Annotated in this window: 95 protein-coding genes and 2 pseudogenes (1 of these 97 cut by a window edge); 37 read left to right on the top strand and 60 right to left on the bottom strand. The window is 73.4% G+C overall.

The window, feature by feature from the left end:
* Positions 1–309: 309 nt before the first annotated feature.
* Positions 310–669 (bottom strand): DUF6479 family protein, encoded by a 360-nt coding sequence (locus DDW44_RS28785; RefSeq protein WP_108908312.1) that lies wholly within the window; start codon positions 667–669, stop codon positions 310–312.
* Positions 670–1,448: 779 nt separating this feature from the next.
* Here DDW44_RS28785 and DDW44_RS28780 point away from each other — a divergent pair.
* Positions 1,449–1,760 (top strand): DUF4235 domain-containing protein, encoded by a 312-nt coding sequence (locus DDW44_RS28780; RefSeq protein ID WP_018890449.1) that lies wholly within the window; start codon positions 1,449–1,451, stop codon positions 1,758–1,760.
* Between the two features lie 350 nt (positions 1,761–2,110).
* Here the strand turns inward: DDW44_RS28780 and DDW44_RS28775 are convergent, their stop codons facing one another.
* Positions 2,111–4,675: a SpoIIE family protein phosphatase gene (locus DDW44_RS28775; protein WP_108908311.1), complete on the bottom strand. Its 2,565-nt coding sequence runs from the start codon at positions 4,673–4,675 to the stop codon at positions 2,111–2,113.
* Positions 4,676–4,909: 234 nt separating this feature from the next.
* Positions 4,910–9,205 (bottom strand): HAMP domain-containing protein, encoded by a 4,296-nt coding sequence (locus tag DDW44_RS28770; RefSeq protein WP_108908310.1) that lies wholly within the window; start codon positions 9,203–9,205, stop codon positions 4,910–4,912.
* 337 nt (positions 9,206–9,542) lie between these two features.
* On the opposite strand from DDW44_RS28770, the gene DDW44_RS28765 reads away from it, so the two are divergent.
* Positions 9,543–10,739: a PP2C family protein-serine/threonine phosphatase gene (locus DDW44_RS28765; RefSeq protein WP_108908309.1), complete on the top strand. Its 1,197-nt coding sequence runs from the start codon at positions 9,543–9,545 to the stop codon at positions 10,737–10,739.
* 251 nt (positions 10,740–10,990) lie between these two features.
* Here the strand turns inward: DDW44_RS28765 and DDW44_RS28760 are convergent, their stop codons facing one another.
* The 5 genes from DDW44_RS28760 to DDW44_RS28740 all read right to left on the bottom strand — a co-directional run bounded on the left by DDW44_RS28760 (position 10,991) and on the right by DDW44_RS28740 (position 15,569).
* On the bottom strand, positions 10,991–11,788 hold the full coding sequence (locus DDW44_RS28760; RefSeq protein ID WP_108908308.1) for an ATP-binding protein: 798 nt from the start codon (positions 11,786–11,788) through the stop codon (positions 10,991–10,993).
* Complete coding sequence (locus DDW44_RS28755) at positions 11,785–12,162, bottom strand: STAS domain-containing protein (RefSeq protein ID WP_027734700.1); 378 nt, start codon at positions 12,160–12,162, stop codon at positions 11,785–11,787. Before DDW44_RS28755 ends, DDW44_RS28760 begins: the two co-directional genes overlap by 4 nt.
* A gap of 112 nt (positions 12,163–12,274) precedes the next feature.
* Complete coding sequence (locus DDW44_RS28750; protein WP_108908307.1) at positions 12,275–12,652, bottom strand: STAS domain-containing protein; 378 nt, start codon at positions 12,650–12,652, stop codon at positions 12,275–12,277.
* Positions 12,649–13,908 carry a cobalamin B12-binding domain-containing protein gene (locus tag DDW44_RS28745; protein ID WP_244224142.1) on the bottom strand — a complete coding sequence of 420 codons (1,260 nt, stop codon included), beginning with the start codon at positions 13,906–13,908 and terminating at the stop codon, positions 12,649–12,651. Before DDW44_RS28745 ends, DDW44_RS28750 begins: the two co-directional genes overlap by 4 nt.
* Positions 13,905–15,569 carry a PP2C family protein-serine/threonine phosphatase gene (locus DDW44_RS28740; RefSeq protein ID WP_108908306.1) on the bottom strand — a complete coding sequence of 555 codons (1,665 nt, stop codon included), beginning with the start codon at positions 15,567–15,569 and terminating at the stop codon, positions 13,905–13,907. Before DDW44_RS28740 ends, DDW44_RS28745 begins: the two co-directional genes overlap by 4 nt.
* A 452-nt stretch (positions 15,570–16,021) precedes the next feature.
* On the opposite strand from DDW44_RS28740, the gene DDW44_RS28735 reads away from it, so the two are divergent.
* The 3 genes from DDW44_RS28735 (at position 16,022) to DDW44_RS28725 (ending at position 18,471) form a co-directional block, all read left to right on the top strand.
* Positions 16,022–16,648, top strand: a complete 627-nt coding sequence (locus DDW44_RS28735; RefSeq protein WP_108908305.1) for a hypothetical protein — start codon at positions 16,022–16,024, stop codon at positions 16,646–16,648.
* Between the two features lie 159 nt (positions 16,649–16,807).
* Entirely contained in the window at positions 16,808–17,413 is a 606-nt protein-coding gene (locus DDW44_RS28730) for a hypothetical protein (RefSeq protein WP_108908304.1), read from the top strand.
* A 458-nt stretch (positions 17,414–17,871) separates the two neighbouring features.
* Entirely contained in the window at positions 17,872–18,471 is a 600-nt protein-coding gene (locus tag DDW44_RS28725; protein ID WP_146207065.1) for a hypothetical protein, read from the top strand.
* A gap of 126 nt (positions 18,472–18,597) precedes the next feature.
* Here DDW44_RS28725 and DDW44_RS28720 read toward each other — a convergent pair whose 3' ends face one another.
* The gene (locus tag DDW44_RS28720) at positions 18,598–19,152 is read right to left on the bottom strand and encodes a DUF6328 family protein (protein WP_108908302.1); all 555 of its coding nucleotides are present in this window, start codon (positions 19,150–19,152) and stop codon (positions 18,598–18,600) included.
* A gap of 511 nt (positions 19,153–19,663) precedes the next feature.
* Between DDW44_RS28720 and DDW44_RS28715 the strand changes: the two genes are divergently transcribed.
* Both DDW44_RS28715 and DDW44_RS28710 read left to right on the top strand, forming a co-directional pair.
* Positions 19,664–20,050 (top strand): hypothetical protein, encoded by a 387-nt coding sequence (locus DDW44_RS28715; protein ID WP_018890437.1) that lies wholly within the window; start codon positions 19,664–19,666, stop codon positions 20,048–20,050.
* Between the two features lie 302 nt (positions 20,051–20,352).
* Positions 20,353–21,108, top strand: a complete 756-nt coding sequence (locus DDW44_RS28710) for a DUF4142 domain-containing protein (protein WP_244224141.1) — start codon at positions 20,353–20,355, stop codon at positions 21,106–21,108.
* A gap of 88 nt (positions 21,109–21,196) precedes the next feature.
* Here the strand turns inward: DDW44_RS28710 and DDW44_RS28705 are convergent, their stop codons facing one another.
* Together DDW44_RS28705 and DDW44_RS28700 are read right to left on the bottom strand one after the other, a co-directional pair.
* Positions 21,197–21,934: a flavodoxin family protein gene (locus DDW44_RS28705; RefSeq protein WP_108908300.1), complete on the bottom strand. Its 738-nt coding sequence runs from the start codon at positions 21,932–21,934 to the stop codon at positions 21,197–21,199.
* A gap of 333 nt (positions 21,935–22,267) precedes the next feature.
* Entirely contained in the window at positions 22,268–22,714 is a 447-nt protein-coding gene (locus DDW44_RS28700) for an SRPBCC family protein (protein WP_108908299.1), read from the bottom strand.
* A gap of 437 nt (positions 22,715–23,151) precedes the next feature.
* On the opposite strand from DDW44_RS28700, the gene DDW44_RS28695 reads away from it, so the two are divergent.
* Positions 23,152–24,138: a LuxR C-terminal-related transcriptional regulator gene (locus tag DDW44_RS28695; RefSeq protein ID WP_017948547.1), complete on the top strand. Its 987-nt coding sequence runs from the start codon at positions 23,152–23,154 to the stop codon at positions 24,136–24,138.
* A gap of 100 nt (positions 24,139–24,238) precedes the next feature.
* On the opposite strand, the gene DDW44_RS28690 is transcribed toward DDW44_RS28695, so the two are convergent.
* Both DDW44_RS28690 and DDW44_RS28685 read right to left on the bottom strand, forming a co-directional pair.
* Positions 24,239–24,499, bottom strand: a complete 261-nt coding sequence (locus DDW44_RS28690; protein WP_018890433.1) for a hypothetical protein — start codon at positions 24,497–24,499, stop codon at positions 24,239–24,241.
* A complete protein-coding gene (locus DDW44_RS28685) occupies positions 24,496–25,725 on the bottom strand; it encodes an amidohydrolase (RefSeq protein WP_108908298.1) in 1,230 nt (409 codons plus the stop codon). The genes DDW44_RS28690 and DDW44_RS28685 overlap by 4 nt, the downstream gene beginning before the upstream one ends.
* A 221-nt stretch (positions 25,726–25,946) precedes the next feature.
* On the opposite strand from DDW44_RS28685, the gene DDW44_RS28680 reads away from it, so the two are divergent.
* Positions 25,947–26,123, top strand: a complete 177-nt coding sequence (locus tag DDW44_RS28680) for a thiazolylpeptide-type bacteriocin (protein WP_017948544.1) — start codon at positions 25,947–25,949, stop codon at positions 26,121–26,123.
* 206 nt (positions 26,124–26,329) lie between these two features.
* Here the strand turns inward: DDW44_RS28680 and DDW44_RS28675 are convergent, their stop codons facing one another.
* The 6 genes from DDW44_RS28675 to DDW44_RS28650 form a co-directional block, all read right to left on the bottom strand.
* Positions 26,330–28,285, bottom strand: a complete 1,956-nt coding sequence (locus DDW44_RS28675; protein WP_108908297.1) for a TOMM precursor leader peptide-binding protein — start codon at positions 28,283–28,285, stop codon at positions 26,330–26,332.
* Positions 28,282–29,034 carry an ABC transporter permease gene (locus DDW44_RS28670; protein WP_108908296.1) on the bottom strand — a complete coding sequence of 251 codons (753 nt, stop codon included), beginning with the start codon at positions 29,032–29,034 and terminating at the stop codon, positions 28,282–28,284. Before DDW44_RS28670 ends, DDW44_RS28675 begins: the two co-directional genes overlap by 4 nt.
* A 210-nt stretch (positions 29,035–29,244) precedes the next feature.
* Complete coding sequence (locus DDW44_RS28665; RefSeq protein WP_108908295.1) at positions 29,245–30,177, bottom strand: ABC transporter ATP-binding protein; 933 nt, start codon at positions 30,175–30,177, stop codon at positions 29,245–29,247.
* Between the two features lie 42 nt (positions 30,178–30,219).
* Entirely contained in the window at positions 30,220–31,464 is a 1,245-nt protein-coding gene (locus DDW44_RS28660) for a zinc metalloprotease (RefSeq protein WP_108908294.1), read from the bottom strand.
* The gene (locus DDW44_RS28655; protein WP_108908293.1) at positions 31,461–32,519 is read right to left on the bottom strand and encodes a lantibiotic dehydratase C-terminal domain-containing protein; all 1,059 of its coding nucleotides are present in this window, start codon (positions 32,517–32,519) and stop codon (positions 31,461–31,463) included. The genes DDW44_RS28660 and DDW44_RS28655 overlap by 4 nt, the downstream gene beginning before the upstream one ends.
* A gap of 200 nt (positions 32,520–32,719) precedes the next feature.
* Positions 32,720–35,560: a lantibiotic dehydratase gene (locus DDW44_RS28650; RefSeq protein WP_425275673.1), complete on the bottom strand. Its 2,841-nt coding sequence runs from the start codon at positions 35,558–35,560 to the stop codon at positions 32,720–32,722.
* Between the two features lie 243 nt (positions 35,561–35,803).
* Here DDW44_RS28650 and DDW44_RS28645 point away from each other — a divergent pair.
* Positions 35,804–37,043, top strand: a pseudogene (locus DDW44_RS28645) (IS110 family RNA-guided transposase).
* A 36-nt stretch (positions 37,044–37,079) separates the two neighbouring features.
* Here the strand turns inward: DDW44_RS28645 and DDW44_RS28640 are convergent.
* From DDW44_RS28640 to DDW44_RS28620, 5 genes are read right to left on the bottom strand one after another with little or no spacing between them, the layout of a single operon-like run.
* Complete coding sequence (locus DDW44_RS28640; protein WP_108908291.1) at positions 37,080–38,813, bottom strand: SagB family peptide dehydrogenase; 1,734 nt, start codon at positions 38,811–38,813, stop codon at positions 37,080–37,082.
* Positions 38,814–38,871: 58 nt separating this feature from the next.
* Positions 38,872–41,073, bottom strand: a complete 2,202-nt coding sequence (locus tag DDW44_RS28635) for a TOMM precursor leader peptide-binding protein (RefSeq protein ID WP_108908290.1) — start codon at positions 41,071–41,073, stop codon at positions 38,872–38,874.
* Entirely contained in the window at positions 41,063–43,618 is a 2,556-nt protein-coding gene (locus tag DDW44_RS28630) for a TOMM precursor leader peptide-binding protein (RefSeq protein ID WP_425275672.1), read from the bottom strand. Before DDW44_RS28630 ends, DDW44_RS28635 begins: the two co-directional genes overlap by 11 nt.
* A 5-nt stretch (positions 43,619–43,623) precedes the next feature.
* Entirely contained in the window at positions 43,624–46,020 is a 2,397-nt protein-coding gene (locus DDW44_RS28625) for an AfsR/SARP family transcriptional regulator (RefSeq protein WP_108908288.1), read from the bottom strand.
* Between the two features lie 14 nt (positions 46,021–46,034).
* A complete protein-coding gene (locus DDW44_RS28620; protein WP_018890421.1) occupies positions 46,035–46,331 on the bottom strand; it encodes a hypothetical protein in 297 nt (98 codons plus the stop codon).
* Between the two features lie 525 nt (positions 46,332–46,856).
* Here DDW44_RS28620 and DDW44_RS28615 point away from each other — a divergent pair.
* Entirely contained in the window at positions 46,857–47,552 is a 696-nt protein-coding gene (locus tag DDW44_RS28615) for a YoaK family protein (protein ID WP_108908287.1), read from the top strand.
* A gap of 56 nt (positions 47,553–47,608) precedes the next feature.
* Here DDW44_RS28615 and DDW44_RS33290 read toward each other — a convergent pair whose 3' ends face one another.
* On the bottom strand, positions 47,609–47,740 hold the full coding sequence (locus tag DDW44_RS33290; RefSeq protein WP_267808822.1) for a hypothetical protein: 132 nt from the start codon (positions 47,738–47,740) through the stop codon (positions 47,609–47,611).
* 74 nt (positions 47,741–47,814) lie between these two features.
* The gene (locus tag DDW44_RS28610) at positions 47,815–48,090 is read right to left on the bottom strand and encodes a WhiB family transcriptional regulator (RefSeq protein ID WP_108908286.1); all 276 of its coding nucleotides are present in this window, start codon (positions 48,088–48,090) and stop codon (positions 47,815–47,817) included.
* 400 nt (positions 48,091–48,490) lie between these two features.
* Between DDW44_RS28610 and DDW44_RS28605 the strand changes: the two genes are divergently transcribed.
* Together DDW44_RS28605 and DDW44_RS28600 are read left to right on the top strand one after the other, a co-directional pair.
* The gene (locus tag DDW44_RS28605) at positions 48,491–48,787 is read left to right on the top strand and encodes a hypothetical protein (protein ID WP_240800666.1); all 297 of its coding nucleotides are present in this window, start codon (positions 48,491–48,493) and stop codon (positions 48,785–48,787) included.
* A 106-nt stretch (positions 48,788–48,893) separates the two neighbouring features.
* Positions 48,894–49,346: a hypothetical protein gene (locus DDW44_RS28600; protein ID WP_244224246.1), complete on the top strand. Its 453-nt coding sequence runs from the start codon at positions 48,894–48,896 to the stop codon at positions 49,344–49,346.
* Positions 49,347–49,557: 211 nt separating this feature from the next.
* Here the strand turns inward: DDW44_RS28600 and DDW44_RS28595 are convergent, their stop codons facing one another.
* From DDW44_RS28595 to ctaD, 3 genes are all read right to left on the bottom strand, one after another.
* Complete coding sequence (locus DDW44_RS28595) at positions 49,558–49,893, bottom strand: STAS domain-containing protein (protein ID WP_244224139.1); 336 nt, start codon at positions 49,891–49,893, stop codon at positions 49,558–49,560.
* A gap of 168 nt (positions 49,894–50,061) precedes the next feature.
* Positions 50,062–50,430: a hypothetical protein gene (locus tag DDW44_RS28590; protein WP_108908282.1), complete on the bottom strand. Its 369-nt coding sequence runs from the start codon at positions 50,428–50,430 to the stop codon at positions 50,062–50,064.
* Positions 50,427–52,175 (bottom strand): aa3-type cytochrome oxidase subunit I, encoded by a 1,749-nt coding sequence (gene ctaD, locus DDW44_RS28585; protein ID WP_108908281.1) that lies wholly within the window; start codon positions 52,173–52,175, stop codon positions 50,427–50,429. Before ctaD ends, DDW44_RS28590 begins: the two co-directional genes overlap by 4 nt.
* A 477-nt stretch (positions 52,176–52,652) precedes the next feature.
* On the opposite strand from ctaD, the gene DDW44_RS28580 reads away from it, so the two are divergent.
* From DDW44_RS28580 to DDW44_RS28570, 3 genes are read left to right on the top strand one after another with little or no spacing between them, the layout of a single operon-like run.
* A complete protein-coding gene (locus tag DDW44_RS28580) occupies positions 52,653–53,510 on the top strand; it encodes an ABC transporter ATP-binding protein (protein ID WP_108908280.1) in 858 nt (285 codons plus the stop codon).
* Complete coding sequence (locus DDW44_RS28575; RefSeq protein ID WP_108908279.1) at positions 53,507–54,487, top strand: iron-siderophore ABC transporter substrate-binding protein; 981 nt, start codon at positions 53,507–53,509, stop codon at positions 54,485–54,487. The genes DDW44_RS28580 and DDW44_RS28575 overlap by 4 nt, the downstream gene beginning before the upstream one ends.
* 5 nt (positions 54,488–54,492) lie before the next feature.
* Positions 54,493–56,559 carry an iron ABC transporter permease gene (locus tag DDW44_RS28570; protein ID WP_108908278.1) on the top strand — a complete coding sequence of 689 codons (2,067 nt, stop codon included), beginning with the start codon at positions 54,493–54,495 and terminating at the stop codon, positions 56,557–56,559.
* A 223-nt stretch (positions 56,560–56,782) separates the two neighbouring features.
* Here the strand turns inward: DDW44_RS28570 and DDW44_RS28565 are convergent, their stop codons facing one another.
* On the bottom strand, positions 56,783–59,173 hold the full coding sequence (locus DDW44_RS28565) for an ATP-binding cassette domain-containing protein (RefSeq protein WP_108908277.1): 2,391 nt from the start codon (positions 59,171–59,173) through the stop codon (positions 56,783–56,785).
* Positions 59,174–59,469: 296 nt separating this feature from the next.
* On the opposite strand from DDW44_RS28565, the gene DDW44_RS28560 reads away from it, so the two are divergent.
* Positions 59,470–61,209, top strand: a complete 1,740-nt coding sequence (locus DDW44_RS28560) for a sensor histidine kinase (RefSeq protein WP_244224138.1) — start codon at positions 59,470–59,472, stop codon at positions 61,207–61,209.
* 171 nt (positions 61,210–61,380) lie between these two features.
* The gene (locus DDW44_RS28555) at positions 61,381–61,803 is read left to right on the top strand and encodes a pyridoxamine 5'-phosphate oxidase family protein (protein ID WP_017947236.1); all 423 of its coding nucleotides are present in this window, start codon (positions 61,381–61,383) and stop codon (positions 61,801–61,803) included.
* A gap of 140 nt (positions 61,804–61,943) precedes the next feature.
* Here DDW44_RS28555 and DDW44_RS28550 read toward each other — a convergent pair whose 3' ends face one another.
* The 3 genes from DDW44_RS28550 to DDW44_RS28540 all read right to left on the bottom strand — a co-directional run bounded on the left by DDW44_RS28550 (position 61,944) and on the right by DDW44_RS28540 (position 64,872).
* Positions 61,944–62,636 carry a response regulator gene (locus DDW44_RS28550; protein ID WP_108908276.1) on the bottom strand — a complete coding sequence of 231 codons (693 nt, stop codon included), beginning with the start codon at positions 62,634–62,636 and terminating at the stop codon, positions 61,944–61,946.
* Between the two features lie 246 nt (positions 62,637–62,882).
* On the bottom strand, positions 62,883–63,752 hold the full coding sequence (locus DDW44_RS28545; protein WP_108908275.1) for a universal stress protein: 870 nt from the start codon (positions 63,750–63,752) through the stop codon (positions 62,883–62,885).
* A 232-nt stretch (positions 63,753–63,984) separates the two neighbouring features.
* Positions 63,985–64,872 carry a universal stress protein gene (locus DDW44_RS28540; protein ID WP_108908274.1) on the bottom strand — a complete coding sequence of 296 codons (888 nt, stop codon included), beginning with the start codon at positions 64,870–64,872 and terminating at the stop codon, positions 63,985–63,987.
* A gap of 580 nt (positions 64,873–65,452) precedes the next feature.
* Here DDW44_RS28540 and DDW44_RS28535 point away from each other — a divergent pair.
* Positions 65,453–65,920, top strand: coding sequence for a Crp/Fnr family transcriptional regulator (locus DDW44_RS28535; RefSeq protein ID WP_108908273.1), 468 nt, complete (start codon positions 65,453–65,455; stop codon positions 65,918–65,920).
* 97 nt (positions 65,921–66,017) lie between these two features.
* Here DDW44_RS28535 and DDW44_RS28530 read toward each other — a convergent pair whose 3' ends face one another.
* Together DDW44_RS28530 and DDW44_RS28525 are read right to left on the bottom strand one after the other, a co-directional pair.
* Positions 66,018–66,962, bottom strand: a complete 945-nt coding sequence (locus DDW44_RS28530; protein ID WP_108908272.1) for a universal stress protein — start codon at positions 66,960–66,962, stop codon at positions 66,018–66,020.
* A 198-nt stretch (positions 66,963–67,160) separates the two neighbouring features.
* On the bottom strand, positions 67,161–68,126 hold the full coding sequence (locus DDW44_RS28525; protein WP_108908271.1) for a pirin family protein: 966 nt from the start codon (positions 68,124–68,126) through the stop codon (positions 67,161–67,163).
* A 258-nt stretch (positions 68,127–68,384) separates the two neighbouring features.
* Between DDW44_RS28525 and DDW44_RS28520 the strand changes: the two genes are divergently transcribed.
* Entirely contained in the window at positions 68,385–69,581 is a 1,197-nt protein-coding gene (locus DDW44_RS28520) for an IS110 family RNA-guided transposase (RefSeq protein ID WP_108907037.1), read from the top strand.
* 193 nt (positions 69,582–69,774) lie between these two features.
* Positions 69,775–70,125 (top strand): tetratricopeptide repeat protein, encoded by a 351-nt coding sequence (locus DDW44_RS28515; protein WP_017947243.1) that lies wholly within the window; start codon positions 69,775–69,777, stop codon positions 70,123–70,125.
* Positions 70,126–70,387: 262 nt separating this feature from the next.
* On the opposite strand, the gene DDW44_RS28510 is transcribed toward DDW44_RS28515, so the two are convergent.
* On the bottom strand, positions 70,388–71,923 hold the full coding sequence (locus DDW44_RS28510) for a dihydrolipoyl dehydrogenase family protein (RefSeq protein ID WP_244224137.1): 1,536 nt from the start codon (positions 71,921–71,923) through the stop codon (positions 70,388–70,390).
* A gap of 152 nt (positions 71,924–72,075) precedes the next feature.
* On the opposite strand from DDW44_RS28510, the gene trxA reads away from it, so the two are divergent.
* The gene (trxA, locus tag DDW44_RS28505; RefSeq protein ID WP_017947245.1) at positions 72,076–72,459 is read left to right on the top strand and encodes a thioredoxin; all 384 of its coding nucleotides are present in this window, start codon (positions 72,076–72,078) and stop codon (positions 72,457–72,459) included.
* A gap of 199 nt (positions 72,460–72,658) precedes the next feature.
* Here trxA and DDW44_RS28500 read toward each other — a convergent pair whose 3' ends face one another.
* Both DDW44_RS28500 and DDW44_RS28495 read right to left on the bottom strand, forming a co-directional pair.
* Positions 72,659–72,928 carry a hypothetical protein gene (locus DDW44_RS28500; RefSeq protein WP_017947246.1) on the bottom strand — a complete coding sequence of 90 codons (270 nt, stop codon included), beginning with the start codon at positions 72,926–72,928 and terminating at the stop codon, positions 72,659–72,661.
* A 266-nt stretch (positions 72,929–73,194) separates the two neighbouring features.
* Positions 73,195–74,028, bottom strand: coding sequence for a TIGR02452 family protein (locus DDW44_RS28495; RefSeq protein ID WP_108908269.1), 834 nt, complete (start codon positions 74,026–74,028; stop codon positions 73,195–73,197).
* A gap of 158 nt (positions 74,029–74,186) precedes the next feature.
* Between DDW44_RS28495 and egtA the strand changes: the two genes are divergently transcribed.
* The 4 genes from egtA to egtD are packed head-to-tail and all read left to right on the top strand — an operon-like array spanning position 74,187 to position 78,479.
* Positions 74,187–75,455 carry an ergothioneine biosynthesis glutamate--cysteine ligase EgtA gene (gene egtA, locus DDW44_RS28490; RefSeq protein ID WP_108908268.1) on the top strand — a complete coding sequence of 423 codons (1,269 nt, stop codon included), beginning with the start codon at positions 74,187–74,189 and terminating at the stop codon, positions 75,453–75,455.
* Positions 75,452–76,765: an ergothioneine biosynthesis protein EgtB gene (gene egtB / locus DDW44_RS28485; protein ID WP_018891664.1), complete on the top strand. Its 1,314-nt coding sequence runs from the start codon at positions 75,452–75,454 to the stop codon at positions 76,763–76,765. Before egtA ends, egtB begins: the two co-directional genes overlap by 4 nt.
* A complete protein-coding gene (gene egtC, locus DDW44_RS28480; protein ID WP_108908267.1) occupies positions 76,765–77,520 on the top strand; it encodes an ergothioneine biosynthesis protein EgtC in 756 nt (251 codons plus the stop codon). The genes egtB and egtC overlap by 1 nt, the downstream gene beginning before the upstream one ends.
* The gene (gene egtD, locus DDW44_RS28475) at positions 77,517–78,479 is read left to right on the top strand and encodes an L-histidine N(alpha)-methyltransferase (RefSeq protein ID WP_018891666.1); all 963 of its coding nucleotides are present in this window, start codon (positions 77,517–77,519) and stop codon (positions 78,477–78,479) included. Before egtC ends, egtD begins: the two co-directional genes overlap by 4 nt.
* On the opposite strand, the gene DDW44_RS28470 is transcribed toward egtD, so the two are convergent.
* Both DDW44_RS28470 and DDW44_RS28465 read right to left on the bottom strand, forming a co-directional pair.
* Positions 78,374–79,336, bottom strand: a complete 963-nt coding sequence (locus tag DDW44_RS28470; RefSeq protein WP_108908266.1) for a lysophospholipid acyltransferase family protein — start codon at positions 79,334–79,336, stop codon at positions 78,374–78,376. The two genes, egtD and DDW44_RS28470, sit on opposite strands and share 106 nt — an antisense overlap.
* Entirely contained in the window at positions 79,333–80,109 is a 777-nt protein-coding gene (locus DDW44_RS28465; RefSeq protein ID WP_108908265.1) for a GNAT family N-acetyltransferase, read from the bottom strand. The genes DDW44_RS28470 and DDW44_RS28465 overlap by 4 nt, the downstream gene beginning before the upstream one ends.
* Before the next feature lie 298 nt (positions 80,110–80,407).
* On the opposite strand from DDW44_RS28465, the gene DDW44_RS28460 reads away from it, so the two are divergent.
* The gene (locus tag DDW44_RS28460; protein ID WP_017947254.1) at positions 80,408–80,632 is read left to right on the top strand and encodes a dodecin; all 225 of its coding nucleotides are present in this window, start codon (positions 80,408–80,410) and stop codon (positions 80,630–80,632) included.
* Positions 80,633–80,797: 165 nt separating this feature from the next.
* On the opposite strand, the gene DDW44_RS28455 is transcribed toward DDW44_RS28460, so the two are convergent.
* Positions 80,798–81,304 carry a phosphatase domain-containing protein gene (locus DDW44_RS28455; protein WP_425275671.1) on the bottom strand — a complete coding sequence of 169 codons (507 nt, stop codon included), beginning with the start codon at positions 81,302–81,304 and terminating at the stop codon, positions 80,798–80,800.
* Between the two features lie 463 nt (positions 81,305–81,767).
* On the opposite strand from DDW44_RS28455, the gene DDW44_RS28450 reads away from it, so the two are divergent.
* Positions 81,768–82,505 (top strand): SDR family oxidoreductase, encoded by a 738-nt coding sequence (locus DDW44_RS28450; protein WP_108908264.1) that lies wholly within the window; start codon positions 81,768–81,770, stop codon positions 82,503–82,505.
* 255 nt (positions 82,506–82,760) lie between these two features.
* On the opposite strand, the gene melC2 is transcribed toward DDW44_RS28450, so the two are convergent.
* Together melC2 and melC1 are read right to left on the bottom strand one after the other, a co-directional pair.
* Positions 82,761–83,588, bottom strand: coding sequence for a tyrosinase MelC2 (gene melC2, locus DDW44_RS28445; RefSeq protein ID WP_108908263.1), 828 nt, complete (start codon positions 83,586–83,588; stop codon positions 82,761–82,763).
* A gap of 17 nt (positions 83,589–83,605) precedes the next feature.
* Positions 83,606–84,025, bottom strand: a complete 420-nt coding sequence (melC1, locus tag DDW44_RS28440; RefSeq protein ID WP_108908262.1) for an apotyrosinase chaperone MelC1 — start codon at positions 84,023–84,025, stop codon at positions 83,606–83,608.
* Between the two features lie 541 nt (positions 84,026–84,566).
* Between melC1 and DDW44_RS28435 the strand changes: the two genes are divergently transcribed.
* Entirely contained in the window at positions 84,567–85,346 is a 780-nt protein-coding gene (locus DDW44_RS28435; protein WP_108908261.1) for a crotonase/enoyl-CoA hydratase family protein, read from the top strand.
* Positions 85,347–85,532: 186 nt separating this feature from the next.
* On the opposite strand, the gene DDW44_RS28430 is transcribed toward DDW44_RS28435, so the two are convergent.
* From DDW44_RS28430 to DDW44_RS28420, 3 genes are read right to left on the bottom strand one after another with little or no spacing between them, the layout of a single operon-like run.
* Entirely contained in the window at positions 85,533–86,279 is a 747-nt protein-coding gene (locus tag DDW44_RS28430) for a succinate dehydrogenase/fumarate reductase iron-sulfur subunit (protein ID WP_108908260.1), read from the bottom strand.
* Positions 86,276–88,222: a fumarate reductase/succinate dehydrogenase flavoprotein subunit gene (locus DDW44_RS28425; protein ID WP_108908259.1), complete on the bottom strand. Its 1,947-nt coding sequence runs from the start codon at positions 88,220–88,222 to the stop codon at positions 86,276–86,278. The genes DDW44_RS28430 and DDW44_RS28425 overlap by 4 nt, the downstream gene beginning before the upstream one ends.
* Before the next feature lies 1 nt (position 88,223).
* A complete protein-coding gene (locus DDW44_RS28420) occupies positions 88,224–88,928 on the bottom strand; it encodes a succinate dehydrogenase (RefSeq protein ID WP_167455544.1) in 705 nt (234 codons plus the stop codon).
* Positions 88,929–89,011: 83 nt separating this feature from the next.
* On the opposite strand from DDW44_RS28420, the gene DDW44_RS28415 reads away from it, so the two are divergent.
* Positions 89,012–89,923 (top strand): LysR family transcriptional regulator, encoded by a 912-nt coding sequence (locus tag DDW44_RS28415; protein WP_017947263.1) that lies wholly within the window; start codon positions 89,012–89,014, stop codon positions 89,921–89,923.
* A 159-nt stretch (positions 89,924–90,082) separates the two neighbouring features.
* Here DDW44_RS28415 and DDW44_RS28410 read toward each other — a convergent pair whose 3' ends face one another.
* From DDW44_RS28410 to DDW44_RS28395, 4 genes are all read right to left on the bottom strand, one after another.
* On the bottom strand, positions 90,083–90,604 hold the full coding sequence (locus DDW44_RS28410) for a tetratricopeptide repeat protein (protein ID WP_017947266.1): 522 nt from the start codon (positions 90,602–90,604) through the stop codon (positions 90,083–90,085).
* 122 nt (positions 90,605–90,726) lie between these two features.
* On the bottom strand, positions 90,727–92,898 hold the full coding sequence (locus tag DDW44_RS28405) for a putative bifunctional diguanylate cyclase/phosphodiesterase (RefSeq protein WP_206307396.1): 2,172 nt from the start codon (positions 92,896–92,898) through the stop codon (positions 90,727–90,729).
* Positions 92,898–93,710: an SAM-dependent methyltransferase gene (locus tag DDW44_RS28400; protein WP_108908256.1), complete on the bottom strand. Its 813-nt coding sequence runs from the start codon at positions 93,708–93,710 to the stop codon at positions 92,898–92,900. Before DDW44_RS28400 ends, DDW44_RS28405 begins: the two co-directional genes overlap by 1 nt.
* Before the next feature lie 224 nt (positions 93,711–93,934).
* A complete protein-coding gene (locus tag DDW44_RS28395) occupies positions 93,935–94,933 on the bottom strand; it encodes an SCO0930 family lipoprotein (RefSeq protein WP_018891679.1) in 999 nt (332 codons plus the stop codon).
* Positions 94,934–95,139: 206 nt separating this feature from the next.
* Between DDW44_RS28395 and DDW44_RS32260 the strand changes: the two genes are divergently transcribed.
* The 3 genes from DDW44_RS32260 (at position 95,140) to DDW44_RS28380 (ending at position 97,194) form a co-directional block, all read left to right on the top strand.
* On the top strand, positions 95,140–95,670 hold the full coding sequence (locus DDW44_RS32260; RefSeq protein WP_244224136.1) for a hypothetical protein: 531 nt from the start codon (positions 95,140–95,142) through the stop codon (positions 95,668–95,670).
* 15 nt (positions 95,671–95,685) lie between these two features.
* Entirely contained in the window at positions 95,686–96,450 is a 765-nt protein-coding gene (locus DDW44_RS28385) for a bestrophin-like domain (protein WP_018891680.1), read from the top strand.
* Between the two features lie 189 nt (positions 96,451–96,639).
* Positions 96,640–97,194, top strand: a complete 555-nt coding sequence (locus DDW44_RS28380; protein ID WP_018891681.1) for a hypothetical protein — start codon at positions 96,640–96,642, stop codon at positions 97,192–97,194.
* 252 nt (positions 97,195–97,446) lie between these two features.
* Here DDW44_RS28380 and DDW44_RS33660 read toward each other — a convergent pair.
* Positions 97,447–97,719, bottom strand: a pseudogene (locus DDW44_RS33660) (hypothetical protein); the annotation flags it as partial.
* A gap of 1,135 nt (positions 97,720–98,854) precedes the next feature.
* Between DDW44_RS33660 and DDW44_RS28370 the strand changes: the two are divergent.
* Positions 98,855–99,448, top strand: a complete 594-nt coding sequence (locus tag DDW44_RS28370; RefSeq protein ID WP_108908255.1) for a class F sortase — start codon at positions 98,855–98,857, stop codon at positions 99,446–99,448.
* 193 nt (positions 99,449–99,641) lie between these two features.
* Here DDW44_RS28370 and lysX read toward each other — a convergent pair whose 3' ends face one another.
* Positions 99,642–102,953, bottom strand: coding sequence for a bifunctional lysylphosphatidylglycerol synthetase/lysine--tRNA ligase LysX (gene lysX / locus DDW44_RS28365; protein WP_018891682.1), 3,312 nt, complete (start codon positions 102,951–102,953; stop codon positions 99,642–99,644).
* Positions 102,954–103,320: 367 nt separating this feature from the next.
* On the opposite strand from lysX, the gene DDW44_RS28360 reads away from it, so the two are divergent.
* Together DDW44_RS28360 and DDW44_RS28355 are read left to right on the top strand one after the other, a co-directional pair.
* On the top strand, positions 103,321–103,863 hold the full coding sequence (locus tag DDW44_RS28360) for a sigma-70 family RNA polymerase sigma factor (protein WP_017947275.1): 543 nt from the start codon (positions 103,321–103,323) through the stop codon (positions 103,861–103,863).
* A 314-nt stretch (positions 103,864–104,177) separates the two neighbouring features.
* Entirely contained in the window at positions 104,178–104,693 is a 516-nt protein-coding gene (locus tag DDW44_RS28355; RefSeq protein WP_108908254.1) for a hypothetical protein, read from the top strand.
* 155 nt (positions 104,694–104,848) lie between these two features.
* Here the strand turns inward: DDW44_RS28355 and DDW44_RS28350 are convergent, their stop codons facing one another.
* The 6 genes from DDW44_RS28350 to DDW44_RS33285 form a co-directional block, all read right to left on the bottom strand.
* A complete protein-coding gene (locus DDW44_RS28350) occupies positions 104,849–106,060 on the bottom strand; it encodes a sensor histidine kinase (protein ID WP_017947277.1) in 1,212 nt (403 codons plus the stop codon).
* Entirely contained in the window at positions 106,057–107,790 is a 1,734-nt protein-coding gene (locus DDW44_RS28345) for a sodium/solute symporter (RefSeq protein ID WP_108908253.1), read from the bottom strand. Before DDW44_RS28345 ends, DDW44_RS28350 begins: the two co-directional genes overlap by 4 nt.
* A gap of 22 nt (positions 107,791–107,812) precedes the next feature.
* Positions 107,813–108,193 carry a membrane protein gene (locus DDW44_RS28340; protein ID WP_026281934.1) on the bottom strand — a complete coding sequence of 127 codons (381 nt, stop codon included), beginning with the start codon at positions 108,191–108,193 and terminating at the stop codon, positions 107,813–107,815.
* Between the two features lie 298 nt (positions 108,194–108,491).
* Complete coding sequence (locus DDW44_RS28335; RefSeq protein ID WP_108908252.1) at positions 108,492–108,671, bottom strand: DUF6480 family protein; 180 nt, start codon at positions 108,669–108,671, stop codon at positions 108,492–108,494.
* A gap of 375 nt (positions 108,672–109,046) precedes the next feature.
* On the bottom strand, positions 109,047–109,913 hold the full coding sequence (locus DDW44_RS28330; RefSeq protein WP_108908251.1) for a LytR/AlgR family response regulator transcription factor: 867 nt from the start codon (positions 109,911–109,913) through the stop codon (positions 109,047–109,049).
* Between the two features lie 10 nt (positions 109,914–109,923).
* The gene (locus tag DDW44_RS33285) at positions 109,924–110,331 is read right to left on the bottom strand and encodes an anti-sigma factor family protein (protein WP_279634820.1); all 408 of its coding nucleotides are present in this window, start codon (positions 110,329–110,331) and stop codon (positions 109,924–109,926) included.
* Between the two features lie 182 nt (positions 110,332–110,513).
* On the opposite strand from DDW44_RS33285, the gene DDW44_RS28315 reads away from it, so the two are divergent.
* Positions 110,514–111,242 carry an anti-sigma factor family protein gene (locus DDW44_RS28315; RefSeq protein ID WP_108908250.1) on the top strand — a complete coding sequence of 243 codons (729 nt, stop codon included), beginning with the start codon at positions 110,514–110,516 and terminating at the stop codon, positions 111,240–111,242.
* Here DDW44_RS28315 and DDW44_RS28310 read toward each other — a convergent pair.
* Positions 111,235–112,098 (bottom strand): Fpg/Nei family DNA glycosylase, encoded by an 864-nt coding sequence (locus tag DDW44_RS28310; protein WP_108908249.1) that lies wholly within the window; start codon positions 112,096–112,098, stop codon positions 111,235–111,237. The two genes, DDW44_RS28315 and DDW44_RS28310, sit on opposite strands and share 8 nt — an antisense overlap.
* Before the next feature lie 282 nt (positions 112,099–112,380).
* Positions 112,381–112,753, bottom strand: partial view of a wax ester/triacylglycerol synthase family O-acyltransferase gene (locus DDW44_RS28305; protein ID WP_108908248.1) — the final stretch only. The gene runs 1,025 nt beyond the window's last position; only the last 373 of its 1,398 coding nucleotides appear in the window; its start codon lies off the right edge, out of view — the gene reads right to left on this strand; it ends in the stop codon at positions 112,381–112,383.

The raw sequence follows: 112,753 nt of genomic DNA, 5'->3' as shown, positions 1-112,753 counted from the left end.
GCCGCCGCGGGGAGGCGTCTCGAGGGGAGGACTGACGGCATTCGGTGGGTGCACCGTGCGCCGCCGGCGGTCCCGGACGTGGCCTTGTGCTTCCTCCTGGGCCTCTTCGTCCGGGGTGAGGGCATCGCCTCGCCGTGCCCGGTCGCGTTCGGTCACGTCGGTTTCCGCTTCCCGGACCTCCCTCTCGACCAGTTCCTCCACTGTGCCCGCGTTGCCGGACTGCCGCTGTGTGCGGTTCACGAGGTGAGTGCCTCCTCGCGTTCAGTCCCGGGGGTCGTGCCCCGGCGGTGGTACCGGGGCCGGTTCCGGTCATCCGCCGGAGGAGCCGCCGCCCTGTTCCTCCCTGGGGCGGCGTCCCCCGGGGCCGGGATGCGAACTGTGGGACTTGAGCTGATGCGGGCTGAGCCGGGACCCGTCGTCCGGGAAACTCTCACCGTCGGGTTCCCGGTGCTCCGCGATGTGCGTGCGTCCGGCCGGACGCACGGGCTGCTCGGACGGTCGCGGCCGTCGCGGCTGTGTCCTGTGGCGCCGGATCGCCCACGGGACGACGCCGACAAGCACCGCAGCGATCACGATTCCGACGAGGAACGGGCCGATACCGCCCAGAACCGGGTTGCTCGCGGCTTCGGTGGCGAGGGAGTCCTGGCTGAAGAACAACAGTGGATTCATCGCTCCGCCTTCTGCTGGGGGTCGTTCGGCTGGGCAGGGCCGGCACCTGGGCCGGCCCGCCTACGGGCACCTCGGGCACCTCGGGTACCTCAGGGCCGTGCGGGTACCGGAAGACACCTGCACGCGCCTGCGGGTCGGTGCCCCGGCCTTCAGCCATCCGTGTGCCCCGGACATCATTGGACACACATGCCGCCTTTGTCCGAGCGGAGACCGTCAGTGCCGAGCTCCCCCGGTTCAAGGGCGCACAGGAGCTGCCGGGTCTCCGCGACGACGGCACCCGGAGAGGTTGCGGTCTCCTGGTCCTCGCTGACGACCCGGGCCTTCAGCCGACGGTGCGCGTGACAGGCTTCCGACAGCGCCTCTGCGCGACGCTCCGGGGTACCGCACCGCTCGTGGGGCCGGAGCGCCGGTACGGTCGCAGGCCCCGCCGGCAGCCCGGCGGCATCGGCAGCACCGCGCAGCACCTCACCCAGGGAATCCAGCGCGTCGGCACGGGGCGGGCGCAGGGACGGGGCGTCGTCGGCGGGCGTCGGCGGGCGTCGGCGAGGAGGCGCGTGAGGGACACCAGGTGGTGGGCGACCCTTTCCCAGGCGGTGTCCGCCTCGGACGGCGGGAGGGCGGAGCCGCGGCGGCGGAGGCGGTGGCCGGGGTGCCGTCAGGTGTACACGGTGCCGCAGGGGGCACGCGCCAACACGAAACGCCCGTACGAGCGGGATACCGTGTGCGGCCTCACGCAGAACGACGGCCCGTGCACACAAGGGAACGGTGAAGGGGGACGCATGAGCAAGATGAAGCTGAAGCGGAAAGGCAAGGTTCCGCTCGTCTACAAGCCCGTCGGCTTCGCCCTGGGCTGGGGCGGCGGCGCGCTCGCCGGGCTGGCCTTCCAGAAGGCGTGGAAGGTGCTGCGCCACGAGGACGACGCACCCGATGCCCTGGACCCCGACCGGAGGTGGGGCGAGATCCTGCTCGCGGCGGCGGTCCAGGGCGCCATCTTCGCCGTCGTACGCAGCGTGGTCGACCGGTCCGGTGCCAAGGCCGTGCACCGCGCCACGGGCGTCTGGCCCAGCGGCGACAAGTCCGGCAGGGACTGACCGGCCCGCCGGCCCACCCCGCCCGGCCGCGACATCAGCCCGGGACCGCGCGGCCGCGGCGCCTGCCACTCCTGCCAGGGTGGACCGGCGCCGGCCACTCCTGCCCGGGTGGACCGGAGCCGTCACCCGTACGCCCTGCTCCTCACGCGTACGCCCTGGTCCACCCCGGGTGGCACGCGCCCACCGGGCCCCGGGCCGCCCCACCGGGCCCGGGTCGTGCGCCGGGACCGCCATCGCACACCCCCGCCCGGCCCCGCTCCTCCCCCGGGGCGGCACGCCCGGCGGCCCGGCGGCGGCGCCCGGGTGCGGCCGATCGGCCTCCCGGGTCCGCGGCGGCCGGCGACGCCGGCTCAGAGCACCCGTATGCCGATGAGGCAGGTGTCGTCGTCGGTGTCGGACTTGCTGTGGGTGAGCATGTGGTCCAGTCGCCGGTCGAGGGTCGCCGACGCGGCCCTGGCCGTGCCGAGCAGCTGCGTCAGGGAGTCGTGGACGGACGTGTCCCGGCGCTCGACGAGACCGTCGGTGTACATCAGCAGCGTGTCGCCCGGCTCCAGTTGCACGTCGGACTCCTGGTACTGGGCGTCGCCGAGAGCGCCGAGGAGCAGGCCGCCCGGCATGGGGAGGGTGGTGGCGTCGGCACCGCGGACGAGCACCGGGGGAAGATGTCCCGCCCTGGCCCAGCGCAGCATGCGGGTCTCCGGGTCGTACAGGCCGCAGACGGCGGTGGCGGTGACGTGCTCCGTCAGGTGGTGTGCCACGATGTTCAGCCAGGACAGCAGCTGGGCCGGGCCCGCGCCGGTGACCGCGAGGCCGCGTACCGCGTTGCGCAGGACGACCATGCCGGTGGCCGCCTCGATGCCGTGGCCCGCGACGTCGCCGACGCACAGCAGGATGCGCTTGGACGGCAGTACGACCGCGTCGTACCAGTCACCGCCGACCAGGGACTCCGACTCCGCCGGCCGGTAGCGGACGGCGACCTCGAGTCCGGGGGCGTCGAGCGGCGCGCGGCTCGGGGGCATGATGGCGTGCTGGAGCTGCAGGGCGAGCCGGTTGCGTTCGGCCGACTCCTTCTCGGTGTGCTCCAGCTGGTCGCGGGTGGCGGCCAGCGCGACCTCGGTCCAGTGCTGCGAGGAGATGTCCTGGTAGGCCCCGCGCACGGCGATGAGCCGGTGCTCGGCGTCCAGGACGGGCTCGGCGATGACCCGGATGTGCCGGGTGACGCCGTCGGGTCGCTGCAGGCGGAACGCGGTGGAGGCGGGCCGCCGGTGGTGCAGCACCGCCTGGAGGAAGCGGCCGATGGTGACCGCGTCGTCGGGGTGGGCGTGGGCGGAGAGGTCCTGCAGGTGGACGGGACTGTCGGTGACCGCGCGGCCGTACAGGGCGAACAGCTGCCCGTTCCAGGTGACCTCGCCGCTGACCAGGTTCTCCTCGAAGCCGCCGATGCGGCCGAGGCGCTGGGCGTGCTGGAGCAGACTGGCCAGGCGCGCGGTCTCGTCCTCGATGCGCCAGATGAGCAGCAGGGCGTGGCCGTGGCGGCTGATGCTGAGGTCGGCGAGGGTGTCCAGGGGGACCTGGTCGACCAGCGCGGTGAGGGTCATCCGCCTGGCCCGGAACGGCTCACCGGTCGCGTAGACGCGTTCGACCTTGTCGAAGAGGTCGCTGTCCCCGGCGGCCATCGGGTACGCCTCGAGCAGCAGGGCGCCGCTGACGGCGCTGCGGGGGCGGCCGGCCGGGTCGAGGAAGCGGCTGTTGGCGTGGCGGACCCGGAAGTCGGTGAGACGGCCCTGGGCGTCGAGGTGCGGGGTGAGGACGAGCGCCGGGTCGTGCAGCCCCTCGGCCAGCTCCACGAGTTCGGACACGTCGGTGGGCTCCCTCGGCGCCCGCGGGGACGCGTCGGCAGGGGTGCTCTCCAGGGTGTGGGCGCACAGTTCGGCCAGGGCGTCGAGCTGGCGCTCGACGGCGGGAGACCGGGGCGGGAGGAGGTGCGGCCAGCAGATCTCCAGAACTCCGTGGATCCGGCCGCCGGTTCCGGCCGGGAGGGCGACCCGGCCGCCGTCCGCGGTCCTGCTGTGGCCGATGGACGGTACGCCCGCCCCGGTGAGGGAGGGGATGTGCACCGGGCGCCGCTCGGAGAGCGCCTGGCGGGCGACGGTGGCCACGCCGGGCGGCACGTACCGCCAGCGTGCCGCCTCGTCCGGGCTGAAGCCGGCGTGGCCGCTGAGCGAGAGGGAGCCGTCCGTGCCCGCCGTCCACACGGCGGCGGCCGTCGCGCCCAGCGGGGCGAGGGCGTGCTGGAGCAGGGACTCGGCGACCGCCTGGGTGTCGCCGGAGGCCAGCGCGGCGCTCTCGGCCGTTCGCAGCCGTACGGAGACCGAGCTGCCGGGGCCCTCCTCGTCGGGTTCGCCGTGGGCGGGTTCGCCGTGGGCGCGTTCGCCGTGGGCGCGCCGGACGAACTCGCTCGCGATGTCGGCGACCTCGTCGCGGGCGGCCTGGTTGATGATGTCCGCCGCGAGCTCGAGCTGCGACAGGCCTGCCTGCCCGGCGAGTTCGGTCAGCTGGGCTGCCGCCTGCGCGGGTCCGCAGCCGAGCCTCTCGATCAGAACGCCCTTGGCGAGCTCGATCAGGGCGCGTCCGTCGGCGGCCGCGTGCGCGGCCCGGATCTCCTCGCGGAGCCGTTCCACGGTGGCGGCCAGCCGGCCGACGCTGGAAGTGCGGTCCGGTGCGCCGGCCGGCCCGGTGCGGGCGGGCGCTGTGCCGGGGGTCGCCGTCACCGCGGGCAGCGGGCGCTGCGCGGGCCCGGGTGCCGGGCCCGGTGCGGTCGCCGGCGGCGCGCCGGGGCCGGCCGACGGCTCGGACCCGGCGTCGAGCAGCGCTTCGTCACCTGGCGGGTTCCCGGCGGGCTCGATTCGGCTCATGGCGCTGCGGACTCCTCGGGGTGGGGGCGGTGAGGAAGGCGGTGCGTACTCGGGCAGGGGGCGGCCGCCGCGGTGCCGCGCACGCTACGGAGCACTCCGGCGGTAGCGCGGACAGCTCGGGGCACTCCGGCGGAGCCGCGGGCGCAGCGGCGCACTGCCGCGGTACCGCGGGCAGCACGAAGCATTGCCGCGGATCCGCGGGCGCAGCGGCGCGCTCCCGCGGCGCCGCGCTCGTCACGGGGCACTGAGCCACCTGCGGAGGCAGGCCACGAGGTCGTCGGCGTTCACGGGCTTGGTGACGTAGTCGCTGGCTCCGGCGGCGAGGCTCTTCTCGCGGTCCCCGGGCATCGCCTTCGCGGTCACGGTGATGATCGGCAGTGCGGTGTGCTCGGGCATCTGGCGGATCCTGGACGTGGCCGCGTAGCCGTCCATCTCCGGCATCATCACGTCCATCAGGATCAGGTCGATCTCGGGGTGCTCGGTCAGCTTCTCGATGCCCTGCCGGCCGTTCTCGGCGTGCAGCACCCGGATGCCGTGCAGTTCGAGGATGCCGCTGAGCGCGTACAGGTTGCGGGCGTCGTCGTCGACGACCAGCACGGTGCGGCCCTGGAGCCCCCCGGCGGCGCTCGGCGGCTGCTGGGGGCTCTCCTCCACCCGGACCAGGGGTACGACGTCTCCCGGCTGCTCGGCCGAGAGGTACAGCGCGATGCGTTCCCGGAGTTCGTCGAGGCTGGACAGCAGCTCCAGCGGCCGCTCGTGGACGCGGGACTGGAGGGCGCGCTCGTCCGCCGCGTCCAGCCGGCGGTTGTTGTGGGCGAGCACCGGCACCGTGCGCAGCGCGGCGTCCCCGTCCATCGCGTCGAGGAAGCGCAGCGCCTGCCCGTCGGCCATGTCGAGTTCGAGGACCACGCAGTGGAACGGGTCGGTGGCGAGGGCGGCGGCCGCCTCCTCCGGTCCGACCGAGGCGACGACCTCGACGTTGTCGCGGTCGGGCAGATCGCCTCCGGCGAGTTCGCCGACGGCGCTCTCGGCCACCAGCGACAGCAGACCGCGGGGGCGTTCCTCGATCACCAGCAGCCGCCGGGTCTGCCGGGTGCGTCCGGGTCCGAAGGCCGGGGCGGGCCGCTCACCGTCGGCGGTCCGCGCGGCCACCTCGGTCTGCGCCGCGGGACGGGCCGGGTCGTCGGCCTGGCTCTGGAAGTCGGCGCGTGCGGCCGGGAGGTAGAGGGTGAAGGTGCTGCCGCGGCCGAGTGTGCTCTCGGCGGTGACCGCGCCGCCGAGCAGATGCGCGATCTCACGGCTGATGGACAGTCCCAGGCCGGTGCCGCCGTACTTGCGGCTGGTGGTCCCGTCCGCCTGCTGGAAGGCGCCGAAGATGACCTCCAGTTGCTGCTCGGCGATGCCGATGCCGGTGTCCTTGACGCGGAACGCCACGACGGCGCCGCCGCGGTGGACCGAGCCGGGCAGTTCGTGTTCGGCCGCCTGCTCGATACGCAGTTCCACGCTGCCGCGCTCGGTGAACTTGACCGCGTTGGAGATCAGGTTGCGCAGCACCTGGCGGAGCCGGGAGTCGTCGGTCACCAGGTCGGCGGGGACGCCGGGGGCGGTGGTGATGGTGAAGTCGAGGCTCTTCTGCGTGGTGACCGGCCGGAACGTCGCCTCGACGTAGTCGAGCAGCGGGCGCAGCGCGACGCGCTCCGGGTTGATGTCCATCTTGCCCGCCTCCACCTTGGACAGGTCGAGGATGTCGTTGATGAGCTGGAGCAGGTCGGATCCGGCGGAGTGGATGATGCCGGCGTACTCGACCTGCTTCGCGGTGAGGTTCCGGGTCGGGTTCTGGGCCAGCAGCTGGGCGAGGATCAGCAGGCTGTTGAGCGGGGTGCGCAGCTCGTGGCTCATGTTGGCCAGGAACTCCGACTTGTAACGGGACGCCAGCGCCAGCTGCTGTGCGCGGTCCTCCAGTTCCTGCCGCGCCTGCTCGATCTCGAGGTTCTTGCCCTCGATGGCGCTGTTGCGGTCCGCCAGCAGGGCGGCCTTCTCCTCCAGTTCGGCGTTGGACCGCTGCAGTTCGTCCTGCTGGACCTGCAGTTCCTCGGAGCGGGACTGCAGTTCCGTGGCCAGGCGCTGCGACTCCTCCAGCAGTTCGTCGGTGCGGGCGTTGGCGACGATGGTGTTGACGTTGACGCCGATCATCTCCATGAGCTGCCCGAGGAAGTCCCGGTGGACCGGGGTGAACGGCGTGAACGAGGCCAGTTCGATGACGCCGAGGACCTGCTCGTCCACCACGACGGGCAGCACGATCAGGCTTCCCGGCGTCGTACGGCCGAGACCGGAGGAGATGACGTAGTCTCCCGGCACGTTGTCCGCGGCGATCGTGCGGCGGCTGCGCGCCGCCTGTCCGACGAGGGACTCGCCCAGCCCGAAGCGGTCCTGGCCGGGTGTGCCGGCCGGCCTTCCGTACGAGCCGACGAGCCGGAGTTCGGTTCCGTCCTGGGTGTCCTCGGCGAGGTAGAACGCACCGAACTGGGCGGAGACGAGCGGGGTCAGTTCGTCCATCACCAGCTCGGCCACCACCGCCAGGTCTCGGTGGCCCTGCATCAGCCCGGAGATCCGGGCGAGGTTGGTCTTGAGCCAGTCCTGTTCCTGGTTGGCGCGGGTGGTGGCGCGCAGCGACTCCACCATCGCGTTGATGTTGTCCTTGAGTTCGGAGACCTCGCCGGAGGCGTCGACGGTGATGGAGCGGGTCAGGTCCCCCTCGGCGACGGCGCTGGTGACCTCGGCGATGGCGCGGACCTGGCGGGTGAGGTTCCCGGCCAGTTCGTTGACGTTCTCGGTGAGCCGCTTCCAGGTGCCGGAGACGCCCTCGACCTCGGCCTGGCCGCCGAGCCGTCCCTCGCTGCCGACCTCCCGGGCGACGCGCGTCACTTCGGCGGCGAACGACGACAGCTGGTCGACCATGGTGTTGATGGTCGTCTTCAGCTCCAGGATCTCCCCCCGAGCGTCCACGTCGATCTTCTTGGACAGATCGCCGTTGGCGACGGCGGTGGTGACCTGCGCGATGTTGCGCACCTGGTTGGTCAGGTTGGTGGCCATGGAGTTGACGTGGTCGGTGAGGTCCTTCCAGGTACCGGCCACGTTCGGCACCCGGGCCTGGCCGCCGAGCCGGCCCTCGGTGCCCACCTCCCGGGCGACCCGGGTGACCTCGTCGGCGAACGCGGACAGGGTGTCCACCATGGTGTTGATCACCTCGGCCAGCGCGGCGACCTCGCCCTTGGCCTCGACCGTGATCTTCCGGGAGAGGTCGCCGCGGGCCACGGCGGTGGCCACCTGGGCGATGGAGCGCACCTGCCCGGTCAGGTTGGACGCCATGACGTTGACGTTGTCGGTGAGGTCCTTCCAGGTTCCGGAGGCACCGCGGACCGTCGCCTGGCCGCCCAGGTTGCCCTCGGTGCCGACCTCCCGGGCCACCCGGGTCACCTCGTCGGCGAACGACGACAGCTGGTCGACCATCGTGTTGATGGTCTCCTTCAGCTCCAGGATCTCCCCCCGCGCGTCCACGCGGATCTTCTGGGTGAGGTCGCCCTGGGCCACGGCCGTGGTGACCTGGGCGATGGAGCGCACCTGCGCGGTGAGGTTGTCGCCCATCACGTTCACCGACTCGGTGAGGTCCTTCCAGGTGCCGGAGACGCCCTTGACGTCCGCCTGCCCGCCCAGCCGGCCCTCGGTGCCCACCTCCCGGGCGACGCGCGTCACTTCGGCGGCGAACGACGACAGCTGGTCGACCATCGTGTTGATGGTCTCCTTCAGCTCCAGGATCTCCCCCCGCGCGTCCACGTCGATCTTCTGCGACAGGTCGCCGCGCGCCACCGCGGTCGCCACCTGGGCGATCGAGCGCACCTGCGCGGTGAGGTTGCCCGCCATGAAGTTCACCGAGTCGGTGAGGTCCTGCCAGGTGCCGGAGACGCCCTTGACGTCCGCCTGGCCGCCGAGGATTCCCTCGGTGCCCACCTCCCGGGCGACGCGCGTGACCTCGTCGGCGAAGGCGGAGAGCTGGTCGACCATCGTGTTGATGGTCTCCTTCAGCTCCAGGATCTCCCCCCGCGCGTCCACGTCGATCTTCTGCGACAGGTCGCCGCGCGCCACGGCCGTCGCCACCTGGGCGATGTCCCGCACCTGGGTGGTGAGGTTGCCCGCCATCGCGTTCACCGAGTCGGTCAGGTCGGCCCAGGTGCCCGAGACGCCGGGTACCTCGGCCTGGCCCCCGAGCGTCCCCTCGGTGCCGACCTCCCGGGCGACCCGGGTCACCTCGGAGGTGAACAGGGAGAGCTGGTCGACCATGCCGTTGAACACACCGGCGATCTCGCCGAGCAGGCCGTCGGCGTCGTCCGGCAGCCGGGTGCCGAAGTCCCCGTCGCGTACGGCCGTCAGGCCCGCCAGCAGCTGCCGGAGCTCGGGCTCTCCCACGGCGCCCCCGTCGTGCGACCCCGTCCGCTGCACCGGACGCGCCTTCTCCACCGTCGTCTCAGCCATGACCGCCCTCGTTAGCCCGACCCGGTTCCGCCCGTCTGCCACGGACGGAGCACCACGGCCCTCCGGCGGAGGGCCAACCCCCGTAGTCCGCCGCACGATCGATCCGGGAATCGTTGTCGTACGGCAAAATACGAGGCAGCGTACCGTGCCGCGATACCCCGCGTGACCAGCGCCCCCGGCATATCGGACAGCCGGGCCGGCCGCGGGCGCGCACCGCCGTTCCGCCGGGACCGGCGGGTGTGGGGACGCGTCGCGGTTGGTACGGACCTCTTCGCCGGATAGGTTTCCTGCGGATGCAGGTTCTCCGGGACGAGACACGGACAGCGGGGAGACCGAGATGCCGCACCGGAACGGGCTGGCGGAGGTACTCGCCGCCGCGGAGGACGCCGCGCCGGTGGACTCCGTCGAGGTCGTCGCCCGCAGTCTGCGCGAACGGTTCGGCGCGCGGCACGTGTCGTTCCTGATCGTCGACATCATCGGCCGGAAACTGGTCCGGGTCGGCGAGGACGCCGCCGCCCGGAAGGGCCGCCACGCGGAGCAGATCGAACTGACCGGCAGCGTCTACGACGAGGTCCTGCGCACCCAGCGACCGGCGCGGACCGGCGACGGCGGACGGGGCGCCCGGGTGATCGCGCCCGTCACCAACCGGGGCGACATCATCGGCCTGCTCGAACTGACCCTGCCCGACGCCGGCGACGAGGTGCTGGAGCAGGTCGAGGAGACCGCGCACGCACTGGCGTACATGATCGTCACGGACCGCCGCTTCACGGACCTCTACCACTGGGGTCGGCGCACCACGCCGGTGAGTCTGGCCGCGGAGATCCAGCGCCAGCTCCTGCCCTCGGCGTCCTGCTGCGAGGCGGCGCAGTTCACGTTCGCCGGGGCCCTGGTCCCCGCCGACGCCATCTCCGGCGACACCTACGACTACACCCTCGACCACGACACACTGCATCTGTCCGTCACCGATGCCATGGGTCATGATCTCAACTCCGCCCTGCTGGCGACTCTGCTGGTCAACGCGTCACGGGGTGCCCGGCGGGACGGCGGCGACCTGGCCGAGCAGGCTCACCGGATCCACCAGGCCATCCTCGACCACGGCCGCGGAGCCCTGGCCACCGGTCTCCTGCTGCGCTTCGCCCTGGACGGATCGGGAGCGCGGGTGGTCAACGCGGGACATCCATGGCCGCTGCGGCTTCGCGACGGCCGGGTCGACGAAGTCCGTCTGGACGTCCATCTGCCGTTCGGGGTGCCGACACCCGTCCCGTACCGCGCACAGGCCCTGGATCTGCGCCCGGGCGACCGTCTCGTGCTCTACACGGACGGCATGCAGGAGCGCCGGGCGCAGAGCGTCGATCTGCCCGGCCTCATCCTCGGCACCGCCGCGGAGCACCCGCGGGAGGTCGTACGGGCCCTGACCGAGGCGGTGAGCCACGCCTGCGGCGGACGCCTCCAGGACGATGCCGCGGCGCTGTGCCTGGACTGGCACGGGGCCGGCACCCGAACCCGCCGTACCCGGGCGGGAGCCGACGTCTGATGCCGCATCAGGCGAGGTTCGCTCGACGGGCGGATCCTGCCTGACGCGGCACTGGCGTGCGCCTCCCGGCCTCCGTGGTCGCGGTCCCCGCGGCCGGCCCGGCGCCCGGTGTACGTACGGGCTGGTCCGGCTCGGCGCCGGGGTGTACGGCCGCCCGGCGCCGGGGTGTACCGGCCGCCCGGCGCGCGGTGCGCGCTGCTGCCCGCGCCGGCGGGGTGCCGCCCTGATCGGGTCGCGCCCCGGGACGGCGGTCAGGCCCCCTCGGCGGAGACGAGCAGGACGGCCTCGACGGTCTTGCCGTCGCGGGCGGGGGTGACGTCGACGGTGACACTGCGGCTGAGGCGCTGGACGAGGGGCCAGCCGAAGCCGCCCGGGGCGGTGATCCGGCGGCGCAGCTCGCTGCGGGGCGGTGTGGGCGAGCGGTCCGACACACGGATGCGGACGGTGCCGCCGTCGAGTTCCGCGTGGAAGGCGGCGAGGCCGCCGCCGTGCCGCAGCGCGTTGGTGACCAGCTCGGACGTGACCAGCAGGATGTCGTCGACCACGGGCGGCGGCAGGGGGGCCGCCGCGTGCCCGTCCAGGAGGCGGCGTACCCGCTCACGGGCGGCGGCGGCCGAGCCGGGGCGCGGTTCGTCCGCACCCGGCGGGAGGGCGGGCCGGTGCCGGTGCGCTCCGGGGCGGGCTCCGGGGCGCTGCTCCTGCGTACCCGTCGCCGGAGCGGGGCGGTGCCCGAGCGCGCCGGGCCCTCCCGGTGCGGAACGGTCCCGGTGCGCGGCGCCCGACGGGCCGGGGACCTGCTCGCGGCCGGAGGCTGCCGAGTGCTCCGTGCCTCCGCCGCGCGGTGCCGCCGCGTCGGCGGTGTCCGCCACCGTGCCCGTCGCCGAGTGCGCCGCATCCGCCGCCGATTCGGCCGGGGCCGCCGCCGTGTCCGCCGCCAGGTCCGCCGCGAGGTCCGCCGCCGATTCGGCCGGGGCCGCCGCGAGATCCGCCGCCGTGTCCGTCGCCTGCGGCTCACGACGCGTCGTGAGCCGCTCCGGTCCGCCGTTCACCGGACGTGGTGGCCGTCGCTGCGCGCCCCGCGGACCTCGTCCACGGCGGCGGCCGTGCTGGGGGCGATGGTGAAGACGCGCGCCGTGTCGGTGAGGTCCAGCAGCCGCCGGACCGGGACGTGGGGCTCGGCGAGCACGAGCGGGACGCCGGCCTCCAGGTGGCGGCGGTGCGCCTCGAGGAGGGTGTGGAGGAACGAGGAGTCGGCGAAGGTGACCCGGGACAGGTCCACGACGACGCCGAGGGCGGTCCCGTCGAGAGGCGCCGCGAGCGTCCGGGCCAGCGTCCCCGCCTCGTCGGCGTCGCACTCGCCGCTGACGCGTACCACGCGCACGCCGTCGACCAGGGCCGACGTCACTTCCAGGTCTTCGCTCATCCGCGAATTGTCCCAGCCCACCGCCGGCCCGCGAAGGGTGGGGGCGCCGGGCCCCTCACGGGGCGGTAGCCCTGGGTGGGCCGCGGTGCAGGCGCCGTACCCGCCGCGCGCCCTACGCCTCCGGCTCCCCGGGAGCCTGGGCGGCAGCGGTGCCGCCCGCACCGGTGAGGTGGCCGTGGGTCCCGGTCAGTGCCAGCAGCCGTTCGAGCGCCGCGGGCCGGTGGTCCAGCCGCAGCCGCGTCCCGGCGGCGGTCGCGATGCGGTGGATCATGAGGAGCGCCGACAGCCCCGCGGAGTCGCACAGGCCCAGCCCCCGGCAGTCCAGCACCAGCAGGCGGGGCGGCCGGTCGGCGTGCAGGCAGACACGGGCGGCCTCGGCGAGGTCGTCCGCCGAGTCCCAGTCGAGGTCGCCTTCGATACGGACGCACACCACTCCGCTGTCGCCGGTGGTGACCTCGATGTCCAGGGTGCGGTCGGGGAATGCGGTCATGCTGCGGTTCCTGGGCCGGGGATCGTGGGACGGGGGTCCCGCGCGCGAAGGACGTCGACCCCCTGGGTGAGGAGGTCCAGGGTACGGGGGAAGTCCTTGAGTTCCTGCCGGAGCAGATCGAGTCCGGGCAGCAGGACTCGGGCGGGCACGCCCCTGGCTTCGAGGATGTCGCCCGTCCAGTCGAGGAAGCCGGTGAACAGCGTCGAGTCGTCGGTGTAGAGGGCGGCGGCGAGGAAGTCGACGATATGGGCGAGGTCCTCGGCGGTGCGCTCACGCTGGGTTTCGCTGTACGACAGCATCTCGGGGAGCCGCTGCTCCAGCCCGGCGAGGGTGCCCCGCACCAGTCGCCGCTTGCCGCGGCTGACGTTGGTGTACTCCTGATCGTCCAGATGGGGCAGGTCCTCGACGGCGGGCCGGGCGGCTTCCGGTCCCGGCCGGGGCAGACCGCGGCTGAGGACGCCCGCGGCCTCACGGGCGTCCGCGGCCCAGGCGTCGGCGCCGAGCAGCCGCGCGTAGCGGCCGTCCGCGGCGAATGCCGCCCCGCCCGCGAGCACCGGCACGCCCGTGGCGCGAACGGCGGCGATGGCGGCGTGTGCCGTGGGCAGCCGGGTGGGGAGCGAGGAGGACAGCGCGACGACGTCCGGCGCGGTCCGGTGCAGATGGGCGACGAGGTGCGGGGTGGGGACCTGGGCACCGAGGTAGTCGACGGTGTGGCCGCGCAGGCGGAGCGTCTCGGCGAGGATCCGGGCCGGCAGGGCGTGCCACTCCCCCTCGACGCAGGCGACGGTGACGGTCACCCCGGTCAGCCCGGACGGCGGGGCGCTCCGGTGTGCCAGGGCGGCGATGACGCGCTCGTGGATCGCGGTGGCGGCGTGCTCCTGGGCGACGGTGATGCGCCCGGCGGCCCATTCCGCGCCGACCTTCCGCTGTACCGGAGCGATGACCTCGAGCAGGATGTCCTCGGCGGCGAGGCCGGAGTCCAGGAGGGCGAACACGCCTCGCGCGGCGGTGAGCTCGTCCCGGGCGTCCACGGCGTCCCAGAGTTCGTCCCGGGCGCCGGCCAGCAGCGCGGGGCACGGCGCCCCGGCCGGACCGGCGGCCCGCCCCGGTTCGCGGTCTCCGGCGGCGGCGTCGGCGGCGGCACCGGCGGCACCGGGACCATCGAGTGGACCGGCTGCGACGGCCCGGCCCGTTGCGGGAGCGTCGGTCCCGGCGGCACGGGCGCCGCCGATCCGTGTGCCGTGGAGGCCGGTCATGCGGTGTACCTGCCCGGCGTGTGTCCGTCGACCGCCGTGAGACGGGCGCCGTACGGGGCGGTGATCGCCAGCACCGCGATGTCGTCGTGCGGCCCCTCGCCGACCCACTCCGAGGCCAGCATCTGCAGCCTCTCCACGACGGCCTCGGCGGGCATCCCGGCGCATTCCGCCAGCGCCGCACGCAGCCGTTCCTCCCCGAACATCACCTCGCCGAGGGGGCCGCCCCTGGCCTCGGTGATGCCGTCCGTGTAGAGCACACAGGTCTCGCCGGGCTGCAGTTCCACCTCCGCGGTACGGGCGTTGACCTCGGGCAGGGCCCCGATCAGGGTGCCCGAGGTGTCGGCCTCCTCGACCCGGCCGGTGTGGCGCACGATCAGCGGCCTGGGGTGCCCCGCGCTGGTCAGGCGCAGCCGCAGGGTGCGTCCGGTACGGCGCGCCGAGGCCAGGACCAGGGTGGCGTAACGGGCGTGCCGATCGGTGACCAGTGTGCCGTTGAGCTGCTTCAGCAGTCTCCCGTGGTCGTCGGCCAGGGGCAGCAGCGCCTGCAGGGTGTTGCGGATCTTGCCGGTCAGGACCGCGGCCGCCAGGCCCTTGCCGCACACGTCGCCGAGCACGGCGAACGTCTCCTCGTCGGGCGCGGCACTCGGGTGCACGTCGTAGAAGTCGCCGCCGACCCGCTCGGTGTCGCGTGAGGCGCGGTAGCCGCCGGCGAACTCGATCCCGTGCACATGCCCGAGCTTCGGGGGCAGCAGCTCCACCATCAGGGTCGCGGTGATGCTCGCCTGCTCGGTGTAGAGGTGCGCGGCGGACAGCGCCACTCCCGCACGGGCGGCGAAGATCCGGGCGAAGACCTCCTCCGAGGTGTCGAACGCGGTTTGCTCATCGCGCCGCAGCAGAATCAGTGCGCCGGCAGGCACACCGTGACCGGGCAGCGGGGTGACCACGACGGAGCCGACGGGCCCGTCCAGGCCGTCGGGGACAGCCCAGTCCGGCAGTGCGGCCGGGTCGATCCACCGGGACGGTACGGGCGGGAAGCCCCGCAGTGCCTCGCCGAGGCCCGGTACCGCGGCGGGGTCGATCCGGCCCGTCGTGCGGACGACGGGGCCGCCCCGCACCGCCGCCGCCACGGGGTGGCGCTTGCCCGCGGCCGGGGCGACGAGCACGGCGGCGTCGGCCAGGTGCTCCGCGGCGATGCCCACCACGGCCTCCATGCACCGGTCCACGTTGAGCGAGGCGAGCAGCCGGGTCGAGGCCTCCGCCAGGAAGGCCGTTCTTTCCCGTTCGTCGTGCAGGGCCGTCTCGGCCAGCAGGCGGTCGGTGTCGTCGACGAGCCACCAGACCACGTCTCCGTTGTCGCCCACCGTCGGATGGGCTTCCAGGGTGAGGTCTCCGTGCCGGCCGCGCGCCGCGACGGTCCGGCCGCCGGGGTCGCCGCCCGAGGTGACACGCCGGTGCGCCCGGGCCAGCCACGCGGGCACCACGTCGTCGAGCCGCGCTCCTTCGAGCGCGGCGGGGAACAGCGCGGCGGCCGCCGTGTTCACCTCGAGCACCCCGCCGGCGCGGTCCGCGACCAGTGCGGGGTAGGGAGCTTGCGTCCACGAGGCGCCGACATGGAGAGCCAGGCCCTGCGACCCGCGCGAGGAGCCTTCGAAAGTCGTCATCTTGCCAAGGCCCGGGAGCGGGCCTCATCACCTTCCGCTGGAAGCCGGGACGCTGCCACCCTCCCGCACCTTTCCCCTGGCATCAAGCGGCGGCGGCATTCCGGCACCGGCGGGCCGGTCCGCCGGTGGCGTTGTGCCGGTGGCGGCAGCGCGCGGCCGGACGGCCAGTGCCGCAGCCGGATGGGCAGTGGCACCGGGTCGAGCGGGAAGGACCGCGGTGCTCCTTGCCCTTACCCGCCCTTTCCGAATGCGTCAAGTCCCGAGTCTTCGGAACGAGACCGAGATTCGCCGTTCCTGCCTAATGGTGATACGGGCCTCGCCAGAAGTGAGGCGCAGTACAGCACAGCGGAACGGATTGACGGCATGGGAATTCCCCGCGTTCTCCGCTCCCACATTCTCCCCGGGCCCATCGGGGAAAGCCACTCATTCCCGGCGTGACAAGGAGTATTTCGATGACCCGTATTGTGCACAACCACAACGAGGACCGGCCCAGGCGCCGAGGTTTCCGCCTGGCGGTGATATTCGCCTCGGCCGCCGCCGTTTCCGGTGCCGTCGCCCTTCCGGCGGCCGCCGCGACTCCGGCGGCGGCCCCTGCCGTGGCGCCTGCGGTGCTGGTCACCGACGGTGGAGCGGGCGGCGCCGGCGGCGCGGGCGGTGACAGCGTCTTCGGTGGCGGCGGCTCGGGCGGCTCCGGCGGTTCCGGTGGCGGCAGCGTCTTCGGCGACGGGGGCGCGGGCGGCGACGGGGGCGACGGCGGTGACAGCGTCTTCGGCGGTGGGGGTGGCGGAGGCGGCGGCGGAGGCGGCGGGGAGAGCGTCTTCGGTCACGGCGGTGACGGCGGTGACGGGGGCGACGGCGGTGACAGCGTCTTCGGTGACGGCGGCGGCGGGGGCAGCGGCGGAGGCGGCGGTGACAGCGTCTTCGACCACGGCGGCGACGGAGGCGATGGAGGCGACGGAGGCGACACCGTCTTCGGCGACGGGGGCGCGGGCGGCGACGGCGGAGTCGGTGGCGACAGCGTCTTCGACCACGGCGGCTTCGGCGGCGACGGAGGTGACGGCGGCTTCAGCGTCTTCTGATCACCGAGCCCACGGCGGCCCCGCGGTCCGCCTCGACGGGGTGGAGGCCTGCCCGGCCTCCACCCCCACGGTGGCCGGGTGATCGCGGCCGAGAACGGCACTTCTTCTCTCGTCATGAGGCGTCATCCCTTCTCTCGTCATGAAACGGAGCATTTCCCCATGTCCAGGAAAATCTGGAAGCATTCGATCGTTCTGGCGGTGGCCTCGGTGGCCGTCGCGACCGGGACCGCGTGCGCCAGTCAGGCACCGCAGGTTCCCTCGAAGGGCACGGCCCTCTCCACCGATGCCGCGGCCCTCGGCAGCCGGTCCGCCGAGGACTGCGGCAAGGGCGGGGAGGGCGGCAAGGGCGGGGAACCGGGTCAGCCGGGTGAGCCCGGCAAGCCGGGCCGGCCCGGCTGTGCACATCCCGAGGACTCGAAGGACTCCAAGGACTCCAAGGACTCCAGGGACTCAAAGGAGTTCGAGGACCTGGAGGGGCTGGAGGATGCGGAGGACCTCAAGGACCTCAAGGACCTCGAGAAGCTCAGGGACCTGCAGGAGCTGGAGGAGCTGAAGGACCTCGAGAGCCTCGAGGCGTTCGGTGAACTGCCGGACAAGCCGGCGGACGAGCTGTCGGCCGTGGACAAGGTGCGGATCGTGGTGGCCCTGCTCGCCGACGAGGCGACGACGGCCGAGGTCGCCGAGAAGTACGACGTCTCCGAGAAGGAGGTCGACACCTGGAGGGATCACGTCCTCGACGGTGACTGGGCGGCCCTGATCAAGTAGGCCCGCCGACTCGGGCCCCGTACCGCGTGCCGCGCGGTACCGGGCCCGACGCCGAACACATGCGGACGGATCGTGCGGTTCCGGCCCCCACCCGGGGGTCCGGGGCCGTCGCCGTGGACGTGCCCGGTCCCGGTCGGACCGGGACATCGGCGTGCCCGGGGCATGCCTGGACGGAATGCACGCCCCGGCACGGCGCGCCTGCGCTTCCTTTCCGGGCGCCGGTCGCGAATACGGGCGAGCGGCACGCATGTCAAGTTCCGAATTCGCGTGGCGTGACCGTACCGGGCAGGACGCGGCCTACTGGATGGGCGACACATCCGGTCCCTGTGTTCTCGCTCGTTCTTGTTCGTTCTTCTTCGTTCTTCTGCGGTGTTTCCCACACACTGCACGTCCGGAAAGAACCGCTCACAGAGCCGAAAGAACCCGGGGACGTGTTTCTCCAGAGAAGGGCGATCTTCATGCGATTCAGGACCATGGATTCCTGGGCCGGCCGGCTGGGCCTGGTCGTGGCGGCCGGTCTGCTCGGGGCGGGGGTGATGGCACCCGCCGCGGTGGCGGCACCAGCATCCCCCGCCCCGCAGTCGGTGGCGGCATCAGCTTTCCCGGCATCCCCGGCCCCGCAGTCGGTGCCCGCCGCACAGTCCGTCGCACGGCTTCCCTCGGGTGACGGCGGCGGGGCGTTCGACGTCGAACTGGGCGAGGAAGGCAGTGTCCAGGTCGGCGACCGGGCATGCGTGGGCAACTGCGAGGGCAGCGCCAACGGCGGCGAGGGCGAGGACGGCGGCTTCTGCGCCGGGCTGTGCAATGGCAGCGCCAACGGCGGCAGCGGCACCACCGGGCAGGACGGCGGGGACGGTGGTGACGGAGGTGACGGCGGGATCTGCGCGGGCATCTGCCACGGCAGCGTCAACGGCGGCGACGGGGGTGACGGCGGCGACTCGGCCGGCGAGGGCGACGGCGGCTCCGGCGGGGCGGGCGGCGACGGCGGACTGTGCATCGGCATCGGCTGCGACACCGGGGGCGCGGGCGGCCGGGGCGGCGACGGAGGTGAGGGCTGACGTCGGCTGGGACACCGGCCGGAGGCCGCGTGCGCCCCCGAGGACGCGCGCGGCCTCCCCCGGCACGTTTCCCCGGGCGCCACCCGGCCGCAGGAGCGTGCACGCCACGCGGACCCGGACGTACGGCTACGCGTCGTCGGCGGAGTCGTTCGCGGTGTAGCGCGTCCGGGCCCAGAGCGGGAGGACGAACCAGCACAGGAGGTACCAGGCGAGGACACCCGCCACCAGGTAGGGCACGACGGCGTCGTGCGTCGCCGTACGCAGGATCAGGAACAGCGCCCCTGTCAGGGTCGCGAGCAGCAGCATCAGCCCGACGAATGTGAGACGTGAAGCCCACATGACGGTCTGCGGCTTGACACGCCGGCCGGAGAGGATGCGGTGCAGCGACACCGGGGCGACCAGGGCCCCGGTCGCCAGGGAGCCGAGGATGACCGTCACGATGTAGATGCTCTTGTCGGCCTGACCCAGCTGCTGGAAGATCGGGGTGAAGACGACGGTCAGCAGGAACCCGAAGAGGATCTGCACACCCATCTGCGTCACCCGTATCTCCTGAACGAGATCCTGCCACTTGCGGTCGGCCCGCTCGTCTTCCGTCTCTTCACGGGCGTCCCGCCGCCCGCCCTCCGTCTCCACACGGGCGTCCCGCCCCTCGTTCTCCTCCCGCAGGCGCTCTCCGCTCATGAGGCGTCCTCCTCGTCGAGGTGTGACCGACTCGAGGGATGTGCCCTATATGTACCCCCGAATGGCGGATTCCGCTCGTCAGGCCGTCAGCTCGGTTGACTGGTCAACCATGCGGGCTCGGGCAGCCTCGGCCGTGCGGCGAGGACGAACGGAACACTGAACGGCAGGCCCCGGGGGCGGCGAACATGCCGAGCGCCACCGGCTCCGAGCTGCCGCCCGGACGCCGGACCTGATGACCCGGTGCCCCAGTCACCCGGTGACCCGGTCACCTGGCGACCTGGCGACCTGGCGACCTGGCGACCCGGCGACCCGGCGACCCGGCGACCCGGCGACCTGGCGACCTGGCGACCCGCATGATCGTCCGGCTGTGTCAAGCCCCGAATTCCCGTCTCGGGACAGAAGCCGCCCGTTCGGGCCCAATGGAGTCAGAGGCGGTCGGCGCCCGGCGACGCCGCGGACACCGCCTCTCGCACTGACCGACCGGACCGCGATGACTGCAGGTGAACGATCCATGTACGTGTCGACTCACTCCGGCACCGACGTCCGAGTCGGCGGCCCTGATGCCCCGTCGCGGCCCGCGGCGCCTGCAGGACCGGAGACCACTGGTGCCGGGGAGCCCTGCGGAACCGGTGGTACCGGCGACCGCGCCCGGACCCGCCGCTGGCCGTACGCGCTGGGCGGCGCTCTCCTGGTGCTGGTGTTCCTCGGCATGTGCGTGCTCGGGGCCCTGATGGCGACGAGCTGCTACGAGCTGGTCCGCGAGGGCTCGGGCATGTGCGAGCTCTACCTGCAGTCGGCCCTGTTCGCGGGCATGGGCTTCATCGGCCTGTGCGCCCTCCCCGTCATCGCCGAACGGAACCGCGTGGTCGGCCTCATCGCCCGCCGCATCCCCTGGTGAGGCCTGCCCGGACCGTCGGGGTTCGGCACCTCGGGCGGCCGAGGTTCCCGCGCACGGCATCCGGGATCCGCGTCCCGATTGCCGATGCCGGGAGTCCCGCCCCGGGGCCCGACCCCGTCCGGGGCCCGACCTCGTCCGGGGCCCAGGCAGTCCGGAGTCACAGGCCGTCCGGAGACCCGGGCGGGCGGTGAACGCATCGGCGCCCGTGTCCGTACTGCTGTCTGCGTGGCGTGCCGGACGCCCCGCAGACAGCGCCCGGCGACACCCACGGGCACGAAGACCAGGCCGAGCCCGGAGGCATCATGAGTCCGAACCGACGTGCAGCCGAGTCGGGGGCCCCCTTGCGGACCCTGGCCGTCCTCGCCGCCGTGTGCGCCGTCATCGCGACGGTGCTGATCGCCACCCGGGGAAGTGACGGCGATGCGTCGGCCACCCAGGCACCGGCCGGGGTCGCCGGGCAGGGCTACGGCCAGAGCGCGGGGGCGGGATACGGGTACTCGTCCGGCACCGGCCATGCGACCGGCGCACAGAAGGACGGCGCGGCGGACGAGGCGGGGCAGGCTCCTGCCGGGCCGCAGCCGGTGACGGAGATCGACAAGACGTTCCTCGTCAAGGTGCGCCAGGCGGGCCTGTGGGAGATCCCGGCGGGCCGGCTGGCCCAGACGAACGCGTCGAGCGAGGCCGTCAAGCGCGCCGGTCTGCATCTGCTGGACGGTCACAGCAAGCTCGACCAACTGGTCCGCGAGGACGCGAGGATCCTGGGGGTGCCGATTCCCGACGAGGCGACCGATGAGCAGCAGGAGTGGGTGCGGCAGCTGGAGAACGCCCGAGGGGCCGAGTTCGACCGCCTCTTCGCCAACGTGCTGCGCTCATCGCACGGAAAGATCTTCGCCACCATCGCAGAGGTGCGGGCGGCCACGCAGAACGACCTGATCCGCCGTCATGCGCGGCAGGCCAACCAGACGGTCCTGGATCACATGGAGGTCCTGGAGGACACCGGCCTGGTCGACAGCGACACCCTCGCGGAGGTCGAGAAGTCCGTCACCCCCAGCCAGTGAGGCGCGGTGCCGGGAGGGGACATCGGGCCCCCTCCCACCCCGACCGGCACCGCGGTTCACGCCGGACGGAGTCCGGCGACGGCCGGGACTACCGGTGTTCCGGGTTCGGGGAGTCGAAGCGGCAGCCGGCGTCCCACTCCGTGCGCTGGTTGCCGTGCGCGGGGATGCCGCCCGCCTGCCTGAGCATCGCGGCCAGGTGCATCAGGTTCCAGGTCATGAACGTGGTGTTGCGGTGGGTGAACTCGTTCTCGGGCCCGCCCGAGCCGGGGTCGAGGTAGGACGGTCCCGGGCCGGCTTCGCCGATCCAGCCGGCGTCGGCCTGCGGAGGGATGGTGTAGCCGAGGTGCTGGAGACTGTAGAGCACGTTCATGGCGCAGTGCTTGACGCCGTCCTCGTTCCCGGTGATCAGGCAGCCGCCGACCCGTCCGTAGTAGGCGTACTGCCCCCTGTCGTTGAGCAGGCTGGAGCAGGCGTACAGCCTCTCGATCACCCGCTTCATCACCGAGCTGTTGTCGCCCAGCCAGATGGGACCGGCGAGCACGAGGATGTCGGACGACATCACCTTCTCGTAGAGCGACGGCCAGGCGTCGGTCTCCCAGCCGTGTTCGGTCATGTCCGGCCAGACACCGGTGGCGATGTCGTGGTCGACGGCGCGGACGACGTCGACCGCGACTCCCTGGCGCTCCATCAGCTCGCGGCTCCGGTCGAGCAGCCCCTGGGTGTTGCTGGTCTCGGGTGAGCGTTTCAAGGTGCAGTTGACGAAGAGGGCGCGCAGGTCGTCGTATCGAACGGACGGCGCGGCAGAGCCGGACGGCTGAGTGGTCACGAGGTCCTCCTGTGGGTCCTCCGCAGTGGCGTTCACCGGGGTTCGGCGCGTCCATCGTGCTGGCGGGGCCGGCGCACGGGCCGCTGCGGCGCAGCGGCCGGTCCACGATCACTCCGTCAGCCGACGGACCACCCGGCCCCGGGACACCCCTGCCGCCCGGCCCCGCGCGCCGTGACAGCCCCGCCCCGGCCTCCTGGGTACGGCGCCGTACCCAGGAGGCACGAGGCCCCTCCGCCCCGGCGTGGGCCGGTCCGCAGCGGCGCTCGACGTGGGCCGGGGACAGGGGTGGTGGGTGTTCACCGCCGGTGGTGACGCGCGCCCCGGGCGCCCGTCTCACACCTCGCCGCGCCACGCTCCGGTCTCCGTACCGCGGGACTCGATGAAGCTCTTGAAACGCTCGAGGTCGCCGCTGACCCGGCGCTTGACGAAGCCGAGCTTGTCCCCAACCGTCTCGGCCAGGCCCTGGGGATCGAAGTCCATCTGCAGCATGACCTTGGTCCTGCCGTCGGACAGGCGGTGGAACGTCACCACTCCGGCCTGGCGTTCCCCTTCGACGGTGGTCCACGCGACGCGCTCGTCCGGGATCTGCTCGGTGATCTTCGCGTCGAACTGCCGCTCGACGCCGCCGATCGACGTGGTCCAGTGGGTCAGGCTGTCGGAGAGCTGGTCGACCCGCTCCACACCCTCCATGAACTCGGGGAAGGACTCGAACTGGGTCCACTGGTTGTACGCCGTACGCACCGGGACGTCGACCTCGACGGACTCCTCGACCTGCGACATCTTCGTCTCCTCTCGTTCGGGCCCGCGCCGGGGCGGGCCGTGGGGACGGTCGTCCCCGTGGTCGCCCGCGTACCCGGCGCGGCGCCGTTGATGACCGGATCGCGGAACAGTTTCGGGACTCCGGCCCCGCACCGGCGGTGGCCGGGGCGTACGAGTCGTTCGCGGGTGGCGGTGCGGGTGCCGAACCGCCGTCAGACCCCGCCGGGTCACGGCATCACCGTGACGGCGCGCGGGCGGAAGGTACCGGCTCTCGCTCCCGGCCCGTCCCGGAGGCGAGCGTTCCGTACGAGACTGCGAAACGGCGTGAACGACGGGTGCGGGAGGAGTAGGGCCGAATGCCTGGTATGCGGGATAACCTTCGGTGGTACGAAGCCGGGGGTCACCCTCTTCCCGGCGGACCGAACTCATACCCCGAGGGCGCGTTGCGTGAGAACGAGATGGCCGTGTTCGGCGTGTCCGCCGCGGATGAGGAGCTCTATCGGCACTGTCTGCGCCATCCCGACACCACGGTCGAGGACCTGCATGCGCTCGCCGGCAAGATCGGGTCCGGCCGCGAGCAGGACCCGGAACGCTGCCTGGAGCGGCTGCGCCGACTCGGGCTGATCCACCCCACGGGGACCGACGGCCGCATCGCACCGGCGGATCCCGAGGTGGCCGTGGCCCGGCTGACGGACGCCCGGCTCCACGCCCTGCACCAGGAGTTGCAGCGGGTCACGCAGGCCCGGCACGTCGTCCAGGGGCTGCGGGCCGAGCAGGGCGAGTTGATGGCGTCGCAGGGCATCGAGCAGTTGCACGGGCTGGACGACATCCGCAACCGCATCGAGGACCTCGCGTTCTTCGCGCGTGAGGAGATCCTCTCGGTGGAGCCGTACACCAGGCTGTCGGCCGAGAACATCACCCGGTCGCGGCCGCTGGACATGCGCTGTCTGCGCAGGGGGGTGCGCATCAGGAACGTGGTGCTGCGAGCCGCCCTCGACCATCCGCCCACGGCGGGCTATCTGCGGGAGCTGGTCGCGGAAGGCGCGCTGATCAGGGTGGCGGAGAACATATCCGAGCGGATCCTGGTGTACGACGGCCATACGGCCCTGGTGCCCGTGGATCCGCGCAACACGGCGCGGGGCGCCTTGCTGGCCCGCAGCAACGGGTTGGTGGCGAACATCATCGCCCTGTTCGAGCAGATCTGGTCGCAGGCCGAGCAGTTGACCGCGGTGGCCGGGCCGGAGGGCGAGCAGCAGCGGCTGACCGGGACCGAGCAGCGGGTGCTGCTGTCGATGTGCTCGGCCGGCAAGGACGAGGTGGGGGCGCGGGAGCTGGGCGTGTCGGTGCGGACGTACCGGCGCCATGTCGCGGACATCATGCAGAAGCTGGGGGCGGTGAACCGCGCCCATGCGGCGCTGCTGGCACGGGAACGCGGCTGGGTGTGACGGTCCGGCCGCCGTCCCGTCCCGGAACCGCGGCGCGATGCCCCCGGCCGCCCGGAGGACGGCGCGGCCGCCGCCGGTGCCGTGCCCCTGCCGCGGCCGGTCAGTCCCGGTGGCGGGACCAGCCGCGCAGCGCCGAGTCCGCCAGTGCCCGGCTGACGGCGCTGCTGACGGTGCGCGGATCGGTGACCGCGTCGAGGGCGATCCGCAGCCGGATGCGGTCGGCACGGACCTCGGGCAGGCAGGGCCAGTGGCCGGGCAGCAGGCCCAGCAGCCGGATGACGGTGGTCTCGCCCGCGGGTGCGGACCGGTCGTCGCGCACCGCGACGATGTCGACGTAGTCCGTTCGGCCGGGGGTCGTCACGGTGCGGCCGCCCGGTGGCCGGGAGCGCCGAGCAGGCTCCGTGCGGCCGTGGCCATCGCGGTGACACCGGCCGGGAGGGCGGTGCGCACGTCGGGGGCGAAGGTGTCCGTGTGGTTGGCCGGCACCGGTTCGCCGCCGGCGCGCGCCGCACGCCACTGCCGGGCGCCGGTGGCACCGAGCATCCAGTAGGCGACCGGCACCCCGCCCGCGGCGTAGTGGGGGAAGTCCTCGGTCGCCGTCGATCCGGGCCAGCCGGTCACCCGGTGCGTCCCGAAGGCGTCCTGGTGTGCGCGGCGCACACGTCGGGCCGTCTCCGGGTGTGCCTCCAGCATGGGCGAGGCGGCCGCGACCGTGATCTCCGGTTCGCGGTCGCAGCCGGAGGCGGCGCACTCGGCCCTCACGACTCTCCGGACGGCCTCGGTCACCCGGGTCAGGGCGGCGTCGGTGAACGCTCTGACGGAGACGGACAGCCGGGCTTCCGAGGGGATCACGTTGGCCCGGTCCCCGGCGTGCAGCGAACCGACGGTGAGCACGACCCGCTCGCCGGGCGCGGACTCCCGCGACACCACCGTCTGGAGCCGCATCACGACGGCGGCGGCGGTCACCACGGGGTCGACGGCCAGGTGCGGGGTGCCCGCGTGCCCGCCGCGGCCGTGCACGACCACGTCGAGCGTGACACCGGCGGACATCAGCGGGCCCCGCCCGTGGGCGACACTTCCGGCGGGCAGCGGTGCGCAGTGCTGGGCGAGCACCGCGTCCGGCGTTCCGAACCGGTCGTAGAGGCCGTCGTCGAGCATGGCCCGGGCGCCGCTGAGGGTCTCCTCCGCGGGCTGCCCGACGAGCACCAGGGTGCCCCGCCAGGAGTCGCGGGAGGCGGCCAGAAGGGAGACCGCGCCGGCGGCAGCCGCGGTGTGCAGATCGTGTCCGCAGGCGTGCATGACGCCGGGAACGGTGCTGGCGTACTTGAGGCCGGTGCGTTCCCGTACCGGCAGCGCGTCGAGTTCGGCCCGGACCATCACCGTGGGGCCCGGGCCGTTGCGGAACACGCCGACGACGCCGTGACCGCCGACACGGCGGGTGACGGTGCAGCCGTCCTGCTCGAGCCGGGCGGCGAGCACCCCGGCGGTGCGCACCTCCGCGCCCGAGAGCTCCGGATGGGCGTGCAGGTCGACGTACAGCGCGATGGCGTCCCTCAGGACGTCCCGCGGGAGTTCTGCTGCGTTCATCGGGCTCCTTGCCCTTCGGTGCGGCTACGGCGGACCGGAAGGCGGCTCGCCCGCCAGCGTCCCCGGCCCGCACGACAGACGCCCGGCGTTTTGCTGACACGAGGTGTCAGCGAAGTGTCAGTGAGAGCCGAGGTGAGGTGAAAGGCCGTTCGGCTGCAATGGCCCGAGCGAGGGAGACCGCCGGACCCGCCGGCCGGCCCCGCACACCGAGGGAGACGCAGATGACCCCGAAGCCCGAACTCGCCACGCTCGCCGACGAGATCCTGGAGCTGGAGTCCGAGACCTTCGAGATCTCGGACTACTCGGACGCCGCCGAGGTCGTCCTGGCCGGCTCGACGTCGTGCTCCTCGACGTCGACCTGCTCCAGCACCACCAGCACCACCTCCTGCAGCGCCTGATCCCGGGAGCGCGTGCCGTCCGCCGGACGGGCCACGGCCTCCCGCCCCGCGGGCGTTTCCGCGGGGCGGGAGGCCGTCGGCGTACCCGGGCGGACGACGCCGCTTCGGACCGTGCCACAGCGAGCACGGCGCCGCACCGGGCACGGCGCCGGCGGTTCGGACCGCGCCGGGTTGGCGGCACGGCCCACCCGCCCCCGGGTTGCCCGTCACGGAAACGGATGCGGCACGGCCCTGATCTCCGATCCGGGCAGCAGGTCCGGGCGCCGTCCCGCGTCGCGCAGCCCGGTCCGCAGCCTCGGCATCAGCAGGGCCCGCTGCCGTGACCAGCCGAAGTCCAGCGGCAGGATGCCGGGAACGACCATGGCGACCGTGTGCAGACCCGACCGGCGCTGCTCCGGGGTCGTCTGGTCCACGACGACGGCGTCGAGTCCGGCGTCGGCGAGACGCCGGACCAGGAAGCGCACATCGTCGCGGAGGTCGCCGGTCCGAGGCCGCACGGAGTCCGTCCAGTCGCGGAACGCCGCGTCCAGCGGCAGCACGTCCACCGGCTCCCGGAACTCCCGCGCGTGGACCGCCATCTCGGGCAGGCCGAACAGCTGGGCGTGGTCCTTGAGGTGGAGCACCTTGGCGTAGTCCCGAGCCATGTCGAGGAGTTCGCCGCGGCGGTCGGCCACCTGGTGCGGAAGGTGCGGGATGTAGGTGAGCACCTCCGAGAGCGCGGACTCGACGGTCTCCTCGGGGTCGAATCCGGCCGCTGCCGCGAAGGACAGGGTGCCGGGGCCGCCGTCGCGGCGGACGGCGAGCGCGGTGACCACGGGCACGGCGAGGTCCATGGTGGTGTCGAGGGCGAGGACGTCGTAGCCGTGCAGCGCCGCCCGGTCGGTCATGGCGCGGATCGAGGCGCGCCGGCAGCTGCGGAGGTCGATCGCGGTGAGCGGGGCGCGCCCGTACCAGGCCAGCAGGAACGCGTCGCGCTCGATGATCTCGAGCAGGGCGAAGAGGATCGCCTCCTCCGGACTGCCGCCGGTCGCACAGCCGTTGGAGCACTCGAAGACGAAGTTGTCCGCGTCCGTTCCCACGCTGTAGTGGGCGAGGCGGGCGGGGACGAGCACCGGCCGGTCGTCACGCAGCGAACGGCCCCAGACCCAGGGGATCTCCCGGGCCGGGTCGAAGGGGCTGACGAGCGGGTCGCGCGCATAGGTCTCCGGGGCGTAGAGGCCGCGTGCCGCGGGGTCGAGGGCCGGGGTGCCCGCGGCGACGAGGTCGTCGTACGAGGCCGTCACGGGGGTGGTGCCGCGGCGGCGGTGGGTGCCCGCGTAGCGTTCCAGGCCCTCCAGGTGGGCCAGCGTACGGCTGGCGGCGTAGCTGTTGGCCTGGCCGCTCCAGGTCACGTCGTTCAGGCCGGCGTAGCCGCGGACGAAGTTGGTCCCGGCGACGGGGGCGGTGGTGGTCGAGGCGGGGTTGATCCAGGTGCGGGCGCCGAGCGCTCCGCAGACGGGGTTGGCGAGCGCCTGTTCGGGGAGGGCGTACGAGGAGGCCGGGCGCAGCCGGTAGCGGCCGGGGTGCGGTTTGGGGGCGGGCCGCAGCCGGGCCGGGGCGGCGTCCGCGGTCTCGGGGACGGTCGTGACGCAGGACGGGCAGAGGGGTTCGGGCAGCAGGGGGAAGGTCACGGTCGCGAGGGTCCCCAGATCGACGCGGGTCACCTGGGGCAGTGTCCGGTCGGCCGGGGCCTCCGCCGGTGGCGAGAGCTCTCCGCCCAGGGCGGCCCGGTACACGGCCCACACCGCGTCGACGGCGTAGGGGGTGAGCAGCGGCCAGCCCGTGGCGCCGTGCGGCGTCCGGCCGCGTTCGAGCGCCTCCCGTTCGGAACGGCTGCGCAGTCGCTGCCAGCGCATGGCGAGGCACTGACCGCACGCCGGTTCACGGGCCCCGCCCCAGGGGCCGATCAGGACGGCGCGGGCGGTCAGCTGGACGTTGGCCCGGGGCCGGGTGGCGGCGTACGGGTCGGGGGCGCCGGTGCCGAGGACGTCCGCGGCGCCGAGGGGCACGACGAGCGGTGCGGGGAGGGCGGCGGCCCCGAGCACGGTGCGCCGGGCGGCGAGCCCGTCCTGGAGGGCGCTGGTCGGTGAAGTGGCGGCGGTCGGGGAAGCGGCGGTGGTCATGACGAGTCGCTCCAGCGGAACGTCCTGACGGCGACGGCGCCGAGCACCACGGCGAAGCCGGCGAGTACACCGCAGTCGAGGAGGACTCCGCCGGTGCTGCCGCCGGTGAGCGCGCCCGAGACACCGTCGTTGAGGTAGCGCAGCGGCAGCACCCGCGACAGGGTCTGCATCCAGTCCGGCATCATGTCCAGCGGGAGGAACGAGCCGGACAGGAACGCCATCGGGATCATCAGGCAGTTGGCGACCGCGGCGACGGCCTCGGGGGTCTTGGCGTACGAGCCGACGATCACTCCCAGCATCAGGAAGGCCGTGATGCCGAGGACGAGCACGGGCAGCGCCAGCGGCCAGCTCCCGGCGACGCCCAGCCCGAAGAACGGCAGCATGGCCACGGCGACGAACAGCACGGCCTGGACGACACCGACGGCGACCGCCACCACGTAACGGGACGCGATGACCGCGGAGACGGGCGTCGGCGTCATCCGGATGAGGCGCAGGATGTCGTCGCGGCGCCACTGCATCAGGACGAACGCGACCCCGAACACGGCGGCGTTGCCGACACCCCAGGCGAGCACGCCGGGGGCGATGTGCTCGATGTACGGCCGGCCGCTCTGCTCGACGTCCTGCCCGCTGAAGATCAGGCCGAAGACGACGAGGAACAGCAGGGGGAAGGCGAAGGTGAAGAAGAGCGTGGTCCGGTCCCGGGTGTAGGCCCGGTATCCGGCGGTGGTCAGCGCGGCGTAGGCGCTCATGGCGGAGGTCTCCGTGGTTCGTCGGCCGGCGTTCGGCGCCGGCGGGAGGCGGGGCGGGGCGGGGGAAGGGGTAGGGCGGGGGCAGGGAAGGTGCGGCTGGGAGCTGGGGCAGGGTCGGTGCCGGTGGTTCCTGCACCTGGCGGCGGCCTGGGGCGGTTCGGCCCGGGGCCGGTTCGGGTCGGGGCGGGTTCCGGTCGAGGTCGGGGTCGGCTACGCGCTGGGGTCCTCAGGCACGCCGGTCAGCTGGAGATAGACGTCCTCCAGTCCGGCGGTGCGGGTGCGGACTCCGCGGAGTCCCGCGACGGCGTCGACCGCGGCGAGCACGCTTCCGGCGTCGAGGGTCTCCAGCACCACCGAGTCGCCGTCGAGGGTGGCGCGTTCGACACCCGGGATGCCCCGGGCCGTCTCCAGGTCCAGCCGCTCGGCGGGAACGAGCAGCCGGGTGGTCGGGCTGCCCTGCTCGATCAGCCTGCCCGGGCTGTCCAGCGCGACGACACGGCCGCCGACGAGGATCGCCACCCGATCGCACAGCTCCTCGGCCTCGTCGAGGTGGTGGGTGGTGTAGACGATGGTGCGGCCTTCGCCCTTGAGATCGCGCAGCACCTGCCACAGCGCCCTGCGGGCCTGCGGATCGAGGGCCGCGGTCGGCTCGTCGAGGAAGATCAGTTCGGGTTGGTGGACCAGGGCGGAGGCGATGGCGAGCCGCTGCCGCTGCCCCCCGGAGAGGTCGTCGACACGGGCGCCGCCGTGCTCGGTGAGGCCGACGGAGGCCAGCGCGCGCTCGGCGGCGGCGTCGTCCACGCGGTACAGGGCGGCCACCGTGCGCAGGTGCTCCCGTGCGGTGAGCCGGACGAAGAACGCGGACGACTGGGTCTGGACGCCTATGCGGGCGAGGAGTGCCGGGTTCCTGGGCCAGGGGCTGTGCCCGAGGACGGCGATGCCGCCCGAGTCCGCACGCCGCTGCCCCTCCATGATCTCCACGAGGGTCGTCTTGCCGGCGCCGTTGGGCCCGAGCAGTCCGAAGAACTCACCGCGGGGGACGGTCAGGGACACGCCGTCGACGGCCTGGACGGCGCCGTAGCGCTTGTGCACGTCGTCAAGGACGACGGCGGGGTCGTCCTGCGGGCCGGCGGTGGGGGGCATGGAACTCTCCTTCGTGGGTGCGGAAACGCGGCCCGAGGGCCGTCACGGCGCGGTGGTGAGGTAGTGGTGGACCGCGGCCGAAGCGGCGGCCGCGAGCAGGACGAGGGTCAGCGCGACGGCCGCTCCGTAGGCGGTGTAGGCGCGACGGGCCCGCCGGGGGTAGCGGGCGGCGGCCGGGTCGCGCCGGAGCAGGAGTCTCAGGTACACGGCCGTGGAAGCCGCGAGTCCGGTGGCGCCCAGGAGCTGGGCGGCGATCCGGTACCCGTCGAGGGGCGGCAGCGGGAGCAGCATCGTGAACGCCTGCACGCTGCCGAGCAGCAGGAGCGCGCCGACCGCCTGCCGGGTGGCCTGGTCGAGCGGGGCGAGCGCCCAGACGGCGAAGAACGGCAGCAGGAACAGCAGGTTCATCGCGGCGCCCGCCGCGGCGGTGGCGATTCTGCCTCGCCTTCCGGGCAGATGGAGGAAGTCGTCCACGGTGCAGTACATGATGACCACGGGAAGGCGCCAGCGCAGCCCTATCTCGGACACCCGGCCGCCGTGGTGGTGCGCGAGGACGCCGTGGGCGAGTTCGTGCAGGGCGGTACTCAGCCACAGCAGCGTGGCGACCGCGAGCAGGAGTGCCGGGGCGGTGAACAGGGCGGCGGTGGCGTCGAGGAGCTCACCGAGGCGCAGCACCAGGGTGGTCTCCATGACGGCGGTCAGCGCCAGCAGCGGCAGCAGCGCGGCGGGTGAGAGCAGGTACCGGACGGTGCGGTGGAGCCGGGTCGCGGTCGCGTCCGCGTCCGCGACGAGGCGGACGCTGCCGCGCAGCAGTCCCCGGACGGCGGGCGCTTCGGCGCCGGACGGGGCGGTCGAGCGGGACGCGGCCTCCAAGGGAGAGTGGGAGCCGGGCGCTTGGGCGGACGCCGGCGTCGAGCGGGGACCGGCCGTGTGGCCCCCCGGCGCGACCGGGGATCCGGCAGAGCGGCCCCCCGGCGCGGAGGTGGCACCGGAGTGGCCCGCGAGGAGGTCGCGGGAGCCGAGGAGTGCCAGCAGCGACCGCCAGTGGGAGTCCCCGAGGCGCCGCCCGAACCGCCCCGCGTAGTCGGCCCCGATCTCCTCCACGGTCCGGGTGCCGTCCATGCGGGAGATCAGGAAGTGTTCCCGTGGGCCGACCTTGAAGGACTTTCCGCTCCCGGTGTTCTTGATCAGATGGACGAGGTCCGGTCCGTGGAGCAGCGGATCGCTGAGGAGCACCCCGGGGCGGAGCGCGGGACGGTAGCGCGCCGGTACGGCCGGGGCGGTCACCGCGCCTCCCCGGGGCCGGGTCCGGGTCCGGGCTCGCGTACGGGTCCGGGCTCGCGCAGGGCGCGGCTCAGGACGTGCGCGAGGTACGCCTCGTCCCTGATGGTCACGTGCAGCCGATTGTTGGTCATGTGCATGTACGGGGAGAGCAGCAGCGGGAGTGCGGCCGCCGGGTCGGTGACGTGTTCGTCGCGCGCGCCGTCCCAGGAGCGGAACACCAGGTCGCCGTCGGTGGCCAGCTTCTCGGCGCGGGTGCGCAGTTCGGCGCAGTGCTCGGCCCAGCCGGCCAGGAACGACGGCAGTCTGCCCGGTGCTCCGTCGCGGGTGGCGGCACGGACGCGGGTGAAGTGCCCGGCCAGTGAGGGGGCCATGGCGGCGTAGTTGCGGTCGTACTCCTCGCTGCCGATGAACCCCGTGCCGGGGAAGGCCCGGTGCCAGAAGGTGTAGTAGCTGTCCAGGTAGTCGGCGAGCTCGGTGTCCCCGTGGAGGAACGTGCCGGACATGACCATCATCAGCTGTGCGGACGTGCCGAGCAGCACCGTGCGCAGATGCAGGTTCTTGGTGCGGAAGGCGTCGACGACCAGGTCGCTGGAGTGGCGGAAGTGCCATTCGGCGAGGGCGACTCCCGCGGGGCCTCCGTACTTGCCGTACTCGGGCTCGTACGGCTCCGCGCTGCGGGAGTTGTTGGGGCGCAGCCGCATCCGGCCCTGGGCGTCGGTGTAGTGGCCACGCTCCGCGCCGGGGAACTCGATGTCGAACAGCGTGTTGTAGAAGTCGTTGAGGAAGCCCGAGTCGACCTCGTAGAGGGCGGGGCGTTCGGCGAGGAAGGCGTCCAAGGCCTCCTCGGTACGGCGGCGTACCTCCGGCGCGGCCTGCGCGGAGGAGGGCTTCAGCCGCAGCCGGACGTGCGGCCCCTCCAGCCAGTAGTTGATGAAGAACCAGCCGGAGATCAGCCCGTCCGCCTCCAGGCCGGCCACCAGGGGCCTGATGCACTGCAGGAGCATGGGCCGGGGGTTGGCCGCGTAGAAGACATGGGTGGCCTGCCAGTCCCGGGCCACGGCCGGAGCAGGCCCGAACCCGGAGGTGGCACCGGGCGCAGCTCCGGACGCAGCCCCGGAGTCGGAACCAGGACCGGAGGCGGAGGCAGGGCCGGAACCGGGACCGGAACCGGAGGCGGAGGCAGGGCCGGGACCGGGGCCGGTACCGGAGGCGGCCGGGGAACCGTGGGCGGGCTGTGTGCCGTCGGCGGCGGTCGTGGTCAACGTCGTCCCTTCGGTCGGGTGGGGACGGCCGTGGTCTCCACGGCCAGTTCGGCGACATGGCGGCCCCGCGCGGACGACACGTGCAGTCCGTTCTCGTCGGGCAGCATCTCGCGGAAGACCACACGGGCCTCCGCCGTTCTGAGGGTCGCCTCGAACGCCGCGAGGGACAGCGGGCTGTCGAAGTCGACGTACTGCGGCTTCGCTCCGGTCGCGCCGCGCGCCCCGCCGTCCGTCACGGTGACGAACACCCGGTCGGGGAGCCGGTGGGCGCGCCGGAAGGAGTGCCATCCCAGGAACCACTCCTCCTGAGTCCGGCCCCTGCCGGGCGGCGGCAGAGCGGAGGCGGGTGCGCTCCAGCTTCGCCGGCTGAGCACGACGCTGCCGTGCCGGACCCTGGGTCTGCGGGTGACCCCGCCGACGGGGTCGCCCCCGGGCACACCGCCCCACACGTTCAGCGGGGACATGGAGCTCGGTGAGAGCAGCAGCAGGGTCCGGGGGAGCTCCGGCAGGGCGAGCGGTACGAGGTAGCCGAGGTAGACGGGCACGACCTCGCGGCCGAGCCGGGCCGACCGCAGGACGAGCCGGTCGCCGACCTCGTCGTGCACCAGGTGCAGATCGTCGAGGTGGAGGCTGTACGGCTCGGGCAGGGTGGCGCGCTCACCGGGGCAGACGATCTCGTACTCGGTCAGCCGTCCGTGGAGGTTGAGGTTGCTGGTGACCGGACCGCCGGTGACCTCGGCGAGGACGGCTCCGTCCGGGCAGAGTTCGACGGAGCGCCGCAGCAGCCGGTCCTCCAGGCCCTCGAAGCAGTCGGCGAAGCGGCTGAACGGGAACGAGACCCCGCCGTACGACCGGTTGAGCACCGCCAGCGGCCCGCCGTCGCGGGGGACGGCCAGCTGGACGTGGTGGCTCAGGGGCACGAACGACGGTGCGACCGGTTCGAGTTCGGCCGCGACCTCGGCCAGCAGCGATTCCCCGACGGCGAGTTCCCCGTCGCTTCCGCGGGTCTCCCACAGGCCGCGCATCCCCTCGGCGAACGTCTGGCGGGCGGCGTCGAGGGCCTTGAGCTCGGGCAGACCGAGCCAGTTCTCCTCCGGTACGTAACGGCCCTCGGCGTCGAAGGGGGTTCGCCGGGACGTGAAGGAGAGGTACTGGTCGAAGAAGTCCTCGTGGAAGTCGTGGACGAGTTTCAGCAGGTCGTCGCAGCGCCCGCCGCGGCCGTGGCGGGCGAGGAAGAACCCCTTGAAGGTGATCCGCTGCGGCAGGGTGAGGTCGAAGGCGGGCAGGACGCGTTCGACCGCGCCGAGCGAACCCGCCACCGAGCGCGTCCAGGCGTCGAGCGGCAGCCGCACCTCCCGGCCCGCGGCGACGTCCTCGTACAGCACCGTCTGCGGCACCCTGCCGCGCCCGGCACCCAGTTCCGTCTGCACACCGTGCAGGTCGTTCCGGAGGCCGTGGAGCAGCTCGCGGCGTTCGCCGGGCGTCGCGGCGGCGAAGCGGTCCACGCGGGACAGCGGTGTGTCGAGGCGTTCGGCGAGTCCGGTGGCCCAGTCGCTGCCGAGGAGCCGGAGCGAGTCCTGGAAGGCGCGCAGCGGATCGGTGTCGTGGACCGCGGTGCGCAGTCCGGGGACCTGGACCATGCCGATGTCGAGCAGGGCGGTCAGGTACTGCTCCGCCTCGGCCTCGGTGGCTTCGCGGTCGGCGGCGAGCCATGCGGCGAGTTCCCCGTGGCGGAGGCTGCCGCGCTCCTCCAGGAGCGCGATGAGCCGCTCCAGGGTGCCGCTGCGCCGCAGGAAGAACAACCGGTCGCGGACGGCGTCGAAGGTGACGGCGGTGTCCTCGTCGCCGGAGGTGACCCAGCGGCGCACATAGCGCACCCGGTCGCCGACGCGGCCCCAGCCCGGCGCGAGGGCGAGAGGCAGATCGGCGCGCCGGGCCGGGTCAGCGGTGACCGCGTCGGCGAGGCGGCCGAGCGCGGCCACGTTGAGCCGGGCGCGGCCGGTCCACTCGTCGCCGACGTGGACGGCCAGGGCGTCACGGGCGCCGGAGGCCGGGTCCTCGCCCACGCCGGCCGGGGTCCCGCCGCGCCCCGAACCGCCCTGCGCCCACTCCTTCGGCGCGGGTTCCTCTTCCGCGGGCTCCGCCACCGCGAACTCCCCCGCCGCGGACTCCACCTTCGCGCACTCCCCCACCGCGAACTCCCCCGGCACCACACCGGTGAACGTGCTGAACGGGCTCGTCTTGCACGCCGTGCGGTACAGGTACGCCAGCAGGGAGCGCTCGATCTTGCGGTCCCGCTTGCCGGGCGTACGGTCCGGGTCGGCGGCCAGCCGCCCCCGCCACTCGTCGAGTTGGGCGTCGAGCGTGGGGGACGCCAGCAGCAGGCCGCCGCGCAGCCGCGGCTCCCCCGCCAGCCGCCCGAGGGCGGCCCGGGCACGGCCGGTCTCGCGGGCCACCAGCGCGGCGCCCTCCGACCGGCGGGCGTCGAGTGCGCGGCGGTCGGCGACCCAGTTCTCCAGCATCCCCGCGGTGTCCGGGTCGTGCGCACGGACCTGCGCGAGAGCGCTGCTCGCCTCGCCGGGCAGCCGGTTGTTGAACACCGCGCGGCGCAGGGCGAGCAGCAGCCGCCGGGACGACTCGTCCTCGTTGTGGCCGATCAGCCCGTGCAGCAGGTCGCCGAGGCGGGTGCCCTCGGCGGCCAGCCGCTCGGTCTCGGCGAGCACGTCGTCGGCCCAGCGGCGGCTCGCCGGGCAACGCAGTGCGCGGACGCTGTCGACGGGCAGCCCGGCGACGCGGAGCATGAACGGCATCGTGGTCCCCACCCTTCCGGTTCTCATGGGTCAGTAGTCCGGTCGCCTGACGGCGACACCCTGTGTGCGTGAAAATCGGTGCGTGGTCGTCCGGCGGACGTCGTCTCGCCTTGGCGCGTTCCGAGCCCGTGGGTCAGTAGGACGCTGGGGGTCCACCGACAGGCACCCGGATGTGTTGCTCCGAGCACGTGAATCAGACTCTTCCGCCTGCCGGACCCCCGCCGGACGGTCGCGTGCTCGCGGCCGACGACTGGAGGGGGTGCCGACGGGATGGAAGTGATCCACGAACGCTGCGCAGGAATCGACATCAGCAAGATCGACGTGAAGGTCTGCATCCGCGTGCCCAGCGGCACCGGCACGAGGCGCCGCAGCGAGGTGCGGACCTTCTCCGCGGTGACCTCCAGTCTGCTGGCGATGCGGGACTGGCTGCTCGCCGAGGGCATCACCGTGGTCGGCATGGAAGCCACCGGCGTGTACTGGAAACCGGTGTTCTACCTGCTGGAACACGACATGGAGTGCTGGCTGCTCAACGCCCGGCACATGAAGTCGGTGCCCGGCCGCAAGACCGACGTCAAGGACTCCGAGTGGATCGCCACGCTTGTCGAACACGGCCTGGTCCGCCCCAGCTTCGTGCCCCCGGAGCCGATCCGGCAGCTGCGGGACGTCACCCGCTACCGCACCGAGATCATCCGCGAACGCACCCGGGAGACCCAGCGGCTGGAGAAACTGCTGGAGGACACCGGCATCAAGCTGTCCGCCACCGTCTCCAACATCCTGGGCGTCTCCGGCCGCGCGATGCTCGAGGCCCTCATCGCCGGCGAGCGCGACCCGCACGACCTCGCCGACCTGGCCAAAGGCAGCATGCGCCGCAAGACCGACGCCCTCGTCGAGGCCCTCACCGGGAACTTCACCGCCCACCACGCCTTCCTGGCCCGGGCGATGCTGGACCGGATCGACGCCTGCACCGCCACCGAGACCAAGCTCAGCGAGCACATCGAGGTGATGCTGCAGCCCTTTCGCCGCCGCATCGAACTCCTCGTGACCATCCCCGGCGTCGACACCCGGGCAGCACAGGTGATCCTCTCCGAGATCGGCGCCGACATCACCCGCTTCCCCAGTGCGGCCGACCTGGCCTCCTGGGCCGGGGTGTGTCCCGGCAACCACCAGTCCGGCGGCAGAACCGGCAGCGGCAAGACCCGCCGGCGATCCCTGGCTGAAGGCCGCTCTCGGCCAGGCCGCCGTGTCCGCATCGCGGACCAAGGACACCTACCTCGCCGCCCGCTACCGGCGCATCGTCGCCCGCCGCGGCAAGAAACGCGCGCTGGTCGCCCTGGAGCACTCGATCCTGACCGCCGTCTGGCACATGTTCACCCACGACGCCGAATACGCCGACCTCGGCGGCCACTACTTCATCGAACGCACCGGCCGGGCCAGGCAGACCCGACGCCTGGTGAGCCAGCTCAACCAACTCGGCTACCAAGTCACCCTCCAAACAGAAGGAGCTGCCTGACCAGCAGGTACAGACACGGGACGGTGGATTTTCGAATCAGGCGATCTCGTGGCGGAAGTCGGCGGGCGCGGGCCGTTCGCTGCCGAGCATCATGATCAGCAGGGGTGACTCTCCGGTGCGTTCGAGGCCGAGTTCCTCGGAGTACGCGACGTTGTCGAAGCCGAGCGCGACGCCGCAGCCGACGCCGAGGGCGGAGGCGGCGGTGTAGACGCTCTGCGAGATCGCGCCGACCACGGCGTTGACGATCCGGTAACCGCGGTCGCCGACGGTGTCGAGCACCGCGCCGGTGCGGACGGTCGGCACGAGGACCGCGCCGGTCTGCTCCAGGTTGTAGTTGGCCAGGAAGTAGTTCTTCTGCAGGAAGGTGCCGGGCGGCCCCGCCTTCACCAGCCGCAGGGCGTGTGCCGCCGGGTCGTAGGCGTAGGCGCCGGGGGTGATGCCCTCGGTGTGGCCGACGAAGGCGTACAGACCGGCGATCCGGGTGGTACCGGTGCCGGTGTCGCCGCCGAGGGACGCGCCGTCGGCCGCGGCCGCCAGGCAGGACGCCAGGTGCTCGGCGCTCAGGGGCCGCCGGGCGTCGAACCGGCCGAAGCTGCTGCGGCGGTCGCGCAGCGCGGTGCGCACATCGGTGTCCAGCGGCGTCGGCGCGGGCAGCGGGACGGCCGGCAGCCCGCGGTCGGGGACCGGAGCGGCTGCCGGGGCGAGCGCCCCCGCGGCGGGCCGGCGGGCGGCGTGCTCCTCCGTGGCCGCCTGCATCCTCCGCACCGCGTCGAAGGTGAGGACGGTGCGCGAGCGTTCGGCGTCGCGGCGGCGGACGGTCGCGGTGTCCGCCGGCGGCGCGGGCCTGGCCCGCGCGCCCTCCCAGCGCAGCGGCACGACGGCGAACACGCCCTCGTCCTCGGTCCGGATCCCCAGCAGCCGGGCCAGTCTGCGCTCGTCGAACCACATCAGCGGCTCGACGCGCAGGCCCTGCGCCCGGGCCCAGATCCGCCAGGTCTGCAGCACGGTGCCGACGTCCATGGTGACGGCGTGGAAGGAGAAGGAGTTGTACTTGAACGCGTTCTGCCAGTACTTGACCCCGAGCACGAGGAACTGGTCGGTACCGGCGGCTCGTTCGCCCGCGGAGGCCGGGTCGCCGAGGGCCTCGCGCACCTCTCCGGAGACATCGCCGGCGAGCAGGCGCTGCAGGGCGTGGTGCCGGGTCGCGTAGTAGTGCACTCCGGGCGGCAGGGGGCCGCTGGGCCCGGACACCCAGTAGACGCTGACGGGGTAGAGGCCTCCGCCGGACGCGGTGCCGCGGGACCAGTTGGCGAGCGGGTGGAACGGCAGCGCGTCGAGGTCGGTGTTGGCCTGGACGCCGAGGCGGCGCCCGGTGAGCCCGTAGGAGTCCCGCAGCATGCCGGACAGGGCGGGCAGGTCGAAGGGGCGCTCCGGGCGGTCGCGGTCGGGGCCCGCGTGGTCCCGGCCGTCGTGACCGGGGCCCGCGTGGTCCCGGCCATCGTGACCGGGGCCGACGTGGTCCCGGCCGTCATGGTCCCGGCCGTCGTCGCCGGGGCCGACGTGACCGGGGCCGTCGTGGTCCGGGGCCAGTCCGCGGCCGACCGTCGCCCCGGGCGGCATGGTGTGGCCGGGCAGCGGCACGGTGTCGGCGCCCGGATAGAACTTGGTCTTCCGCGGGCCGTCGGCCCAGTTCGGGACGAAGTCGGCCGGTGGCATCGGGACCCTGCCCCGCCGCATGATCGCGGCGGCGTAGTCGTGGGCGTACCCCATGGGGGTGCTCCTTTTCCGTGGGGTGCCGGGCCGGGCCCGGTCGGGGAGAGGCGGGCGGTCAGGGGAAGGGGTGCGGCGCGGGGTTGAGGTCGGCGGGGGTGAGGTCGCGCTCGCGCAGACCGGCCTCCCGCAGGGCGGTGCGCAGCCTGGGCATGCCGAGGGCGCGCTGCCGGCTCCAGCCGAAGTCGATGGGCAGCAGGCCGGGTACGAGCACGCTGACCGTGCGCAGCCCGAGCCGGCGCTGCTCGGGCATCGTCTGGTCGACGACGACCACGTCGAAGCCGGCGCCGGTGACGGCGCCGAGGCAGCGGACGAGGTCGTCGCGCAGGTCGCCGGAGACGGGGGGCACCGTGCCGTCGCCGTACCGCTCGGCCAGCGGGGCGAGGGGCGGTCGCGGTTCGCCGGGCTCGCCGAGCAGGAAGTGGGCGTGGCGGCCCATCTCCGGGATGCCGTAGGCGAGCGGGTGGTCGTGCAGGGCGGTGACCCGGTGGAAGTCCTCGGCCATGGCACGCAGCCGGGACTCGTCGCGCTCGGTGCGGCCCTGGAGGTTGACGGCGTCGGTGGCGATCTCGCACAGCGCTCCGGCGAGCGCGGCCTCGGGGTCGAGCCCGGCGCCCGCGCCGAAGCACATCCGGCCCGGACCGCCGTCGTACCGTACGGCGACACCGGTCACGACGGGGATGGGGAAGGAGATGCGGGTGTCGAAGAACCGGGCCTCGTAGCCGTACATCTCCAGCCGTTCCACCATGTGGCGGGTGGCGGGGCGGGTGCTGGTGCGGGGGTCGAGTTCGGGGAGGCGGGCCCGTCCGTACCAGGCGAGGAGGAACGCGTCCCGCTCGACGACCTCCATCAGCCCGAAGTAGACGGCCTCCTCCAGGCAGCCGCCGGAAGCACAGCCGTTGGAGCTCTCCTGCACGAAGCGGTTCTCCAGGCCGGGGGCGTGGTAGTACGTCAGCACCTCGGGTACCAGCACGGGGCGCTCGTCGCGCAGCGACCAGCCCCACACCCAGGGGATCTCGCGGTCGGGGGTGAACGGCCTGACCCTCGGGTTGGCGCGGTGGAAGTCGTCGGAGTAGAGCCCGCACACGCGCGGGTCGACGGTGTGGGCGCCACGGGCCCGCAGCCCGTCGAGCGAGTCCGTCACCCGGGCGCGTTTGGCACGCGGGCGCATCCCCGCGTAGCGCTCCAGCCCTTCCAGTACGCCGATGCGGACGCTGTGCCCGAAGCTGTCGGCGTGACCGCCCCAGAAGGTCTCGCGGAGGTAGTCGCCGGACCGCATGGAGAAGCAGCCGATGGCGGCCGAGGTGGACGTCGACGACACGTCGTGGACGACGGACGGCCCCAGTGCGCCGCACAGCGGGTTGGCGAACGGCTCGACGGACAGGCCGTAGTCACCGATGTCGCGGACCCGGAAACTGCCCGGCCGGACCTTGGGAGCGGGCCGGAGGGCGAGCGCGGCGGCCTCCGGGGTGTCCTCCTCGGGGACGGCGCAGCTCGGGCACTCCGGGTCGGGCACCAACGGGTAGTGACGTACCGTCAGGGTTCTCAGGTCCACCAGGTGCACGGGCGGGAACGCCCCGGTGCGGGGGCCGGCGCCGGTGACGAGACCGGCGATCAGGGCGGCGAGCGCGTCCGCGGTGAACGGGGTGACGTACGGGAGGCGGCCCGCGGACCGGGTGCCGGAGCCCAGTTCCAGCGCCTCCCGCAGCGCCACCGACCGCACGGCCTGCCAGCGCCGCTCCAGGCAGTGTGCGCAGGGGCGGGACACCCCGCCCCCTCCGGGGGCGAGGGGCCCGACGACGGCGTGGTGGCCGTAGAGCCGCACGGGCACGGCGGGTTCAGCCGCGCGGGCGCGGTGATCGTACGGGCCGGTCGCGCAGGCACGGCGGTCGTCCGGGCCGGCGGCCGGACGGGGTGCCTCCGGGCCGGTCGCACGGGCACCGTGGTCGTCCGGGCCGGTCGCACGGGCACGGCGGCCGTCCAAGCCGGACTCGCAGGCTCCGCGGTCGTCCGGGCCGACGGCCGGACCGGCGTCATCCGAGGGGGCGGCCGGACGGGATGCGTACCGTCCGGCCTCACCCGCCGAGGCCGGTGCGAAGGCGTCACGTACGCCGAGGGCCGCGATGTCGGGACGGCGGCGGATGCCGTGCCGGGTGAGCGCGGGGCCCAGCAGACGGGCCAGTTCCTCGCAGGACCGGTCCCGGGCGGCGGTCGTGGACACCGCCGCGGCGGCTCCGCGGGTGTTCGGGTCAGCGGGCATCGGTGCCGCTCCCCCGGCCGCCCCGAGTCAGCAGGACGCGGGCGGTGGCGATGCCCCCGGAGCGCAGATCGGCCGGGGTCGTGCGGACGTACAGCGCTTCCCGGCCGCTCGTGCGCAGCCGGTCGAGGACGGCGTCGAACGTGGTGCCGGGCGCGTCGGCCGGCACGGGGCCGTCCGTGGCGGTGACGGTGCCCGCCGCGAGGTCGGCGACGAGCGGGTCGCCGGTGTCCGCGGCCGCCCCGCGGTCGCCGGTGCCCGCGACGGACACGGGGTCGCCGGTGCCCGCGGCGGACACGGGGTCGTCCGCGGCCAGCTGGACCACGCCCAGCAGGTCGCGCAGGGCGGCGCAGCACGCTTTCCCGCGAGTGAGGTCGGCGGCGACGGCCCAGCGTGCGGCCGGCCGGCCGGCCTCGCGGGCGAGTACGGCGAAGGCGCCGGTGCGCGCGTCCTCACCGAGGTCGAGCAGCTCGGCCTCGATGCCCAGATTGACGGCGGACTTGAGCAGGAACACGAGTTCGGGGTCGTCGTCGGGTGCGACCGGCGCGGTTCGCGCCGTTCCGCGCAGAGCGCGCAGCAGCGCGTCGTGGGCGAGGGCCGACAGCAGACCGCTTCCGGCGGCCTCGGCGTCGGTGCCGCCGGAGCCCGCACCGGCGGAGGTCGCGAGGACGATCCGCTCACGGTTGTACGGGCCGAACGGCCGCACGGCCGCGGCCGGTACCCTCAGGCGCTCCCCGGTGAGCAGCGACGTGGCGGCGACCCAGGCGGCGACCTCGGCGGCCGTCGCGGTACCGGCGCCGGTGGTGAGCGCGGCCGGGGCCACGGCGGGCAGGTCCGTCCCCGCACCGGCCAGGACCCGTACCGGGACGACGTGTTCGACGTATGTCTCGGACGCCAGGCGCAGCGCCCGTGTCCGGGCTCCGGCGAGGTGGTGCACGTCGAAGGCGGCGATCGTGCGGCGCGTGCCCGGTGCGAGGGCCAGTTCGAGCCGGGTGGCCTTCAGCGGGGTCTGGGTGAGGCTCTCGTCGTCGAAACGGGCGAAGACCCCGGCGAAGGCGCCCACGAGGGCGGTGCTGGTGCGGTTGAGGTCCTCGACGGTGTCCTCGGCGTCGCGCGCGGTCTCCACACTCGCGGTGGCGGGTGCGGCGAGCGGGCCGGGCAGGACGGGGGGCGTCCCCGGTCCGCTGCCGGGGAGTGCTCCGGGCGGATTCTCCCCATCGGCGCGCGCGCCGGACCGTACACCGGCTTCCGCCCCGGCCCGTGCACCGGACTCTGCCCCGGCACGTAGACCGGCACCCACTGCGGCCCCTGCACCGGCGCCCGCTGCGGCCCGTAGGCCGCCCCGTTCGGTCCCGGGGCCGCACAGCGAGCAGCGCGGGTGGGGCAGCAGGGGCTCGGCGACGACGTCGAGGGACTGCAGGTTCTGCAGCAGCACCTGCCGGTCGGTCTCGGCCGGCAGGGCTCCGGTGGCGATGCGGAAGATCTCGTAGGCGAGCAGGTTGCCCGTCATGGCGGCCACCGGTCCGCCGAGGGGCCCCGCTCCGGCGGGCCGGCCCGGTTCGGTTGCGGCGCCCGCCACCTCGCTCCACAGTGCGGCGGCGGCGCCCGCGTCGTGGTTGGCTCCCAGTCTCAGCAGCGCGCAGGACCAGCAGCCGGTGGAGCCGGCGGTGGCGAGCGGGCCGGTGACGGCCAGGTCGCCGAGGGTCCACACGGGTATCAGGGTCTTGCCCTCGGGGACGCCCGCGGCCAGCAGCCGGTGGACGCGCCGCGCGGCGCCCGCCCCGGTCACCACGACCATGTCGTAGTCGGCGAGTTCCGGCCAGCCGGGGTCGGCGGGGAGCCGGTCGGTCCGCACGGGGCATCCGTCGTCGGCGGCCGCCGCCGCTTCCTCGGCCACCTCGGGGAAGTCGGCTCCCAGCGCGATCCCGGCGCAGCCGTTGCGGACCAGGCTGAGGGCGCACCAGCGGGCCACGTCGTCGTCACCGAGCACCGCGACGGCCGTGTCCCGGAAGCGGCGGAAACGCTCGGGCGCGCGGTCGGTGTAGTGGTCGACGTAGGCGATCTGGGTGGCGTAGCGGCGGGCGGGGGCCTCGCCCGGGCCGCTCGCCGGGTCGTCCTCGCCGGCCGGCACGTCCCGTGCGAAGTCGCGTTCGTAGAGGGTCCGGACCAGCTCGGCCGCCATCCGGCGCTGCGGGGCGCCGAATCCCGCGCAGAGCTCGGCGAGGCTGTGGCGGCCGGTGAGGTGGGGCACCATCAGCGAGGCGAAGCGGTACGCGGTGCGGCCCGTCAGATGGAAGCCTCCGTCGGCGTTGTGGAAGAGGACGCCGCCCGGAGTCTCGGTGTACAGCACGTCGCGGCGGATGCGGGGGCGGGTCGCGGCCAGGCCGTCGAACGGCGTGGGGCCGTCGCCGGACTCCCCCGGCGTGGCCGCGGCCGCCGCCGGTGCCCCCGTTGCGTCCGGGGATGCCGCGCTCGTGGCCGGCCCCCCGCCCCGCGTCGTGGAACCGGCTTCTCTGGCGTCGTCTGCTTCCTTGACGTCGGTGGGCATGGCGGTCACACCTTCTGTTCGGGACGGGCGGGCGGGGTCGCGGGCAGGGAGACCGGCGGGGGTGGGGAGCCGGGCGGGGGAACGGATGGAGCGACGGGCGTCGGCACGAGTGGCGGGACGGGTGGCGGGACGGGTGGGGAGTCGCTGCCCCGTGCCGGCGGGACGGAGGGGGAGTCGTTGCCCCGTGCGTACAGGCGCAGGAAGTCGTGCATGCGGTACGGGCCGGGCGGGCCCTCTTCGAGCAGCCCGGCGTCCGCCAGCCGTTCGAGGAGGTCCTCGGTCTCGGGCGGGGGCAGACCGAGCAGGGCGGCGCCGTCGGAGGTGTGGAGTACGCCGGACGTTCCCGCGCCGATGCGCAGGAAGGCCCGTGCCGATGCCCCGTCGACCCGGCCGAGCGCCTCGTCCAGCACCCGGCGGAGGGACATGTGCGGCGAGCCGGGCAGGGAGAGCCGGGCCAGCGGGTCGCCGGCCAGCCACCCGGCGCAGTCGGCGAGCCGCAGCGCCGGGCGGGTGAGCAGACGTGCCGTCACGATCCGCAGTGCGAGCGGAAGGTGGCAGCAGACCTCGGCCAGCGCCCGGGCGGCGTCGGGTTCCGCGCCGACCCGTTCGGCGCCGAGTGCCGTGTGCAGCAGGTCGTACGACTCGTGCTCGGCCAGCGGGCCGAGGCGCTGGACCCAGCCGCCGTGCGCGGCGATCAGTCCGGCGAGCCCCCTTCTGCTGGTGACGAGGGCGGAGACGTCGGGGCGTGTGTGCAGCAGGGGCAGGATCTGGGCGGCGTCGAGCACGTCGTCGAGGACGAGCAGGGCCCGGCCGCGGGCGTACGGCTCTCCCAGCGCCGCCGTCACCTCCGCCGTGACCTCGCCTGCGGTGACGGGCCGCCCGTCGGGGTGGACCATCCGGACGAGGTACCGGCCACCGGGGAAGCCGTCCGCCGCGAGGTGGGCCGCCTGCCGGGCGAGCGCGGTCTTGCCCGTCCCGGGCGCCCCGGACACCACCACGGTCGACGCGTCGTGCCCCTCACGTGCGGTGAGGCGCCCACTGACGGCGGCGGCCTCGGAGGCCCGGCCGGTGAACGCCGGTACGGCAGGGACCGGGGCGACGAGGCCGGAAACACCCTCGTGTGCCGGGGCTGCGCTGGCCCCGGACGCGTCCCGGGCCGACGGAGGCAGCGCCGCCTCGGCGGGTCCCGAGACCGTCACCGGCCGCGCGCGGGGCGGCGTTTCCGCGGGCGGGGTGGCGGGGCCGGTCAGCGGCCGGACGGAGGGCACGGCACCGCCCCCGGCCGTGAAGCCCGTCGCGCCGCCCCCGCCCGTCAGTTCCTCCGCGCCGCCCCCGCCTGCGAGACCCTGCGCGCCGGCGGCGGCCTCGGAACGCCCGGGGCCGGCACCGGCCCCGGTCAGGGTGGCGCCGGCAGGTCCGCCGGGGGCAGCGGGGAGCTGTGCCGGCGGGGCCGCCCGGACCGGCTCGCCACCGGAGCCCGGGGCTTCGCCGGGAGGGCCCTCGGCGGGCCCCCGATGCGGCACCGCCAGGGCGGTCGCCGGCACCGGTGCGACCGTCGCGGCGCCCGCGGGGAGCGACGGCCGCCGCTCCCCGCGGCCTGCCGCCACCGCCAGCCGGGACCGCGACCGGGCCGCCGCGGTGACGGCGGGAGCGGTACGCCCGAGGTCGTCGCCGCGCAGGATGGCCAGTTCGAGTTCCCGCAGGGCCAAGGACGGGTCCACGCCCAGCTCGGCCCGCAGATACGCCTTCACCCTCCGGTACTCCGCCAGCGCCTCCGTCTGCCGCCCGCTCCGGTACAGCGCCTCGATCAGCTGCTCACGGAAGCGCTCGTGACCCGGGTGGGCACGGGTGGCACCCCAGAGGGCGACCAGTGCCTCACCGCAGCGACCCAGGGCGAGTTGAAGATCGCAGACCCTCTCGACGGTGCGCAGCCGCTCCTCCGCGAGCCGCGGCACCTCGTCGCGCCGCAGCACGTCCGAGCGGACGTTCGCCAGCAGCGGCCCCTGCCACAGCGACAGCGCGTCCTCCAGGGTGTGCAGTTCCTTCTCCGGGTCGTGCGCGTACGCCGCGGCCAGACGCAGCCTTTCCCGGAATCCGATCAGGTCGAGGGAGTCCGCCCCTGCACAGATGCGGTAGCCGCCGGGAACGGCCTCGATCGGCGCGCCGGTCACACCGTGCTTCACGAACAGCCGCCGCAGCCGCAGTACACACGTCTGGAGTGCCGCCCTGGCCGTCGCGGGCTGCTCCTCACCCCACATGGTGCGCTGGAGGTACTCCACGGAGACGACGTTGTTGGCGTGCAGCAGCAGGGAGGCGAGGAGAACGGTCGGCTTTGAGGGCGGGAGGACCACGCTGTCGGCACCGTCGGTGATGCTCAGCGGTCCCAGCAGCTGAAACCGCATCGCGGCACGCCCGCCTAGTCCCAGCCGTTGACGTGCTTGCAGAGGGCGAGCGCCTCCTCGGGGACGACACCGCCGCGGGCCGCGCTCTCGAGTTGGCGGCAGACGATCTCGGTGACCAGTGCGGCCGGGAGGAGACCCTCCGAGAGCTGCGGGGCGCCCGATCCGATCGGCACGGCGGCGTCGTCGCCGTGCGGGGCGGACGCGGCGACGGCGGTGCCGGCGGTCGTCAGGAGTGCGACGGTCGCGAGTCCGGCGACGACACCGGCACGGGTGGCTCGAAGCGGTCTCTTCGCAAGTGACATCAGGTCCATGTGTGCTCCCTGTTGTGGCTCACGGGTGGGGGAAGTTCGCCATGTGCGACCCTGCCAGGGCGGCGGCGCTTACATCGGACGGATGTCTGTCAGCTTGATGCACGGGCGGCGACAGCTTTGTGTCAACGCAGCGGGACGCGCGTAGGTGTGGCGCGACATGACAACTCGCCTGCCGAGGTGCGGTGTTGGCGGGCGGGGGGTGCCCGCCGGTGGTGCGGACGCGGAGGGCGGGCCCCCGGCCAGGCGGGCACGGGCCGGAGGCCGAGGTCGACATGCCGACACACCGACACGCCGACACGCCGACACGTCAACGACGGGCGGCCGACGGCTGACAGCTGACGGTCGACGAGTGACGGCTGACAGCTGACAAATGACAGCCAACGACCAACAGCCGGCACCTGAGGTCGGCCGCGCGCTGCTCCACTGGGGATGAGGAGACAGCCCTTAGGCTCGTCGAACCGAGCGCGATCGGGCCGGCACCCGGACCGCCCTCGCACGGCACGGGCGAATCCAGGGAGGTGCCCGATGGAGGCGTCCGCGCCGTCGCCGCCAGGTCCGGGGAGTCCGCGGTCCCGGGCCCCGTTCCTGCTGCTGACACTGCTGGCGGGGGCACTGAACGCGATCGGCTTCCTCGCCCTCGGCGGGGTCTTCGTCAGTGTGATGACGGCCAATCTCGCACTCGTCGGGATCGCGGCCGGCGGCTCCGACCCCGCCCTGGCGGGGAACTCCGTCGTCGCTCTTGCCGGCTACATCGCCGGCGTGCTGCTCGGTGCCCGCTACCGCGAGCGTCGTGAACGGAAGGGCCGGTCGGCCGTGCGGGGCCTGCTCACCGGGGAGATGCTGCTGCTGTGCGGGGTGCTGGTGGGCTGGCTCGCGACGGACGGCACCCCTTCCGCACCCGTACGCACCGTTCTCCTGGGGGCCGCCGCCCTGGCGATGGGATGTCAGAGCGCGACGGTCCGTGCCACCGCTCCGCCGGGCGTCTCCACCACGTACATGACGGGACTGCTCACCGCCGTGCTGGCCGATGTCCTGGCGCGCAGGCGACCGGACTGGGGCAGGGTCGCCCTGCTCGCGGCGATCCCGGCCGGTGCCGCGCTCGGCGCACTCGCCGTCGGCACGGCGAGGACCGCGGCGCCTCTGCTGCCCGTCGTGCTGCTGGCGGCCGTACTCGTCCTGCCGGGCGGGCGGCTCGACCCGCCCGGTCGCCCGGAGCGCTAGGCGCGTGTCCCGGCAACGGGCGACCTTGACGGGGGCGGCGGCCGCCGGACGCCCGCTCAGACGGCCGTCGAGCGGCGCCGGTGCGGCATCTTCCAGCCCTCGGCGAGCCTCGACGGGTGGACGTTGCCTCCGGCCCCGAAGCACTCGCAGAACTTCATGATCAGCGGGTCCCAGCCGACTGGGTCCACGTACGGCGTCCCCGGAACGACCAGGTCCTCCTCGACAAGGTGCCGTGCGTGCGGGGTGCCGTGCCGTGCGCCGGCTACGAGGCGGAACCGTGCCGCTCCCGCCGGTTCCGCAGTGCCGTCCGGCGCTTGAGGGCGCGCCGTTCGTCCTCGCCGAGGCCGCCCCACACCCCGGAGTCCTGGCCGTGGGCCATGGCCCACTCGAGGCACCGCTCCCGTACGGGACACCGCGCGCAGACGGCCTTGGCCGCGGCCACCTGCAGCAGGGCGGGTCCGCTGGTGCCGATGGGGAAGAAGAGATCGGGGTCCTCGTCCCGGCATGCCGCGTCATGACGCCAGTTCTCGTGCTCCACGTGGAACGCCTCCTCCGTTCGCGGATGTTCGTCCGTCCCCAGACGGGTCGCCGACGATCGGCGGCTGAAACGCCCGTCGCACGGACAACCTCCGATCGGGCGGGATCGGGCGGTTCGGGCGGGGTGGAGGAGGCGCCGGGGTGGAGGAGGCGGGACCTGCCGCGGCGGAGTCGGCCGGATCGCCGTCCCGCGCGAGGCCCCGTCCGGGGTGCACTCCCCCGGCGGGCCGAACCGGCGGCCGGCCGGGTGAGTTGCCCCGTCCGCCGGGAGCCCGCACCAGCCGGGCCGTGGGTTTCACCCGTTCGATGGCGTTTGAGTGGCAGCCGGAACGGCCGGGGACTCTGATGGAACCGAACCGCGGATCTCGCGGCGTCCGGGGCGGAGGTGGCCGATGTACAGCATGTGCGCTGAGCGAATAGCCGCGGAGGGTTCGACCACACTCCTGTGGCACGCCCTCGACCGCAACGGCGACGCCCTGTGCGCCCGGATGGCCGGTGGCACGGCCGCGTGGCAGCCGGACGCCGCGGACGAACGCGACGAGTACTGCGGCGACTGCATGGACGCCGTCGCCCGAGCCTTCCGCCACGCCGCCGGTGGCGCCGGTGCCCGCTCGGCCCTGGACGTCGGGGACGGGGCCGTGGAGCGGAAGACCGATCCCGCTCCGCCGAGTCCGGAGTGCCGAACCCGTGGGCGGTGACGCCGCCAGGGGGAGGAACCGGCCACGGCCGGGGCTCGTCACGCGCTGGCACGAATCGGCGGATCGGCACCTGACGCCGACCAAGAGGTCGCTGATCGTGACGTGGATGTCCTTCGGCGCCACATGGGGTGGCGTCCGGCTCATCACCCACGGAATCCGCGGCGGATGGCTGCCCTGGGGGAACATCACCGCCGCCGGGCGGCACTTCCACCACTACAACCTGGGGATCGTGACCCTGGCGGGCATCGGCCTCGTCGCCGTGCGGGGCGACGAGCGCGCGGTCGGCCACCCGGCCCTCGCCGCCGCGTACGGTTCGGGAACCGCCCTCATCGCCGACGAGTTCGCCCTGCTCCTCGATCTGCGGGACGTCTACTGGGCCAGACAGGGACGGCTCAGCGTGGACGTCTCGCTCGGGATCCTGTCGGCGCTCGGCGCGTATCTGACCGCCGTGCCGTTCTGGCACGAATGCGCCCGTGTGACGCGCCGCCACCTGATGTCCGCCACCAGGCGCGACCTCGCCGGGCGGCGGCGGGACGCACACCCCGTGTCGCACTCGTGATCGCTGCCGAACCCGCGGCCCGCTCTCGCCGTGCTCACACCGCCCTTGGGGCGGGGCGCGGTGCCGCGTCCCTGCCGCGAGGACGTGGGAGAGCACGTGAGGCCCGGGTGCCCGGCCGCCCTGCGGCCCCGATGCGTTCCGTGCCGGATGGTTCGGGCGTCCGGTACGGCGCACCGGCGGACCCACCGAAGAGGCGCCCGGGGGCCGCCGGTCACTCCGCGATCGTGGCGACCGCGTCGAGCCCGGCGTGGCGCAGCGTCCGCCGGACCGCGCGCCGTGCCCCGCGGATGGTCACGGCCGGGGCCCTCCCGGGCCGGGTGGCCACCCGCAGGAGCGCGTACGCGCAGGCGAGGTCGAGGCGGGTGACCCCGCTCATGTCCACGACCCACTCGGCGGCCCCGGCGAACCCGGGTGCGTCGAGGCGTTCCTCCAGTTCCCGCAGGGTCGCGGCCCCGATCTCCCCGTGCAGGACCAGTTCGGCCCGCCGGCCGGCCGTGGACGCGGAGATGACCGGCTCGGCCTGCGGGGTGGCGTGTTCGGCTGCCACGGTGAGCTCCTTCACGGGCGGCGGTACCGACGTTGCCCTTCCATCGTCACGCCTACCGCGGGGTCCGGCACACGCGCGAGGCACGGACGGCCCCACGTCCGGCCCTCGGGTGTGGTGGCGCCGCGCGCCGTCGTGCGGGAGGCGCCGGCCCCGGGGGCGGGCGCTCCGTCACCGGTGGGCGGCGAGGACGACGGTGGTCGTGCAGACGGTGACGCAGACGGCCGCGCAGGCGACTCCCCGGCACAGGACGCGGCGCCGCAGTTCGCCGTAGCGGGCCGCGTACTGCGTCTCCAGTTCGCGGGCGCGTACCGCCACCGCCTCGAACTGCTCCCGGGACGCCTGGATGCGGTCGGCGGTGCTGAGGCGTACGAGTTCGGTGCGTTCGTCGGCCGTGAGCCAGGGCATGCGGTCGGCGAGACTCTCAGCCGCCGTACGGGCCGCGCGGACGTGGGCGTTGGCCATGAGGTAGCCCTCCAGCCGGGCGAGGCCCGCCGCCGTGTCGACGCTGTCGGGGGCTTGGCGCTCCTCGCGGGTCACCGGGTGTCCCCGCCGTCGCCCAGCGGGGGAGCCGCGCCCCTGCCGGGCTCGAACACGTCCCGGTGGCCGGTGAGGCTCGCCTCGTCGCTCGACGCGACATCCGGGTGGTGCAGATCGAAGGCCGGGGATTCTGAGCGGATCCGCGGCAGGGTGTAGAAGTTGTGCCGCGGCGGCGGGCAGGACGTCGCCCATTCGAGCGAGCGGCCGTAGCCCCACGGGTCGTCCACCTGGATCTTCTCGCCGTACTTCTCGGTCTTCCACACGTTGTAGAGGAAGGGCAGGATCGACATTCCGAGCAGGAACGAGCTGATGGTCGAGACGGTGTTGAGCGCGGTGAAGCCGTCGGCGGCCAGGTAGTCGGCGTAGCGGCGCGGCATGCCTTCGGCCCCCAGCCAGTGCTGGACCAGGAACGTGCCCTGGAATCCGATGAAGAGCGTCCAGAAGGTCATCTTGCCGAGGCGCTCGTCGAGCATCTTGCCGGTGAACTTCGGCCACCAGAAGTGGAATCCGGCGAACATCGCGAAGACCACGGTGCCGAACACGACGTAGTGGAAGTGCGCGACGACGAAGTACGAGTCGGAGACGTGGAAGTCCATCGGTGGCGAGGCCAGGATGACGCCGGTCAGACCACCGAAGGTGAAGGTGATCAGGAAGCCGATCGCCCAGAGCATCGGGGTCTCGAAGGACAACGCCCCCTTCCACATGGTGCCGACCCAGTTGAAGATCTTCACACCGGTCGGGATGGCGATGAGGAAGGTCATGAAGGAGAAGAACGGCAGCAGCACCGCACCGGTGACGTACATGTGGTGGGCCCACACGGTGACCGAAAGGCCGGCGATCGCGATGGTCGCCGCCACCAGGCCGATGTAGCCGAAGATCGGCTTGCGGCTGAAGACCGGGATGACCTCGGAGATGATGCCGAAGAACGGCAGCGCGATGATGTACACCTCGGGATGGCCGAAGAACCAGAAGAGGTGCTGCCACAGCAGTGCGCCGCCGTTGGAGGCGTCGAAGATGTGGCTGCCGAACTTGCGGTCGGCCTCCAGCGCGAACAGGGCGGCGGCCAGCACCGGGAAGGCCAGCAGGACCAGGAGACCGGTCAGCAGCACGGTCCAGCAGAACACCGGCATGCGGAACATCGTCATGCCGGGGGCGCGCATGCAGATGATCGTGGTGATGAAGTTGACCGAGCCGAGGATCGTGCCGAAGCCGGAAAAGGCCAGACCCGTGATCCAGAGGTCGGCGCCGACGTTCGGGGTGTGAACGGCGCTCGACAGCGGGGAGTAGGCGAACCAGCCGAAGTCCGGGGGGCCGTTCGGGGTGAGGAATCCACCCACCGCCATGAGCGAGCCGAAGAGGTACAGCCAGTACGCGAACATGTTCAGCCGCGGGAACGCCACATCGGGCGCGCCGATCTGCAGCGGCATGATCCAGTTGGCGAAACCGGCGAACAGCGGCGTCGCGAACATCAGCAGCATCACGGTGCCGTGCATCGTGAAAGCCTGGTTGAACTGCTCGGTCGACATGATCTGCATGCCGGGACGGGCCAACTCGGCGCGCATATACAGCGCCATGAGCCCGCCGATGCAGAAGAAGAGGAACGACGTCGACAGGTAGAGCGTGCCGATCGTCTTGTGGTCGGTGGTGGTCAGCCACTTCACGACCACATTGCCGGGCCGCCTGCGCCGGACGGGAAGTTCGTCTTCGTAGGAGTCCGCGCCCAGTGCCTCGGACGACTTGTGCATGGCCACGTTGTCGCTCTCTCGGATGAGGAAGTTGCAGAAGGAAGCATGCCGTGACGGGGTGTGACCGGGCTTTAACCCGTCCTTCGGCGAGTCGTTCCCTCCGGGGGGCCTGACTCGGGGTGCCTGCCGTGCTGCCGTCGATGACACGGCCGGAGTCATTGCGGCGGAGGGGTGCCGATGTCGGTGTCCGAGGGCTGTCCCGTGGCGGAATCCGCGCGCCGCGTGGATTCGCTCTCCCGCACCGTCCGGATATGGCCCTTTCGAGTTGCGGTCCGACCGCGCTTACGAGAGCGGGCCAGGCGGGTGAATACGCGGCGCCGGTCCCCCACCGGTGATCGGGCCGGGCGCCGCCGGGCTCGCCGCGCCCGCCGGGCGGTTGGCGATGAATGCCGCGCTGACGGCATATGGCCGGTTTCGCCCCGGCACCCTCCACCCCGGCCCCCCAGGCGCCCATAAGGTTAGGCTAACCTTTGCGCCGTGAGAGTCGGTGAGGAGAACGCGGCCCCGGGGCCCCGCGGTCATGAACTGTCGGCCACGGGTGTCACCGTGGCCTACGAACGTGTCGACGTCGTGCACGACGCGTCCCTGACGCTGCGGCCCGGCGAAGTGACCGTGCTGGTGGGACCGAACGGCAGCGGGAAGTCGACGCTGCTGCGCACCCTGGCGCGGCTGCAGCGGCCCAGGACCGCGGACATCGTCATCGACGCCGACACGGACGGGCTCGCCCTGACACCGCGGCAGTTCTCCCGCCACGTCGCCCTGCTGACGCAGGGGCGCCCCACTCCCGGTGGGCTCACCGTGCGCGATGTCGTCGAGTTCGGCCGGTACCCGTACCGGAGCCGCTGGGGCACGTCGGACCCGGGCGGGCGGGCCGCGGTGGACCGCGCGCTCGCCATGACCGGCGTCGCGGAGCTCGCCCACCGGGGAGCGGAGCATCTCTCCGGAGGGCAGCTGCAGCGGGTGTGGCTCGCCTGCTGCCTCGCCCAGGAGACCGGGGTGGTGCTGCTCGACGAGCCGACCACCTACCTCGACCTGCGCTACCAGATCGAACTCCTCGATCTCGTCCGCGACCTCGCGGACGTCCACGGGATCGCCGTCGGGGCCGTCCTGCACGACCTCGACCAGGCGTCCGCCGTCGCCGACCGGCTCGTGCTGCTCCACGAGGGCAGGGTCGTCGCCGACGGCCTCCCCGAGGACGTCCTCACGGCGCGGCGGCTGACCGACACGTACGGCATCCGCATCGAGGTCGAACCCGATCCCCTGACGGGCCGGCTGCGCACCCGCGCGATCGGCCGGCACCACTCGCGAACCGAAAGGCTCAGTACCACCTCATGAGACGCCTCATCCCCACCGCCGCGGTCGCGACCGCGGCGGCCCTCGCCCTGACCGCCTGCGGGACGACGGAGCCCGCCGCCGACGACGACGCGAAGAAGGCCGCGGAGCCGATCACCCTCACCGACGCGACCGGCGCGAAGGTGAAGCTCGACGGCCCCGCCGAGAAGGTCGTCGCAACGGAGTGGAACGTCGTCGAGAGCCTGGTGTCGCTGGGCGTCGACCCCGCCGGCGTCGCGGACGTCAAGGGCTACAAGAACTGGGACACCGCCGTTCCGCTGAGGAACGAGCCCAAGGACATCGGTACCCGCGGCGAGCCCAGCATGGACACGATCGCGTCCCTGTCGCCGGACCTGATCGTCGCCACCAGCGATCTGCCGCCGGCCGCGGTGAAGCAGCTGCGCAAGGTCGCGCCGGTGCTGGAGGTGCGCGCGGCGGACGCGGCGGACCCCATCGGGCAGATGACCGAGAACCTCGACCTGATCGCGAAGGCCACCGGCACCACGGAGCAGGCGGAGAAGCTCGAGAAGGACTTCGAGGCGAAGCTCGCCGAGGGCAGGAAGGCCCTCGCCGACGCCGGACTCGCCGGCACCCCGTACGCCTTCGCCGACGGCTATGTCGTCTCCAACCAGGTCTCGATCCGGCCGTACACGAGCGGCTCGCTGATCGGCGCCGTCAACGAGAGGATCGGCCTGAAGAACGCCTGGACGGTCGAGGGCGACCCGAGCTACGGCCTCGCCGCGACCGACGTCGAGGGCCTCACCAAGCTCGGCGACGTGCAGTTCGCCTACATCGGCAGCGACGGCGACAAGGCCAGCACGCCGTTCAACGGCGTGCTGGCGAAGGACTCGGTGTGGAAGTCGCTGCCGTTCGTGAAGAAGGGCAACGTGCACCGGCTGCCCGACGGCATCTGGATGTTCGGCGGCCCCGAGTCGATGGGGAAGTACGTCGACGCCGCGGTCCAGGCGCTGACGAAGTAGCACCCATGGCCGTCACCGCTTCCCCACCCGCCACCCGTCCGTCGGCGGACCCGTCCCGGACGGGCGCGGCCGCGGTGACCGCCGCACTGGTCCTCCTCGTCGCGCTCCTCGCGGTCGCCGACATCACCCAGGGCACGGCCGCCGTCGGCGCGCCCGAGGTCTGGAAGGCGCTCACCGGACGCGCCGAGGAGGACGACGCGTCCGTCGTCATAGCCTCCCGGCTCCCCCGCATGGCCGCGGGGCTGCTCGTCGGGATGCTGCTCGGCATGGCGGGCGCCGCCCTCCAGGCCGTGAGCCGCAACGTACTCGCCTCTCCCGACACCCTGGCGGTGAACGCCGGTTCCTATCTGGCCCTGGGCCTGGCCACCGTCACCGGCGTCTCGCTGCCGCTCTTCGCCTCCTCCGGGGTGGCGTTCGCCGGCGGACTCGCGGCGGCGGCCGTGGTGCTCGGGCTGTCGGGCCTGGGCACCGGCACCGTACGGCTGGTCCTCGCCGGCAGCGCCCTGATGCTGGGGCTGACCGCCGTCACCGAGAGCCTGCTGCTGCTCTTCCCACAGCAGACGGAGGGGCTCTACCGCTGGAACCAGGGCAGCATCGCGCAGAACGGCTTCGACGGCGTGCTGCAGATGGTGCCGCTCGGCGTCATCGGCCTCGCCGGGCTGCTGCTCGTGGCGCGCAGGCTGGACGCCCTGGCGCTCGGCGAGGACGCCGCGCGCGGGCTCGGCGTCCCCGTCCGGGCGACCCGGGTCACGGTGGTCGTACTCGCGGCGCTGCTCTCGGCGGCGGCCGTCACCCTCGCCGGGCCGATCGGCTTCGTGGGGCTGTGCGCCCCGGCCCTGGTCCGGCCGCTCGCCCGCCGGATCCGGGCGTACTCCCGGGCGCGTGCGGGCATCCCCGTCGCCGGTCTGGCCGGTGCGGCGCTGGTCCTCGGCTCGGACGTGCTGCTGCGTGCCGTCGTGCCCGCCGACGTGGCGGTCGCCGTGCCGACGGGCGTGGCCACCAGCCTCGTCGGCGCCCTGTTCCTGGTCGTGATGGCCGCCCGGGTCAAGGACGGCGCGAGCGCCGCGGCCGCCGACCGGCTGCGCATCCGGAGCCGGGCCGTCTTCCTGACCACCACGGCCGTGCTGGTGGCGGTGCTCGTCGGTGTGACGATCGCCGCGGTGCTGCTGGGCGACAGCAAGCTGCTGCTCGGCGACGTGGTGAACTGGGCCCAGGGCAGGGCCGGTCGCACGGTCGGGTTCGTCCTGGACACCCGGGTGCCCCGGGTCCTCGCGGCACTGTGCGCGGGCGCCGCGCTCGCGCTGGCCGGGACGCTGGTGCAGGCCGTGACCCGCAACCCGCTGGCCGAACCCGCCATCCTGGGCGTCTCCGGCGGGGCGGCGCTCGGTGCCGTGCTGCTGGTGACGACGGTGGCCTCGGCCGGATCGTGGAGTGTGGCCGGGGCGGCGTTCGCGGGCGCCGCGGCCAGTTCCGTCATCGTCTTCGGACTCGCCGCACGGGGCGGCTTCCGGCAGAACCGGCTCGTACTCGTCGGCTTCGGCGTCGCCACCGGCAGTGCCGCGCTCATCAGTCTGCTGATCGTCCTGACCGACCCGTTCAACGCGACGAAGGCGCTCACCTGGCTGTCGGGGTCGACGTACGGGCGGAACCTGGTCGACGTGGTCCCGCCGGCGGCCGTGCTGGCCGTGGCCGGGCTCGTCGCGGTGGTCCGGCGCACCGAACTGGACCTGGTGTCGCTGGACGAGGACACGCCGAGGCTGCTCGGGCTCGATCTGGCGCGGGGGCGGCTGGGCTTCCTCGTGCTGAGCGTCCTGCTCGCGGCCACCGCCGTGGCCGCAGCGGGCACGATCGGCTTCGTGGGACTCGTGGCCCCGCACGCGGCGAGGGCGCTGGTGGGCCGTCGGCATGTGCGGGTGGTGCCGGTGGCGGTGCTTCTCGGGGCCTCGCTGGTGTGCCTCGCGGACCTGCTGGGGCGTACCGTGATCGCCCCGGCGCAGCTCGGCGCCGGACTGATGACCGCGGTGATCGGCACGCCGTACTTCCTCCACCTGCTGATCCGCACCCGCCGGTAGCTCCGCCCGTCCCGCGGCACCTCCGGCCGTCACCCACGCCAGCTCCGGCCGTCCCGCGACACCTCCGGCCGTCCCACGCCGGCTCCGGCCGCGGCCCGGTCTTCGGCCCTCGGCAACGTCGAGCGGAGGCAGCGCCCGCACCGACCGGGAGGGCCCGGGCCCCGGCTGCGGGCCCGGGCCTGCCGGACGGCGTACGGGGCCCGCTTTGCCCCGTGCGGGCCGGTCAGGCGCCGACGTACCGCGCGAGGTGCTCCCCGGTGACGGTGGAACGGGCGGCGACCAGGTCGGCGGGGGTGCCCTCGAAGACGACCCGGCCGCCGTCGTGCCCGGCGCCGGGGCCGAGGTCGACGATCCAGTCGGCGTGCGCCATGACCGCCTGGTGGTGCTCGATGACGATCACGGACTTGCCGGAGTCGACGAGCCGGTCGAGCAGCCCGAGCAACTGCTCGACGTCGGCCAGGTGGAGGCCGGTCGTCGGCTCGTCGAGGACGTAGACGCCGCCCTGGTCCGCCATGTGGGTGGCCAGCTTCAGCCGCTGCCGCTCGCCGCCGGACAGCGTGGTGAGCGGCTGGCCCAGGCTGAGGTAGCCGAGGCCGACGTCGGCGAGCCGGCCGAGGATCCGGTGCGCGGCCGGGGTGCGCGCCTCGCCCGCGCCGAAGAACTCCTCGGCCTCGGTCACCGGCATCGCGAGCACCTCGCTGATGTCGCGGCCGCCGAGGCGGTACTCCAGCACCGAGGGCTGGAACCGCTTCCCGTCGCAGTCCTCGCAGGTGGTGGCGACCGAGGCCATCATCGCCAGGTCGGTGTAGATCACGCCGGCACCGTTGCAGGCGGGGCAGGCTCCCTCCGAGTTGGCGCTGAACAGCGCCGGCTTCACTCCGTTGGCCTTGGCGAACGCCTTGCGGATCGGGTCGAGCAGTCCGGTGTACGTCGCCGGATTGCTGCGCCGGGAACCGCGGATGGCACTCTGGTCGACCGACACCACACCCCCGTCGGCGGGGATCGACCCGTGGACGAGCGAGCTCTTGCCGGAGCCGGCGACGCCGGTGACCACGCAGAGCACTCCGAGCGGGATGTCGACGTCGACTCCCTGCAGGTTGTTGGCCGTCGCGCCGCGGATCGGCAGTGCGCCCGCGGGTGTGCGCACCGTCTGCTTGAGTGTGGCCCGGTCGTCGAGATGGCGGCCGGTGACGGTGTCGCTGGCCCGCAGCCCCTCGACGGTGCCCTCGAAGCAGACGGTGCCGCCGGCCGTGCCGGCGCCCGGGCCGAGGTCCACGACATGGTCGGCGATCGCGATGGCCTCCGGCTTGTGCTCCACGACGAGCACCGTGTTGCCCTTGTCCCGGAGCCGCAGCAGCAGTGTGTTCATCCGCTGGATGTCGTGGGGGTGCAGGCCGACGGTCGGCTCGTCGAAGACATAGGTGACGTCGGTGAGCGAGGAGCCGAGGTGGCGGATCATCTTCACGCGCTGCGCCTCACCCCCGGAGAGCGTGCCCGCCGGACGGTCGAGTGAGAGGTAGCCGAGGCCGATCTCGGTGAACGAGTCGAGGGTGTTCTGCAGTGCCGTGAGCAGCGGCGCCACCGACGGCTCGCCCAGTCCGCGGACCCACTCCGCGAGGTCGCGGATCTCCATCGCGCACGCGTCGGCTATGCTCACGCCGCCGATCTTCGACGACCGGGCTCCCTCGCTGAGCCGGGTGCCGTCGCACTCGGGGCAGGTGGCGAAGGTGACGGCCCGCTCCACGAAGGCCCGGATGTGGGGCTGCATCGACTCCTTGTCCTTGGACAGGAACGACTTCTGGATCTTCGGGATGAGTCCTTCGTAGGTGAGGTTGACGCCCTTGACCTTCACCTTGGTCGGCTCGCGGTGCAGGAAGTCCTGCATCTCCTGCTCGGTGAAGCTGCGGATCGGCTTGTGCGGGTCGAGGAACCCCGACGCGGCGTAGAGCCCCACGGTCCACAGGTTGTCCGGTTTCCAGCCGGGGATGGTGAAGGCGCCGTCGGCGATCGACTTGGTGTCGTCGTAGAGCTGGCCCAGGTCGATGTCGGAGACCTTGCCCCGGCCCTCGCAGTGCGTGCACATGCCGCCGGTGCGGGAGAAGGTCGCCTTGACCGCCTTCCGGTCCCCGCGCTCGACCGTGATCGCGCCGCTCGCCCGGACCGAGGCGGTGTTGAAGGAGTACGCGCTGGGCGGGCCGATGTGCGGCCGCCCGAGCCGGCTGAAGAGGATGCGCAGCATCGCGTTGACGTCCGTGGCGGTACCGACGGTGGAGCGGGGATCGCCGCCCATCCGCTGCTGGTCGACGCTGATCGCGGTGGTCAGGCCGTCGAGGACGTCGACCTCGGGGCGCGCCGTCGCCGGCATGAAGCCCTGGACGAAGGCGCTGTAGGTCTCGTTGATCATCCGCTGCGACTCCGCGGCGATGGTGTCGAACACCAGGGAGCTCTTGCCCGAGCCGGAGACGCCCGTGAAGACCGTGAGCCTGCGCTTCGGGATCTCGACGTCGACGTCCTTGAGGTTGTTCTCCCGCGCGCCGTGCACCCGGATCATGTCGTGGCTGTCGGCGGCGTGCGGTTCGGGCGACTGCGGGCCGGTCGCCGTGACCTTGCTCATCGTCTCTCCATCTGCTGTGCGTCTTCCCGTTCTCTCGCCGAGGCCGCCCGGCGCGGACCCCCACCGGCTCCGAGCAGTATGTACGGTGGCCCTCCGGCGGTGCGGATCATGGATGCGAAGGCACACGGCCCCGGCCCTCTCGACGGCGCGGCGCGGCGGGTGCCCACCCCGCGCCGGCGCGCCGACGTGGCGGCCGGGCTCCTGATCGCCACGACGGCCGCGCCGGCACATGCGCCCGTCCCGCGGCAGGGCCGTTCGGGCATGATGGGGTGGCGGCGTGCGCGGAGGGAGCGGGGATGGCGGAGAGTCCGGCGCGGGGGAGCAAGGGCGTCCCCGCGGCACCTCAGTTGCGGCTGGACGAACTGCTGGAGGGTCTGCAGGCGCAGGTGGAGCAGGTCCGCGCGACACGGGACCGGGTGCATACGCTGCTGGACGCGGTCCTCTCCATCGGCACCGATCTGGATCTCGACGTCGTGCTGCGCCGCATCACCGAGTCCGCCGTGACCCTGGTGGACGCCCGGTACGGGGCCCTGGGCGTGCTGGGCGAGGAAGACAGGATCCGGCGGTTCATCACGGTCGGCATGGACGAGGGCACGATCGAGGCGATCGGGCAGTACCCGGAGGGGCAGGGCATCCTGGGACTGCTGATCAAGGAGCCGGAGCCGCTGCGCCTGGCCGATCTGGGCCGCCATCCCGGCTCCGTCGGCTTCCCCGAGGGGCACCCGCCGATGACGACGTTCCTGGGTGCGCCGGTGCGTGTGCGCGATCAGGTCTTCGGCAACCTGTACCTGACCGACAAGCGCGGCGGGGCGGAGTTCGACGACGACGACGAGGCGGTGCTGCGCACCCTGGCTGCCGCGGCCGGCGTCGCGATCGACAACGCCCGCCTGTACGAGGACACCCGGCGCCGTGAGCGGTGGCTGGCGGCGAGCAGTGAACTGACCCGCAACCTGCTGTCGGGCACCGGCACGGAGCAGGTGCTGCACCAGATCGCCGCCACGGTCAAGGAACTGTCCGGCGCCGATCTGGTGACGCTGGCGGTACCGTTCGACGCCGGCGACGAGCTGGTGATCGAGGCCGCCGAGGGCGAACGCGCCGAGCAGGTACGCGGGCTCGTGCTGCCGGCCGCCACGCTGGCCGCGCGGGTCTACCACTCCAACCGGCGGTTCATGAGCGGTGCCCTGTCACAGGAGCCTCAGGGCGGGGGCGGCTCCGCGTCACGAATCGGCCTGGGCCCCGGGTTCCTGCTCCCGCTGGGCGGGGCCGAGCGGGTGCGCGGCGTTCTGCAGGTGGCCAATCTGTCCGGCGGCACGGAGTTCACCGACGCCACCATGACCATGATCCGTGGCTTTGCCGACCAGGCCGCACTCGCCCTGGAGATCGCCGAGCACCGGCGCGAGGCCGAGCACCTCATGGTCCTCAGCGACCGGGACCGCATCGCCCGCGACCTGCACGACCTGGCCATCCAGCGGCTGTTCGCCTCCGGGCTGACACTGAACTCGGTGCTGGGCCGTGTCTCCGACCGGCCGCAGGTGGCCGAGCGGGTGCAGCGGGTCGTCGACGACCTGGACGAGACGATCAAGACGGTGCGCGGCACGATCTACGCACTGCGCGAGCGCGACCGAGCCGACGGCGGTGGCGGACTGCGCGGGAAGCTCCTGGCCGAGACCGACCTGGCCGCCACCGTGCTCGGCTTCGCCCCCGCCCTGCGCATGACCGGCCTGCTGGACACGGACGTCCCCGAAAGTCATGCCGAGCAGTTGCTGGCGGTGCTGCGCGAGGCCCTCTCGAACGCCGCCCGGCACGCCCGCGCAACCGCCGTCGAGGTGACCGCCGAGACGGACGGCGCACGGCTCCGTCTCCGCGTCGCCGACAACGGCCGGGGCATCGACCCGGCCGTCACCCGCCGCAGCGGCCTGGACAACCTCCGCCGGCGCGCCACCGACCTCGGCGGCGGCTTCACCCTCACGCCGAACCAGCCCACCGGCACCATCGTGGAATGGACGGTGCCGCTGCCCGCGCGGGCACGAGCCTGACCCTCGCGCCCGGGCTCACGCGCACGATGCGCGCCCGCGGGAACCCGCATGCCGAGGGCCCCCTGGCTCGTCTCGCGTCTGCGGACGACCTCACACGACCGCTGTCCCGCGTGAGGGGGTTAGGGCCGGTCGGCCCTACCCCCCTCACGGCGCCCGGGGGACGATGGACCGGTGTTCCAGACAGACGGCTATCGCGTACTCGACCGGCAGGAGTGCCTGCGGCTGCTGGCCAGGGCGCCCGTGGGCCGTGTGGTGTACACCCGGCAGGCGCTGCCCGCGGTCCTCCCCGTCAACTTCCGCCTCGACGAGAGCGCCTGCGTGCTGATGTGCACCTCGCCTGCCTCGGATCTCGTACGGGCCGTCGACGGAGTCGTGGTCGCCTTCGAGGCCGACGAGTTCGATGCCGCAACCCGGTCCGGCTGGAGTGTGGTCGTCACCGGGCCGGCCAGCGTGGTGACCGACCCCGCCGAGCACGAGCGGCTGTCACGGACCGGCCCGGGATCCTGGATGCCGTTGCGGGACGGGGTGTTCGTACGGATCGAATCGGAGATGGTCACCGGACGCGAGCTCAGGGGAGCACCCGGCGCGCGGTGAGCCGACCCGGCAGTGGGCGCGGGGCGCGGCGGACCCCGCCGGGTCCGGTGCGGTGCCGGTGTGGTTCTGCTTCGCCAGGACCGTGGCCCCGTCATCAGGGACTCCACCGCCTGCCTCCGTACAGCCGATCTCCGTACAGCTCAGTGGACGTCGTGCCTGGACCGTTCCTGGGCCTGGGTAGCGATGACCGCGGCCTGGATGCGCCGCTCCACACCGAGCTTGGCCAGCAGGCGGGAGATGTGGTTCTTGACCGTCTTCTCGGCGAGGTAGAGCCGCCGGCCGATCTGGCGGTTGGTCAGTCCCTCACCGACCAGAGCCAGGATCTCCCGCTCCCGCTCGGTCAGCCCCGGCAGGGCGTCGGGCTCGGGATCCGGCTCCCGGCCCCGACGGAGCCGGGTCATCAGCCTGGCGGTGGCGCTCGGGTCGAGCAGGGACTGTCCGGCGGCCACGGTACGGACGGCCGAGACCAGATCCGTGCCCTGGATCTGCTTCAGCACGTATCCGGAGGCGCCGGCCATGATCGAGTCGAGCAGGGCTTCCTCGTCGTCGAACGAGGTCAGCATCAGGCAGCACAGTTCCGGCATGCGTGAGCGCAGCTCGCGGCAGACGGTGACTCCGTCGCCGTCGGGCACGCGCACGTCGAGCACGGCCACCTGCGGGCGCAGCGCGGGAACCCGCACCAGGGCCTGCCCTGCCGTGCCCGCCTCGCCGACCACGGTGATGTCCGGCTCGTCTTCCAGCAGGTCGCGCACACCGCGCCGTACCACCTCGTGGTCGTCCATGAGGAAGACGCGGATCGGGTTGTCGCTACCGGGGTGCCCGCTGTCCGCCATCGACGGCTCCAGTCCTGTGTCGTCTGTCCCGGGAACCGGAAACCCCGCGCCCGCGGGGCCGGTCCTGGCCTGTCAGAGATCCTGGGTGATTCCGGGGTCGAACGGCCAGGGCCGACCGGCCCTTTCCGCTCCGGCGTTCTCACGACCGTCGCCGCGATCGACGGCACCGACGGCACCGACTCCCGGCGGTCGGCTGCCGATCGGGCGGGGTGCGGCTCCCAGCCGTGGACCGCCGCTCGGGCGCGGTCACTCCTTGCCGCGGACGATGGTGACGGGGCAGTGGGCGTGGTGCAGCAGGGCCTGGCTGACGGAGCCGAGCAGCAGGCCGGTGAAGCCGCCCCGGCCCCGGGCGCCGGTCACCATCAGCTGGGCGCCGCGACTGGCGTCGATCAGGGCCGGGCGTATCCGGGAGCGCACCAGGCGCCGCTCCACGACGACCTGGGGATGGGCCTTCTGCCAGCCGGCCACCGTCTCGTCCAGCAGGTGCTGCTCGGCCTCGCGGATATGCTCGGCGTCCGCCACCACGGCGGTCAGGGGGTCGCCGGGGCCTTCGTAGGCGCCCTCGCTCCAGGTGTTCCACACGTGTACGGCGACCAGCGGCGCCCGGCGCATCGCCGCCTCCGCGAACGCGAACTCCACTGCCGCCTCGCCGGCTTCGGAGCCGTCCACGGCGAGTACCACCGCACCCGCCGGGTCGGGGCGGCCCCGCACCACCATCAGCGGGCAGCGGCCGTGGGCGGCCAGATGCACCGCCGTCGACCCCACCAGCAGACCGGCGAACCTGCCCATGCCCCGGCTGCCGACCACCGCCAGCGACGCCGACCGCGACTCGGTCTCCAGCGCCTCGAGCGCGTCCCCGGCCACCACCGACCGGGTGATCCGGATGTCGGGGGCGATCGCGCGCGCCCGCTCCTCGGCGCCCGCCAGTGCCTCCCTCGCCTTCGGCTCCAAGAGGTGGTCGGCGGGGTTCCCCGGTGGCGCGTCGAGGGTCGGATATGCGGGCACCGGGCCGAACGCGTGCACGATCCGCAGCCCCACCCCGCGCAGACGCGCCTCGCGGGCGGCGGTTTCGACCGCGCCGATGCTGGAGGGGGAACCGTCCACGCCCACGATCACCGGATCAACGACTGAGTCACTCACTGGACACTCCCGTTCCGGACCATCGCCGACGCGTGGCCCTTCGGCTTCCAGACTCGGTGCGGTCGGCTCGGCGTGCCCAGGGGCCACAAGTCCGTCCCGAGGGGCCGGTCGGCCCTGTCGGGTCCCTCCGGGTGCTACACACCCGGCCACCCGCCGCGCCGCCCGGAGGCCTGCCGCACGAGGTCGGTGGGCCGCCCACCGCACGAGGTCAGTGCCGCGCGTCCGCTCCCCGCACCACCACGACCGGGCAGTGGGCGTGGTGCAGCAGGGCCTGGCTGACCGAGCCGAGCAGCAGCCCGGCGAAACCGCCCCGGCCCCGGGCGCCGGTCACCACCAGCTGCGCGGACCGGCTCGCGTCGATCAGCGCCGCCCGTGTCGCGCCGTGCACCACCCTGTGCTCCACCACCACGCCCGGGTACCGCTCCTGGCAGCCGGCGAGCGCTTCGGACAGCAGGCGCTCCTCTTCCCCGGCGAGGGCGCCCGGCGGGCTCGCGTACGGCATCGACGGGTCCTTGGGTGCGGGCATCGGCGCGTTCCAGGTGGTCCAGGCGTGCAGCGCCACCAGTGGCGCCTTCCGCAGTTCGGCCTCTGCGAACGCGAAGTCCACCGCCGCCCCGCCCGCCGTCGAGCCGTCGACGCCCAGCACGATGGGGCCCTCCGCACTCGGCTGCTCACGCACGACCAGCACCGGGCACCGGCCGTATGCCGCCAGGTGTACGGCCGTCGACCCGACCAGCAGCCCGACGAACCCGCCCATGCCGCGGGACCCGACCACCACCAGCTCGGCCGCTCGCGACTGCGCCTCCAGGACCGTCAGCGGCTCACCCGTCACCACTTCGTGGCCGACCTCGACCTCGGGTTCCACGGCGCGCGCACGCTCGACGGCGTCTGCCACCAACCGGTCGGCCATGTTCCGGAGCCCGCCCTCGGCCGGCCCCAGCGGCGACGGGCCCAGGGGCACGTGCATCGCGGGCCAGATGAACGCGTGCACCACCCGCAACCCCGCCCCGCGCAGCCGCGCTTCCCGTGCCGCGGCCTCGACCGCGGCGAGACTCGACGCCGACCCGTCCACACCGACTACCACCACACCGCTCATCGTTCCTCCTGCCTGCGCCACTCGACTCACCCGCAAGAATCCCTCGGCCACCAGCCGTGTGCATGAGGCTGACGGCACCACCGCCAGGGCCGACCGGCACTTCCCCGCAGCGGCCGGGTACCGGCCCGGCCGCCGCCGCGTCCCACACCGCGGGGCGCCGACTCGCCGAACGGGCGATCCGGTTCCGATCGGTTCCGATCCGGCTCCGATCCGGTTCCCCCGATGCCACGGCCACGCCACGGCCAGCGCCACTGCCGGCGCCACGGCTTCGGGACCGCGCGTTGAGCGCTCGCACCTCCGGCTCCGGCATGACGCGTGACGCGCACCCGTCGGAGGGCTGCGAGGCCCGGGGCGGCGCCCGGGCGTCCTGCCGCCCGGGCCCTGCCGGCCTTCCAGCGGGTTCCTTCGGGCCGGCTCCCATCCCGTCGAACTCCCCGGCCCCTGCGGGCGCAGCGTGCCGCGGGGTCCGGACGCGGTACCGGGCGGCCCGGTCATGGGGCCGGGTGGCCCATGGCCCCACGCCGGGAGCGGGAACACGCTGGACATGGCAGGTCCGTACGCCCCTACCGGAGGCACATCCATGAACGCTCCCGCCACGGCCGGCATGCTGCGGGCGCTCCCCGCCGAGTACAGGGGGCGGCTGATGCGCTCCGCTCGGGAGGTGTCCTTCCCCCAGGGCACCCGCCTCTTCGAAGAGGGCGGCCGCGCCGACCGGTTCTGGATCATCCGCACCGGCTCGGTCGACCTGGACATGTGTGTGCCCGGCCGACGCGCCGCGGTCATCGAGACCCTTCGGCACAACGAACTCGTCGGGTGGTCCTGGTTGTACGCGCCACACGCCTGGCATCTGGGCGCCGAGGCGACCAGTCCGGTGCGGGCCTACGAGTTCGACGCCGTCGCGATCCGCTTGATGTGCCAGGACGACCCCGCACTCGGCGTGAGCGTCGCCGAGTGGGTGGGCGGCGTCCTCGCCCACCGGCTGCGTGCGACCCGCACCCGGCTGCTCGACCTGTACGCCCCCTACGGCAGCGGCAGCCGGCAGCTGTGACGACGTAGGCGAACGGCGGCTGTGACGACGTAGGCGAACAGCGGCGCTACAGGACCCATGTCCCCGATCACGCGGCGAGCCTCCGAGGCGCCGGTCATCAGGCGTCGTGCGCCCGGTGCGGCACGATCGCGACCGGGCAGGCCGAGTGGTGCAGCACCGCGTGGGCGGTGCTGCCGAGCTGGAGCCCGAGGTGCCCCTCACGGCGCCTGGCTCCGACGACCAGGAGGTCGGCACTGTGCGAGGCGTCCACCAGCGCCCGGCGGGCGTGGCCCTCGACCGTGCGCCGACGCACCTCTACGTCCGCCGGGAGGTCCTGCAGCGCCGCTTCGAGTACCTCGACGGCCCTCTCCTCGTACTGACGGGTGGGCCGGCCGACCATCAGGGGGTAGCCGCCGGGCTCGTGCGCGGGGCAGCGCCATGCCCGTACGGCCTCCAGCGGCACGCCGCGGCGCCGTGCCTCCTCGGCGGCGAAGCGCACCGCCGCGGACTCCTTCGCGTCCTCGCCGACCCCCACGACGACCCGGCCGTGGACCGGTGGCGTCGCCCGGTTGTCGTGGCTGCCGCGCAGCACGATCACCGGGCAGTCGGCGTGGGCGGCGACGGTCAGACTGACGGAGCCGAGCAGCATCCCGGCGACGCCGCTGCGGCCGCGGGTGCCCACGACCAGCGCGGAGGCGTTCCGGGCCGCGCGGATCAGGGCGTACCCCGGCTCCTCGAACACCACGTCGGCCGTGACCCTCAGATCGGGGTGCCGGGCGCGTGCTCGTTCGGCGGCGGCGCCCACCAGGTCCTGGGGCGGGGGCGGTTCGGTCGGATCGCCGATGTCCAGGGCGAGCGCGGCGCCCTCGTACCGGTCCCAGAGACAGGCGTACACCACCCGCAGCGGCACCCCGCGCAGGGCGGCCTCGTCGGCCGCCCAGTCTGTGGCGCGCAGGCTCGGCTCGGAACCGTCGACGCCCACGACCAGCGGCCCGGCGTGGGCCCGCTCGCCGGGCGCGTCGGTCACGGCGCCGTCGAGACCCGCGGTGACGTTGCGGGACATGCCGTCCACCTCCTGTTCGGGGTTGCGCTGCCAGGGTGGTGGCGGGTGGGGCCGCGGGGGCAGGTACCGAAGGTCCCCGGTCCGGGGCCGAGCAGCCCCATCGGTCTCGGCGGCGTCCCCGTACCAGGCCGGCGGGAGGAGGTGCTGCCACCCCCTTACGGGTGTGCTGACGGTCGGCTGCGGGCGGAGAACGCCCGGTCAGCGCACCCGTCCCCGCGGCTTCAGCGGCACCGGCGGAAGGTCGGGCGCGGAGAGCCGTTCGCCCGCGTAGCCCTGGACCTCGCCGAAGCGGGAGCCCTCCGTCCAGTCCTGGCGCGCGGTCTCGATCTCCTGGTGCGTACGGCCGATGAAGTTCCACCACATGATCAGCTCCTCCTCGAACGGCTCGCCGCCGAGGAGCATCAGTGCGGCGTCCGACTCGGCGCGGAGGGGCAGTTCGCTGCGGCCGCAGCCGAGGTAGAGCATCGAGCCGGGGAGCAGGGGAACGCCGTCGACGCGGGCCTCGCCGGACATGGAGAGCACGGCGTACTCGAAGTCCGGTTCGAGCGGGGTGGCGGTCTCGGTGCCGCGGGCCAGCGCGAGGTCGGCGCCCACGATCGGCGTGTACACGGAGCCCGGTGAGCGGGCGCCGTCGAGCTCGCCGAGGATGACGGTGGCGGTCAGGCCGGGGGCGGTGACCTGCGGAAGCTCCGTGTGGTGCTCGAAGTGGGGTTCCATGTGACGGTGGGCGTCGGGCAGGGCTACCCACAACTGGGCGCCGTGCAGCAGCCGGGCATGGCTCTTCGGGCTCTCCTCGGAGTGGCTGATCGCCCTCCCCGAGGTCATGAGGCCGAGTTCCCCCGGCCGGATCGTCCGGAGGCTGCCGACGCTGTCCCGGTGCAGCACCTCCCCCTCGTGCAGCCAGCTCACGGTCTGCAGGCCCATGTGCGGGTGGGGCGGGACCTGCATCCCGGGCTCGTCGGCGATGTCGTCGGGACCGTAGTGGTCGACGAAGCACCAGGCACCGACCATCCGGCGTCCGAGGTTGGGAAGCAGCCGGCGGACCTCGGTGGACTCGCCGAGCGGGACACGACGGGGGGTGAGGAGTTCGCGCACCGGATCCGCGACGACGAAGCCCCTGCCGCCGCACACGGAGAGCGCAGCCTGACGATCGAGATTGCTCATGGCGCCCAACCTAGTGCCCCCTCAGGCAGCTCTACCTTTCGGCAGCGGGTTGCTCCTCCCATTCGTAGGGTGAGGACGCCCAGGGGAGCCGGGTGTGGCTATCAGGCAGCTGCCGATCGTGGCTTTGAAGGCTTGGCCGCCCGGCTCCCCACGACGACTCGGCCGCCGATTAGGAAGTGCGAACAAGTCGCTGTGTAGAGCAATGCCGGCGAGGTCGTCCGTGGCACGAACAGAACGAATACGTACGTCAGGAGCACGATGAGCCGGATATGGGTGGGGATCGACAGCGGCAAGGGCCACCATCACGGCCTCGCCCTGGACACGGACGGCAAGACGCTGCTGTCGCGCCGGGTGGCCAACGACGAGCCCGAGCTGCTGAAGCTGATCGGAGACGTCCTGGACCTCGCCGACGGCCGCCACGTCACCTGGGCCATCGACATGACCGGCGGGGAACCGGCCCTGCTGCTGGCCCTGCTGGTCAGCCACGGCCAGGAAATCCTCTACATGTCCGGCAGGCTGGTCAACCGAGCGTCCGACGGCTACCGCGGCGAGGGCAAGACCGACGCCCGCGACGCCTACGTCATCGCCGACCAGGCCAGAATGCGCCGCGACCTGCGCCCCATCCGCCCAGGCGACGAAGCCACGATCGAGCTGAAGCTGCTGACCGGACGCAGAGCTGACCTGGTCGAGGACCGGACCCGCTCCGTCAACCGCCTGCGCGGCACCCTGCTGAGCATGTTCCCGGCCCTGGAACGGGCCCTGGACCTGACCAACACGGGCCCGTTGAAGCTGCTGACGGGCTACCAGACCCCTGCCGCGATCCGCCGCACCGGAACCGCACGGCTGACGACGTGGCTGGCCAACCGCAAGGTCCGAAACGCCAGAGCCCTGGCCGAAGCCGCCGTGGAGGCCGCCGAACGCCAGCACACCGCCGTCCCCGGGGAGAAGACCATCGCGAAGCTGGTCCACACCCTGGCCGGGGAGGTGATGACCCTCAACGAGCAGATCTCGGAACTGGACAAGCTCATCGAGGGCCGGTTTCGCGAGCACGAACTCGCCGACATCCTCCTGAGCGTCCCCGGCATCGGCGCGACCCTCGGCGCCGAGTTCCTCGCCGCCATCGGCGGCGGCCTGGACGAGTTCGACTCCCCTGACTCCTTGGCGGCCTTCGCCGGCGTTGCCCCCGCGCCTCACGACTCGGGCAAGGTCAGCGGCAACCTCCACCGGCCCATGACCTATCACCGAAGACTCCAGCGCGTCTTCTACACCTCCGCGCTCGTCAGCGTCCGCTACGACCCGAACTCGCGGAAGTTCTACGACCGCAAACGCGCCGAGGGCAAGAAACACATCCAGTCCGTGCTGGCCCTGGCCCGCCGACGCGTCAACGTCATCTGGGCACTGATCCGTGACCGACGGTGCTACGAGGTGACACCACCAGTCACTAACGCTGCTTGACAACACCATTAGGAAGCGTTCGCCCCGTCGCCACAGGCAGGCCCTGCCTGGCGCGGCGCTGACCCTGTGCGGTGCCGGCGCGCCCCACCCCAAGAATGTGGAACATTCAACCACTCTCGTGGGTTGAGGATGACGCGGGACGGCGGAGCGGCACCGCGGCCGGCCACCCGCGGACGACGGAGAGGGAGATCACGTGAACGACCACTACTACGAGTTCGGCACTCCGGCGGAGCGGTGGGACCGCGCGCGGCTCTTCTTCGACGCCAAGGAGTACACGACGGCCGCGCGGATCCTCGACGGCCTCGTCGCGGAGGCACCGGAACAGGTCGCCCCGAGGCTGCTGCTGGCTCGCGCCTACTACCACTCGGCCCGGCTCGGCAAGGCCGAGACCGAGCTCCGCGCGGTGCTGGAACGCGATCCGGTCGAGCACTACGCCCGCCTGATGCTGGGCCGCACGCTGCAGCGGCAGGGCAGGGACGGCGAGGCCGCGCCCCATCTGCGGCTGGCGGCGGCGATGTCCGGGGAGTTCCCCGAGGCTCGCTGAGCCTGCTGCCGCCGCGGATTCCGCCAGAGGCCCGGGCTCCGTTCGGTACGCGGCTCCCTTCGGTGCGCGGCTCCGTTCGGTACGCGGCTCCGTTCGGTAGGCGGGCTGGGACCGGGCGCCGGGGTATCCGAGGGGTCCCGGTGCGGGCGGCGCCGGGCGCCGGCACCTCCCCCGCACCGTCCCCGGGGGCGGTCCGTACCCGGCAGCGGACGGCCGCGCGGGCCCGTGTCGCCGTCGGCGTTCCCTTGCCCCAGGCGGCCGGTCAGCCGCCCTGGCCGCGGCCGCCCCGGCCGTCGGTACCGTCCGTGTCGCCGTCGGTGCCGTCGCCACCGTCCGCGCCGTCGTCCGTGCCGTCGCCACCGTCCGCGCCGTCGCGGTATCCCTCCAGCAGCCGCAGCCACACCTCGCTGATCGTCGGGTACGAGGGCACCGCGTGCCACAGCCGGTCGATCGGCACCTCCCCGGCCACCGCGATCGTGGCCGAGTGGAGCAGTTCGCTGACGCCCGGGCCGACGAAGGTGACCCCGAGGACGATCTGCCGGTCGAGGTCCACGACCATCCGGGCGCGGCCGCGGTAGTCGTCGACGAACAGGCTCGCGCCCGCGATGGCGGCGAGGTCCTTGTCGACCGCGCGGACCCGGTGCCCGGCGGCGCGGGCCTGGGCCAGTGACAGTCCGACCGCGGCCGCCTCGGGGTCGGTGAACACGACCTGCGGCACGGCGTCGTGGTCGGCCGTCGCCGCGTGGGCGCCCCAGCGATCGGTCTCCAGCAGCGGGCAGTGCCGGGCGCGGGCCACGATGGCCGCACCGGCGATACGGGCCTGGTACTTGCCCTGATGGGTGAGGAGGGCACGGCGGTTGACGTCACCGACGCCGTACAGCCAGTCGTGGCCGTCGACCCGGCAACTGTCGTCGACCGAGAGCCAGGAGCCGGGCTGAAGACCCACCGTGTCCAGCCCGATGTCGTCGGTGCGCGGGGCACGGCCCGTGGCGAACAGCAGCTCGTCGGCCTCGATCAGCTCGCCTCCGTCGAGGACGACGGTGACCGGGCCGCCGGGGTCGGGCCGGTTGACAGCGGCCACACCCACACCGGTCCGCACGGTCGCCCCGGCCTCGGTCAGCGACTTCGCGATGTGCTCGCCGACGAACGGCTCCATGCGCGGGAGCAGCCCCTGGCCGCGCACCAGGAGGGTCACCTGCGAGCCGAGCCCCTGCCAGGCGGTCGCCATCTCCGTACCGACGACTCCCCCGCCCACCACGACCAGCCGCCTCGGCGCGGCGTGCGCGCTGGTCGCCTCGCGGCTGGTCCAGGCCCTGGCCCCGTTGAGACCCGGCAGATCCGGCAGGGCGGCCCGGCTGCCGGTGCACACGGCGACGGCGTGCCGGGCGGTCAGCACATGGTGCTCGCCCTCCGGCCCCTCGACGACGACCCTGCGGGGGCCGTGCAGCCGGCCCTGCCCGCGGTACAGCCGGGCGCCGATGCCGTCGAGCCACGAGACCTGGCCGTCGTCCTTCCAGTGCGAGGTCATCTCGTCGCGGTGGGCGAGAACGGCCTCCGTGCCGAGCGGACCCCCTACCGCCTGGCGGAGGCCCGGCACCCTGCGCGCGTCGGAGCCCGCGATCACGGGCCGCAGCAGCGCCTTGCTGGGCATGCACGCCCAGTACGAGCACTCTCCGCCGACGAGTTCGCCCTCCACCACGGCCGTGCTCAGTCCGGCGGCCCGTGTGCGGTCCGCCACGTTCTCGCCGGTCGGCCCTGCTCCCAGCACCACGACGTCGTACTCCACGGCTGCCGTCATACGGACCAGTGTGGTGCCAGGTGTGGGCGGCGGCCACAGGGGCAGGCGGAATACGGCCGTACCCCGCGCATGTTGTGGCGGGCGTCCCCTCGCGCCGCGAGGGCGCCGGAGGGACGGGGCCGACCGGACACCCCAGGAAGAGGTAGTAGGCAATGAGCACTGTCGAGCTCACCAAGGAAAACTTCGATCAGGTCGTCTCCGGGAACGACTTCGTCCTGATCGACTTCTGGGCTTCCTGGTGCGGTCCGTGTCGCCAGTTCGCCCCGGTGTACGAAGGCGCCTCGGAGCGCCACGAGGACCTCGTCTTCGCGAAGGTCGACACGGAGGCCCAGCCGGAGCTGGCGGCGGCGTTCGACATCCGCTCGATCCCGACGCTGATGATCGTCCGGGAGAACGTCGCGGTGTTCTCGCAGCCGGGCGCGCTGCCCGAGCCGGTCCTGGAGGACGTGATCGGCCAGGCACGCGGGCTGGACATGGACGAGGTGCGCAAGGCCATCGAGGACGAGCAGCAGCAGAACGGGGCCCGGCAGCAGTGACCCTCGGCGGGCGGCGGGCATAGCCGCGAGGAGCGGCGCGGACCGTGCGGGGCGCGTACCTCCCCCGCCGCCCGCAGCCGCCCGCCGGCGCCTCCCGGGGCCCGCCGACTGCCCTCCCGCCCGTCGGCGCCCTCGCCGCGGGGTGGGTGCCGGGACCGGCGGACCGGCTTCCCGGCCCCGGGAAGCCGGTCCGGGCCGATCAGCCGGGCTCCCAGTCCCTGACCAGTGCCGTCAGCCCGTAGTCGAGCTCCGAGCCGTCCACGAGCAGCGCCTCCACCGTGCGGGTCTCGGGGTCGACGTCGGCGACGATTCCGTGCCCCGCGTAGCGCGGGTAGCCCGATGCCCCCCGCTCTCCGGTGGTCTCGACCACGGCCGTACGGACCGCGCTGTCCTCGACCGCCGCGCCGCCGCGGTCCTCGACGTGCTCCGGCACGAGCAGGATCTCGAAGCGCCGCGGAAGAGTGCTCATGCCCCGACGCTAGTCAGGCCCGGCCCGTCACGCATGTCCGCCCGAGCGCTTCTCCGCCCGTCACGCATGTCCGCCCGTACGCATCCCGCCCGTCACGCATCTGCGCCCGGCCCGCCCCGCCGTCACGCGGCCGCCCGGGCGGCCGCGTGACGGCGGCGGTCCGCGCAGGACCGGCTGCCCTGAGACGGGCAGGACCGGCGGGACCTGCAGGACCGGCGGGACCGGCGTGACGGGCGGGCCGCCGGAGGCCGCGACGGATGACCGCATCAGCCGCCGGGTGCCCCCGGGAAGGCCGCGTGGAACGCGCCGAGCGTCCTTCCTTCCCGGGTCCGGTCCAGCACCGCGAAGACGATCTCGTCGAAGTGCCCGGAGAACCGGCCGTCCCCGGTGAGCAGGGTCCGGAACACCCCCGCGACCAGCGCCGGGTCGTTGCGGAAGACCCCGCAGCCCCAGGCGCCCAGGACGAGCCGCCGGTAGCCCGTCGCCGCCGCCGTCTCCAGGACCCGCTCGGCCCGGGAGGCCAGGGCCGCCGGTATCCGGCGGGCCAGCTCGGGCGTGCGGCCCGCGATCACTCCCGCGTTGGGCGCGGGTGAGGTGAGGAACCCCGCCGTGAACGGCGCGTCGAGGAGGCCGCCGCGCTCGTCCCGGAACACCGGCACTCCGGGCGAGTGGATCACCCGATCGGAGTAGAAGGGGTCACGGACCTCCCGGTGGTGGGCGTAGAACCCGGGGACGGCCAGCAGCGTGGTGTAGAGCGCGGAGGCGCGGCAGAGCGCCTCCTCCTGCGCCTGGGCTCCGTTGAGGTACCCGCCGCCGGGATTGCGGGCCGAGGCGAAGTTCAGGACCGCGACCGGGCCGGCATCCCGGCCGGTCATCCGCCGCGCGGCAGCCAGGCTGCTCTCCCCGGTGACCTCGCATAGGCTGAAACGGTCCGTGTCGGGGACCACCGGCACGGGCTCGGGCCCGTACATCCGTGTCCCCTCGACCGCGGCGGTCAGATCCCCGCCGATCGTCACCGTGTGGCCGCCCGGTGCCCGGTAGCGACCCGCTCCGACGATCTCCTCGTTCTGCCGCGCGACCCCCCGCAATCGTGCACTCATGCCCGGAATTCTCGGTGATCAAGGAGGCGCCCGGCAAGCCGTTTTCCGCCCCGTTCACCCCGCTCAGAGGCAGGACCGCCGTACTCCGGGTGCACTCTTGTGCGAACCGCAGCGGTGGCATTAGGTGGACGGAACGCCTTCGACAGGAGGATCCGATCATGGCAGCACCGGGCCGCGCGGGCAGTGCCCCGCCGCTCTCCGAGGACGACGCCGAGGAACTGCTCCGATGTATCTGCTTCAAGACGGGCCCGCCCCGCACCGTCGGAGTGGAGCTGGAATGGCTTGTGCACGACCGGCATCTGCCGCACCTGCCCGTCGACGAGGCCCGTCTCGACCGGGCATTCGCCGGACTGCGGGGCCTGGCCCTCGGTTCGGCGCTCACCTTCGAACCGGGCGGGCAGCTGGAGCTCAGCTCGCCGCCCGCCGCGTCGCTGATGGAGTGCATCGACTCCACCACGGCCGATCTTGCCGCCGTGCGGACCGCGCTGGCCCGCTCCGGGCTGGTGCTCACCGGGTGCGGCCACGACCCCTGGAACCCGCCGCGCCGGCTGCTGCGCGAACCCCGGTACGACGCCATGGAGGCGTGCCTGGACCGCACCGGCCCCGCCGGGCGGTCCATGATGTGCTCCACCGCGTCCGTGCAGGTGTGCCTGGACGCCGGGTACGAGGAGCCGGGTCCGCTGGGCCTCGGCCGCCGCTGGCAGCTGGCGCACCTGCTGGGGGCCGTGCTCGTCGCCGCCTTCGCCAACTCGCCGGCCGGAGCGGGCGGGGAGACCGGCTGGCGCTCGACCCGGCAGGCGCTGTGGGCCGATCTGGACCCGGCGCGGGCCCTGGCACCGCCCCCGGGGGCACCACCCCGTGACGCCTGGGCGGCGCATGTGCTGGACACGCCGGTGATGTGCGTCCGTGCCGCCCAGGGTCCGTGGCCGGTACCGGAGGGGCTGACCTTCCGGGAGTGGATCCGGTCCGGGAAGCCCCGGCCGCCCACCCGCGCCGACCTCGACTACCACATGACCACGCTGTTCCCGCCGGTGCGGCCGCGCGGGCACCTCGAACTGCGCATGATCGACGCGCAGCCGGGAGAGACGGGCTGGATGGTCCCGCTCGCCGTCACCACGGCCCTCTTCGACGACCCGGAGGCCGCCGAGACCGCCTACCGCACGGTCAAGCCGCTCGCCGAGACCGCCGGCCCGCTGCCCGCGCCCCGCAACCCGCTGTGGGTGGGCGCCGCACGGCACGGCCTGTCCGACCCCGAGCTGCACGGCGCCGCAGTCGGCTGCTTCGCCGTCGCCCTGGAGGCCCTCCCCCGGCTGGGCGCCTCGAAGGCCGTACAGGACGCGGTCGCCGCGTTCCACGAGCGCCATGTACTGCCCGGCCGGTGCCCGGCCGACGACTTCCCGCTCCTCAGCAAGGAGACCCGCTCATGACCGAGACCCCGGTGGCCGCGGACGAGGTGCTCAGGAAGCGCGCCCTGGACGCGCTGACCACGGCCAGGGCCCGCACCAGGCTGCTGACGGAGTGCGTCGACGACGGCGAACTCACCGCCCAGCACTCGCCCCTGATGTCCCCGCTCGTGTGGGACCTGGCGCACATCGGCAACCAGGAGGAGCAGTGGCTCCTGCGGGCCGTCGCCGGACGGGAGGCGATCCGGCCCGAGATCGACTCCGTGTACGACGCGTTCGAGCACCCGCGTGCGGAGCGCCCGGCCCTGCCGCTGCTGTCCCCCACCGAGTCCCGGACGTACGCCTCCGACATCCGCGGCCGGGTGCTGGACGTCCTGGAGGCGCACCCGCTGCACGGCAGCCCCCTGGTGGACTCCGCCTTCGCCTTCGGGATGATCGCGCAGCACGAGCAGCAGCACGACGAGACCATGCTCATCACCCATCAGCTGCGCCGCGGCCCGGCGGCGCTGGACGCCCCCGACCCGCCCGGGGGCGGCACCGCCGGGCTGCCGGCCGAAGTGCCCGTGCCGGCCGGGCCGTTCACCATGGGCACCTCCGCCGAGCCGTGGGCGCTGGACAACGAACGGCCCGCGCACCACCGCCATGTGGACGCGTTCTTCATCGACACCACGCCCGTCACCAACGGCGCCTTCCAGGCGTTCGTCGCGGACGGCGGCTACACCGACGAGCGCTGGTGGGCACCCGAGGGCTGGGAGCAGATCCGCCGGCACGGCATCGGCGCGCCGCTGTTCTGGCGGTGCGAGGGCGGCCAGTGGCTGCGCCGCCGGTTCGGGGTGACCGAGCCGGTGCCCGAGGACGAGCCGGTACTGCACGTCAGCTGGTACGAGGCGGACGCCTACGCGCGCTGGGCGGGACGGCGGCTGCCCACGGAGGCCGAGTGGGAGAAGGCCGCCCGGCACGATCCCGCGTCCGGCCGTTCGCGGCGCTACCCGTGGGGCGACGACGACCCGACGCCCGAGCGGGCCAACCTGGGGCAGCGGCACCTTCGTCCGGCGCCCGCGGGGGCGTACCCGGAGGGCGCCTCGCCGTGCGGGGCCCGGCAGCTGATCGGCGACGTGTGGGAGTGGACGTCGAGCGACTTCCTGCCGTACCCGGGGTTCGCGGCGTTCCCGTACCGCGAGTACTCGGAGGTGTTCTTCGGCCCCGGGCACAAGGTGCTGCGGGGCGGCTCGTTCGCGGTGGACCCGGTGGCCTGCCGGGGCACGTTCCGCAACTGGGACCTTCCGGTGCGCCGGCAGATCTTCTCCGGCTTCCGTACCGCCCGGGATGCCTGATGTGTCGTCATATCGCCTTCGTCGGGCGGCCGGAAGCCCTGGGGGAGCTGCTGGTGCGGCCGCCGCACGCGCTGCTGCGGCAGTCGTGGGCGCCGCGCCGGCAGCGGCACGGGACGGTGAACGCGGACGGCTTCGGCGTGGGATGGTACGCCGAAGGCGATCCGGTCCCGGCCCGCTACCGGCGTGCCGGGCCCGTCTGGGCCGACCCGTCCTTCGCCGACCTGGCCCGGGTGGTCCGCAGCGAGGCGCTGCTGGCCGCCGTCCGGGACGCGACGGAGGCCGGCGCGGACGGCGAGGCCGCGGCCGCCCCGTTCGCCGCCGGTCCCTGGCTGTTCAGCCACAACGGAGCCGTGCGCGGCTGGCCCGGCAGCATGGGCCCGCTCGCCGCCGCGCTGCCCGCCACGGAACTGCTGTCGCTGGAGGCCCGCTGCGACTCCGCCCTGGTGTGGGCGCTGGTGCTGCACCGGCTGCGGGACGGCGACGAGCCGGGCCAGGCCGTCGCCGACACCGTGCTCGACGCGGCCCGGGCCGCGCCGGGCTCCCGGCTCAACCTGCTGCTGACCGACGGCGTGACGATCGCCGCGACCGCCTGGGGCGACACGCTCTGGTACCTGGCCGAACCCGGCCGGGGCACGGTCGTGGCGTCGGAGCCGTACGACGACGACCCCCGATGGTGCGAGGTGCCCGACCGAGCGCTGCTCACGGCGACCCGTACCGACGTACTACTGACCCCGCTCAAGGAGCCGTCCGCGTGAGCCCGTTCCAGCTGACCCGCACCCTGCCCGAGGACGCCACGAGTGCCGCGCTGCGCGCCGATGTGCGGCACGGCCTGACCCGCAGCCCCAAGGAGCTGCCGCCGAAGTGGTTCTACGACGCCCGCGGCAGCGAGCTGTTCGAGGAGATCACCCGGCTGCCCGAGTACTACCCGACGCGCGCCGAGCGGGAGATCCTCGCCGGCCGGGCCCGGGACATCGCCGCCGCGACCGGCGCCCGCACCCTGGTGGAGCTCGGCTCCGGCTCGTCGGAGAAGACCCGCTTCCTGCTGGACGCCCTGCCGGACCTGCACAGCTACATCCCGGTGGACGTGAGCGAGAGCGCGCTGACCGGGGCCGGCGAGGCGCTGCTGGCGGACCGGCCGGGGCTCCATGTGCACGCGCTGATCGCGGACTTCACCCATGTACTGGCCCTGCCGGACGCCCCCGGCCCGCGGCTGGTCGCGTTCCTCGGCGGAACGGTCGGCAATCTGCTGCCCGACGAGCGCGCGGACTTCCTGCGGTCCGTCCGGGCGCTCCTCGCGCCCGGGGACGCGCTGCTGCTGGGCACGGACCTGGTGAAGGACGAGCGGGTGCTGGTGGCCGCGTACGACGACGCGGCCGGCGTCACGGCCGACTTCAACAAGAACGTGCTCGCCGTGGTCAACCGGGAGCTGGACGCGGACTTCCCCCTGGACGGCTTCGACCACGTGGCCGTCTGGAACGACCGCCGGGAGTGGATCGAGATGCGCCTGCGCGCACGCGAGCGGGCGAATGTGAAGATCCGCGGGCTGGATCTCGTCGTTCCGTTCGAGGCGGGCGAGGAGATCCGTACGGAGGTCTCCGCGAAGTTCCGTCAGGAAGGGGTGCGTTCGGAGCTCGCGGCCGCGGGGATGAAGCTCACCGAGTGGTGGACCGACGCGGAGGGCAGGTTCGCGCTGTCCCTGTCGACGATGGTCTGAGCGGGGATCGTCCGCGGCCCACCGGGTCGCCGGTGCGGGACGGCGGTGGCGCCGGGCACCGCCGCCCGGCCGAGGGCCCGCTGGGCCGCCCGGGCGAGTGAGCGGCGGTCGGCGTGGGCCGCCGCGGGGATCGGCGGCAGTACGGTGATCTCCGCGGTCAGCCCGGCGGCCGTCGCGACCCGCCACAGCGAGGCACCCAGCGCGTCGTCGCCGACGAACGCGGCCGCGCCGACGGGCCGGTAGGCGATGTGCACGGGCTGCACGACCGCGCCGGCGTCGAGCGCCGCCTGGAACGCCGCGTACCGGAAGCGGCCCCGCTCCCGGCCGCACCAGGTGGACCCCTCGGGGAACACCACCACCCGCGAGCCGCGCCGGAGCACGCCGGCCATGGCGCCGACGACCGCGGGGAGTTCGCGCAGCCGGTCTCGGTCGACGAACAGGGTGCCGCCGAACCGGGCGAGCGGTCCGAGCACGGGCCACCGCCGCACCTCGCGCTTGGCCAGCATCCGCCCGGGCAGGACCGAGGCGACGAGCGGGATGTCCAGCCAGGAGATGTGGTTGGGGACGACGAGCGTGCCCGGTCCGGGACGCCCGGGCACCCGCTCCCCCGGGACGGCGCCGGTCACCCGGATCCGTACGCCGAAGGCCCGCATCACCGTGCGGCACCACAGTGCGGCGAGACGGGCTCGGCCGGCCGGGCCGAGGGGGACCGCCACCGGTGCGAGTACGACGCCCGCGAGGACCGCCGCCGTACCGGCGGCCAGGCGGAGGACCGCGGTGGACCGCCGCACGGTCGGCCATCGCGGGGACGCGCAGTCGGCGGGCGTGCAGGGCGCCGTGGGCAGCCAGACGCTCATTTCACCGGCGCCAGGGACAGGAAGTGCCGCAGGTAGCGGGGGTTGGTGCGGCGCAGCGAGAGCAGGACGTAGAGGTCGGCGACGCCGAAGTCGGGGTCGTGGGCGGGCGCGCCGCAGACCCAGGCCCCGAGACGCAGGTAGCCGCGCAGCAGCGGGGGGAGTTCGGTGCGGCCCTCGGGGCGGGCGATGCCGTCCGCGCTCCAGAGCTTGTGCGGGGTGACCCAGTAGTCCTCCGGAGCGAGGTGCCTGGCCTTGACGGCGTCCCAGGTCGCGGCGGCGAGCCCGCCGCCGTCGGCGAGCGGCACCGAGCAGCAGCCGGACAGCCAGGTGTGGCCGGTGCGGGTCATGTAGCGGGCGAGCCCGGCCCAGACGAGCGCGATGACGGCGCCGTTGCGGTGGGCGGGGTGGACGCAGGAGCGGCCCACCTCGACGAGGCCGTCGCGGATGGGGGCCAGCCGGGACAGGTCGAACTCGGTCTCGGAGTAGAGCCGCCCGGCGACCCGGGCGCGCTCCGGCGGCAGCACCCGATAGGTGCCGACGACCTCGCCGGTTTCCTCGTGGCGCACCAGGATGTGGTCGCAGTACGCGTCGAAGGCGTCGACGTCCAGCCCCGGTTCGGAGCCTTCCAGGCGGGCGCCCAGCTCGCCGGCGAACACCTGGTGGCGCAGCCGCTGTGCGGCCCGTACGTCCTCCTGGTCACGGGCGAGCGACACCACGTAGCGGGGCTCGGCTGCGACGAGGGGCGCGGCGACGGCGGCTGACGATGCGGGCATGGCGGTCTCCTCTGCCGGACGGTGGAGCCGGGCCGCGCCTTGCCGCGGTCCGGCTCCTAACTAATTCCGCGACCGGCTGGACTCGACGTGACGGTGGTGCGGAGCGCGGATGTGGGCCGTCTGAATGGCGGGCGACCTCGGGCGGGGAGGCGGGCGGGGGCGGCGTCGGGCGCGGACGCCTCGCGGAGCGGACGCCTCGCCGAGCCGACGCCTCGCGGAGCGTACGCCTCGCGGAGCGGAACCGGCTGGGGCACGGTGGACTGGAGCCAACGACACGGCTGAGAGGAGAGCGGCCCTCATGTCCCACCACACCTACCGGGTCACCGAGATCGTCGGCACCTCGCACGAGGGAGTCGACCAGGCCATCCGGAACGGCATCGCGCGCGCCGGGCAGACCCTGCGCGGTCTCGACTGGTTCGAGGTCACGCAGGTGCGCGGCAACATCGAGAACGGCGAGATCGAGCACTTCCAGGTCGGCCTGAAGGTCGGATTCCGCATCGAGGACGCGGAGGGCACGGGCTGACACCGTCACCCGGCCGGCGGTAGGCGCCCCGCGGATCCACGGCGCCGGTGCCGGTGCCGGTGCCAGCCGCACGGAACCGGAGTACGGAACCGGGGTGTGGAGCCTGGGTGTGGGGCGTGGCGGTGGGCGGCGGCGACGCGCCGGGCGCGGTGTCCCCGCGTTCGGTCAGGTGCGGCCCTCCGTCCGCTGGGCCTCTCGCATCGCCGTGGAGGTGGTGGCCCAGCGGGCGCGGACGACGCGGAAGCCCGCGCGTTCCGCCGCGTCGCAGACGAGTTCGTCGTCGTCGACGAGCACGCGGATCTCCCGGGTGCGCCCGAGGCGGCGCAGGACCTCCAGCTTGGTCGTGCGCGCGGGGCGGCGGTCGTCGTCGCGCCGCATCCAGATGCGGCCGCGGGGCAGACCGTGGCGTTCCAGCCAGGCCTCGGTCGCCGCGCGGCAGCGCTCGGGGCGGCCGGTCAGATAGGCGACCTCGCACTCCACCGCGGTCTCGGCGACCAGCCGCAGCCCCTCCGCCAGCGGCGTGTCGTCGGGCGCGGCGGCGAAGAACCCGGCCCAGTCGCGCGGCCTGCGCTCCAGGAAGTGCTGCCGGTGGCCGGTCTCGGCGAGGGTCCCGTCCAGGTCGAAGACCGCGAGGGGCCCGCGGCCCCGGATCGTCTGTGTCTGCTGCGTCACGGGCCCCAAGGGTACGGCCCGCCCGCATGCCCGCCACCCCTCGTCAACGGGCAGCGGCACCTGGTCGGCCCGCCCGTCCGGATCCCGGCTGCTCCGCCCCCGGCCGGCCGGTGCGCCGCCCGCCTCCTGTCCGGAGTGCGGCCGCCGCGCCCCGGGGCGTACGGTGGTGCGAGGGCTGCTCCGGTCGGGAGTCTGCGCATCCGGCCGCGATCGGTCCGGTGCCGGCGGGTGCGGTGCGGGCGAGGATCCGCCTGCCCGGGACGCGCCCGGACACCCGGCGCCCTCGCGGCCCGCCTGGGGTCGATCACTCACCACGGACGGTCCGGTGCGCGCCGTTGACCTCAACCCTGATGACGTCAGGGCCTCATGCCGTCATGACGCCATGACCGCATGACGCCATGACCTCATGACCTCATGACCGCATGAGGTTTCGGGAACGCGAACGGCCGGCGAAAGGTGCGTCATGAGGTTCACGGTCCTGGGGGCGAGCGGCCTGATCGGCTCGCAGTCCGTCGAGCGGCTGGCGGAGGCCGGGCACGACGTCGTCCCCGCCACCCGTTCCACGGGGGTCGACGTGGTCAGCGGCACGGGTCTGCGGGGTGCCTTCTCCGGCGCGGACGTGGTGATCGACGTGACGAACTCCCCCACGTTCGACGCCTCCTCCGTCGACTTCTTCCAGTCGTCGGCGAACGCCGTGGCGGCCGCGGCCGAGGAGGCCGGTGTGCGCCATCTGGTGATTCTCTCGATCGTCGGCGTGGACCGGGTGCCCCAGCTCGACTACTACCGGGCCAAGACCGCGCAGGAGGAGATCGTCGCGAGCGGGCGGACACCGTACTCGATCGTTCGGGCGACGCAGTTCTACGAGTTCGTCGAAGCGATCATGTCATGGACCACCGACGGCGACGTCGTCCGGCTGCCGCGCACCCCCCTGCAGCCGATCGCCGCGTCCGACGTGTCCGCGGCGCTGGTGGGCACCGCGGCCGGCACCCCGTTGCAGGGCGTCCGCGGCATCGGCGGACCCGAGGTGTTCCCGCTCGACGAGCTGGGCCGGATCGCCCTGGCCGCGCGTCCCGACGGACGCAGTGTGGTCACCGACGACCGGGCGGGGCCGTTCGCGCTGGTGGCGGGAGACGTACTGGTCGCGCCGGAGGGCTCCGACCTGGGCCCGACGTACTACGGGGACTGGCTGGAGCGCCGGTAGGCCCGATCTGCGGGGTCTGCTCCGGCCGGATACCGGCCCGGGCGGCCCGGTGTCCCGCGGGCAGCCCCGGCGCACCGGGTGCCCACCGGGACCGGTCGGCGGCGGGGCACCGGGAACCCGGCCGAGGGCAGGGAGGGGCACCGGAAGCGAACGGCCGGGGAATGCGGACGCCGCGCGCCGGCCGGTGACGCGGAGGTCACCGGCCGGCGTGCCCGGCACGGAGGGTCACTCCGTGCCCGGGGCGGACGGCCCGGGTCAGGCCGCCGTGTCGAAGGTGTAGTGCGGGCGGTGGTCGAGCATGTCCGCCGGGGTCACGTCGTTCCACGGGCGCATGGTGTCGCGGAGGTCCACGACGTTCGGCGTGCCCGCGGCGGGCAGGTAGGGCGAGTTCGGGTGGCGCCGCTGCCAGTCGGCCCAGAGCTTGTCTATGAAGGCGTGGTGGAGCCAGAACACCGGGTCGTTCGGGGAGACTCCGGTCGCCATCTGGCCGCCGACCCAGACGTGGACGCGGTTGTGCAGATTGACGCCGCGCCAGCCTTCCAGGTGGTTGCGGAAGCCGTCCGAGGCGCTGTTCCACGGGTGCGCGTCGTAGGTGGACATGGCCAGTACGGAGTCGACCTCGGCCCTCGTCGGCAACTGCCGGCCCCCGGCGCCCAGCGAGCGGCGGAGGAAGTTGCGGCCGTCGACGCGGACGTTGACGGTCCAGCCGCCGGACGACGCCGCGAAGGGGCCGTCCATGACCTGTCCGTCGCGTGCGCGGCCGGTGCCGCCGAGGAAGTCGGCGGCCCACAGCGAGGAGGCGGTGGTGCGGTCGGCCGTCCAGTCCCAGTAGGGCAGCGCCACCGACGGGTCCACGGACTGCAGGGCCTGCTCGAACTGGATGAGGAATCGCCGGTGCCACGGCAGGAACGACGGCGAGCGGTGACCGACGCGGTCTCCGTTGTCGGTGTCGCTCATGATGAAGGCGTTGTGGGTGGTGACGAAGGTGTCGTACTGCCCGTTCCGCTTGAGGGCGAGCAGGGCGTTGACGAACCGCCGCTTCTCGTCGGCGGTGAGCTGGGCCTGGTTCTTGCGTACGGTCATGGCGGTGGCGCTCCGGTTCAGCCGAGGTCGAGCGGGACGAGGGCGGCACCCTGGAGTTCGGTGACGGCCGCACGGGCGAGGGCCCGCGGGGTGGCCCGGGGCTCGTAGTGGTTGATGACACTGATCCAGGTGCCGTCGGCGTTGCGCATGACGTGGAGTTCCTCCCCGTCTATGCGGACGGTGTAGCCGGCACCGTGATCGCCGTGGTGTCCGCCCCCGTGGCCGCCGTCGTGACCGCCGTCGTGCGTGGGGCCGCCCTGTATGCGGCGGCCCTGGTAGACCTCGTCGAACGAGCCCGGCACGGCGGTTGCGCCGTGGGCGCCCTGCGGCTGCGGACCGGTGCTCCGCATCGCGGCGTGAGCGGCGCCTGCCGCGGCGAGGCCGGCGGCGGTGCCCGCGGCGACGCCCAGCGCGCGGCGGCGGGTGAATCCGGACATGCGTTACCCCCAAGTGGATGTGGTGGAGAGGCGGTTGCGGTGGTCGGGCCGGAACCGCCGTGACCATCCCTACCGGCCGTACGCGGCCGGGCAGTAGTCGGGGCGGACAGGTTGGCCGCCATACGGACAAGTCGCCACAGAATGTGCAGGGTTGAATCATGTTGATCTTGCGGTTTGCGGCAGGTGCGGCGCCGTCGGGACGCAAGAACCGCAGCAGATGGTGACGATCCGGTGAAAGATCTTCACCAGGTGTCCATTCGGGGTGTCGGGCGTCACAGCGTGAATCTGTCCGGAAAATATGCCAAGAGCAGGGTCGTGAATACCTTCATGCAAACGGTCGCGGCCGGTCCGCGGGGTTGTGCCGTACCCGGCGCCACGGAAGGATCCTCGGGCCGACCCGAACACCGGTCACCGGACGGCACCAGGCCGGACCGGGCCCGAGCGGAGCCAGCCCCAACCGGGCACCAGGCACCAGGCACCAGGCACCAGGCACCAGGCACCAGGCACCGGCATACGGACGCGTCAGCGAGGAGGACGGGCGATGGGCGACATCCCGGCCGTACGGATCGAACGCGACGGCCCCGTCCTCACCGTCGTCCTCAGCCGCCCCGAGGTACGCAACGCGGTGGACGGCCCCACGGCAGCGCTGCTGGCCGACGCCTTCCGGCAGTTCGAGGCGGACGACGACGCCTCGGTCGCCGTGCTGTGCGGCGAGGGCGGGACGTTCTGCGCGGGCGCCGATCTGAAGGCCGTCGGTACCGAGCGCGCCAACTCGGTCACCGCGGACGGCGACGGCCCGATGGGCCCGACCCGGATGCGGCTGGGCAAGCCCGTGATCGCGGCGGTCTCCGGCCATGCCGTGGCGGGCGGCCTGGAGCTCGCCCTCTGGTGCGATCTGCGCGTCGCCGAACGGGACGCGGTCTTCGGGGTGTTCTGCCGCCGCTGGGGTGTCCCGCTGATCGACGGCGGGACGGTGCGGCTCCCGCGGCTCATCGGAGAGAGCCGCGCCCTGGACCTGATCCTCACCGGCCGTCCGGTGCCCGCCGCCGAGGCGTACGACATCGGCCTCGCCAACCGGCTCGTCCCGCCCGGGGAGTCCCGCGGTGCGGCCGAGCGGCTCGCCCGCGAGATCGCCGCGTTCCCCCAGCTGTGCCTGCGCCACGACCGGCTCTCCGTACGCGAGCAGCACGGCTTGCCCGAGCCCGAGGCGCTCGCCCGGGAACACCGGCACGGTCTCGTGCCGCTGACCGCCGGCGAGACCTCGTCCGGTGCGGCCCGCTTCGCCGGCGGCGCGGGCCGGCACGGGTCCTTCACGGACTGACGCCCGGCCGGGAGCGGGCCCGCCGGGCGGGTCACACGGCGGGCGGGTCACACGCCGGGCGAGTCACACGCCGGGCGAGTCACACGCCAGGCGGGTCACACCGCGGGCGGCGGCCCGGGCCCGGGGCCCGTCCGAGGCGTCGGCGTCCGCGCAGCCGTGCCTGGCAGCCGTGCCGGGCCGGTGCTCCTACCGCTTCACCTTCCGCGCGGCGCGCAGCCATTCGCGGTTCATCGCGGTGATCGACGGGAGTGGGATGCCCTTGGGGCAGGCCGTCGCGCACTCGCCGGTGAGGGTGCAGCCGCCGAAGCCCTCCTCGTCCATGGCGGCGACCATGTCGAGGACCCGGGTCTCGCGCTCGGGCGCGCCCTGCGGGAGCACATTGAGGTGGTTGACCTTCGCCGAGGTGAAGAGCATCGCCGAGCCGTTGGGGCAGGCGGCGACGCACGCTCCGCAGCCGATGCACTCGGCGTGCTCGAAGGCGGAGTCGGCGTCGGCCTTGGGGACCGGCGTGGCGTGTGCCTCCGGGGCGGACCCCGTCGGGACCGAGACATAGCCGCCGGCCTGGATGATCCGGTCGAACGCCGAGCGGTCCACCACCAGGTCCTTCACCACCGGGAAGGCCGAGGCCCGCCACGGCTCGACGTCGATCGTGTCGCCGTCCTCGAACGAGCGCATGTGGAGCTGGCAGGTGGTGGTGCGCTCCGGGCCGTGCGCGTCGCCGTTGATGACCAGCGAGCAGGCCCCGCAGATGCCCTCGCGGCAGTCGTGGTCGAAGGCGACCGGCTCCTCCCCGCGCAGGGTGAGTTCCTCGTTGAGGGCGTCGAGCATCTCCAGGAACGACATGTCCGGGGAGACGCCGTCGACCTCGTAGGTGACCATGGCGCCGGGTGCGTCGGCGTTCTTCTGGCGCCAGACGCGCAGTCTGAGCTTCATGCGTAGCTCCGCTGGGTGGGGTGGACGTACTCGAAGACGAGGTCTTCCCGGTGCAGGACGGGCGGGGCGCCGGTGCCGGCGAACTCCCAGGCTGCGGCGTAGGAGAACTCCTCGTCCCTGCGCCGCGCCTCGCCGTCCGCGGTCTGGGACTCCTCGCGGAAGTGGCCGCCGCAGGACTCCGTCCGGTGCAGTGCGTCGAGGCACATCAGCTCGGCCAGTTCCAGGTAGTCGACGACGCGGTTCGCCTTCTCCAGCGACTGGTTGAGCTCCTCGCCGCTGCCCGGGACCTTGATCCGGCGCCAGAACTCCTCGCGTATCCGCGGGATCCGGTCGAGGGCCTTGCGCAGTCCCGCGTCGCTGCGGGCCATGCCGCAGAACTCCCACATCAGCTCGCCGATCTCGCGGTGGAACGAGTCCGGTGTGCGGTCGCCGTCGACGGAGAGCAGCAGGCGCAGCCGGTCCCGGGTCTCCGCGAGCACCTCGGCGACCTCGGGCCGGGCCGTGTCGACGGCCTCGGCGTGCGGATGGCGTGCCAGGTAGTCGTTGATCGTCGACGGCAGGACGAAGTAGCCGTCGGCGAGGCCCTGCATCAGCGCGGAGGCGCCGAGCCGGTTGGCGCCGTGGTCGGAGAAGTTGGCCTCCCCGATCGCGAACAGGCCGGGCACGGTGGTCTGGAGGTCGTAGTCGACCCACAGACCGCCCATGGTGTAGTGCACGGCGGGATAGATCCGCATCGGCACCTCGTAGGGGTTCTCCGCGGTGATCCGCTCGTACATGTCGAAGAGGTTGCCGTACTTCTCCGCGACGCCGGCCCGGCCGAGGCGGCGGATGGCGTCGGCGAAGTCGAGGTACACGCCCTGGCCGCCGGGGCCGACGCCGCGGCCCTCGTCGCAGACGTTCTTCGCCGCGCGCGAGGCGATGTCCCGGGGCACGAGGTTGCCGAAGGACGGGTAGATGCGCTCGAGGTAGTAGTCGCGCTCGTCCTCGGGGATCTCGCCCGCGGGGCGGGTGTCGCCCTTGGCCTTCGGCACCCAGATCCGGCCGTCGTTGCGCAGCGACTCGCTCATCAGCGTCAGCTTGGACTGGTGGTCGCCGGTGCGCGGGATGCAGGTGGGGTGGATCTGGGTGAAGCAGGGGTTGGCGAAGTACGCGCCGCGCCGGTGGGCCCGCCACACGGCGGTGGCGTTGGAGTTCATCGCGTTCGTCGAGAGGTAGAAGACGTTGCCGTAGCCGCCGGTGGCCAGGACGACGGCGTCCGCGGTGTACGCGTCGATCCGGCCGGTGACCAGGTCGCGGGCGACGATGCCGCGGGCCCGCCCGCCGACGACGATCAGGTCCAGCATCTCGGTGCGGGGGTGCATCTCCACGTTGCCGGCCGCGATCTGCCGGGACAGCGCCTGGTAGGCGCCGAGCAGCAGCTGCTGGCCCGTCTGGCCGCGGGCGTAGAACGTACGGGAGACCTGGACGCCGCCGAAGGAGCGGGTGTCGAGGAGGCCGCCGTACTCCCGGGCGAAGGGCACGCCCTGGGCGACGCACTGGTCGATGATCTCCACGGATATCTGCGCGAGCCGATGGACGTTGGACTCCCGCGCCCGGAAGTCGCCGCCCTTGACGGTGTCGTAGAAGAGGCGGTGCACGGAGTCGCCGTCGTTGCGGTAGTTCTTGGCCGCGTTGATGCCGCCCTGGGCGGCGATGGAGTGGGCGCGGCGCGGGGAGTCCTGGTAGCAGAACTGGACGACGTGGTAGCCCTGTTCGGCGAGGGTCGCGCCGGCCGAGCCGCCGGCGAGGCCCGTACCGACCACGATGACGGTGTGCTTGCGGCGGTTGGCCGGGTTGACCAGCTTGGCGGCGAAGCGGCGGCGGTCCCAGCGGTCGGCGATGGGGCCCTCGGGTGCCCTGGTGTCGGCGATCGGGGCGCCGGTCTCGTAGTGCGAATAGCTCATGTCAGCTCACGACTCCGGTCATGACGGCGACGGGTACCGAGACGAAGCCCAGCGTCAGTACCAGCGCGAGGCCGTTTGCGGCGGCCTTGAGCGCGCGGTCGCGGCGCGCGCTGCCCGCGCCGAGGGTCTGGGCGGCGCTCCAGAACCCGTGGCGGACGTGCAGGCCGAGGGCGAGCATCGCGGTGAGGTAGACGGCGTTGCCGTAGGGGGTGGAGAAGGTCGCGACGACGTTCTCGTACGGCCTGCCCGGCTGGGCGTTCTCGTTGACGGTGAGCGTGGTCAGGTCCAGCAGGTGCCAGACGATGAACAGCCCGAGGATGACACCTCCCCAGCGCATGGTGCGGGTGGCGTAGCTCGCGCGCCGGCGCTTGTGGACGTACCCGTTCGGGCGGGCCCGGATGTCCCGCCGGCTGAGCTGGTAGGCCGACACGCCGTGCAGTACGACGGCGGCGAGGAGGACCACGCGGACGATCCAGAGCGCCCACTCGTGGTGGAGGAAGGGCTCGCCCAGGGTGCGGAGCCATTGGGCGTAGCCGTTGAACTCGCCGGAACCGAAGAAGATCTTGAGGTTGCCCAGCATGTGGACGACCAGGTAGCCGAGCATGATCAGGCCGGTCAGGGCCATCACCGTCTTCTTGCCGACGGTCGATCCCCACAGCGTGCGCGTCATGGACGGCCGTCGGCCCGTCCGCGTTGCCAGAGCCATGGACACGACGCTAGGCGGAGGGATGCCGAGAGGTCCAAGACATGGTCCGGCTCATCTCGATAGGCAGGGGCTATCGTGGAGGGATGCAGTTCCAGCAGCTCCAGTACTTCGTGGCCGTCGCGGAGACCCGGCACTTCACCCGGGCCGCGGAGCGCGTACACGTCTCCCAGCCCTCGCTGTCGCAGCAGATCCGGGCGCTGGAGAAGGAGCTCGGGGCGGAGCTGTTCAGCCGGGCGCGCGGCAACATCGCCCTCACCGACGCGGGCGAGGCGCTGCTGCCGCTGGCCCGGCGGATCCTCGCCGACGCGGACACGGCCCGGCACGAGGTGCAGGAGCTGGCGCAGCTGCGCCGGGGGCGGGTGCGGCTGGGGGCGACACCGAGCGTGTGCACCGGCCTGCTGCCGGACGTGCTGCGCGCCTTCCACGACCTCCACCCGGGGATCGAGCTGCTGATCGAGGAGGGCGGCTCGCACGACCTGGTACGGGGGCTGGCGCGCGGCGCGCTCGATCTGGCCCTGGTGGTGCTGCCGCTGCCGGCCCCGTCCCCGGCGCTGACCACGGTGGAGCTGCTTCAGGAGGACCTGGTGGTGGTCTCCTCGGCGGCGTCCCCGGCGCCGCGCCGCCCGGTGCGGATCGCGGATCTCCAGGGCGAGCCGATGGTGATGTTCCGGCACGGGTACGACCTGCGGGAGCTCACGGTCGCGGCGTGCCGCGCGGAGGGCTTCGAGCCGGCGTTCACGGTGGAGGGCGGGGAGATGGACGCGGTGCTCGGCTTCGTGCGGGCGGGGCTCGGCCTGGCGGTCGTCCCCCGTATGGTCGCCGCGCGCGCGGGCCGCGACCTGCGGGTCACCGCCCTCGCCCGCCCCGGGCTGCGCCGGACCATCGCCCTGGCGCACCGCAGCGACGTGGCCCCGCCGCGTGCGGCCCGCGAACTCCAGCGGCTGCTGCTGCGCACGCGAGGCGCTGCTCCGCGGGAGCCGGGCGCCGACGCGTGAGGCGTGGCCCGACCTGAGGGCGCCCAGGCCCGGGTCCACCGGACGCGGGCTTCCTCGGTCTCTTGTGGTTACTCGGTGAGCGCACCCTGCGCTTCAGTGAACTGCGCGACGAGATGGAGGGCATCAGCCACAAGATGCTCTCGCCCGGGGGTCGCGGGCTCAGTCGCCCGGCTCGACCAGCAGTCGCGCGTACTCGGCCATCGAGCGCCGGTAGCGGGGCAGATGGGGCGCCAGCGCACCCAGCACCAGCGACAGTCCCTCCCGTTCCCGGCCGAGGTTCGCGAGGCACAGGGCGAGGGTGGCGCGGACGGCGTCGTCGAGTTCGTCCGAGGGCGCGTCGAGTTCCGGCTCGAGCAGGGCGACGCCCTCCTCGGCACGGCCGACGTTGCGCAGCGAGCTCGCCAGCTGGATCCTGGCGCGGCGGCCGCGGTAGCCGACGAGTCCCCGTCGCAGCGCGTCCTGGTACAGGGCCACCGCGTCACCGGGATGGCCCGTCGAGTCGAAGGCGCAGGCCCGCTCGAAGGGCCCCACCGGGCCGTCCCCGGGCAGTTCGGCCACGAGCGCGTCGACCGCGGCACGGAACTCCGCCTCCCGCCCGGCCGCCGCGTGGTCGTCGAAGGCGGCCCAGAGGGCCGCGAGTCGCTCTTCCCAGTCCGGGGTGATCCCGCGCTCCTCGTCCATGCCGTTCACCCTGGCCCCTGGCAGGCCCGTTCGGCAACCGCCCTGGGCCTCCGCGGGCTTGGTGCGGAGGGCGGCGGCCGGTCTCCCGGTGGGGCGCCGGCCCGGCACCCACGCGCCGCCGGCTACACCGCGTCCGCGAGCGACAGCGCGTGCAGCCGGTCCGGCGGGCCCGGCCGGGCGTAGTACCAGCCCTGGGCCGTGTCGCAGCCCAGCTCGCGCAGTTGCTCGGCCTGTACACCGGTCTCCACGCCCTCCACCGTCACCGCCAGCTCCAGGCTGTGGGCCAGCGAGACGATGCCCTCGACGATCTTCCGGTCGACCGGGTCCGCCGGATGCTGCTGCATGCCCTGCGTGAAGGAGCGGTCCAGCTTGAGCACGCTCACCGGGAGCCGCCGCAGATTGGCCAGGTTGGAGTAGCCCGTGCCGAAGTCGTCGAGCGCGATGTCGACGCCCATCTCGGCGAGTTGCCGCAGCGGTTTGAGCAGGTCCTCGTCCGCCCCGATCAGCGCGGACTCGGTGAGCTCCAGGCACAGCGCGCCGGGCGGGAGGCCCGAGCGCTCCAGTACGTCGACGGTGTCGGCGACCAGACCCGGGTGGTGCAGCTGGGTCGGGGAGAGATTGACGTTGATCCGCAGCGGCGGTGCGGAGCCGCCCGGTTCGGCCTGCTCGTGCCAGGCGCGCGCCTGCCGCACGGCCTCCTGGAGGACCCAGCGGCCGAGCGGCACGATCAGCCCGGTGTGCTCGGCGAGCGGGATGAAGTGGTCCGGTCCGAGGACTCCGTGCTGCGGGTGCGACCAGCGCACCAGCGCCTCCGCCCCGTGCACCCGGCCGTCGCCGAGGTGCACCAGCGGCTGGTACTCGATGAAGAACTCGCCCCGCTCCAGGGCGGCCGGGAGCGCCGTGGTCAGCCCGTGCCGGGTGATCGCGCGGGCGTCGGCCTCCGGGTCGGAGAACTCGAAGCGGTTCCCGCCCGCCGACTTGGCCCGGTACATGGTGATGTCCGCGCTGCGCAGCACTTCCGCCGAGGTGCGTTCCCCGGCCGGCCCCTCGACGATCCCGATGCTGCCGCGGACGATGATCTCCCGCCCGTCGAGGGTGATGGGCGCGGCGAGCGCGGCGAGGATCCGGGCGGCGAGCTCGCTCGCCTCGCGCTGGGTCTCACGGCCGGTGGTCAGCGCCACGAACTCGTCGCCGCCGAGCCTGGCCACCATCTCGCCGGGCGCCGTGGCGCAGCTCTGCAACCGGTCGGCGACCTCGACGAGGAGTCGGTCGCCCGCCGAGTGGCCGAGGCTGTCGTTGATCGCCTTGAAGCCGTCGAGGTCGAGGTAGCAGAGCCCGAATCGGGCCCCCTCACCTGCGGCCAGCGCCTTCTCCAGCCGCTCGAAGAACAGGGTCCGGTTGGGCAGCCCGGTGAGCGCGTCGTGGGTCGCCTCGTACCTCAGCCGGAGGTTGAGCAGCCGCCGTTCGGTGGTGTCCTCCATGAGCGCCAGCTGGTACTGGGGCACGCCGTCGGCGTCCCGCAGCAGCGAGACGGTGAGATTGGTCCAGAGCACCGTGCCGTCGTTGCGGTAGAAGGGCTTCTCGACGCGGTAGTGCTCGCGTTCGCCGCGTACGAGTTCCTCGTACATGTTCCAGGTCAGCGGGCGGTCCTCCGGGTGCGCCCATTCGTTGACCTTGCGGCCGCGGACATGGTGCTCCAGTCCGCCGAACATCCGGGTCAGCGTGTCGTTGACCTCCAGGACGTTGCCGTCGAGGTCGGCGATGCCGATGCCGATGGCGGCGTCCTCGAACACGGCGCGGAAGCGGGTCTCGGTGGCGTGCAGGGCCTCCATGGCCACGCTGCGTGCCGCCAGCGCCGAGCGGGCGATGGCCTCCTGCTCGGTGAGGGTGCGCTCGCGCAGGGCGAGGGCGTATCCGGCGGCGAGCGCGTGCTGCAGCCTGGCGCAGCGGGCCCGGCTGTCGTCGGCCGACTCCTGGCCGCTGCCGCAGTACAGGACCAGGTAGGCGTCGACGACGCCGAGCGTACGGCTGAGGGCGTCCGGGTCCGTGCAGTGGGCGTCGACGAGTGCGCCGCCGACCCGCTGCGCGGCCGCGGGGTCGAACGGGCGGGTGTGCAGCGCCTCGCTCAACTGCCGGGCCAGCGGCAGCAGATGCTCCTCGAATTCGGGACGGGTCAGCGACGTGGCCGTGACCGGGAAGATCGCCCGGCTCCAGATGGTCGCGAACCGGCTGAGTCTGTCCTCCAGGTCGTCCGGGCCACCCGCGTCCGAGCCCGCTGCCTGCGACGGCGTCATCACGCCTTGCGCCCCACCCCTGCGTACCCGGAGAACGCGTATGGGTCCTCCTGCGCGGCCGGGGTCTCGGGCCGCCAGTCCGGCATCGACACCAGTCCGGGCTCGACCATCTCGAACCCGTCGAAGAACCGGGCGATCTCCTCGCGCGAGCGCATCACCAGCGGGTTGCGGATGTCCTTGTAGACCCCGACGGCGCCGCCGGCCTGCTCCCTGGGCAGCGGGATGCCCTCGTACGAGGCGTGGGTGACGACGACCAGGCTGCCGGGCGCGAGCGCGTCGCGCAGCGCGGCGACGGACCGCCCGGGGGCGTCGGAGTCCTCCAGGAAGTGGAGCACCGCGACGAGCAGCAGGGCCACGGGCCGTTCGAGGTCCAGCAGCCTGGTGGTCTCGCCGTCGGCGAGGATGTCCGCCGGCTTGCGCAGGTCCGCCTGGACGATCCCGGCTCCGTCGTTGCCCTCCAGCACGGCCCGGCTGTGGGCGACGGCGACCGGGTCGTGGTCGACGTACACGACCCGCGCCCCGGGGTCGGCCTTCTGCGCGATCTCGTGGGTGTTGCCGAACGTCGGTATGCCGGAGCCCACGTCCAGGAACTGGCTGACGCCCTCGCTCACGGCGTAGCGTACGGCACGGCGCATGAAGGCCCGGTTCGCCTGCATGATCTTGGGCAGGCCCGGCATGAACTGCATGGCCTTCCGGGCGGCTTCACGATCGACCTCGAAGTTGTGCGAGCCGCCCAGGTAGTAGTCGTAAATGCGGGACACGCTCGGCACCGAGATGTCGATGCCGGGCGGGGCCCAGGCGGGACGCTCCATTGATGTCTCCAACAAGTCGCCACGGGTAAACCGCCATTCTCATGGCAGGTGTTCGAGCCGAGGCTACTGATCGCCCGCCAAGAGAGCGAGCAGAAACGGAAATTAACGGTCCGTTCTTGGTCACACGCCACCGGCACGTGCTGGTATGAACCACCGCAAACAGCCGGCCCGCCGCACGCGGGGGGCGTGGCGGCGGGCCGGTGGCCGGGGCGCGGCGTGGGGACTTAACCGGGCGCCCCGACCGGCTTGCCCTGGGGCGACACGGCGAACCAGGTGCCGCCCACTCCCTGCCCGTTGGTGTCACCGGGCTTCTTGTCGCCCGCGAACGTGTAGATCGGCTGGCAGTCGATGGTCTGCTGCTTGATTCCGTCGGGCCGGTCGAAGGTCACAAAGCCCTTCTTCAGAATGCCGGCGGTGTCGTTCACGTTCACCGGGGCGATGACCGGCCACTTCTCCAGGCACGCACCCGTGCAGGCGGTCTTCATCGGCCAGGCGGAGTCCTTGGTGAAGGCGTAGGCGGTCATTCCGTTCTTGTCCACGACGATCTCGCCGAGCTTCGGGTCCTTGCGAACGGAAAGGCCCGCGAGGTCCGCCGGCTCCCCGCCCGCGTCCTCCGCGGACTCCTCGCCACCGGACTCCTCGCCGCCGCCCCCGCCGAGCGCGGCCTTCTTGCCGTCGGGCGCCGAGGCGAACCAGGTGCCGCCGACACCCTGGCCGTTGGCGTCGCCGGGCTTGGCGTCCTTGGCGTAGCGGTACATCGGCCAGCCGCCGACGGTGAGCTGCTTGGTGCCATCGGCACGGGTGACCGAGCCGATCAGCGAGGCGTCGGTGCCGGGAGCGGGAGTCACGTCGCCCGCGGCCACCACCGGCCAGGCCTGCGCGCAGTCGCCGTTGCAGTTCGACGTCACCGGGTCGACGGAGTCCTTGTCGAAGCGGTACAGGGTCATCCCCTCGCCGTCGGTGAGCACCTCGCCGAGCTTCTTGCTCTCCCACACGGCGAGCTGGCCCGCCGTCCTGGGCTTGGCGTCCGCCGCACCGGCGCCCGCGGCACCACCGCCGTAACCCGATCCGTAGCCGCTGTTGGCGGCCGGCTGCCCGGCAGGGTTGACGGCTCCGACGGCCTGGCCGTTCGGCTGCGTCCCCGTCTCCTGACCGCACGCCGTCGTCAGCGCGAGTACGGCCGCCGCGGTCACCGCGAGCGAGGCGTTCCGCCAGGTCTTCATGTCAACTCCCGTAGCCCGGTGTCCGTTGTGGCGCCTTGGTGCGCCGTTCACGGCCCTAGGTACGCGCGGGGAGGCGGGGAGTGTTCAACGGCCTGCGGAGAAAATCTTCACGGCGCCTCAAACCCGATTCTCGGACAACCCCTCCATCAGGCGAATCGCCTCCCGTCCGGGCGTGTCCGGGCCGGTCGTGGATCAGGCTCACCGGCGTGTACGGATCGATCGTCGCGCGGCTGCTGTCGGCCGCCGCACTCACCTGGCTGCTGACGGCACCGCTGCCCGCCGCCGCCGACTCCTGCTCGTACGCCTCGATCGGCCCCGGTGGGCCGAACGGGCCGGGCTCCGCGGTCGCCATCGCCGGCGGCGTCCACTGCACGGCGGGGCCGGTCCCCGTTCCCGAACCGCCACCACCACCCCCCGCACCGCCGCCACCACCTCCCCCGCCGCCACCACCGCCACCACCGCCGCCCGAACCACCACCTCCGCCCCCTCCCCCGCCTCCCGCCCCGCCCCGGATCGAACAGGCTCCGCCACCACCACCGCCACCACCACCGCCACGACCGGCGCCGCCGGCGAAGGCCCGACCGGCACCGCCGCGGCCCACCCCGGTCGCCCTCCCCCACTACCGCAGACCCCAGCGCGAGGAACCGCGGGGCGGCCCCTCGCTGGTCTCCCTCACGCTGCTGGTCACCGCACCCGCCGTGCTCGCGGCGGCGTTCCTTCGTCCCCGATCCCGCTAGTTCCCGGAGGTTCACTTGTCGGAGTGGGTCGTACTGTCCCTCGCCATGGCCGCGGCGTGCGCGGTCGTCCTCGCCATCACCGTCATCAACCATCGACGGGTCGGCGAGGACGACGACCCCTCGCAGACGCCTGACGTCATCGAGTACATGACAATGATGATCGGCGTCGTCTACGCGATCGTGCTCGGCCTGGCCATCGCGGGCGTCTGGGAGGCGCGCGGCGCGGCGGAGGACTCGGTACGTCACGAGGCCCAGGCACTGCACGAGGTGAGCGCGCGCGCCGAGGTCTACCCCGCGGAGGCGCGCGAACGCATCCGGGACAGCGTCGACGCCTATGTCTCGCACGTCGTGCACGTCGAGTGGCCCCATATGGTCGAGAAGGGCGAGCTGACCGCGAAGGGCACACGGCTGCTGGAGCAGGTGCGCAGGGACGTGACGGACTACGTGCCGAGGAACGACCACGAGGGCCAGGCGTACCAGCCGCTCGTCGACCAGGTGGCGGCGGCCGACGACGCCCGTGGCTCCCGGGGGCAGGGCGCCGAGGCCACGATGCCCGGCGTGGTGTGGTTCGGCCTGGTGGCGGGCGCGGTGGTCACCGTCGGCCTGATCTTCACCCTGCAGATCCGCCGGACGTTCCGGGAGTTGCTGCTGGCCGGTCTCTTCAGCGCGCTGATCGCGTTCCTGCTCTTCCTGATCTGGGACTTCGACGCGCCGTTCGGCAGGGGCCCGTCGGCCGCTCCCGGAGCGTTCACGGCGCTCTTCCCGCACACCCTCGGCTGATCACGGCACCTCGGGTGGCGCAAGCGGGGCAACCCCCCGGTGCGCCACCCGGGGGACAAGCATGCCCCATTCGTCCGCCTGAGATCGCGGGGGCGAAGGGGCACTTCTAGCGTTTCGGTCATCGAGGTGCATTCCCTGCCCTTGTGGAAACCCTTCCGCAACTGCTCCTCGGGGACCCGGAGGATAGCCATGCGCGCGATACCCGTCGCGTCCGCCGCTCTCATGGGAGCGGCCGCCCTCGCTCTGACCCTTCCCACCGCGGCGGCGGACACCGCCGACGGCGCCGGCGGCAGCGTCCGCAAGCAGCCGTTCTCGTTCGCCGTCACCCCCTCGACCGTCGCACCGGGCGGCACGGTGACGCTGGGCGTGTCCGGCTGCGGCACCACGGCCACGGCCTCGTCCGGCGTGTTCGACACCGTGACGATCCCGCCGCGCCAGACCGCCACGGCGAGGGTCGACCTGGACGCACGGCGCGGCGCCGTGTACTCGGTCCAGTTCACCTGCAACAACCAGACCGGCACCACGGATCTCACGATCTCCGGCGGTGGCGCGGCGACGCCGACCACCCGATCCACCAGCACGGCCGCTCCCCGGCCCCAGCCCCAGGGCGTCAAGGGCGGCCTGGGCGGCAGCATCGGCGGCATGAACGCCGTGGAGATCACGGCAGGTGTCGGGCTCGTCCTGGCGGCTTCCGGTGGCGTCGTCTACGTGGTGCGCCGGCGCTCGGGCAGCCGGCTGCACTGACGCTCCCTCTCGCCGCCGGCGCATCGTCGCCGGCGGCGATCTCTTTGGTGCCGGCCTTGTTGGTGCCGGTCCTGTTGGTGCCGGCGATCTCGTTGCCGGCCCGTCCCGTTCGACCGTTCCACAACCGCCAACGCCCGTCGCCCCGGTTCCTTGATCAGGACTCGGGGCGACGGGCGTTGGCGCGGTTGACCGGCCCGACCGGCAGGCCGGCAGGCCCGGTCCGGTCGGGCCCGACCGGACCGATCGGGCCGGTCAGGCCTCTCCGCCGCTGATGCCGCGGCGGCGCCGGAGGAGGTAGACGGCACCACCGACGGCCGCCGTGGCGACAAGACCGCCGCCCACGGCCATCTCGGTGCTGGAGGGACCCTGCGAACCACCGAGACCACCCTGGGCACCGCGGCCCGAGAGCACGATGAAGGTCCGGGTCGCGATCCGGTTGCTGTCGTGGCACCGGATGGCCAGGTTGTACTGGCCCGGGGTCGCACGGTCGAAGATGCGGGCGGTGGCGACGGCGACACCCTGACCGCCCCGGAAGTCGTTGAAGCCGCCGCGGTCGTTGCGCCGGTTGTCGTGGTGACCGCCCTGGTCGCGACGGTTGTTGTCGTTGCGGCCGTCGTTGCCGCGGCCGTTGTTGTTGCCGCCCTGGTCGCGACGGTTGTCGTTGCCACCCTGATCGTTGCGGCCGTCGTTGTTGCCCCGGCCGTTGTTGTTCCCACCCTGGTCACGGCGGTTGTCGTTGCCACCCTGATCGTTGCGGCCGTCGTTGTTGCCCCGGCCGTTGTTGTTCCCACCCTGGTCACGGCGGTTGTCGTTGCCACCCTGATCGTTGCGGCCGTTGCCGTTGCCGCCCTGGTCCTGACCGTTCCCGTTGCCGTTCCCGTTCCCGTTCCCGTTCCCGTTGCCGTTGCCGTTGCCGTTCTGGTCCTGACCGAAGGCGTTCCCGCCCCCGCCCTGGTCCTGACCGTTGCCGTTGGCGTTGCCGTTGCCGTTCGGGTCCGGGTTGACCTCTTCACCCGCCCGCTTGCCGCTCGGGCCGTAGTACCCCCCGTAGCCGAAGCTCAGGTTGGCGGCGGGGAAGGCGTTGGACGACACCGTGCCGCCGCGGTGGCAGCCGTCGACGAGGATGGTCAGCGTCGAGCCCTGGTGGACCTCGGACGGGGAGAGACGGACATTGCCCGGGCCGTGGCCACCCCCGGTGGAAGTGGCGGCGACCACGGGAGAAGTGGCGCCCATGGCCGCACACGCGGTGATCGCCACCGCGACAGCGCGTGAAGCACGCATGGTTGAACCTCCATCGGAGGTGCGCCCCGGAACGGTGCTCCGGAGATTTCGACGAGAACGCCCTCCATGACGAACCCTCACCGGGTTGCACACCCGTCGCATTTCGGGACTCGTCCACCCCGGTGAGCGACACGCCGGGAGGAGCAGCCCGAACCTGACGGAGTCGCAGGTCACGGACTGTCAGAGGTTTTGCCGGACTGTCTACTCATATGGGTCACCCCGAGTGGCCGTACCACCCGTTCGCCCCTCCCAGGTCGCGCCCTCCAGCTCATCTGCTTAGCGTGCGGGCAGACGATGAGATGGGAGAGCCATGCGCCGGCAGGAGTTCACGGGGTCGGATTCGAGGAGACGCTCCCCTTGGGGCGTCCTGGCCCTTGTCATGCTCACAGGACTCGCCCTGGTGCGGAACGGGGTCGACGTCGGCATGGGGCCGCCCCAGCCCGCTGTGGCGGCGTCGCTGGACGACGTGCGCGCCAACCAGGACTCCGTTCCCCTGCCCGGTACCGTCGAGCCGCTGCCGTACGCCCCGGCGTCGCGGATCGCCATTCGGGCCGTCGGCGTGGACGCGCCCATCGTCGACGTGGGGCTCGACGCCAACGGCTGGATCGAGGCCCCACCGGCGCAGGACACCAATCTCGCCGGCTGGTACCAGAACGGCATCGCCCCCGGCCAGCAGGGCACCGCCGTGGTCGTCGGCCATGTCGACAACGCGGGCGGGCCCGCCGTGTTCTACGGGCTCGGCTCGATGCAGAAGGGCCAGCACGTGGAGGTGACCCGCTACGACGGCCGTGTGGCGGTCTTCGAGGTGTACGGCGTCGAGGTGTTCTCCAAGAACAACTTCCCCGGCGCCCGGGTCTACGGCGACACCGGCACGCCCGAGCTGCGCGTGATCACCTGCGGCGGCGGCTACTCGCGCGGCACCGGCTACGACGGGAACGTCGTCGTCTTCGCCCGTATGGTCGCCACGCGCTGACGCCGGGCCCCGGCCACCTCCTCCACCCGCCGGGCCGAGCCTGCGGCGCTCCCGGGCCTGCCGCGCCCCGGGTCTGCTCCCGGGCCCCGGCCCTCCCGGACGCGGGCTGCTGCTCGGTGCTGCCGGTGTCGCCGGCGTTCCCGGACGGCGTTCCCGGCGTTCCCGGACGCGGGCGGCGCTCCGTCCCGCCGCGTCAGTGGCGGCGCACCAGCGGGAACGGCAGGGTCTCGCGGATGGTCAGGCCGGTCAGGAACATCACCAGCCGGTCCACGCCGATGCCGAGCCCTCCGGTCGGCGGCATGGCGTACTCCAGGGCGTCGAGGAAGTCCTCGTCGAGCTCCATCGCCTCGGGGTCCCCGCCGGCCGCGAGCAGTGACTGGGCGGTGAGCCGGCGACGCTGCTCGACGGGGTCGGTCAACTCGGAGTATGCCGTGCCCAGTTCGGTACCGAAGGCGACGAGGTCCCAGCGCTCGGCGAGGCGCGGGTCACGGCGGTGCTGGCGGGTCAGCGGAGACACGTCGGTCGGGAAGTCCTTGTAGAAGGTGGGCAGCAGGGTCTTCTCCTCGACCAGCCGTTCGTACATCTCCAGGACCACGTCGCCGCGGGTGTCGTCGGGGCCGTGCGGCACTCCCGCGAGGTCGCAGAGGCTTCTCAGCCGCTCCTCGCCGGTGTCGGCGTCGACCTCCTCGCCGAGCGCCTCGGACACCGCTCCGTACAGGGTCTTGACGGGCCAGGCGCCGGAGATGTCGTGGACGGCGAGCGTGCCGTCGGGGCCCTTCCGGTGGGCGACGGGGGCGCCGAACGCGGCGACGGCCGCGCCCTGGATGAGCTCGCGCGCCAGGTCCAGCATCACGTCGTAGTCGGCGAACGCCTGGTACGCCTCCAGCATCGTGAACTCGGGGTTGTGCTTGTACGACACACCCTCGTTGCGGAAGGTGCGGCCCATCTCGAAGACCTTCTCCATGCCGCCCACGCACAGCCTCTTGAGGAACAGCTCCGGCGCGATCCGCAGGTACAGGTCCATGTCGTAGGCGTTGATGTGCGTGGTGAACGGGCGGGCGTTGGCGCCGCCGTGGATCTGCTGGAGCATCGGGGTCTCGACCTCGAGGTAGCCGCGGTCGAGCAGCCCCTGCCGCAGGGCCTGGACCGCGGTGGAGCGGGCCCGGACGACGCTGCGGGCGTCGGGGCTGGTGACCAGGTCGAGATAGCGGCGGCGCACCCGTGCCTCGGGGTCGGCCAGCCCGCGGCGCTTGTCGGGCAGGGGGCGCAGGCACTTGGCGGTGAGCTGCCAGGCGTCGGCGAAGACGCTGAGTTCGCCCCGGTCACTGGCACCGATCTCGCCGGTGGCGGTGACGTGGTCGCCGAGGTCGACGTCCGCGGAGAAGGCGGAGAGCACCTCGGGGCCGGAACCGTCGCGGGTCAAGGCGATCTGGAGGTCGCCGGACCAGTCGCGGAGCACGGCGAAGACGACCCCGCCGAAGTCGCGTACGGCCATGACCCGTCCGGCGACCGTGGCCCGTTCACCCGTGCGGGCGCCGGCCGGCAGGTCCGGGTGGGCGGCGCGTACGGCGGCGAGCGGGCCGGTACGCGCGGCGACGCCCACCGGGTACGGGTCGACACCCTGCTCGCGCAACCGTTCGAGTTTGCGGTGGCGGATGCGCACCTGCTCCGGCAGCCGGCGCTCCCCCATGGGCCGTACGCTGTCGGGCCCGGCGAGTTCGAGCGTGTCGAGCGGCGGGAGTTCCTTGGTGCCCGCGACCGGTCCGGCGACGTCCCCGCGCGGCCGGCCGTTGCCCCAGCGCTTGCGCAACCGGGGCACGGAGACGAAGCCCTCGGCGATCGCGGAGGCGAGGCCGATGCGGGCGAGCGCGCCGGCGTCCCCGTAGCAGAGGAAGCGCGGGTACCACACGGGCTGGTACTTGACGTTGGAGCGGTACAGCGCCTCCAGCTGCCACCACCTGGAGAAGAACAGCAGCAGCCTGCGCCAGAGCCGGAGGACCGGCCCCGCGCCGATCCTGGCGCCCTCCTCGAACACGGACCGGAAGACGGCGAAGTTGAGGGAGATCCGGCGCACACCGAGTTGCGGGGCCTCCGCGCACAGCTCGGCGACCATGAACTCCATGATCCCGTTGGGCGCGTGGTCGCGGTCCCGGCGCATCACGTCGAGCGAGATCCCGTCGCGTCCCCAGGGCACGAAGGAGAGCAGGGCGATGAGGTCCCCGTCGGCGTCGAGGGCCTCGACGAGCAGGCAGTCGCCGTCCCCGGGGTCGCCGAGCCGGTCCAGGGCCATGGAGAAGCCGCGCTCGGTCTCGGTGTCCCGCCAGGCGTCGGCGCGGTCGATGATCTGTTTCATCTCCTCGGCGCCGAGGGCGGAGTGGCGGCGGATACGGGTGGTCGCCCCGAGTCTGCGGACCCGGCCGACGGCCTGCCGGGTGACGCGCATGTCCCGGCCGTTCAGGTCGAAGCGGTCGACGTGCAGGATCGCCTCGTCACCGAGCTGGATGGCGCCGAGCCCGGAGCGGGCGTAGGCACGGGCGCCGTCCTCGGAGGCGCCCATCACGGCGGGCGCCCAGGCGTAGCGGCGGGCGACGTCCAGCCAGGTCTCGATGGCGGGGGTCCACGCCTCCGTGTCCCCGACGGGGTCTCCGCTGGCGAGGGCCACGCCTGCCTCGACGCGGTAGGTGACGGCGGCCTTGCCGTTGGGCGAGAACACGACGGCCTTGTCGCGGCGGGTGGCGAAGTAGCCGAGCGAGTCCTGGGAGCCGTAGGCGCCGAGCAGGGCCCTGATCCGGGGCTCCTCGTCGCCGTGCAGGGCGGCCTCCATCCGCTGGGAGCGGAACAGGGTACGGGCGGAGTTCAGCAGCGCGAGCGCACCGAACAGGCCGAGGAGGAAGAAGAGGGCGCGGGGCGGGGTCCCGTCGAACTGGGCGTTGGAGACGAGCCCGCCGAGCACCCGGTTGGCGGCCCACACCAGCCGCTGCCCCTGCGGGAGGTCGTTGGGGAACAGCTCCACGAGCGCCCAGCCGACAAGGACGGCCAGCACGATCCCGAGGACGAGCACGAGCAGGGCGTGCCGCAGGGCGCCGCGGCGGGTCAGCGCGTAGAACTCGCCACGGGCGGCGAAGAGCACCCCGAGGGCGATCAGGCACAGGACGAGGTTGGGGATCCAGGACCAGTCCCGCAGCAGGGCCAGGGTGAGGACGTCGGTGAGGACGAGCAGGGCGAGATAGGCGACGACGAGCCACCACGCGGCCTTCTTGCGCGCACCGATCGCCGCCGCCAGCAGCAGCAGGAAGACGGCATAGGCCAGGTTGGCGCTGACGGGCACGGCGACCAGGTCGAGGAACGCGGAGACCGGGCTCAGCAGTCTGCGCAGGGGGGCGATGAGCGCGATCACCGCGCAGTACACCCCGAGCAGGGCGAAGAACATCGCGAAGGCGCCCGGCACCCTGGCCGCGAGACCGCTCCGGGCGCCGGTCCCACGCTCCGCCACGCTGATGCTCATGTTCCGCACTCTAGGGAGGCCGCCGCCGGGCCGCCTGTCGGGCGGGGCTCGGGGGCCGGGATGTGGGGCCCGCGGCGCCGGACCCGGGGCGCGGGGGGTACGGGCGTGCGGACCACGGGGCGGGGGCCCGAGATCCACAGGGGCGCCCGCTGGACCGGTAACGATGGCAGTGGCCGGGTCCGGTCAACCGTTCGGCGCACCATTCGCCGCTTTGTGCGACCGCTCGTCGCACACCCTTGTGTGGCGCCTGTCCCTCCGCCCGCCGATGCGTTCGTATACGCCACGAGGCACACACCACCGAATGCTCGGAGCACCGAGCTCTCCGAGCACCGAACTCTCGGAAGACCCTGCGGGAAGGGAGCCGACGATGGCGACGGCGACGGCGACGACCGACGAGCGGGCCCTGGCGGAGCTGCAGCGCGAACACGGTCCCGCCCTGCTGAGCTTTCTCGTCGGCCTGACCTACGGGGACCGGCAACGCGCGGAGGACCTGCTGCAGGAGACCCTGCTGAGGGCCTGGCAGCACCCGGAGGCGTTCGACGCGCCCTACGAGTCGATGCGGCCCTGGCTCTTCACCGTCGGCCGCCGGCTGGCGATCGATGCGCGCCGGTCGCGGCTCGCGCGGCCGGCGGAGATCGCGGACGGTGTCCTGTCCGCGACGCCGGACCCTTCCGACGTGACGGATCGCGCGGTCGCCGCGGTCGACGTGCGGGCCGCGGTCAGGTCGCTGAGCCCGGAGCACCGTGCCGTGCTGGTGCAGATCTACTTCCAGGGCCGCAGTGTGGCCGAGGCCGCGAGGGCTCTCGGCATTCCGCAGGGCACCGTGAAGTCCCGCTCGTACCACGCGCTGCGTGCCATGGCCCGGAGTCTGCCCGGCTACAGCGGGAGGCCGCTCCCCTCGGCGGCCTGAGGCGTGCGGCACCGACGGTGCGCGCTGCGGGACGGGAGGGCGACCGGCCACGGGCGGGACCGGAAGGCGACCAGCCGCGGGACGAGAGGGCGACCAGCCGCGGGCGGGACGGGGAGGCGACCGCGCGCGGGCGAGAAACTTCCGTCCCCGCATCCTCACGGGACATCTGTTCTCCCTGGTGCCACGCGCTCGGCCCGACCGGATTCGAAACCGCCCGCCCAAGTTGAGTAAAGAGGAGCCGTGACGCGTGTCTTGGGGTGGAGGCTCGTCGTCGAGACCCATGCCCGAACACGTCCGGGGAGAAGGTGGAGTGAGTGCGGCCCGAGAGTACGAACGGCACCAGCGGAGGCGGTCTGGCGGTTCCGATGGCCTGGCTGTGCGCCGAGTTCCTGGCCGACCAGGTGCTGCGCACCGGCGGTCTGGTGGAGCCGGGTTCGCTGGAGTACAGAGCCGGCCGGGAGACACTGGCGCTGACGGTCTACCTGTGCGGCGCCGAGGACTGCCCGGCCAGCGTGCTCACGGCGTCCCGGCTGGACGAGTGGCTGTCCGTCACGGCGTACGGGCACCCCTGGCAGGAGTGGGTACGCGACCGGATGGCCGAGCGGGAGTCGGTCGACCTCCCCGGGACCGACCCGGATCTCGAACTGGCGCGGGCTTCGTGGGGCTGGCTGGAGCGGACCGAGCTGCTCGCCGCCGACCTCGGGGACGACGCCGACCCCTGGCACCCGGCCCTTCCGGTGGACCCGGCCGCCTGCGAGAACGCCCAGGTCTGGACCCCGGCCTGGCGGCTGGGGCTTCCGCTGGGCCATCTGGCCGTCCACCTGTACTGACCTGTACTGACCTGTACTGACCGCGCAGCGGCGGTGCGCCGCCGCGGCCACCGTCCCCTCACGATCGGCCTCGGCCCCCGACCCCGGTGACCGCTTCCGCCGGCCACCGCTCGCAGCCCCGGCGCGGGCCCGTCCCGCGCACCCGGGTTCCGGGCTCAGCCCGCGCCGGGGTGACTGTGCACGCCCGCGCGGTACTTGGGAATCCGCACGGTGATCTTCATGCCTGCTCCGACCCCTGTCTCGATGACCAGCCCGTGGTCGTCGCCGTACACCTGACGCAGCCGCTCGTCGACGTTGGAGAGACCGATGCCGGTGGGGCGGTCCGCCTCCCGTGCGAGGATCCGCCGCAGTTCGGCCGGGTCCATCCCGACACCGTCGTCCTCGATGGTCACCACCGCCTCCGAGCCCGCGTCCCGGGCGGAGAGGGAGACCCGGCAGATGCGTCCCGCGTCCTCCATCCCGTGCTTCACGGCGTTCTCGACGAGCGGCTGGAGGCACAGGAAGGGCAGAGCGACCGGGAGGACTTCGGGCGCGATCTGGAGGGTCACCTTCAGCCGGTCGCCGAAGCGGGCCCCGGCGAGGGCCAGGTACTGCTCGATGCAGCGCAACTCGTCGGCGAGATGGGTGAAGTCGCCGTGCCGGCGGAAGGAGTAGCGGGTGAAGTCGGCGAACTCCAGGAGGAGTTCCCGCGCCCGCTCCGGGTCGGTACGGACGAAGGACGCGATGGCCGCGAGCGAGTTGAAGATGAAGTGCGGGGAGATCTGGGCCCGCAGGGCACGGATCTCGGCCTCGATGAGCCGGGTGCGGGAGCGGTCGAGCTCGGCCAGTTCCAGCTGGACGGAGACCCAGCGGGCGACCTCGGTCGCCGCCCGTACCAGAACCGCCGACTCCGCCGCACCGTACGCGACGAGCGTGCCGAGCACGCCCTCCTCCCCCGTCAGCGGGGCGATCACCGCCCAGCGGAGCGGGCACTCCGGGTCGCCGCAACCGGTGCGGACGCTCTGGCTGCGACCGGACTCGAGCACCTCGCCGACCCGGCGCATCACCCGCTCCTGGTGGTGGTCGGCGCCGATGCCGTCCCAGGCCAGGACGGTCTCCCGGTCCGTGAGACACAGGGCCCGGGTGCCGAGCAGCGAGCGCAGCCGGCGGGTGGCCTTGCGCGCGGTGTCCTCGGTGAGCCCGGCGCGCAGCGGGGGCGCGGCGAGCGAGGCGGTGTGCAGGGTGTGGAAGGTGGCCCGCTCGACCGGGGTGCCCAGGTCGGGTCCGGATCCCGCGGCGCGGCGGGCGGTGACGCGGCCGAGGGCGAAACCGGCGGCGAGCAGTACCGCCGCGGCGGCGCCGAGTGCGGCCAGCGCGGTGCCGGTCATCGCCGGGCTCCTTCGGACGGGGGCCGGCCGGCGAGGTCTTCCGGCAGATGGAGGCGGGTGAGGATGGCCGCGGCGCCGGGGGGCGTGTGCCGGGGGGTCGCCAGCGACACCACGATCATGGTGAGGAATCCGAGCGGCACCGACCAGACGGCCGGCCAGGCCATGAGGGTGTGCGGCCAGCCCTCGGGGGCGAGTCCCGCCCGGGTCGCCATGACGGCGGTCAGCGCGGCGCCGCCGCCGGTGACCAGTCCGGCGGCGGCGCCCGGCGGGGTGAGCCGGCGCCACCAGATGCCGAGGACGAGCAGCGGGCAGAACGAGGACGCCGAGACGGCGAAGGCCAGTCCGACGGCGTCGGCGACGGGCACGTTGGTGGCGACGACGCTGACGGCGAGCGGCACCGCCATGGCGAGGACGGTCGCGAGCCGGAAGTGCCGTACCCCGCGCGACGGCAGGACGTCCTGGCTGAGGACTCCGGCGACGGACATGGTGAGTCCGGACGCGGTGGACAGGAAGGCGGCGAACGCGCCGCCCGCGAGGAGCGCGCCGAGCAGATCGCCCGTGAGTCCGCCGACCATCCGTTCCGGCAGGACGAGTACGGCGGCGTCGGCGTCGCCGGTCAGGGCGAGTTCGGGGGCGTAGATCCGGCCGAGGGCCCCGTACACCGGAGGGAGCAGGTAGAACGCGCCGATCAGGCCGAGGACCACGAGGGTGGTGCGGCGCGCCGCACGGCCGTTGGGGCTCGTGTAGAAGCGGACGGCGACGTGCGGCAGGCCCATGGTGCCGAGGAAGGTGGCGAGGATCAGGCCGTAGGTGGCGTAGAGCTGGTAGCCGTCACGGCCGCCCGCGAGCGGCTGGGACCAGCCGGCGGGGTCGGCGCCGGTGGATGCGCGTTCGGGTATGTGCGAGCCCGGGGGGAACGTGAGCGTGGTGCCCGACTCGACACGGTGGGTGCCCTGGTCGAGGGTGGTCCGCCGCCCCTCGTGGCGGATGCCGTCCACCGTGCCGGTCACCGCGACGGTCAGCGGGGCGTCCAGGTCGATGCGTACGGTGTCGTCGACGCGGACCTCGGTGTGCTGGCGCAGCACGGCGGGCGCGTCGAATCGTGCGCGTGGCGCGTCGTCGCCGGCCCAGGCGGCGACCAGGAACAGTGCGGGGACCAGCAGGGCCGTGAGCTTCAGCCAGTACTGGAACGCCTGTACGAAGGTGATGGAGCGCATGCCGCCCGCGGCCACGGCGCCCGTGACGACGACGGCGACGAGGAGGCCGCCGAACCAGTCGGGCGCGCCGGTGAGGATCTCCAGGGTGAGTCCCGCGCCTTGGAGCTGCGGCAGCAGGTAGAGCCAGGCGATACCGACGACGAACAGGCTGGCGAGGCGCCGTACCGCGGGCGACTCCAGCCGTGCCTCGGCGAAGTCGGAGAGGGTGTACGCGCCCGAGCGGCGCAGCGGGGCGGCGACGAGGACGAGCAGGACGAGATAGCCGGCGGTGTAGCCGACCGGGTACCAGAGCATGTCGGGGCCCTGGAGGAGCACCAGTCCCGCGATACCGAGGAAGGATGCGGCGGAGAGGTACTCGCCGCTGATGGCGGCGGCGTTCAGCCCGGGTTTGACGGTGCGTGAGGCGACGTAGAAGTCGGAGGTCGTCCGGGAGATGCGCAGGCCCAGGGCGCCGATGAGGACGGTCGCCAGCACCACGCAGGTCACGGCGGCAACCGCGTAGGTCTGGTTCACCGGTCGTCCCCCACTGGCGTGCTCAGCGGCCCTCGACCAGGCCGGTGAAGTCCTCCTCGTTGCGTTCGGCCCGGCGGACGTACCAGCGGGCGGTCAGCCACATCAGGGGGTAGACGCCGACACCGAGCACCGCCCAGACGAACGGCTGGGGCGAGGAGAAGGAGCCGAGGACGGCCGCGGGGAAGGCGAAGAGCAGGGGGAGCGTGCCGACGAGGAGGGCGAGCGCACCCAGCGCGTACAGGGCGGCGCGCAGCTGGCTGCGCATCAGGGAGCGCACGTAGACGGTGCCGATGGGGGTCTGCTCGCTGATCTCCGAGCGTGCGGGGGCGTGGCCGGGGCGGCGGCGGGCGCCGCGTGGCACTCCCGTGACGACTTCGCGGCGGGGTGGCTGTCCTGCAGACATCGGCGTCCGCTCCCGGCGTTCTCTCGACGGCTCGTGCGGGCGGGCCGCTCGCTGCGACGAACGGCCTTTCCGCAGGGGTCCATGGAGTCTACGCAGGTGGGGTGAGGGGGTACAGGCCGGTGGTCGCGGCACGTTCTCGGCACGGTCCCGGCACGGGCCGGGGGCGCAGGTCGGCGTGGGGCCGGTGGCGCGGGTCGGCCGGTGCGAGCGGCCGGGCGGGCCGGGAGGCAGGCAGCCGGGCGGGCCGGGAGGGGGGCTGCGCGTGCGGGCCGGGAAGCGGGGCTGCGCGTGCGGTCCCTCAGAGACTGAGGGCCCAGCCGATGAAGAGGGCCGCGAAGATCACGCTGCACGCCACGATCAGCGACAGGATGATCACTGGATGCTCCCAGATTCCGCCGTCCGGACGTTCCTGGTGCGCCTCGGCGATGGACGCCTCCACGGGCGGTGTCTCCTGCGGGGGTACGCGTCGGTCGGTCATCGTTCTCTCCCGTCGCTCACGACTCCGGGGGTGCCGTGCCCCCGCGGTCCCCGTCGCGCAGGGGCGGCGGGCGGGGGCTCTTCCGGGGTCCGGCCCTCCGCGGCGGTGCGGACTCGCCGTGTGGTGCGGGACCGGGTTCCGCGGGGACCGGGTGGTTTCCACTATGCGGCGATCCGCCCCGGGGCGGGGACCCGCGTCGTCGGTGCGTCGATTCGCCTCGGCGGCATGCGGTGCGCCGGGGCGGCGTGCGGTACGCCTGGACGATCGTCGGCGACGGGCCCGGAGGCGAGGGCGGGCTGGCGCGACGGGCCAGGGCCCGGGGCGGGGGCGGGCTGGCGGGCTGGCGGGGGCCACTCGACCGGAGCCTGCGGGCGGTCAGCCCGGGGCCCGGCGCATCAGCAGATCCCGCAGCTGACGGGCGTGGCGGCGGCTCACCGCGAGCTCGGCAGTGCCCACGCGGACGGACGTGGCGCCCCCGTCCAGGCGGAGTTCGTCGATGCGCCCCAGAGCGACGAGGTGGCTGCGGTGTATCCGGACGAAGCCGCGGGACGCCCACCGCTCCTCGAGCGTGGAGAGCGGGATGCGGACGAGATGGCTGCCCTCGGGCGTGTGCAGCCGTGCGTAGTCGCCCTGGGCCTCGACGTAGGTGATCTCGTCGATCGGCACGAAGCGGGTCACGCCGCCGAGTTCCACGGGAATCTGCTCCGGCGCGCTCCCGGGAGCGGTGGATCCGGTGACCAGGGGGCCGGAGACGGGCCCGGTCCGGTGGGCGGCCGGCCGGCCCGACCCGGCACCGGCGCCCTCGGCCGCGCCCCCGGCCGCCGCGGGGGACTGCCGGGCCCCGCGTGCGGAGATGGTCAGATCGCAGACCCGGCGGACGGCTTCGGCGAGCCGCTCCCTGCGCACCGGCTTGAGGACGTAGTCGACGGCCTTGAGGTCGAACGCCTGCACGGCGAAGCCCTCGTGGGCCGTGACGAACACGATCAGCGGAGGTCGGGTGAACTCCGAGAGCAGCCGGGCCATGTCGAGCCCGGTGAGCCCCGCCATGTGGATGTCGAGGAAGACGACGTCCACGCCGCCCTCGCCGTCCGGGCCCGCGTCCAGCGCCCGGCTGATGCGACGCAGCGCCTCGGTGGCGTCGGTGGCACCGTCCGCGCTGCGCACCCGCGGGTCGGAGCGCAGCAGGTAGAGCAGTTCCCCGAGGGCCGGCTTCTCGTCGTCTACCGCAAGTACGCGCAGCATGCTGCGGATTCTAGTTCCGGCCGGTCCCACGGCCATTCCTGCCGGTCCCACCGCCATTCCTGCCGGTCCCACCGCCATTCCGGCCGGTCCCACCGCCATACCAGTCGGCGTCACCGACTCCACCGACTCCATCGGATCCACGGACTCCGCCGGATCCGCCGTACCAGTCCGTCCCGTTCGTCCCGATCGCCCCGCCGCCGATCGCGTCCTCCTCGGCGCACGCCGCCCGCAGCGCCTGGGCGTCCGCCATGCCGAGGTACACGGCGCGGCAGCGGCCGCAGTGGGTGAGGTGACCGGCCACCCGGGCCTCCTCCTCGGGGACGAGTACACCGAGCACATACGCACCGAGCAGCGGCTCCACATGAGGACTGCCCGCGGGGCGCCCGGTCATACGGAAGCCCGAGTTTCCACCGTTCACCCACTCATTCTGCCGGGCTTCTCCACAACTCCGCGCCACGGCCCGCACCACCGCATCTCCGGTCGCACTTTCCCCTTCCGACGCTGAGCACGCCACGGCTCCGCTGCGTATTCAGGGACGACACCCACGGTGCGTACGACGCGTATGGACCGTTCGTAGCCGCCGAGCCGAAGGATTGGTCCATGAATCTGCGGGAGCAGCACCGGGCCGTGGCCGCCTACGCGCTGGGCGTCCTCGACCCCGCGGACGCCTTCCGCTTCGAGGAGCATCTGTCGGAATGCGGCCTCTGCGCCCTGCGGCTCTCCGACTTCGCCCCGGTCGCGTCGGCGCTGGGTGCTCTCGCCGGGCCCGGCCGTCCCGACGAGCCTCCGGCTCCGCGCCTGCTGGAGCGCCTTCTCCACGAGGTCGCGGCCCGGCGCAGGCGCGGTTCGCGCCGGCGGCTGCGACTGGTGGCCGCGGCGGCCGCGCTGGTCGTGACACTGCCCGCGATGGCGGTGAGCCTGCTCCCGGGGAAGGCGGGTCCGGCCGAGGGCGGCCCCGACGAGCGGATCGCGGCCACGGACGGCGCCACCGGCGTGTACGGCGCGGTCGATCTGCGTTCCAAGGGCTGGGGCACCGCCGTGGCCCTGCGCATGGCGAAGCTGCCGGGGCCCAGGACCTGCCGGCTGGTCGCGGTCGGCAGGGACGGCAGGGAGTACCCCGTCACCAGCTGGTCGGTACCCCCCGGCGGGTACGGCACGGGCACCCCGGGGACGCAGGACGAGCTGGACATGGAGGTGGGGACGGCCCTGCAGCGGGACGAGATCGGCCACTTCGAGGTCCGTACCGAGAGCGGCGAGCACCTCGTGTCGCTCGACCGCCGGGCGTCGGCTCCGGACGGAAGCGCCCTGCGCCCGCGTACCGTCACTTGAGCAGCCTCGACAGCCTCCGGTCCGCGAGCGGCCTGCCGCCCGTCTGGCACGTCGGGCAGTACTGCAGGGACGAGTCGTGGAACGACACCTCGCGGATGGTGTCGCCGCAGACCGGGCAGGGCTCGCCGGTGCGGCCGTGCACCCTCAGCCCGCTCTTCTTCTCGGCCTTCAGCCGGCCGGCGGCCAGCCCCCGCGAGCGCTCGACGGCGTCCTCGAGCGTGGTGCGGATCGCCTCGTACAGCCCGGTGATCTCGTCCGCGCCGAGCTTCGAGGCGAGTTTGTACGGTGACATCCTCGCGGCGTGCAGGATCTCGTCGCTGTAGGCGTTGCCGATTCCGGCGATGAGGCCCTGGTCGCGCAGTGCGCCCTTGATCTGCCTCCGCTCCCCCGCGAGGAGCGCGGCGAGGGAGTCGCGGTCGAAGTCGTCGGCGAGCGGGTCGGGTCCGAGCCGGGCGACGCCGGGGATCTCGGCCGGGTCGCGCACCAGGTGGACGGCGAGCCGTTTCGTGGTGCCCGCCTCGGTCAGGTCGAAGCCGTCCCCGCCGGTGAGGGCGGCGCGCAGCGCCAGCGGTCCCTTGCCCGGACGGGGCACCCCGGACGGCAGGACGTCCCTCCACTGCAGCCAGCCCGCCCGGGCCAGGTGGAAGACGAGGTGCAGTCCGCCGCCGGTGCCGACGTCCAGGAACTTGCCGTGCCGCCGCACGGAGACCACCTCGCTGCCGTCGAGGGCGCCGAGCGGGGGGTCGTACGTCTTGAGCACACTGATCGCCACCGGCATCACCCGGGCGATCTCCTTGCCGACGAGGTTCTCGTCGAGGAAGTCCTTGAGCGCTTCCACCTCGGGCAGTTCCGGCATGGCTCCAGCCTGCCGCACCGGACCCGTCCGCGCAGGCCCGGCTCCGGTCCCGCACGGGTGCGGTTCGGGTCCGCCGGGCGCGCCGGGGAGGTCGCACCGGTCGGGCCGGTCGGCCGGTCGCCCCGGGTCCGATCAGTCGCGCCGGGCCGGTCGGGCCGGTCGGGCCGGCGAGATCCCGGCGGTGGTTCCCGGCGCCGCGTTCCGGGCGCCGTGTTCCGGTCGCCGGTCGCTCCACCGGCGACCGGCGAACCACCGGCAGAGCCCAGCCTCCGGCGCGGGACGCTAGCGGACCAGCTCGAGCAGCGCCGCCAGCTCCTCCTCGACCGCGCGGGCCAGCCGGTCCACGTCGGGCAGCGCCTTGCCGTCGGCGACCAGCCCGAAGTGCACCCGGCCGCCGTACGTCGACATCGCCACGGCGAGGGACTGGCCGCGGGCGAGCGGCGCCATCGGGTAGATCGCACGCAGCGGGCAGCCGCCGAGCGACAGTGCGGAGCGGGGCAGCGGCACGCTGGTCGCGAGCAGGTCGAACAGCATCCGGGCGGCGTTCCCGGCGAGGGGCGCCCCGAACCGGTGGGCGAGCGGCGGAAGCTGGTCGGCGAGCACGGCGACCGCACCCGCGCCGCGCAGCGGCCCGGCCGACTTGTTCCGGTCCATG

Source organism: Streptomyces tirandamycinicus (assembly GCF_003097515.1).
In the GTDB taxonomy this organism is placed as follows: Bacteria; Actinomycetota; Actinomycetes; order Streptomycetales; family Streptomycetaceae; genus Streptomyces; species Streptomyces tirandamycinicus.
Note: the sequence above shows the minus strand (reverse complement) of the source record. Positions and strands in the feature narration are given on the sequence as shown.

What these genes read in the sequence shown, in the direction of transcription:
- DDW44_RS28785 (WP_108908312.1), bottom strand. Translation starts at nt 669, where the DNA reads ATGAATCCACTGTTGTTCTTCAGCCAGGACTCCCTCGCCACCGAAGCC.
- DDW44_RS28780 (WP_018890449.1), top strand. Translation starts at nt 1,449, where the DNA reads ATGAGCAAGATGAAGCTGAAGCGGAAAGGCAAGGTTCCGCTCGTCTAC.
- DDW44_RS28775 (WP_108908311.1), bottom strand. Translation starts at nt 4,675, where the DNA reads ATGAGCCGAATCGAGCCCGCCGGGAACCCGCCAGGTGACGAAGCGCTG.
- DDW44_RS28770 (WP_108908310.1), bottom strand. Translation starts at nt 9,205, where the DNA reads ATGGCTGAGACGACGGTGGAGAAGGCGCGTCCGGTGCAGCGGACGGGG.
- DDW44_RS28765 (WP_108908309.1), top strand. Translation starts at nt 9,543, where the DNA reads ATGCCGCACCGGAACGGGCTGGCGGAGGTACTCGCCGCCGCGGAGGAC.
- DDW44_RS28755 (WP_027734700.1), bottom strand. Translation starts at nt 12,162, where the DNA reads ATGAGCGAAGACCTGGAAGTGACGTCGGCCCTGGTCGACGGCGTGCGC.
- DDW44_RS28750 (WP_108908307.1), bottom strand. Translation starts at nt 12,652, where the DNA reads ATGACCGCATTCCCCGACCGCACCCTGGACATCGAGGTCACCACCGGC.
- DDW44_RS28745 (WP_244224142.1), bottom strand. Translation starts at nt 13,908, where the DNA reads ATGACCGGCCTCCACGGCACACGGATCGGCGGCGCCCGTGCCGCCGGG.
- DDW44_RS28740 (WP_108908306.1), bottom strand. Translation starts at nt 15,569, where the DNA reads ATGACGACTTTCGAAGGCTCCTCGCGCGGGTCGCAGGGCCTGGCTCTC.
- DDW44_RS28735 (WP_108908305.1), top strand. Translation starts at nt 16,022, where the DNA reads ATGACCCGTATTGTGCACAACCACAACGAGGACCGGCCCAGGCGCCGA.
- DDW44_RS28730 (WP_108908304.1), top strand. Translation starts at nt 16,808, where the DNA reads ATGTCCAGGAAAATCTGGAAGCATTCGATCGTTCTGGCGGTGGCCTCG.
- DDW44_RS28725 (WP_146207065.1), top strand. Translation starts at nt 17,872, where the DNA reads ATGCGATTCAGGACCATGGATTCCTGGGCCGGCCGGCTGGGCCTGGTC.
- DDW44_RS28720 (WP_108908302.1), bottom strand. Translation starts at nt 19,152, where the DNA reads ATGAGCGGAGAGCGCCTGCGGGAGGAGAACGAGGGGCGGGACGCCCGT.
- DDW44_RS28715 (WP_018890437.1), top strand. Translation starts at nt 19,664, where the DNA reads ATGTACGTGTCGACTCACTCCGGCACCGACGTCCGAGTCGGCGGCCCT.
- DDW44_RS28710 (WP_244224141.1), top strand. Translation starts at nt 20,353, where the DNA reads ATGAGTCCGAACCGACGTGCAGCCGAGTCGGGGGCCCCCTTGCGGACC.
- DDW44_RS28700 (WP_108908299.1), bottom strand. Translation starts at nt 22,714, where the DNA reads ATGTCGCAGGTCGAGGAGTCCGTCGAGGTCGACGTCCCGGTGCGTACG.
- DDW44_RS28695 (WP_017948547.1), top strand. Translation starts at nt 23,152, where the DNA reads ATGGCCGTGTTCGGCGTGTCCGCCGCGGATGAGGAGCTCTATCGGCAC.
- DDW44_RS28685 (WP_108908298.1), bottom strand. Translation starts at nt 25,725, where the DNA reads ATGAACGCAGCAGAACTCCCGCGGGACGTCCTGAGGGACGCCATCGCG.
- DDW44_RS28680 (WP_017948544.1), top strand. Translation starts at nt 25,947, where the DNA reads ATGACCCCGAAGCCCGAACTCGCCACGCTCGCCGACGAGATCCTGGAG.
- DDW44_RS28675 (WP_108908297.1), bottom strand. Translation starts at nt 28,285, where the DNA reads ATGACCACCGCCGCTTCCCCGACCGCCGCCACTTCACCGACCAGCGCC.
- DDW44_RS28670 (WP_108908296.1), bottom strand. Translation starts at nt 29,034, where the DNA reads ATGAGCGCCTACGCCGCGCTGACCACCGCCGGATACCGGGCCTACACC.
- DDW44_RS28665 (WP_108908295.1), bottom strand. Translation starts at nt 30,177, where the DNA reads ATGCCCCCCACCGCCGGCCCGCAGGACGACCCCGCCGTCGTCCTTGAC.
- DDW44_RS28650 (WP_425275673.1), bottom strand. Translation starts at nt 35,560, where the DNA reads ATGAGAACCGGAAGGGTGGGGACCACGATGCCGTTCATGCTCCGCGTC.
- DDW44_RS28640 (WP_108908291.1), bottom strand. Translation starts at nt 38,813, where the DNA reads ATGGGGTACGCCCACGACTACGCCGCCGCGATCATGCGGCGGGGCAGG.
- DDW44_RS28635 (WP_108908290.1), bottom strand. Translation starts at nt 41,073, where the DNA reads ATGCCCGCTGACCCGAACACCCGCGGAGCCGCCGCGGCGGTGTCCACG.
- DDW44_RS28630 (WP_425275672.1), bottom strand. Translation starts at nt 43,618, where the DNA reads ATGCCCACCGACGTCAAGGAAGCAGACGACGCCAGAGAAGCCGGTTCC.
- DDW44_RS28625 (WP_108908288.1), bottom strand. Translation starts at nt 46,020, where the DNA reads ATGCGGTTTCAGCTGCTGGGACCGCTGAGCATCACCGACGGTGCCGAC.
- DDW44_RS28620 (WP_018890421.1), bottom strand. Translation starts at nt 46,331, where the DNA reads ATGGACCTGATGTCACTTGCGAAGAGACCGCTTCGAGCCACCCGTGCC.
- DDW44_RS28615 (WP_108908287.1), top strand. Translation starts at nt 46,857, where the DNA reads ATGGAGGCGTCCGCGCCGTCGCCGCCAGGTCCGGGGAGTCCGCGGTCC.
- DDW44_RS28605 (WP_240800666.1), top strand. Translation starts at nt 48,491, where the DNA reads ATGTGCGCTGAGCGAATAGCCGCGGAGGGTTCGACCACACTCCTGTGG.
- DDW44_RS28600 (WP_244224246.1), top strand. Translation starts at nt 48,894, where the DNA reads ATGTCCTTCGGCGCCACATGGGGTGGCGTCCGGCTCATCACCCACGGA.
- ctaD (WP_108908281.1), bottom strand. Translation starts at nt 52,175, where the DNA reads ATGCACAAGTCGTCCGAGGCACTGGGCGCGGACTCCTACGAAGACGAA.
- DDW44_RS28575 (WP_108908279.1), top strand. Translation starts at nt 53,507, where the DNA reads ATGAGACGCCTCATCCCCACCGCCGCGGTCGCGACCGCGGCGGCCCTC.
- DDW44_RS28570 (WP_108908278.1), top strand. Translation starts at nt 54,493, where the DNA reads ATGGCCGTCACCGCTTCCCCACCCGCCACCCGTCCGTCGGCGGACCCG.
- DDW44_RS28565 (WP_108908277.1), bottom strand. Translation starts at nt 59,173, where the DNA reads ATGAGCAAGGTCACGGCGACCGGCCCGCAGTCGCCCGAACCGCACGCC.
- DDW44_RS28560 (WP_244224138.1), top strand. Translation starts at nt 59,470, where the DNA reads ATGGCGGAGAGTCCGGCGCGGGGGAGCAAGGGCGTCCCCGCGGCACCT.
- DDW44_RS28550 (WP_108908276.1), bottom strand. Translation starts at nt 62,636, where the DNA reads ATGGCGGACAGCGGGCACCCCGGTAGCGACAACCCGATCCGCGTCTTC.
- DDW44_RS28540 (WP_108908274.1), bottom strand. Translation starts at nt 64,872, where the DNA reads ATGAGCGGTGTGGTGGTAGTCGGTGTGGACGGGTCGGCGTCGAGTCTC.
- DDW44_RS28535 (WP_108908273.1), top strand. Translation starts at nt 65,453, where the DNA reads ATGAACGCTCCCGCCACGGCCGGCATGCTGCGGGCGCTCCCCGCCGAG.
- DDW44_RS28530 (WP_108908272.1), bottom strand. Translation starts at nt 66,962, where the DNA reads ATGTCCCGCAACGTCACCGCGGGTCTCGACGGCGCCGTGACCGACGCG.
- DDW44_RS28525 (WP_108908271.1), bottom strand. Translation starts at nt 68,126, where the DNA reads ATGAGCAATCTCGATCGTCAGGCTGCGCTCTCCGTGTGCGGCGGCAGG.
- DDW44_RS28520 (WP_108907037.1), top strand. Translation starts at nt 68,385, where the DNA reads ATGAGCCGGATATGGGTGGGGATCGACAGCGGCAAGGGCCACCATCAC.
- DDW44_RS28510 (WP_244224137.1), bottom strand. Translation starts at nt 71,923, where the DNA reads ATGACGGCAGCCGTGGAGTACGACGTCGTGGTGCTGGGAGCAGGGCCG.
- trxA (WP_017947245.1), top strand. Translation starts at nt 72,076, where the DNA reads ATGAGCACTGTCGAGCTCACCAAGGAAAACTTCGATCAGGTCGTCTCC.
- DDW44_RS28500 (WP_017947246.1), bottom strand. Translation starts at nt 72,928, where the DNA reads ATGAGCACTCTTCCGCGGCGCTTCGAGATCCTGCTCGTGCCGGAGCAC.
- DDW44_RS28495 (WP_108908269.1), bottom strand. Translation starts at nt 74,028, where the DNA reads ATGAGTGCACGATTGCGGGGGGTCGCGCGGCAGAACGAGGAGATCGTC.
- egtA (WP_108908268.1), top strand. Translation starts at nt 74,187, where the DNA reads ATGGCAGCACCGGGCCGCGCGGGCAGTGCCCCGCCGCTCTCCGAGGAC.
- egtB (WP_018891664.1), top strand. Translation starts at nt 75,452, where the DNA reads ATGACCGAGACCCCGGTGGCCGCGGACGAGGTGCTCAGGAAGCGCGCC.
- egtC (WP_108908267.1), top strand. Translation starts at nt 76,765, where the DNA reads ATGTGTCGTCATATCGCCTTCGTCGGGCGGCCGGAAGCCCTGGGGGAG.
- DDW44_RS28470 (WP_108908266.1), bottom strand. Translation starts at nt 79,336, where the DNA reads ATGAGCGTCTGGCTGCCCACGGCGCCCTGCACGCCCGCCGACTGCGCG.
- DDW44_RS28465 (WP_108908265.1), bottom strand. Translation starts at nt 80,109, where the DNA reads ATGCCCGCATCGTCAGCCGCCGTCGCCGCGCCCCTCGTCGCAGCCGAG.
- DDW44_RS28460 (WP_017947254.1), top strand. Translation starts at nt 80,408, where the DNA reads ATGTCCCACCACACCTACCGGGTCACCGAGATCGTCGGCACCTCGCAC.
- DDW44_RS28450 (WP_108908264.1), top strand. Translation starts at nt 81,768, where the DNA reads ATGAGGTTCACGGTCCTGGGGGCGAGCGGCCTGATCGGCTCGCAGTCC.
- melC2 (WP_108908263.1), bottom strand. Translation starts at nt 83,588, where the DNA reads ATGACCGTACGCAAGAACCAGGCCCAGCTCACCGCCGACGAGAAGCGG.
- melC1 (WP_108908262.1), bottom strand. Translation starts at nt 84,025, where the DNA reads ATGTCCGGATTCACCCGCCGCCGCGCGCTGGGCGTCGCCGCGGGCACC.
- DDW44_RS28435 (WP_108908261.1), top strand. Translation starts at nt 84,567, where the DNA reads ATGGGCGACATCCCGGCCGTACGGATCGAACGCGACGGCCCCGTCCTC.
- DDW44_RS28430 (WP_108908260.1), bottom strand. Translation starts at nt 86,279, where the DNA reads ATGAAGCTCAGACTGCGCGTCTGGCGCCAGAAGAACGCCGACGCACCC.
- DDW44_RS28425 (WP_108908259.1), bottom strand. Translation starts at nt 88,222, where the DNA reads ATGAGCTATTCGCACTACGAGACCGGCGCCCCGATCGCCGACACCAGG.
- DDW44_RS28420 (WP_167455544.1), bottom strand. Translation starts at nt 88,928, where the DNA reads ATGGCTCTGGCAACGCGGACGGGCCGACGGCCGTCCATGACGCGCACG.
- DDW44_RS28415 (WP_017947263.1), top strand. Translation starts at nt 89,012, where the DNA reads ATGCAGTTCCAGCAGCTCCAGTACTTCGTGGCCGTCGCGGAGACCCGG.
- DDW44_RS28410 (WP_017947266.1), bottom strand. Translation starts at nt 90,604, where the DNA reads ATGGACGAGGAGCGCGGGATCACCCCGGACTGGGAAGAGCGACTCGCG.
- DDW44_RS28405 (WP_206307396.1), bottom strand. Translation starts at nt 92,898, where the DNA reads ATGACGCCGTCGCAGGCAGCGGGCTCGGACGCGGGTGGCCCGGACGAC.
- DDW44_RS28400 (WP_108908256.1), bottom strand. Translation starts at nt 93,710, where the DNA reads ATGGAGCGTCCCGCCTGGGCCCCGCCCGGCATCGACATCTCGGTGCCG.
- DDW44_RS28395 (WP_018891679.1), bottom strand. Translation starts at nt 94,933, where the DNA reads ATGAAGACCTGGCGGAACGCCTCGCTCGCGGTGACCGCGGCGGCCGTA.
- DDW44_RS28380 (WP_018891681.1), top strand. Translation starts at nt 96,640, where the DNA reads ATGCGCGCGATACCCGTCGCGTCCGCCGCTCTCATGGGAGCGGCCGCC.
- DDW44_RS28370 (WP_108908255.1), top strand. Translation starts at nt 98,855, where the DNA reads ATGCTCACAGGACTCGCCCTGGTGCGGAACGGGGTCGACGTCGGCATG.
- lysX (WP_018891682.1), bottom strand. Translation starts at nt 102,953, where the DNA reads ATGAGCATCAGCGTGGCGGAGCGTGGGACCGGCGCCCGGAGCGGTCTC.
- DDW44_RS28360 (WP_017947275.1), top strand. Translation starts at nt 103,321, where the DNA reads ATGGCGACGGCGACGGCGACGACCGACGAGCGGGCCCTGGCGGAGCTG.
- DDW44_RS28350 (WP_017947277.1), bottom strand. Translation starts at nt 106,060, where the DNA reads ATGACCGGCACCGCGCTGGCCGCACTCGGCGCCGCCGCGGCGGTACTG.
- DDW44_RS28340 (WP_026281934.1), bottom strand. Translation starts at nt 108,193, where the DNA reads ATGTCTGCAGGACAGCCACCCCGCCGCGAAGTCGTCACGGGAGTGCCA.
- DDW44_RS28335 (WP_108908252.1), bottom strand. Translation starts at nt 108,671, where the DNA reads ATGACCGACCGACGCGTACCCCCGCAGGAGACACCGCCCGTGGAGGCG.
- DDW44_RS28330 (WP_108908251.1), bottom strand. Translation starts at nt 109,913, where the DNA reads ATGCTGCGCGTACTTGCGGTAGACGACGAGAAGCCGGCCCTCGGGGAA.
- DDW44_RS28315 (WP_108908250.1), top strand. Translation starts at nt 110,514, where the DNA reads ATGAATCTGCGGGAGCAGCACCGGGCCGTGGCCGCCTACGCGCTGGGC.
- DDW44_RS28310 (WP_108908249.1), bottom strand. Translation starts at nt 112,098, where the DNA reads ATGCCGGAACTGCCCGAGGTGGAAGCGCTCAAGGACTTCCTCGACGAG.